Raw genomic sequence first — 101047 nt, 5'->3', positions numbered from 1 at the left:
TGCCAGGACAGGAATTCCTCGGTGGTCAGCTTGTAGCGCTGGCACGCCTCTTCGAGGCTCAAAAGCCCGCCGCGCACAGCCGCCACCACTTCCGCCTTGCGTCGGATAACCCAGCGGCGTGTGTTCGTCGGCGGCAGATCGGCAATCGTAAGAGGGCTGCCGTCAGGCCCGATAACATATTTGACTCGCGGTCTAACAAGATCGGTCATCGTACTCTCTACTAAAAACTCAAAGACCCAATCCCCACCACATTACCGCCACAGCTTTAAAAATTGCCTAAGCAGACCCTAATAGCTAGGTAAGGATCATGAACGCCGCGTTAGTCTTTTCGTCGGCATTTGAGATATCTGCCGGCAAGCGCCGCATCCGTTCAAAAAAATCGGCCAGTTCGCGAAGCTGGCGTACCTGGAAAGCTTGACCTATATTCCGGCCATTGGCATTCAAGCGCCGTCGTCCAGGCGCATGCAGAACGAAAGAACCATGAACAGCCTCGACCTTCCCCGACGTCCCGAAGATACCCGCATCGTTGTCGCCATGTCGGGCGGAGTCGATTCGTCGGTCGTTGCCGGCCTTTTGAAGCGCGAAGGCTATGATGTCGTCGGCGTAACGCTACAGCTCTACGACCATGGCGCGGCAACGCACCGGGCCGGCTCGTGCTGCGCCGGCCAGGACATCGACGATGCCCGTCGCGTCTCCGAGACGCTCGGCATTCCGCATTATGTGCTCAATTACGAGGAGCGCTTCCGCAAGGCGGTGATCGACCCCTTCGCCGAGAGCTATGTGGCCGGCGAAACGCCGATCCCTTGCGTTTCCTGCAACCAGACGGTGAAGTTCGCCGACCTTCTGACGACCGCCAAGGAGCTTGGCGCCGACGCGCTGGCCACCGGCCATTACATTCGCTCCGGCGCCAATGGCGCCCATCGCGCACTGTACCGGCCGGTCGACGCGGACCGCGACCAGAGCTATTTCCTGTTCGCCACCACACAGGCGCAGATCGATTATCTGCGCTTTCCGCTCGGCGGCCTGTCGAAGCCGCAGGTTCGCGCTATCGCCGAGGAAATGGGACTGACGGTCGCCGCCAAGCAGGACAGCCAGGACATCTGCTTCGTGCCGCAGGGCAAATATTCAGACATCATCGCCAAGCTGAAGCCGACTGCTGCCAACCCGGGCGATATCGTCCATATCGACGGCCGCGTGCTCGGCCGCCATGAAGGCATTTTGCGCTACACAATCGGTCAGCGCCGCGGCATCGGCATCGCCTCGGGCGAGCCGCTCTACGTCGTCCATCTCGACGCCGACCGGGCCCGCGTCGTCGTTGGCCCGCGCGAGGCGCTGGAGACGCACAAGATCTATTTGCGCGACATGAACTGGCTGGGCGACGCTGCGCTGTCCGACATCCCGGCGGCCGGTCTGGAGCTTTTCGCCAAGGTCCGCTCGACACGCCCGCCGCGCCCGGCGGTGCTGCATCACTGCGCCGGCATTACTACGGTGGAGCTGGTCGACGGTGAGTCCGGCATCGCGCCCGGCCAGGCCTGCGTGCTCTATTCCGACGACGGCAACGAGGCCCGTGTGTTCGGCGGCGGCTTCATCGAGCGTTCCGAGCGAGGCGCCGAGGCTGAGGCGATGCTGACGCGGCTGGCGGCCCGGCCGGCGCAGGTTCCCGCCGAATAGACGGTGATCCCGATTCTATCGGGATGGATCAGGCTCTAATACAGCGGCGCTTTTCTCTCGGGAAGACGATCCGGTGTGGGTAATCGTGCCAGCAGTCAGGATGCGCAGCACCCTGATGGCTTCCTCGCCGCCGGTGCGCGGTTCTGCCCGCGTCTCGATGCACTGGATGAAATGCTCGAGCTCTCGCGTCAGCGGCATGCCCTCGCCCACCGCCACGTAGGACGGCTCGTTGGTGGTGAAAGCCCATTGGCCGCTGTCTTGCCACACCGCGTGGCGATAGACGGCGAGCTTGCGCTCCCACGGCTCGACATCGTCGAACACCGCCATCGCCTTGGTGCCGACCACGGTCAGCCGCCGCTCGCGGTAAGGGTTGAGCCGCGACGCGAAGAGATGGCTGCGCAGGCCGTTGGGAAAGCGCATATGCAGATGCGCGAAATCACTGAGATTGTCGAGGAGCGCTGCCCCTTCGCCGCGCACCTCGATCGGCTCCGTGCCCGTGATGGCCAGGATCATCGACAGATCGTGCGGCGCCAGATCCCACAGCGCGTCGTTCTCGGTGTGGAACTTGCCGAGCCCGAGCCGGTGCGAATGTATATAGCGGACCTCGCCGAGCTCGCCATTGTCGATCAGCGCCTTCAACGTCTCGAAGGCTGGATGAAAGCGCAGCACATGGCCGACCATGAAGACGCGGCCATTGTCGGCCGCCGCCTGTACCGAACGCTCGGCATCCGTCACCGTCAGCGCGATTGGCTTTTCCACCAGCACGTCCTTGCCGCCCTGGACGGCGCGCACCGCCATATCGGCGTGGAACTGCGGCGGCAGCGCCATGACGATGGCGTCGATGTCTTTTCGAGCAAACAGCGCCTCCGGCTCGATCGCCAGGCAATCCTGTTCACTGGCGAAGCCTTCAGCGCGGGCTGGGTTGACGTCCGAGACCGCGTGAAGCGCGCCGAGCGCCTTGAGGGTGCGGATGTGGTTGCTGCCCCAGTATCCGCAACCGAGGACTGCAATGCGCGGTTTCATCAATTCCAACTCTAGAATTTCGTGGCCGAGACATAGCGGCGCACTCCGCCGAACTCAACCCCGGCATTTCAGCTCAAATTCCTGCCCGGTAGAGCTTTTCGCCCATTGGAGCGACGCACGTCCGCTTGGACGCACAAAGTTCTCACCTCATGACTTTGACCCTTCGCACCGTGCTTTCCGAAATCGATTCCGATATCCGGCCCGAAGCGATAGAATATGCCAATATGCCGGCTGCATCGATGCTTGACAGGCTTGGCCTCCCAACCTTATATCCGCCCGACCTTGGCGAACGCTTCGACATGCCTTCTGATTTAAGGCGGATTTCGGGCCTTTCGCCGCCCTGGCGGGGTAGCTCAGTTGGTTAGAGCACGGGAATCATAATCCTGGGGTCGGGGGTTCAAGTCCCTCTCCCGCTACCAAATTTCTCTCAATAAAATCAGCGTCTTAGGCGCGACTGAGGGTAGCTAAACCGCTATCTTCATGTCGCGCCATGTTGCAAACCACTACCGTTGATTTCCAAGGGTTTCCTGCGACTATCGGCAGGTCCACGCGACATGGATGCGACATGGAAGAGCCGATATTAAAACCCTGCCCCTTCTGCGGCGGCGACGCTGTGATTTCCCGCAATGTTAGCCCTCCGGGAAATCGATATGTATGGAATGTGGCACGCATTTCTTGCTCTCTTTGCAGTGTGATGCAGTGCGACGAAGTTGAGCCCGCAATAGCAATCCGCGATTGGAATCGTCGAGTTCCGATGGACGAATAAAAAGCCCGCCACCAAGGGCGATCGAAAGGCTGGAAAATGAGGGCGGGATCGTCGGTGAGGATGATGTGTAAAGGGCGATCGACCATCCCGCTGTCCGCGATATTGCTTGCGGCCGCAATCCTGACGGGCTGCGGTGACTCACCACAAGAGGCAGCCGGCTCGGCATATCGGATCGTTGACGCGGTGAGCGCTGATGCATCGTGCGATGCTGGCGAACTCCTGCTGAGCGCATACTGCTTCTCTGATGCCGGCCGAAGCATCTCAGCGAGTGGTCCGGCACTCCAACCAGATGCAAACGGCAGGATTGTAGCAACATGCCTCACGGGCGGCCGCCATCTGCGTCTGTTCTGCATCAAACAGCCGTGACATGGACGCCAGCAATGATGACTAAGGGGCGAATCGAGTTCATCGCCGAGAACGGTGGCGGAGCCGGGGTGAGGCTTAAGAAGGTGTCAGCGCCGGGCGCTCAGTTGCGCGACGGCGAGGCTGGCATCATCGAAAACAACGAGATGTAGGACGATCTACCAATTTTGGGTGACAACTCCGATGGTTTCTCAGCCTGCATATCTGACCAATCTCAAAAAGTACGCGAAACTCCGCTTCCGCGGCGACGAGGACGAAGACGCGAGGATAGCCGTCCGCGACCTCGACAATGAAAGCGACAGAGGAGCAATCATTCTGGCCGCAACAAATGTCGAAGACATGCTCGAATTGAAAATTCTGGAGAGACTACCGACGCTCCAGGCTGACGAGCCGGCGCGCAAATTTGTGTTTGAACAAGACGGCCCGATATCGACGTTCTCACGCAAAATATTGATGGCATATGCAATGGGCATTGTTGATAAGCCCTACCGCAAGCTGATCGATCTTGTTCGCGAAATCCGTAACGCTTGCGCGCATTCTCGACAGCCAATTTCCTTGCAAGTTCCGGAGTTGCAGGATGCGTGCAAGGTCGTCATTTCGGACATATGGCCCGATATTAAGGATCACAATCCCAAAACGATCAGAATGGCATTCGTTATGAAATGCACATTCATTCAGCACTACATACTTCACGGTGAGAAGCTGGAAGGCAGGGATGCGCATCTCGCGCACTGGGAAAAGCTCAAGCGTGGCGAAGCATAGCTGCGAAAAACCGCGACATGGTAGCATGACGGCTTGCGTGCGCCTGCCAGTTGCGTCACGCTCAACTACTGGGGGAATGACGATGCGAAATGGCGCCGGCCTCCTACTGGCAATTACCAGTGCGTTGGCGATCATCTCGCCTAGCCGTGCTGAAACCTTGGTCGAATACTGCGACGCCGCACGCGAGATCGCCCGAACTATAATGGATCAGCGCCTCCACCCAAAGGAGATGATGACCAATATGTTTGCCGCGGCGAAAATGTCAGAGGTTATCGACAACTCCACGGAAGGAATCCGTGCCGAGCATAAGTCTCTTGCCCAGCATATATTGGGCTTGGCGTACTTCGAACCATTCAGGGACGGGGAACAGGATAAGCAAATTGCGATTTCTTTGTTCGAAGTGCAGATCGGGATTGATTGTCTACGCTCGAACTTGCAGTGACGCCTGGAAGCCACCAGCGCGCGTTCGTGCTGACCGCTGTCTTACATCGCCGAAGCGCCTCGCGCGTCCTGGCGCCTCTTGCTGGCCTGAATTAGCCGCTCCATTGCCCGCGCCTGCGCTCCAGCGCGGAACCTTTCTATCGCGGCCTGCTGTTCCTGCTCTCGCGCCAGCCTGTAGACCTCGGGCAAAGGCCGCCAGTCGGCCGGCTTCAGCTTCATGCACCATTGGGCCCGGCGAAAGCCCCAATGCTCGATTCCGACGAGATCCGAGCGGTCGAACCAGCATGAAACGTTCAGCTTGGCGAAGTGCAAGACCCTTGCCGTCCACCAGATTCTCTCAATATCGAGCTCGCCGGTGCCTTCCTTCCATGGGGTGAAACCGCGGCCGGGCCGCTCGGTTAGATCGCTGTCGCGCAAGATGGGCCTCTCGCGTTCACTTTCGGCTAATCGTCGCCAAGGTATTCCACCACGATGCCGAAATCTGGTGTCCCGTGGACATAATGCCATTTGATTCGCCAAAGGCCAGTATTTTCCATACTCTCGAGAGCGTGGACCAAGCCGCTGCCGGTTCGGAATTTCTTTGTCACCAGGTCGTTGACCGCTCGGATCCCGCCTGATCGATACGCCTTCACATGCTCGTCGTCAGCCATGGCCAACCCTCCCGCTTTGGACTGGAAGCTAAGCCATTTAGCGGTGGATTCACATAGGACGCGCTTCCAGATGATGACCTCTTGACTGTCCGAGCAGGTTAGATGATTCTTGCTGCGTGCCTTGAGAGAAGCGGCCCTAGGCACCATGGTTCAAGCCGCGTGATAGCCGACGATGGGGGAGCCCTTACGTCGTAGACAACGAGCAGCACGGCTGCCCAGCACAACTCTTCTTAAACATCAACAGGCTCGAGGTCCCGCTCACGCGCGTCCGCAGCCCCAATGGTATTGGAAAGAGGCTATGCCCAAATTTGTTGAATATCAGGATGGCGACGTTGCGGTGACTTCACGCAAGCCGCTGCGAGGCACATTGGAGTTGATCACAGACGACGACGATACGGTCGAGCTTTTGCTCGATCGCGTGAACACTGAGTGGCTGATGGGCGCGCTTTGCGAATTCCTAGTGCAAGGCGAAGGCGACGACATGCCGAAAATATCAATTGGCCGACGGTGACCCGGCTTGCCCTAGCGAGCTAATGGCGGCATCCTCCTTACGATGGGGGATGCCGCTCCGAAAAAGCCGAAGGTTGTCTATGGCGTCGGCGTGACGCCATTCGGCATGTACGTGATGGCTCAAAACTATCGGGCGACAGCTGATGCGCTTGAGAACGTGGTCGTTCTCCCGCACTTGACGGATCACCCGCGGCGCTTTCTGTACTACCAGGCTCTCGAACATTTCCTCCGGGCATTCCTGCGCCTGAACAGCCAGGACCTGGAGAAGATCCAAGATTTCCGACACAACTGGGGTGAGATGCTGGACTGCTGCAAAAGCTACGGCCTGCGGTTGTCCGTCAAAGCCGAAGAGTTCATCCGATCAAGCGCGCTCAACAATGACCTCGTCCGGATTCGGTATGAGCTCGTGATCGAAGAGGATGTAACGAAAGGCCGCAAGCCGCGCTCGACCCTGCCCCTTCAAAAGACCATCTACGCGCTCGAACTGGCAGTCGGCGAAGCGATCGAGGCAACAGGCAGAGAAGTGTTCAAGCGGCCAAGACCGGCGATCTGGTCATGATGGCCGCACACTAGGGTCCGAAGCTGATCGCCCCACCGACAAAGGTCTTCGAGGTCGAGAGCGTGAAGGTGAAATCGTCCGTCGATGTTGCGATCCAAGAAATTCGATCGGCGTCATGTGTCGACCTCCTCGCCGCGTGCGACGGCGGCGCCGTTGCGTGGTCCAGGCGGAGGGAGGCCGATCTCGCGGTACAGCTCGTCGAGGTCAGTGCTGGGGATGCAGCGCGGCCGGTATTTGTCCAACAAGCGGTTGACGCCGACGCATTCGGCCTCCGTTCTGAATAGCAACGCCGACCACGACGGCCGGCCGAACTTGGCTTCCAATCCGTCGTGGCTGAAGCTCTTGTCGCCCCAATGAAGATGCCGCTGCCAGGCCTCGTCAGCATCATTGATGGTCAAGGCTGCCGCCACCTGGATCGGCACTGCGGCGTCGACCTTGGCGGCACCGCGGAACAGTTCGACAGTGATCCGGCGCAATTCGGCGGTCGCCACATTGAGTGCTCGCGTTGCTGCCATTTTCGAGCCATTTTCGGCCGACTTTTCGGCTTCCCGCAAATAGGTCAAGCGGGCTTCCATGCGCACGACTTCGGCGATCAAACCTGCCCTTGCGAGAGCGTCAACACCGCGATCTGCAAGGCGTTGCGCTAGGATCTTGAACGCCTTGCGCTCTTGCCTATTGAGGTCAACGGGTGGTGCCGGCATGGTCATGTAAAATTTCCCCTGAAAATTCGAGAAATCTGCGCATGACCCCGAAGCGGTTCCAGGGGCATTTTCCAAACTCGAAAGTTGACCTCCCCCCGGAGGGGGCTGGCGACGGCCGCCTGCTTCTTGGTTGCCACGATCGTCCGCTCGATCTGATTGGGCAACTGGTTGGCGTAGCGCACCGGCCGCCGCGAGCGGTCGGTGAGCGCCTCCAGGCCATCATCCTTGTAGCGGTTGAAGATCTTGTAACCGGTCTTGCGCGAAATCCGAACTCCCGGCACACATCGCTCATGCCTTCGCCGTCCAGAAGACGGGCCACGAAGCGTAGACGTTCCTCCATCACCGAACACTCTCTCCACGGCATCAACACCTCCGGCCGAAAGCCAAAAGTGTTACCCATGTGTCCGGTACAAAACGTCACCTATGTCCCAGGTCGGGCAAATAAGATCAATCGGTTATGCAAGCAGCCGCTACCATCGACCACTTGCCGGTCGTCAACATCCGTCCGCGCCTCGCAAGCTCTGGTGGCTTGCGGAGCAGTCGGACGACGTGCCAGGCTCCGGGCGCATAGCCGCCGAGAACCACGAGCTTCACGACCACGTAGGTTGAAGCCAGAAGGGCGAGGATGGCGAGGCCGGCAAAACGGATCGATCCCGACCCTCACCGAAGTGCTCGCCATCCCGGCCGGGATCAGCCTTCGCTCGGCACTGGCGTGTTGAGGAGCTGCTGCTCCCAAAGATACGCGATGCCGCTGCCGCCGAAGTGCTGGATGAGAATCTCGGTCAGCTCCTCGACATGCTCGGTGCGCGCCCAATCGCGTTGCCATTCGCCAGCGAGCGCCATCACGGTCATCACGTTCGCGCCGGCCGCGATCATTCGCTGGATGGCAACTTCGTGAGACTCCTTCGAAATCCCGCCCGACGCGTCGGTGATCACGGTCACGTCCCAGCCTTCGCCGGCGGCCTGGATCACAGGCATTGCGACGCAGACCTCTGTCCACAGGCCAGCGATGATCAGCTGCTTGCGGCCGGTCGCCTTGACGACGTTCACCACATCCTCGTCCTGCCAGGTGTTCACCCAGGTGCGATCGATGACTTCCTGGTCCGGAAATACGTCGGTGATCTGCTTAAAGAGAAGTCCACCGCGCGCCGCGATCACGCTGGTGAGAATGGTCGGAACATTGAAGGCTTTTGCTAGCTTCGCCAGCGCGGTCGTGTTGTTGACCACCATGTGCGGATCGTGGCTGTTCAGGTTTGCGAGCTGATAGGGCTGGTGGTCGATCAGAACGAGGACCGAGTCTTCAGGACGAAGAAGCGAATCGAGGCCGTTACGAGGGGTCATCAAGACTTCCTTTCTCTGCCGCTATGGACGGCGATGGGTTCACGGGAGACATGCGCCAGCGGGCGACGTTGCCTGGACGCAATTTGCTGTTCCTTTTGGTGATGCGGTAGTGCCATAGTCAGGCAAGCTGTGTCGCGAAACGAGGAACGCCGAATTGGACATCGAAGATCTACAGACATTCGTCGCAGTGGCCGATGCAGGGGGCGTATCGGCCGCCGCGCGCCGGCTCGGCGTCTCCAAGTCAATCGTCAGTCGGCGGCTCTTTCGGGTTGAAGCGGAGCTTGGCGTCCAGCTTCTTGCGCGAACGACCCGCGGTGCCGCGCTCACAGAAGCGGGAATCACGTTCAGAGACCATGCGGCCCGAGCCAGCGCCGAGATCGATACGGCCAGGGAAACGATCCTCCCCACCGGTGAACTGCGCGGCCGCCTGAGGGTTGCCATGCCGCTTTCTTTTGGACCGACCCACTTCGCCCCCGTGCTTGCGGAAATGGCGCAATACCACCCGCAGCTCCACATCCATACCTCCTACAGCGATCGCTTCGTCGATCTGATCGCCGAAGGTTTCGATTGCGCGATCCGGGTTGGTTACCTTCAGGACTCCAACCTGATCGCCAGACGTGTCGGGCCGATCTATGGAAAGCTTGTCGCAAGCCCGGATTACATCAAAGCGCACGGTTCACCTGAGACGGTAGAGCAGCTCGTCAACCACCAGGCCCTCATGCAAGGAACGGAAGCCTGGCAGTTCATGGACGGCGACAAGATCGTCACGGTTCAGCCGCAGGGCAGGTTCAAAGCCGACAACGCCACGGCGCTCGCCGCCGCCGCGGCGGCAGGGCTCGGCATCGCTTGGCTCCCTGATTGCATCACGTATGACCATGTGACCTCCGGAGCGCTCGTTCCGATTATGACACGCTATCCCCCACCTTCGGCAGGCGCGTATGTCGTCCGACCGCCGGGTAAGCACCCCACACGGAAAGTCCGGGTCCTCACCGAGATGCTGATCGAGTACTTCGCACGAAATTCGGACGTTTGGGGTCTCGACCGTTAAAACACGAACGGGGCGAAGCCTTATTAAAGAATCGCGTTCGACGGTCGCTCTACTGCGAGCCGCTGAGCTCGACGATATTGCCCGCACGTTCCACTTACTGCGACACAGCTTGACGTATCACAGGACTAGTTGGGCAGACGATCGCTCGCCAGTTTAGGCATTCGTCGGGCCGAAAGCGCTGTTCCCGCTCGCGCGGTCCGGATTAATCGAAATCGGGCATTCGCATCGGCAAGGGCGAGGCCCCCCGGAAACCCCAAGAGAGGATGAGGCGCATGAGTTGGAACCCGGCAATCGAACCGGGCTGTCCCGATGAGGTTGGCCTCGACGCGATCGAAACGCTCATCGTCCCGCGCGCTCGAGACCTGGGCGGCTTCGAGGTTCGGCGCGCCCTGCCCGCACCCAAGCGGCAGATGGTCGGACCGTTCATCTTCTTCGATCAGGCCGGCCCGGCCGAGCTGCTGACCCGGCAAGGCGTAGATGCCCGACCGCACCCGCATACCGGTCTCGGCACCGTTACGTACCTCTTTCGCGGCGACTTCCATCACCGGGACAGCACCGGGGCAGACCAGATCATCCGTCCCGGCGAATTGAACTGGATGGTCGCCGGGCGCGGCGTGACCCATTCGGAGCGCACTTCCTCGGCCGCCCGGAGCGGTCCGAACAGCCTGTTCGGAATACAGACCTGGGTTGCGCTGCCCGACCGCCACGAGGACATGGCGCCCATGTTCGAGCATTATGGCCAGGAGGCGCTCCCGGTGATCGAGGATCGCGGCGTCTCGGTCCGGCTGATCCTCGGGGAGGCCTATGGTGAGAAGGCCCCCGCGACAATGTACTCGGAGACGTTCTATGCCGACGTGGCGCTCGAAGCAGGAAGCCGATTGCCGATGCCGCACGATCACGAGGACCGGGGCATCTATATCGTCGAAGGCTCGATCTCCATCGCCGGGCAGGAATACGAGGCATCTCAGATGATGGTCTTCCGCCCCGGCGACAGGATCACGGTCGCGGCCGGCGACAGAGGCGCGCGGCTGATGATCCTCGGCGGCTCGACCCTTTCGGGTCCCCGCTACATCTGGTGGAATTTCGTCGCCTCATCCAGGGAGCGCATCGAAGAGGCCAAGGCCGAATGGCGCGCTGAGGACTGGGGCAAGGGACGTTTCGATCTTCCCGCCAATGACCGGGATGAGCACACTCCACTTCCGGACTGACCGGTGTGCGGACAAGTCGATCGCCCATATGCGACCGGGGCGATCGCAGAAGACACGAACGACGTCGCGTGCCGGCTGAATGCTGGATGGAGACAGGGAAAATGAGCAACAAGTGGCCCCTCCTCGACTGCCTCAGTTGGCGCGAGACGTGTTCTGCCTGCATCTATACTTGCAGATCGCCGGCAAGTATCGGCTGACTCATACCCGTGGCTCAACTATTCCTGGAATGCGACCTTCTATGTCACGCCTAGTGGCCTGACATCACGGGTCACAGTCGATCCTGGTGGATGGCGGCGTGACAATCCCAAGGCCGCGCTGAGGACGTCGCGTTGACACGCAGGAGTTCAAGTTAGCCACTCAACCACACCGCTAGAGGAGCAATTCCCATGAAGGTTCGCAAGTTCACCATCACCGACGCAGTGCTGGAGCGTTCCCCGGGACAGGACGGAGACGTGTTTGTGGGCAATCTGGTCGACCAGCGCCATGCCTCCCCGATCACCATCGGGTACGGGCGCTATGGACCGGACCAGACACTTGAGGAGACAATGGCCGTCGATGATGTGATGGTCGTCCTCGAGGGGCGGCTTTCGGTGTCCGGAAAGTCAGGCAGCGTCACCGCAGGGCCGGGCGAGATCGTCCATATGCCCAAAGGGCAGAAGGTGACGATCCGCTCGCACGAGCAAGGCGCGCTCACCGCCTATGTCACCTATCCCCACTGGCGGGAGGCACGCCAGTAAGTCCTCCCCGCAACGCCGCAGGCTCGACGTCCACGCGGATCATGCTCAACCGAGTAGGCGTTGAGGTCTTGCCTGTGCAGATCTGGCGCGTGGCCTCGCCACTTTGTCCCAGCGACGCCTCGCGCCCGCAGGCTCAAAGCTGTGCAAATCCGCCGTTCACGAACACCTCGCGCCCGTCTGGAAGCTGCTGTCGTTGCTCGCGATTTGCAGCCCACATGCCATGCCGACACAGCCGGCAGCCCAGTCCCAAGCATCCCGATAGCGCCCGATCGTTTGCAAGCCTTGAAGAACTTCTATCGCGGCGGCGGTCAGATGAGGAGCACGGTCAGTTTTGCCCGGTGATTCGGCCAAGCAAAATATCCGATGCTCGCCAGCACGGCAAACGCAGCGGCGTGATTGAGTTTGTCATGACCAAGGGTGATGGCGATGCCAAACATCTGCAAAAACCACCCAGGCGAAAGGGTGAGCAGGAGAATGCCAGCCAGCGTGACCAGAAAAGCAGTCCTTCCTGGGACGATATGTAGTCTTACACGCGACAAAGGTTTTATCAGTCTTTCATTAAAAAGCGCAGGCTCTCAGGCTCACGGCTGTGCTTGCTAGTTGTAAGTTCACTTCCCAACGACCTGACGCATCAGTCGAACGGATGAAGCCTAATAAATTCTTACACAGTATACGGGTGGAGGATGCGGAACGACTTTTGCTGGATTGCTCTTAAGCATGCCGGTGAGCTGTTCTGCCCGAACATCGGGCTCGATCATGTGGACACCCAGCCAAGAGCAGCTTTCCCTCCGGTCTTCCAGTGACCACACCTTCAATGTCACTCTGTTTGAGGGTCTGCACTCGTCGGATTTCTGCGGGTGGATCGAGGCCCATGCTCGTAATCGGACTGTGCTGGCGGTCACCACTCCTACTGTCGAGAGGCTCTATGGAAACGCAATCCGTGCAGCCTTCGCAAGCGTCGGTTTGAAGCCGTCCTGGCTCGTGTTGAACTGCACCGAGCGGACGAAGACCATGAAATCCGTGTTGACCGTTTGTCGCGCAGCCTCAGACGCCGAGATCGATCGCCGGGGTGCGTTGGTGGCGATCGGGGGTGGCGTCTGCTCAGATATCGTTACGCTGGCGGCTTCGATGCTACGCCGGAGTTTGTCTCACCTTCGCATCCCCACCACCTTGATTGGGCAGGTGGATGCCGGAATCGGACTGAAGGGTGGCGTCAATTTCGGAGAAGGCAAGAACTACCTTGGTTGTTTCCACCCACCGGAAGCTGTCGCGGTGATCCCGTCATTGCTCAAGACCCTGGGCGTCGATACGGTCAGGCAGGGGGTGGCCGAGATGATCAAGGTCGCCTGCACCTCCGACACAGATCTCTTCCGGATGATCGAAGAGATTCGCGGAGGTGGGCTGCAGTCCTGGGTCCGCAACGGCGACTCGTTGGCTCACGAGCCCATCCAGCGCGCCATCGCCGCCATGCTGGGAGAGCTTTCGAAGAACCCCTTCGAGATTACATCCTACGAGAGGGCGGTAGATCTCGGTCACACGATCGCCCATCCGCTTGAAGCTTCGACTCATTACGAGCTCCACCACGGCTTTGCCGTCGCGATCGACCTCGCTTTTTCCAGTGTTCTCGGTTGGCACCTCGGTTGGCTCAGGGAGCAAACGGCCCTGCGCATAGTGGATCTGCTGGTGGCGGTTGGCTTGCCGATCTGGCACGAGCATCTGAACGAAGACTTGGTCTCGAGGTCGTTCCGGGCCGCCGCCAAGCATCGAGGCGGCAATATAAATATGGTGGTGCCGACCGACCTTGGCCGCTATCGCTTCCTCAAGCGGGAAGATCAGTGTCCGCCGGGATTGATACCCGAGGTTCTCAGCTATTTGCGCGCTCGGAGCTGGCAGGAAGCTGTTTCCAATAGCGGTTCGGCTCAATATGGGGTGGAACTTCCTATTGGGGGAAATCCTGCCAGGATTGGCCTGCAATGAGCGTAGGGCCTTTCCTTTCAAGGCCAAGTCCGGACCGAATTTCAGTTCATGCTGAGGCGCTTGCCGGCGAACTGCTGGCGCTGCCGATTCGGCCGTGCATGCCCGACGGGGAGATCGCCTACGTTACCGCGATCGTCGGCTCGTCCCGGACGTACTGATGACGCGGGTCTGCGTCCTTGGCGGGAGCTCGCCCTTCACGGTAGCGCTCGTCGATGCGATTGAGGGAAGCAAGGCGTTAAGCCACCGGCTGGGCGAGTGGGTATTAGTCCTCCAAGGGCGCAACGTGCAAAACGTTGATGCGGTTGCACATTATGCCCGGCACCGGCTGGGAGCATTCGGAACCTCGGTCATATCCACGACGGACCTCGATGCGGCCCTGGCCGATGCGGAGATCGTCGTTGTCCAGACGCGCTTCGGCGGGCTTGAGGCGAGGGCCGATGACGAACTCTTCGCAAGCGAGCTGGGATGCATAGCTGACGAAACGTTGGGACCCTGCGGCCTGCTCTCTGCCTTCCGTCAAATACGGCCGGTAGACGATCTCGCGATCCGCATGAAGGCAATATGTCCCGGTGCCTTCGTCGTGAACATGATCAACCCGCTGAGCCTGACGACGGCCATGATGCTCCGCCGCGGCTTGGCTGCGGTCGGCATCTGCGAGCTTCCCCTTGCCACGCTCCAGGCTTTCGCGCGGGCGCTGCGCATCGATCCGACCGAACTTTGCTGGAGTTACGAGGGCCTCAATCACAGAGGCTTTATCCCCATCGCCAGGACCCGTGACGGGGAGGATCTCCTGCAGCGCGTCCTCCGGTTGGCCCCAGATAGCGCAACGCAGAAGTACCGGGACGATATTCTTCGCCTTGGCGCAATATCCACGAAATACTTCGCTCTTTTCGACGGCGGGGCTTCGCACAACAAGGGTCGGGCGGTCGCGCTGATATCTCTGCGAGATGCGATTGCCAAGGATCTTATCGCAGATCCTACACAGTGCCCGGCGCAAATAGCAAAGCGTGATATGCCTTGGTATGCGCAAGCTGTCGTGCCGCTCGTCGCCGCACGCGTCGGAGCGCAGGGCTACGATGCCACCATAAACGTCGCAGTGGATGGACCTCTCGTTCACGAGCGACGAGTCCGCGTCCTCGGTGATCGCATCGATATTCTTGAATCCGAACCAGCCAACGGTCCATTCCGCGACTGGCTCGCGGCGTTCGAACATCACGAACGATTGAGCCTGGCGGCGCTCGCCGATCCTACGCCGTATACGATCGGCGCAGCGCTTGAGGCCGATCGGATCACGCCTTCCGACAAAGTTCAGACTGCAGCTGCGCGAATTTTCCGGACCTGGCGCGATGCTGCCAGCAATCCGCCAACCGTGCGAGGCCAGCAATGACCAATAAGGACATTGCTGTCTTTGATATCGGCGGCACGCATTTTCGTTCGGCGCTGTGGACAAATGGAAGGCTGGGTCCAGTAAAGCGACGACCTGCGATCAACTACCTTAACACGGCCCACCACAGCCCCGTCGAACTCCAGGAAGCGTTGGCCGACTATCTGGTGGCCGAGACTGAGCGTCTGCAACTGGAGAGCGGAACCGCGATAGATCATGCCGGCATCTCACTTGGAGCACCCTTGAATGCTCGCAGCGGTCGTGTGCTGCAATCTGGCCCACTCTGGGGCCCGAGATCAGGACCCTTCGAGCTCCAGGCGGCGTTGACACGCCGTCGGCTGGACACCCGCTGGACGATCGCGAATGACGTGACCGCTGGACTGGCATCCTACATACAGACCTGCGATCCGGGGAGCCATTCGCGTATCTTGTTCGTCACGGTGAGCACCGGGATCGGGGCGAGGCTCTACGATTTCGCGCGAGGCGGCGTGCCGGTCGATCCCGTGCACGGGATACAGGGCGAAATTGGCCATATCAAAGTAGAGGCTTTCTTCCGCGGCACGCGTCTTAAGTTTACCTGCGATTGCGGTGGATGCGACCATCTGAACGCCTATTCGTCCGGACGCGGCGTGTTGAAACTGCTGCGCGAGTTGTCAGCTTGTTCCCCCGACGCGCTGGCAGCCTCGACGATGGCCGCGGCACGCGACGAGGACGATGATGCCATGCTCGCGGAGTTCTCGCGTGGGGTGGCGGCCGCTGATGCCCTCGCCTTAGACGTCCTCGCTACGATCACGCGACCGCTGGCAACTATTTTCTCGGCGCTCCTGACGCACGATCCGCTACTCGATTCAATTGTTCTCACCGGGGGTGTCGTGGATGCACTCGAACCGGCCTATTCGGCCAGCCTTGATCGGCAATTCCGCGACCATGGATTGTTCCAGATCACTGAATGCGATTCGTCCTATTTCGCCCGCCGGCTCCGTGTCGTCGCGCCGGGGGACCTGTCTGGACTTATCGGTGCTGGCCATCTCGCCGAAATGGCGGATGAGGGGCGAAGCATCCATGTTTTCCGGTGATCGGATCAGCTTGACCGGATCGAAGTCGCACCTCGCTCTTGTGCGGCCGTCGGGCATGGGTGCCCCAAGACTGGAGCAGGTCCGGACACCCGTGGCGCTACCGGGCGATTTTGTCTGCCGGACCCTCATTGCCGGCGTCTGCGGGACCGACCTCCAGATTCTACGCGGCGTGCGCGACGATCCAGCCCGGATCCTTGGCCATGAGGGCGTAGCGGTTGTCGAGGAAGTGGCCGCGAAAGCGGATCAACGCTGGCTAGGTGCGACGATTGCGGTGAATCCAACGCCTGACTGGGGCACCGCTGAACTTGGCCATACTCTCGACGGGATGATGCAGCAGCGCTTCCTCGTGCCTGCTCGGTTGCGGTCCTTGGTCGTTTCGTCGCCCGCGGAACTGGCTGCCGATCTCGCTATTCTCGCTGAGCCGCTCGCATCCGTCCTAACTTGCGGAGGCATTCTCAAGCGGGTCGCGGAGCCGATCCGTGTATTGGTGGTGGGACGAGGTACGATCGGCCAACTGCTTCGTATTGCGCTCAAAACTGCCTGCGCGTCGGTTCGGGACGTAGTCGTCATAGGGACGAAAGAGACGGCCGGTGTTGAGAACGGAGCATTCGACACTGTGATCCTATGTTCCTCGCGCCAGGATGTAGCGGCCGCCCTCAGTATCGGGCTAGACTCCTTGTGCGACGGCGGCATCCTCCATCTCTTCGGAGGTCTCCCCTCTGAGGGTCGGGACCCGCGTCTGCCCGGGGTCAATCTCAGCGAGATCCGCGCGCGAAATACCGGCGGACGTGTCGGTTGGCCGCTTGCCGAGCAATGCCAGACAACTATCGGCCACAAGCGGGTGGCGATCACGGGGCACCGCGGTTCTTCCAACGCGATGCTGACACGGGCAATGCTCGAACTCAGCGCCCGCCCCAATACCTATCGGCCGCTTCTTACGATCGTGACAAACCCGGAGGAAGCTATCCATACATTACGCGACGCTGTCGGCTATCCGCCGGTTAGATCCTGGACCAAGCTTGGGATCGACTTTCGGAGGTGGCGAACTTGAGGGGAACGTCCGTTGACGAGTAACGCGCCTTTGACTGTCTCACAGAGTAGCTATCGACCACAGATCGGGGTTGCGCTGTGGAAGGTGGGCGATCGGGGCCTGACCGGCTTTGAAACCGCCGCCGCTGCGCATCTCGATCACGTTCACGTCGACTTGGGTGGCCCGAACCGCGGTCCCGATCTCACAGATATCGGAATACTGGCGGCGTTCGACACAACGTCACGCCGTTTCGCGCTTCCGATCACCGCCCTTGCAGTCAATCGGCTCAACGATCTCGGCCTGACCGCGCCAAAGGGCAGCCAGGAAGCATTGGAAGTCCGGCGAAGTATCTTGCATGCAATTAGAGTGGCGGACCGTCTGCGGGTGCCCAGGATCATCATTCCGGGTTTTCGCCAGAGCCTCGTTCGGACGTCGCGGGACATGGCTAGAACGGCTGAAGTGCTGCGTTTCGCGCTTGGTCCCGCCCAAGCCGCAGGGATTACTTTGGCATACGAAAGCGGGCTTGACTCCGAAAGAACCCTCCAGATTCTTCAAGCTGTTGGCCAGCCGGGCATCTGCGTACAGTTCGACACGGGAAATCCCGCTATCTACGGGCATTCTGCGGCCTCCAATTGGGCGCGACTTGCTGACGTCGCCTCGCCGGACGTCCACCTTAAGGATGCTTTGTCGGTCGAGGGGGATGTGCCGCTGGGCGACGGTGTAGCCGAACTAGAGCTTACGTTCATTGCATTCGCGCACCAGCCGACGCCTACATCCTTCACACTCGAAGGCGACTACAGCGACGATCCTGGACCTCGCATCAGTCGCGACCTCGCTCGCCTGAAGACACTCATCAGAAGGTCGATGTTGTCGAACTGCCTGGACTGCCCAGATGAGCGACGGCACGTCTCTGCTTCAATGTATCGATAGATGGGTGGCTGTATAATGAAACCTGCCATTGCGAACGCCTACAGGCTGATTTTTTTCGGCGGCTCGATGATTGCTCGCATGGGCATCCTGTGCGTCTCAGCCCTGCTCATTCTATTGATTTATGGCCAAGCCAAACTGTCAGCAGAGGAGAATGGCATAACCCTGCATTACACCTCTGGCGGTTCGGCTGCTGCAATCGCGGCCGCGGGCTTCAACCTCGCTGACGTGCAATATGTCGAGCAACTCAATGCGCTTCCTCCCGGGATGAAGGGGCTGATCTGGCTTGACGAGAGCAGCGGCGTCACGCCGCGTTTCATCGCCAAGGTCAAGCCGTTCATCGGCAACCCGAAGCTGTTCGGCTTTCGCCTCTGTGACGAGCCTGACATCACCGGCAAGTACCACTCCCCGGCAGTCAGCCCGGCAGCCCTCAAAGCCGAGGCTGACTGGATCAAGGCCAATGTGCCCGGGGCCGTGACGTTCGTCACGCTGATGGACATGGGGTCTTTTGAAGCCCCCCACTTCATGAACACCTTCAATCCCGCCAACACCGGGATCGATTTCTTCGGCCTCGATCCGTATCCGGTACGCGGCAAGGTTTTCGATTTGGACTTCATCGACAGGACGGTCGAGGCAGCCGTCGCCGCGGGCATCCCGCTCAACAAGATCGTGCCTGTGTTCCAAGCCTTTGGCGGCGGCAATTGGAGGACCTATACCGGCGGGGTCAGAGACGTTTATAAGCTGCCGACACCGGACCAGGCGAACCAGATATTCGCGCGCTGGGCAACCTACGCTCCCAATCCCGCGTTTGACTTTGCGTACGCGTGGGGATCGCAGAACGGGGACACCAAGCTGGGCAGTACCAGCCCAGAGGCACTAAGCCTTCGCGCGGCGTTCAAGGCACACAACACGGCGCATTCGCGGTAGGCCCGATATCCGTGGACCCGTGTCCACGGTCACGCTTTGGTCTCCAGTTCGAGATAATAATGCATCACGTCGCCGAGGCTCTGCGGAAGATCGACACGGGGCTGCCAGCCGAGCGCGCGCAACCGGCTGACATCGACCACCTGCCGCCCGATATCCACCGCCCGTCCCGGCAACTGCGCCAGCGCCGGATCGGCAATCCCAGCCGCGGTGACGAGCAGATCGTAGACTGTGGCGATCTGCGTCTCGCATCCTGAGGCGACGTTATAGAAAATATCGCCGGCGCCGGCGAAGCCGATCGCGACCAGCGCACTGGCCACGTCGCGCACGTCTATGAAGTCGCGCCACGCGGTCAGCGGACCGAGGGCGATGCCATCACGTCGCCCCACCCTTAGCTCAGTGAGTTGGCTGGCGATGCGGCCGGCGACATGGCGCTCCTCCTGGCCCGGCCCGACGACGTTGAAGATGCGCGCCACGCGGCCGTCGATCCTTCCCGCGCGCGTTGCGATCCGCACGATGTCCTCGCTGGTGCGCTTGGTCGCGGCGTATAGGTCGATCGGCTCTGTCGCGCCGGTTTCGACCAGCGGCAAACCCCCACCGCCGAGTTCGCCATAGATCGAGCCCGAGGATCCCAGCACCAGCACCGCGCCCCGCCCGGCCAGCGCATCGCAGAGATGGCGCGTGACGACGATGTTGTTGGTCACCAGCCGATCGAATGGTTCGTCGCGCAACGATCCGGCAAGATGGAAGACGATATCAGGCGCGGTTTCCGCGATCAGCCGCGCCGCTGCCGCCGCGTGCGACAGGTCGGTAGCGACATAGGCATAATTCGGCCCGTCGGGCACCAGAGCATTTGGCAGCGGCGCAGCAGCGTGCTCGGCACCGCCGGGATGGATGTGGTGCGTGAAGCGTGTCGCATTGCCCGGCGAACGGCCGGCGCCGATTACCCGGCAATCGCCGCGATCGCACAAAGCGCGCACCAGATAGCGGCCGATGAACCCTTGTGCGCCGGTGACCAGTATCGTCCGCGTCACGTCATATCACCCAGGCAATCGCGCACGCCGTCGGCCAGCGCGATCTCCGCCCGCCAGCCTAGCGTCTCGCGCGCCAGCGAGACGTCGGCGACGAGATGCTCGATGTCGAATACGCGCGATCGGTCGCCCTGCCCCTCGACGATCAGCGCGTCCGGACCGCCGCCGATCCTCGCGAAGGTTGCGGCGAGCGCGGCGACGTCGGTCCCGGCGCCGGAGGCCATATTGAGCGTCAAGAGGCCCGGTTTGTCGCGCGCGGCGGCCATCAGCAATCCCCGCGCCAGATCGTCGACATGCAGGTAATCGCGCGTCGTATCGGCCGAGAAGACGCGCATCGGCTGTCGCAGGCGCGCCTGTGCCGCCAGACGGCCGACCAGCCCGTTCGCCCGCATCCCCGGGCCGTAGACCGAGAAGGGCCGAACAATGATTGCCGACCCCAGCGTCCCTCGCCGCACCGCACCCGAGACGAGTTGCTCCGCCGCCGCCTTTGCCGCGCCATAAGGCGAGAGTGGCAGGAGCGGCGCGCTCTCCGATACGCACGCGGTGTCCGGGCGACCATAGACCTCGGCCGACGACACATGGACGAAGCGGCGCACGCCAATCCGCTCGGCGGCGGCGAGCAACGTCGCCGTGCCCAGCACATGTGCGCGGGCGAATGCCGCCGGCGCGTCGAACGAAGCCGCAACGGAACTAGGCCCGGCAAGATGAACGATGGTGTCGATCCCGGCGAACAATGCCTCTAGCGCCGGCTGGTCGCAAATGTCGATCGCTCCCGCTTCCCCGTCGATCGGGCCGACATGCGCCACGCATGCATCCTCGCCGATCCGGCGCAGCACCGCCCGGCCGATAAAGCCGTTCGCACCGGTGATGCCGATCACGCCCCGTACCCCCGTGCGGCGAGGCGACGGCGCACCGGCTCCGGCAGCTCGTCGCTACTGAGCGTACTCGCGGCGCCGACATGGACCCGCAGCACGCCGGCTTCCGTCATCGCGTCGCAGACATAGTCTACATTGCCGCCCGCGACCCGGATCTCGCGCGCGACCTCCCCCGGCCACCATGCTTCGAAGACGGCATCGCCCAAGAGCAAGGCTTCGGCGGCAGCCAGCTTGGCGGCGTCATTGACGTCGATCCATGAAGCCTGGTGGCGATAAAGTCGCACCACCGCGCCACCAGCTATCAACAGATTGGCGGCATCGACCAGGCCGAGCGGCGTGCCCTGCGGCAGGCTGCTCAATGCGGCAGCGGTCACCACCGCCAGCCCGCTGCCGACCAGGATCGGATAGACCGGCTTCTCGCGATAGGCGGTGAGCAGATCAGGATCACCCGCGTCCACTTCGAGCGCGCCGTAGGGCATGCGGAATGGCTCGTCATGCGCCGCCAGCGTCATCGCCGCGCCGGACGCACGATGCGCAGCGGCCAGCGCCGCCAGATCGAGCGTGGTGAGATTGTCGGCATACACCACCAGCACGTCGCCGGGATCGCCCGACAACATTGTCGCCGCGCCGAAATTGCCCTGCGGTACTTCCTCGATCAAGGGAGCTAATGCCACGCCGATGCCGGCGGCGCGTGCGGCGAAATCGGCGATCCTGTCCGCCTCACGCGCTGCATCGGCACGGGTCAGCGCGATGAAGATGCGCCGGCATCCGCCACGCGCCATCATCCAGATGTTGCGCTCGAGCAGGCTGACCCCGCCGACCTCGACCAGCGGCTTGCGCCCGACTACGCCGGAGCGCGCCATGCGCTCGCCCTGCCCGCCGGCCATGATCAGACCGGTCCATGCGCCACTGCTCATCGCGGCGTCTCGATGCCGGTGCCGCGCATCGCTGCCAGCGTCGTCTCCACCATGTGCTGCCGGGTGAAGCCGGACAGGAATCGGGCATAAGCTGCGGTCCGCAGCCGCTCGGCGAGGCCGGATTCGCGGATCATCCGCTCCAGCGCATCGGCCAGCCGCGCCGGCGCGTGCGGCGGCACGACCAGTCCGTCGATTTCGGGCCGCAGGAAATCGCGCACCCCGACATTGTCGCACGCGACAATCGGGCACCCCGAGGACGCGGATTCGAGCAAGGCGGTCTGCAATCCCTCGCGATACCACGACGGGATGCAGGCGATGTCCGCCCCGGCGTACAGCGCGGTGATGCTCGGCTGGTACCCGATGAACGCAACATCGGGATAGGAGCGTGCCCGCGCCAATTCCGCTTCCGTCAGCGCGTCGGCGCGGCCGCTCATCGGGTTCGAGGTGAACACCATGCGATGCGCCACGCCGCGTTCGGACAGGATGCCCGATGCGGCAGCCGCGTCCAGCACGCCCTTGTCGCGCAACAGTCGCCCGGGAACGAGTATCGTCGGCCGCGCGCCGACCGTGCGCGCTTGCTTGTAGGGGAAGTCCTCCGGCATGACGCCGCAGCCGCCGGTGACGATCACGCGGTCCGCTGCGACGCCGGTGCGCCTGATCAGTTCGGCCTTGTCCTCGTGATTGTGGACGATGACGATCGCCCGCCGGCTAGCGAAGGCGAAGCGATAGACAATGCAGATCAGCCGGGTCGTTAGGCTGCCGCGCTGCGACTCCGAGAAGGACGCGCCGAGTCCAGTGACCAGATAGATCGCATGCCGGTTGCTGAGCCTGACCCACGGTCCGGCCAGCAGGATCGACAGCGCCGACCACAGGATGAACACACTGCCCGGGCTGAACAGCGCCGCTCGCGCCGCCATCAAGCTGGCGCGCGCCAGCCGCAATGGGCTCGGCCGCCCGCGATTGCGCGAGAACGGCATCGTCCGCGTCGCGATGTCCGGCGCCAGCGCATCGCGCGCGGCATCGATCGCCGGCCTGGAATCCCAGCCAGCGGTGGCGAGCCCGTTGTCGTCCGGCGACCACACTTCCACGGCGTGGCCCGCCTCGGCCAACGCGGTGCTGACATGGTTGAAATCGGAAATCCAGCGCGGCAACGCGGTGACGACGACGATGATGCGGCGTCCCTTGCGCATCACGCGCTGTCGGTCTTGTGCCGTGCGGCGACGAACGCGGTCTGCGGGCCGCCCATCGGGAGCCACCGGCCTATCCCGTAGCGCAGGAACATGTGCAGCCGGTAATAAGGCGCGGCCGCCCAGCCCTGCGCGAGAGGGGCGTGGCTGTCCGGTGCCGCTGCGACGCGCCGGCTGCCCAGCACCGTGCTGAGCGCGGTCGACAGCCCGACCGGATAGCGCCGCATCGCGATCATCTTGAGCCCGGCTGCGTCCAGCAACCGTTCGATCGCCAGCGCATCGAAGAACCACATATGCGTCGGCATATTCGGCCGCCCGACAAGCCGTTGCCAGAAAGGCGACAGGTTGGAAAACAGCCCGACCTCGAAGCAGATCGTGCGGCTAGGCGCCACCTTCGCCGCGATCGCCCTTAGCGCCGCCACCGGATCGGGGAAGTGACTCAGCAGATCGACATGGAAGCTGGTGTCGTAGCGCCCTTCGGGCAGACGGCTGTCCTCGATCAGAGCGCGTTCCACCGTGATGCCCAGCGTGCGTTCGACGCGCGTGGCGCGTTCGTCGGACGGCTCGACCGCCTCGACCGTGAAACCGGCCCGGATCGCCGCCGCGGTGAACTCGCCGTCACCGCAGCCGATCTCGAGCAGCCGTCCACGCTGCGTGAATGCCTTCACCCAGCCGACCCGCGCGCGCGCCGGCGCGGAATAATAGACGCGGTGGTGATGATCGATCGGCGCGTCCACCGGATGGGCCGGCAACGGATCGATATAGATGACCCCGCACACACACTGCCGGCCGCTATACTCCCCTTCGCGCAACGCCACCGGACCGGCATTGGTCCGGCAGATTGGACAGGCGCCCGATCGTTGCAAGTTGCTTCCCTCCATACTGCCATCATCATACAGGCAGCGGGACGCTTCTCTGACATCTATCTGGATGATGCCGTCGCCTATAAAGGCGTCTTTATCGGCGGCGTTCAGACGAGCCCGATCCGCGCTGGATCAGAGTTCATCGGCAGGCGTCGCATGCCAGCCCTGGTCCCGTCCGGTCCAGTGGATGCCGACGACGGCAACGTGAAGCTGGCCAGGTGCTTCATCATGCGCAGCGGAGCATCAACGGCCGCAGCCTGTGAATTGAAAAAGCCCGCGCCTCCGGGAGAGGTCGCGGGCAAAGGTCTGTTGGGATCAGAGGGACTGATCCAGCTGTAATGTGGGTACCTTCCATGATCAGCGCATCGGTCAAGTGGATGAAAGCCCGCGCCCCGAGGGAGAAGGACGCGGGCTCTGATCGGCGGGAGGATCCGATCTCGCAGCATTTGCCTACGGGAAGAATGCTGCAGAAGCCGAACTTTCGTCGCCGGCCTGTGTTCCACACGGAAAACAAAAAAAACGTCGCACAAGGATTGGTGAAATAGGTGGCGTTGCTGCTCGGCAAGACGCAGCAATCTTGCTAAAGTCGGCGGTGGGAGGAAACGGACATGCAATCGCTGCCGATAGTACATCCAGGCGTAGCGAAGGCGACAGCCGGCGCATCGCTTCCGCTCGCCTATTCCACCGCGACGCTCTGCTGGCTTTTGTCCGCCGGCGTCTACATCGCAGCCAAATGGGTTGCCCCCGAGATGCCGCCCTGGGCGCTCTGCTTCTGGCGGCTGGCACTCGCCTGCGCGATCCTGCTGCCTATCGTCCATCGCCATCATGGGGCGATGCTCGCGCTGATCCAATCCCGGGCGATCGAGGTGCTGGCCATCGGCGCCATCGGGCTGACCCTCTGTCAGGGCATGATCTACACGGGCCTCAGTTACACCGACGCGACGACCGCCGGCATTATCATGGCCCTGTCGCCGATCATGACTATGGTGCTTGCCCGCTTCGTGCTCGGCGAGCCCCTCGGCGTCTGGAAGGCGCTTGGCGCGCTGCTCGCTCTGGTCGGGATGGTGGTGATCGTGGCGCGCGGCGACCTTACCGCGCTGATGCGGCTCCAGTTCAATCCCGGCGAATTGTGGATCGTCGGCAGCGCGTTTTGCTGGGGCCTCTACACCGTGCTGCTGCGTCGCTCCAAATTCGCTATCGAGCTTCTGCCGATGGTGATCCTGCTGCTAGCAGCCGGCGCGCTGGCCGCCCTGCCCCTCTATCTCTGGGAACTGTTTTCCGGGGAGCGTTCGGCGCTGCATGCGAACGGCCTTCTGGCGCTCGCCTATGTCGCTGGCCCGGGCGGCGCTCTGATGTATTACCTCTACAACCGCAGCGTCGAGACGCTTGGCGCCGGGCGCGCCAGCATGCTGCTCTATCTGCAGACTGTCTTCGTCGCCGTGCTCGCTTATCTTTTCCTCGGGGAAAGCTTGCACGACTACGATCTCGCCGGCGCTGCCTTCATCGTCGCCGGCCTGCTGCTCGCCACCGCGATCAAGCCCAGGCAGCGCACAGTGCATGTCGCATAGGGACTTGCTGACCGCGTACTCGGTTACATCAGCACGATCAGTCGATTTCCTTGCGATAATGCTTGATATGGCGCTCTCCCGCTACTCCAGATAAATCGGGAGCAAGGGCAGATCATTGCAGTCGGCTGTTGTGTCGCAGCACGAGGCCGACCGCGCCGAGCAATGCGTCGTTCTCTGTGTGCTTACCAACAATTATCCGCGTGCGCAGGGCGGGCGCGATATCGCGGGACTTGATGAGCGTGTGGCGTTCATATGACGCGATCAGCGGTGCCAGGAGAATGTCGCCTGCCAAAGCCATGCGGCCCCCGATGATGATGAGCGGCGGATTGATCACCGAGCCGATCAAGCCAAGACCACGGCCGGCGAACTCGGCGGTGTCTTCGATCATCCGCAACGCCCCGACGTCGCCCTGTTCCGCCATCATGATCACGTCGTCCATCGTGACCGGCCGCCGCACGATGCGCGAAATCTGCTCGAGCGGCCGGGCAAAACTCGCATAGAGCTCCAGGCATCCGCGATTGCCGCACCGGCAAAGATCGCCGCCGGGATCGATGCTGATATGCCCGAATTCGCCAGCGCTGCCGGCGATACCCGTCACCAGCCGGCCATGCTGGACAATGGCCCCGCCGACACCCAGATCGATCTTGAACAGCACGAAATCGTCTTGGCCGACCGCCGCGCCCCACATCAACTCCGCGATGGCCGAGCAGTTGCTCTCGTTATCGGCGAAAATCGGCTGTTCGAGAACCGGCCCGAACACATCGCGGATGTTGACCCCGGCCCAGGTCGGAACAATACTCGCACGCAGCACCACTCCTTCGCGGCTGACAGGGCCCGAGACGGAAACCCCAACCCCCAGGAGCCCCGCCATCGGCAGACCGTTCTCTTCGTAGCATTGGGCAATTGCTGACTTGGCGAGCTGGGCCGCCTGTTGCGGCTGGTAGTCCAGACCCATAGGGATAGTTTGTTCGGAAATGACAGAATGCGACACGTCGGCGACGACGCACCGTATCTCGTCGAGGGCCAGGTGGATTCCAACGCAGGTGCCCGCAGCGGGATTGAGCGTCAAGGTCGCGGCAGGCCTGCCGATACCCCTGACCCCGTCATGATGGGCCGAGGATTCGATCACCATTCCGGACTTTCTCAAGCCATTGAGCGCGGTTGAAACTGTCGACCGCGCCAAACTGGTGATATGCGCGATTTGCGACGCGGAAAGCACGCCGCGCTCACGCAGGCATCGCACGATCAGGCTCTCCGGCGATGCGGAGGGCTTGTCGATCAGCCAATTTCTAAGCGAAGGTTTGTTCATAATGAGCACAAAGGACGTTGACTGATAGCTCAAATATGTCATCTTGGAAAGAACAGAGATACCTGCATCTCACCGGCCACGACCTCAAATCGCAGCCATAAGCGGTCGATACGAACCGTGCATCACATATGGGAGTGAAACGATGCAATATCTGAGGACGGCCCTTGCGGCCGCTACGGCGTACACCCTTGTTGCGGGAGCCGCATTCGCAGAGCCCAAGACCAATCTATTGCATCAATGGGCGACCGGATCGGACGCCCAGGCTATTGCCAAGCTCGGCGAGATGTTTACCGCGAAAGGTGGCACCTGGCAGCAAACCTCCATCGCAGGCCACACGGCCAACACGCTGGCGAAACTGCGCGCCGACGTGATCGCCGGCAACGCACCTCCCGCGGTGCAGCTCAAGGGGCCCGAGATCGCCGAATGGAACGAGACCGGCATGACAGCCAATCTCGACGAACTGGCGACAGCGGAAAATTGGGAGAAGGTCGTCGCTCCCGAATTGCTGCCGGTGATGAAGCCGACCGGCAGCTGGGTGGCGGCGCCGATGAACATCCACCGCATCAATTGGCTGTGGGCATCGCCGAAGGTCATGAAGGACGCGGGCGTCGCCGAGGTGCCGAAGACATGGGCAGACTTCAACGCCGCCTGCGACAAGATCGTGGCGTCAGGCAAAATCTGCATCTCGCACTCGACTGCCGACTGGACCGATTCGACGGTCTTCGAGGTCGTGGTCTACGGAATGGATCTCGATCTCTTCAAGAAGGCCTTCGTCGAGGGTGACGTCGAGGCAATGCGCAGCGACGGCATGGTCAAGGCTTTCGAGCAATTCCGCACCATGACGACGAAGTACATGGACCCCGGCATGAACGGGCGCGACTGGGATACCATGTCGCATCTGGTCGGCCGCGGCGAGGCCGCCTTCCACATCATGGGCGACTGGACGCTCGGCCTGCTCACAGCCGGCGGCTTTAAGGAGGGCACCGACTATGTCTGCGCCCAGGCGCCGACTGACTGGGGCAAGCCGGGCTTCATCCTGAATTCCGACTCGGTCGTGTTCTTCCAGCAGAAGGATCCGGACGACGTCGAGGGGCAGAAACTGCTCGCCAGCACGATCCTGTCGCCCGAGTTCCAGACGATTTTCAATCAGACCAAGGGCTCGATCCCGGCCCGTCTCGACGTCGATCTTTCGAGCGGCTTCAATCCCTGCCAGCAGCTCTCCCAGAAGGATTTGCAGGCGTCGATCGATGCCGGCACGCTTGTCCGTTCGATGGCGCACAACATGACGATCCCGCAGAAGGTGCGCGGCGCGATCATGGATACCGTCACCGAATTCGTAGCGACGCCGGACATGACCGCGCAGGACGCAGCTAGTGCCATGGCTGATGCGGCCGAAGCGCAGATGTGAAGAAGCTGCCGATGATGGCCTGGCGCGCGTCGCCCGGCCTGACCTTCGCCGGAGCAGCCGATGTCCACGCATGACCTGACTGTACCGGTTGCGGCTCCCGCAACCCCGTGGCGGGAGCGCCTGGACACGATGGTGCCCATTCTGGTGCTGGCGCCGTCGCTCGCGGCGAGTTTCATCTACGTTTTCGTGTTCACACTCTGGACGCTGTATCTCTCGCTTTCCAATTCGTCGCTGATGCCGACCTATGGGTTCGTCGGTCTGGACAATTATGCTTCGCTCTGGGCGAACCGGCGCTGGAACATCGCCTATACCAACCTCTTCCTGTTCAGCGGCTTCTATATCGTCGGCTCGATGGCCATCGGACTGCTTCTCGCGATCCTGATCGACCAGCGCGTTCGCGGCGAGGCGGTTTGGCGCACGATCTTCCTCTACCCGCTGGCAGTGTCCTTCATCGTCACCGGCACGGTGTGGAGCTGGCTCTATAATCCCGTCGACGGCATCCAAGCCTTCGTGCGGGGGCTCGGTTGGACCGACTTCAGCTTCGCCCTGACAGCCAACCGCAACACTGCGATCTATGCGGTGATCATAACCGGTATCTGGCAGTCATCCGGCTTCGCAATGGCGCTTTTCCTGGCTGGCCTGAGGTCCGTCGATCCGGATCTCGTCAAAGCGGCGCAGATCGACGGAGCGTCGGTTTCCCGGATCTATCGGAGGGTCATCCTGCCGACGATCGCCCCGATTTTTCTGGCAGTGGCGGTCATTCAGATCCAGTTCGCCATCAAGACGTTCGACCTGGTGGCAGCGTTGACGCGGGGTGGGCCAGGTGTGTCCACCACCTTCCCGGCGATCTATGTCTACGACCTCATGTTCCAGCGCGGGCAAATCGGCGAGGGTGCCGCTGCGGCGATGATGATGCTCGCGGCCCTTGCGGTTGTGCTGGTGCCTTATTCCTTATGGATCGTTTGGCGCAGGCGGGCGGAGGGCCGCAATGGCTGAAATTGCCCTCACCGCCCGGCATGATCCCGAAGCGGCCGCGGCTACGCGGCGATATTTCTGGAACCGCTTTCTTATCTATGCGGTGCTGACGCTTTTTGCTGTCATCTACCTTGCCCCACTGCTGGTCGTGGTCTTCAACTCGTTGCGGGAGCAGTCCGAGATTGCCCGCAACGGCCTCATCTCCCTGCCGCGCAGCTTCCGCCTCGATGCATGGGCGGAGGCTTGGGGCACTTATTGCGTCAGCGGCACCTGCGAAGGCATGAAGCGCAATTTCTTCAACTCGCTCTGGATGGCGATCCCCGCGACGGTCATCTCCACGCTCCTCGGCGCCATGAACGGCTACGTGCTGTCGAAATGGCGCTTCAAGGGCTCGGAAGTCCTGTTCAATCTGATGCTGCTCGGCGTCTTCATGCCCGGCCAGATCTCGCTAATGCCGTGGGCGTTCCTGCTCGGCAAGCTCGGCCTAACCAATTCGACCTACGGGCTGGTCTTGATTCATGTCGTCCAGGGCATCTCGTTCACGACCCTGTTCTGCCGCAACTTCTACGTCAGCATACCGGACGATCTTATCAAGGCGGCACGCATCGACGGCGCCGGCTTCTGGCGGATTTTCCGCAAGATCATCCTGCCGCTGTCGCCGCCGATTTTGATTGTCACCGTCATCTGGCAATTCACCGGTATCTGGAACGAGTATCTGTTCGGCGTTGTCTTCACCTCCGGCCAGCAGCAGCCGATCACGGCGGCATTGGTCGCGCTCACTGCCGGCGGCACGACCGCCCGCGCTTACGACGTGATGAGCGCAGCCGTGCTGATCGGCGCGCTGCCACCGTTGCTGATCTACCTGTTCGGTGGAAAATACTTCGTGCGCGGCCTGACACAGGGCGCCATCAAATGAGGCGTCGCCCGTGTCCACACTGACCATCCGCAACCTTCACAAGAGCTATGGCGGGCTCGAGATTCTGGCCGGCATCAATCTCGAGGCGCAGACCGGAGAATTCGTCGCCCTCGTCGGCCCCTCCGGCTGCGGCAAGTCAACCTTGCTCGCCATGATCGCCGGCTTGGAAACCGTCACGTCGGGCGAGATCTGGATCGGCGACCGGCTGGTGAACTCCGTGCAGCCCAAGGACCGCGACATAGCGATGGTGTTCCAGTCATACGCCCTCTATCCCACGATGACGGTGCGCGAGAACATCACCTTCGGCATGGAAAGCCGGGGCGTGCCCAAAGCGGCGCAAGAGGAAGCGGTAAAGCGGGTTGCCGCACTCTTGCAGATCGAGCAGTTGCTCAAACGCAAGCCCGGCCAGCTTTCAGGCGGCCAGCGGCAGCGCGTTGCGATGGGGCGCGCCCTAGTCCGCGACCCGAAGCTGTTTCTGTTCGATGAGCCCCTGTCCAATCTCGACGCCAAGCTGCGCGTCGACATGCGCACCGAAATCAAGAAGCTTCACCACCGCGTCGGCAAGACGACGGTGTACGTCACCCACGATCAGGTCGAGGCGATGACGCTGGCGTCCCGCATTGCGGTGATGAACCAGGGCTCGGTGCAGCAGTTCGATACGCCGAAGCGGATCTATGATCGGCCGACCAACATGTTCGTGGCCGGTTTCATGGGATCGCCGGCGATGAATTTCATCCCCGCCCGGCTTACGGGCTCGACCAGCATCTCGGTGCGCGCCGCTGACGGCAGCGGCGCTACTCTCACCCTTGCCGCTCCGCTGCCCGCAGGTGCGCCAAAAGACGTGGTGCTCGGTGTTCGGCCCGAACACATCTACCGTTTCACGACGGACCTGAAGGCGCGGAAACCGGCTGTGGAGTCCATGCAGGCGCCGGTCGAATTGGTCGAGCCGACCGGGGCCGAGACGCTTGCCGTCCTCAGGCTGGGTGATCTGGAGATCACTGGCCGTTTCGAGCCGGATGAGGCTCCCGTCATGGGCGAGACGATAACGCTTGGCATCGACATGTCGCGCGCCTGTCTGTTCGATCCAACAACCAAGGCGCTTCTGTGATCTGATGTCCATGCAATTCGCGACTTACCCGAGCTTGACCGATCGCGTCGTGCTGATCTCCGGCGGCGCCTCCGGGATCGGGGCCGATATGGTCCGCGCCTTCACCTCGAATGGCGCCCGCGTGGGCTTTCTTGATGTGCAGGATGGACCCGCGGAGGCGTTGGTGCGCGAGCTTGATAGCGTCGCCGGGCGGCCCCCATTATACCTCCGTTGCGATGTGACCGACGTCGATGCACTGCAGGCGTCGGTCGAAGCCGTGCGTGCGCGGCTTGGTCCGGTCGCCGTCCTGGTGAACAACGCTGCCGATGATCAGCGCCATCCCGTTGACGCGGTGACGTCAGAATATTGGGACCGCAGCTTCGACGTCAATCTCCGGCATCACTTCTTCGCCGCGCAAGCGGTGCATCCGCATATGAAGGAACTCGGCTTCGGCTCGATCATAAACTTCTCTTCCATCGCCTGGCGTTTCGGGGCGGACCAGATGGTGGCTTATGCCACCGCCAAGGGGGCTGTGGTGGCCCTGACCCGCGCACTGGCGCGGTCGTTTGGACCTGACAACATCCGCGTCAATGCAGTCGAACCCGGTGCTGTCATCACCGAGCGGCAGCGCGAGCTGTGGTTCAAGACGCAGGACGCGATCGACCAGACCGTGCAGCGACAATTGATCCGCCGCGTCCTCTTGGGCGAGGAGATTGCGCGGACCGTGCTCTTCCTTGCCGCAGATGACAGCCGCATGATCACCAAGCAGTCCATCGCCGTCGATGCCGGTCTGCGCTGATGCGATCGCTTCCACATCTTTCAACGGGACTGTCACGCTGATGCTTCGTCTCGGCCTCAATCCTTACGGACTGACCTACTATCTCGGCCTACAGGGTCGCGGCACGCCGCGGCACAATCCGGATGGGGCGGGGCTGGAAGGCTTCATGGCGCTCGCGCAGGAACTGGGCGCACGCACGCTCGAGATCTATGAACCGTGGTTGACCGACTTGCCGGACGCCGAGGTCGTCGATCTGCGCAGGCGTCTGGCCGCGCGTGACATCGTCCCGGTGGTGAGCGGCGGTCTTATCGTGGCCGGTCCCCTGGATAATGCGTTTCGGGCGGCGCGCCTGCTCGAGGCGACAACGATCCGTATCGCGCTGACCCCCGTCCTGTGTGGCGACCGCAACGCATGCGGCCAGAAGTGGAGCGAGTTCAATGCGACGATCCGCGCTGCCTTGACGGAATGGGGACCGCGTGCGGCGGCTGAGGGCCGGGTGCTCGGCATCGAGAACCATCAGGACTTCGGCAGCGATGAACTGGTCGCGTTCTGCGAGCTCGGCGGGCCCGGTGTCGGCATCACCTACGATACAGGCAACACGTTCCCAGTCGGCGAGGCACCGCTTGCCTTCACGCGGCGGATCGCGCCTCATGTCCGCCATGTCCACCTCAAGGACTATCGCGTGCAGTTCACGGATGAAGGCTACCGTCTGGTCCGCTGCGCGATCGGCGACGGCGCCGTGCCATTCGCCGAACTGGCAGCCATCCTCGCCGAGCACCACGACACGCTGACGGCCGTGCTCGAGCCGGGCGCGCTGGAGGCCCGCCACGTTCGCTGTCTTACCGACGACTGGTGGAACGGATATCCGCCGAAGACTGCGCGCGAGTTCGCGGCCTGCCTGAGTGCTGCGCACGTGAACCGCCTTGCGGACGATGCCGACTACCGGACGCCATGGGAGCGCGGCGATGACGGCGCGCTCGTTTCGTATGAGCTCGACATGATCCGGCGCAGCGCCGCCAACATGAAGAAGCTCGATTTCATTGCAATGGAGAAATCAGCATGACTGCCCGAGAACTCAGCGGCCTGACTGCCTTCGTGACTGGCTCGGGACGCGGCCTCGGCCGCGTGATGGCCGAACGCCTGGCCGAGCTTGGCGCAAACGTCGCGATCCACGATCTCGATTGGACCCGGCCATCCCAATATGGCGAATTCGCAGACCTCGGCGAATCCGCCAGGGGTTTGGAAAAACATGGGACACGGGTGACCGCGGTCACGGGCAATATCGGCGACAAGCAAGCCGTCGCCGAAATGAAGAGGAAGATCGAGGCGGACCTCGGCGATGTGCACGTTCTGGTCAACTGCGCCGGCGGGGACATCGGCGCCAAGGGAGTAAAGCCCAGCCCCAACAACGCGCTTGATATCGACTATGAAGACATCAAGGTGCTGACCGAGAACAATCTCATCGGCACGATGCTAGTCTGCCAGGCGTTCATTCCGCCTATGGTCAAGCGCGGCTCAGGCTCGGTGATCAACATAGCCTCAGCGGCAGCGCATATCGGATGCTCGCCGGAGGTGGTCTACTCGACGCTCAAGGCGGCCGTCGTCCATTATACGCGCTGCCTCGCCAAGGAATTGATCGACGATGGCGTGCGCATCAATGCGGTAAGCCCCGGCGCCACCAAGACGGCACGCTTCCAAGCGAGCCGCGTGGTCGATCCGGAGCGCATGGATTCGAGTAAGAAATCGCTAAACCGGTATGCGGAGCCCGAAGAGATCGCCGAAGCGGTGGCCTTCCTCGCCGGTCCGCGCGCGCGCTTCATCAACGGGCAGGTCATCCGCGTCGATGGCGGTTTCACAATCTTCCCAGGTTGAATCACGGCCGTTCACACGGCGAATTGTCGGGCTGAGCGCACCCCAATGAGCAGGGCCACCACGGCCCATTGCCGACCTTACTTCGTTGATGGGTTGCAACCTGCTCGCAGAGCCCACGAAGCGACGGGCGAGTTCGGCAACCGAAAATTCTCTTGGCGACACGCTGACGTTACAGCCCGCTTGTATGCACCCACGCAATGGCTCAGATTGTTTGGGTCCGGTCTACTCTGCGCCCTGAGAAGGCGAAGATTTCCGGATCGAGGCGCTGGGGCACTGCGCGCCACGGCAGAGCGGGCGAACCGCTCCCGTCTACACGTTCAGAGGCGGAACATTAGAGGTTGGGGGCACAGATGAGGCAAGAGAACGACGTTGAGAAGTGGGTGCGCACGCTGCGTGCTCGAGCACCTGACGACGCGGCCGAATTGCTTGCCCGAGAGTCTCCCGAGTTCATCCGGGACCTATTGAAGTTGTTGCCGGATAGGCACGCCCGGAAGGTGGCGGAGCATTTGCCATCGCATATGAGGCCTGTCACGCCTTATGGCGACGGCAAGGATATCGCGTTCCCCGGGTCTGTCATCGAGCTGATGGACCCGATCCCCGCCAGCGTTCCTGTCGGAACGACGGTAGCCGCCGCGGTCGAGGCCGTCAGGCGCGCGCAGGTGCCGACCGAGTTGACTTACCTCTACATCACGGACGCGGGCGACAAACTCGTTGGCCTGGTGGTCCTGCGCGATCTGATGCTGAGCGAACCGGCCGCCACGGTCGATCAGATCATGCTGCCGAAACCGTTCGCCCTTCACGTCGATATGCCTTTGGGTGAAGCCTGCACGGCGGCGGTACGCCGTCACTACCCCGTCTATCCCGTGGTGAACGTGGAGAACCGGCTGCTCGGGCAGGTTCGCGGCTGGCGGCTGTTCGAGCAGCAAATCATCGAGATTTCTGCCCAGCCTGGCCAGATGGTGGGTGTCCAGAAGGAGGAGCGTTCTTTCACGCCCCTGGTTTCAGCCTTCTTGAAACGTCATCCGTGGCTGCAGCTCAACCTGCTGACGGCCTTCATAGCCGCTTTCGTGGTCGGGTCGTTCACAGGCACGATCGAGAAGATCGTCGCTTTGGCGGCGTTCCTCCCGGTGCTGGCCGGGCAAAGCGGAAACACCGGCTGCCAGGCACTGGCCATGACGTTGCGTGGTCTCGCCTTAGGGGATGTGGACAAACGACCAAAGCTGCACCTGGTGCTGAGGGAGGGGGTGCTCGGGATCGCCAACGGCGTGCTCGTCGGTCTCGTGGCGGCCGCGGCCATGTGGTTCTACGCGTCGCGGCAACCGGAGTCGGCAGCCCAGGCGCCCATGCTGGCGCTTGTGATCCTGCTCGCAATGTCCGGATCGTGCCTCATGTCCGGGATCTCCGGCGTGCTGATCCCGTTGGGCCTGCGGCGGGTCGGCGCCGATCCGGCCGTGGCTTCCGCGATCTTCCTTACCACGGTTACCGATATTGTAGGCATGGGCCTGATGCTGGGGCTTGCCACTACGCTCGTGCTGTAGTGGCGCACATTTACGCAGGCCGTCCTGAGAAGCATCGCCCGCCAGCTCTCCGAGCGCTTGCGCAACGCGGCGGAAGACCTTCGGATGAGCTGCATGCGACCCTGATGCGTCAAGCGGCGACCAGATACGTGCAGAATCGCGCAAACAATATTGATCTTGTCGGCTGCGCAATCCACGGCTCATTATGATTTGGCTTAGTTGCCGTTTGTAGCGAATACTTAATCGAAGTCCAGCAACGCTGAGAAGATGTTTGACCAACCAGCGTAGGCGAAATGCGAATGAACCCGATAGTTTGTTGCGCAGCTGCAACAGCTACTGAAGACTCGGAGATCTCGTGACAGTTCCGTCGCTTTTTTTCGTGCAGGCGTGCTAGATCCGCTGCACTAGTCGGGTTGGGTGGGGTTCTCGGCATGCATTCCTCGTTTTCAATGATCTTCGGCTTCGCCGCGGCGCTGCTCTGTGCCGGCATATTGCCGGCCGGCGCACAAGGTCTCTATCCGGCCTACGACGATGCGTTTTCGGCCCGCGTTGCCAATCCGACCGACAACGGGACGCTAGCTCAATTCGTCACAGTTGCCGTCAACGCAGGGCAGTACGATCAGGCGATCTCGTCGATCGAGCAGTATCTGATCAAATATCCTCGCGATGCGCGCGCGCGCCTCGCGGCCAGCCGATTGTACTATCATGTCGGATCCTATGAATTGGCCCGGCGGCAGGTGCAGTACGGCCTCGAGGTCGGGGACCTGCCCGCGGATGAGCAGCTGGACGCCGTTCGCCTGCTCGCCCGCATCGAGCGCGCGTTACTTGGCGTCACCTGGGAACTCGCTCTGACTGGCGGCATGTTCAGCGCATCCACCGATTTTGAGCCGGGCGGGGCCGAAGACGACCGCACCTTGGTCTCGCCCTATGGGCGGGCGGACGGCTTTGTCCGGTGGGATCTCGGCACGCCAAGTGCTGATGCACTTGTCCTCTCGGGATCGTTGACGGCGACACAGCGCTTTTTCACAGAAGACCTGTCGGTTCCCAGTGCCGAGGAGACTTTTATCCACGGTAACGCCGCCATTACCCTGGACAAGGGGCTGCCCAACAGCGGGATCGATTCCCTGCGGCTGCTACTTTCCGCGTTTACCGTTACAGATCGCTTCGACAACGATGTCCACGAGACCGGCGTCGGCCTCAGTGGACGCTTCCTCGTTCGCCCCACAGTCGAGACGACGCTTTTCGCAGGTGCTGGCTACATCGATCTAAGCGGCTCGAAAGGCATCTTCGCCGATAGCAGGGTCTTCTATGAGGCAGGCGGCAGCTACCGCTTCCGCAATGGCCAGGCGCTCGGACTGCGCCTGGTCGGCTCGAATGACTTCGCCTCCGGATCTGGCGAAATCGGCCGCAGCTATATGGGAGAGGTCCGCTACGGCGGCGTACTGATGGAAGTACCGGACCTGTTCGTATGGTCTCACCAGGTCGCCGTCTCGGCCGGCCACAGCGACACTCCCGACTTGTCCGTCGGCATCGGCACGAACATAGAAAGTGACTTCTGGCGCATTGCCTCGGAAAGCGATTTTCAGCTCACTGATTGGCAGAAGGTCAGTGTCGACCTCGCCTATCGCGAAACCGACTTCGATATCGCTAGCGGCGACCGGAATTCATTCGAATTGCTCGTGAGCTACACGTTGACGCTCAACTGAAAGAGGCCGCGATGAGGACCCTGTATCGTCAGATAGCCACTTGTATCGCCTGCCTTGCCTTTGCGGCACCATCTGTCGCTGAAACGGTCGGGTCCATGACGGCCTACCAGACCAACATCATCCGTAATGACGGCGAGGCGATGAACGTCGGCGCTGGCGTCGAACTCGGCGACCACCTGCGTAGCAATGTCACCGGTCTCGGAATGCTCGTGTTCCGGGACGAGTCGAGCGCCAAGATTGGTCCGAACACCAGCCTGACGATCGATGAATTCGTCTACAATCCGGGGTCCCGATCAGGAAAGATCGACATCAGGATGAACAGCGGCCTGGCCCGTTTCTACGGCGGTCAGGTTTCGAAGGGCGGCGACATGCGAGTTGCGACGCCACACATGGTGCTCGGAGCCAGAGGCGGCATCATTGAAGTGCTTGTGATAGCTGGTCAGACCGTAGGCATACTGCGCGCCGGCCGCATGACCTGCATGATGAATGGCCGCAAGCTCGTGGTCACAAACCCGGGCCACGCCTGCACGTCGGACAATGACAAACTGCTGACCGGCTACGGCGGTATCGACGCCTTCCCGATATTGGACAGCATCGAGCGGATAGCCGGCACCGGCCTCCCAGGCAAACCGGGTCCGGGGCTGGACGTAAACGCGATTTGTGCGTCAGCACTCGGCAACTCGCTCAAGGCCTGCAAGTCCACCGACGGGGCATTGCCCGGCGTGGCCATGGAGTTCCCTGACAGCCCAGCGCCCCCTGTAGGCAGCGGGGTGGATGAGGATGACTGCTATCCCGACTGCCGGTAGGCCCGGCCGGCCGGCATGAGCCCCTTGGCTGATTGGCGGCGGGCTGCCCGGCGCAAGCTTCCGGGTCTTGCGGTCGTACTCTTGCTGCTCGCTTGCCATTTTGCTTTCGACGGGCCGCTATCGCGCCTGCGCGAGCGTACGTATGACTTCTACCAGTTCCTCGCCCCGCGCGAGGCGACGAGCAATCCTGTTGTGATAGTCTCGATAGACGACGCGAGCCTTAAGGCATATGGGCGATGGCCCTGGAACCGTGGCCTTTTGGCCGATCTGGTCGACGGTGTCGCCGAGTCCGGTGCCGCGGTGATCGGGCTTGCGCTGGTGCTGCCTGAGGCTGACATCTCTCCTGATGGTATCGCCGGAGACAAGCGCCTCGCGAGCGCACTGGCGAAACATCAAACGGCGCTCGCCGTCAGCCTGGGCAATGAGGCGACCGTATCAGAAGCAGAGCCCAAAGCCGGTTGGTCGATCGTCGGGCAAGTACCCGAGACGCTTCCTGGCTTCACCGGTCTGACAGGCTCGCTTCCAGATTTCTCGACCGCCGCTGCAGGCCTCGGCGTCATTCGCACTTCGCCGGATCCCGACGGCGTATTGCGCCATGTGCCGCTGCTCTGGCTCCGAGATACGGCTCAAGGCGTGCAACTCTGGCCGTCCTTCGCGCTCGAACTCCTGCGCCTCTACGCCGGAGAGAACGGCTACGTGGCTCGGATGAATGCCGCCGGGTTGGACGCGCTCAGGATGGCCGGGTCCATTGTGCCACTCGAGCCGCAGGGCAGCATCCGCCTCTGGGAAACCGACACTAACACGCCGCGCATATCTGCCAGTGATATCCTTTCGGGCCGCGGCAATCCGCTGCTGCGGAACGCCATCGCCATTGTTGATCTGTCGGCCGTGGGATTGACCCAGTATCTGCCCACGCCGACGCGTCCGGCGCGACCAGGCGTGGACATCCACGCTGATGCAATCGGCCAGATCCTTGCCGGGCGCTATCTTGTAGAGCCAACGCTAGCGCGTACGCTGGAGCGGCTGTGGTTGGTCCTCAGTGGCATCGTTTTCATCGGGCTTTCAGGAGTGCTCGCCGAGCGTGTCGCGCTCGGCGCACTCGCTCTGGCGCTCCTGGCTGCCACGCCCTTCGCGTTCGGCGCTCTCGAATACAGCCTGCAGGGTGCACTCTATGATCCATTGCAGCCGGCGCTTGCGACGATCCTCGTAGCCGGCTTCGAAGGCTATGTCCTCTACAGGCGCAGCGAGCAGCGTCGGTCCACCCTGGCACGGCAGTTTTCCCAATATCTGTCGCCCTCCGTGGTGCAGCGCCTCGCAAATTCGGACACCGAAGCGATCCTGTCCGGAGAAAAGCGCGAGATCACAATCCTGCTGAGTGACATACGCGGCTTCACGACGATGAGCGAACAACTCGGTGCCCAAGAAATCGGAAAGGTGGTCAATCACTTTCTCGGCCTTGCGACCGATGAGATACTCAAGCGCGACGGGACGATCGACAAGTTCATGGGCGATGCCGTGCTAGCCTTCTGGAACGCGCCGCTTGATCAGCCAGATCATCGCGAGCGCGCGCTCGAGGCGGGGCTTGCCCTGATCGAACGGGTGAAGCGCGAAAATGCCGGTTTCGCCGCGCGCGGGCATCCCTCCATCGAAATCGGCGTCGCCATCGAGACTGGCATCTGCTCCGTAGGGAATTTCGGCTCCGAACGGCGCTTCGATTACACCGCGATCGGCTCGCCGGTGAACCGCGCGGCACGGCTCGAGTCAACGACCAAAAAGCTGAGGATCCCTCTGGTGCTTGGTCCCGGATTTGCGCAGGGAGCATCAATGCCAGTTGTGCAGGCAGGTGTGTTTGAACTGCAAGGCTTCAAGGGCGAGGTGTCGATTTTCACCGTTCCGGAGATGTACGCCTCGTCGCGATCTGCCGAGGAAGTCATATGATGTTTGGCACCGGCTCAACTCGCTACCTCATTGGCAGCCGGCGAGCGAAAGCCAAGGGCGGCGGAAATCCGATGGGCGGCCTGGGCTACCATGTCGCCCAGTTCGCTTATGCGTTCTTCCGGCACCCGGTTTTCCGGGGCGGCGATGTTCAGCGCCGCGATTATCTTACCCGGTGCCACGAAAACCGGTGCGGTGATCGGCGCCGTTCGGGCCCAGGATGGCGAAAATCATGCCGCGCGGCACATCGAGATCGATACCATCGACGGCGCGCAGCTTGCCGAACGTTTTGACGAGGCCGCGGGCGGAAATGGCTGACTGGGCAAGACCCGTGGAGGACAAGCCCATAGGAGAAGTTTCGTTCATGCAATCATCCAGCAGTCGCGAAATAAAGGCCAATTTCGGCGCGATGGCTGTCGTCAATTCCTCGGCAGGCGCACGAGCTTATCGTCTGGCTTGTCCTCATGCTAGAGGCTCCAACCATGTACCACTACTTGGCCGCCGAGGCTGAAGAGCCGGTCAGATCATATGTCGGACGGATCTCTACTCATCGCTGGGTTTCTCATTCGATCACGGCGCAGGCCTGACGATTTCCGGCATCACCGGCAGGCTGGCTTTTGTAGTCGTCCTGTCCGCCGTGGATCATCAATGCCTTGCCTCGTATTGCCGTTTCTCCACCGTCCAGTTTGACCATGCTGTTGAAAGCCTGGGCACGCAAAACGCCGTCGGCGCCGACCCGCTGATTTGGCATGTCGCCCGCGTGCGGGCCTTTTCCAGTGAGATATCCATGTTCGGCATTCGTCGGATTGAAGTGCCCACCTGCCGAGTCATGGCCGGTCTGATGGTCGCACTTTCCGGTTTCATGAACATGGAACGCGACCCATTCACCCGCCGGCAGTCCTGTTACGTCCAACGCTATCAGCACACCCTGCGCTGTCTCGGTCAGCGTGGCCGTTCCGTTCTTCTCGCCAGCCATGTTGACGAATTCGGCTTTCGCGGTCGCGGTGTCCTGAGCCGCTGCAGGCATCGCGACCGCCAGCGCCAATCCTGTTGTTGCAAGCAAATTTTTCATCAGTTGGCCTCCGGTTGTACAAGGACCCCAAACAACAACGGGGCCTCTTCGTTCCATTTGGGAATGTCTCCGGCACGGCCGCCAGAGAAGCGGGTGATGCGTAGAACTCGATAGTCTCCGTGTATAAGTGAAGTTTCACGACGTTGGTTTACACCAATTCGAAGAGTTCCGCGGTTTGCCAACCTGCCAGCAGTATGATGAGAATACCAATGAGCCTGAGAAGCGTCTTTTCAGCGATTGTTTTCACTACCAGTCCGGCCATCGGCGCTGCGACCACGCCGCCAAGGATCAAGCCGGCAACGGGGATTAGATTTTCCATCAGCCCCCCAGCCTCCTCCCAATGGCCCGTTAGTAACGCAAACAAGAAGGTCAGAGACACCGAGAACGTGATGAGGAACTCGCTGGCATTTACCGTGCCAATAACGTAGCGGGGCGTCCCGCCAAAACCGAGAAGCCCGGTCGTCACTATGGGTCCCCACCCGCCACCGCCTGCGGCATCGAGAAATCCACCACCAAGCCCAAGGGGAGGTACCACGCCTGCCGGGACCGGATTGCTTGGGATCCGCCGGAATGAACGGAACAGGAGCCAAGCTCCGACCAGCGCAAGGTATGTGGTCACATACGGCTTCATGACGGCTCCTTCAAACGAGGTGAGCACAAAAGCGCCGAGGACGCCGCCGATCACGCCAAATGGCATCAGCCGCCAGAAAAGCTTCCAGTCAATGTTGCGGTGATAGAGGTGAGCCGAACCTGAGGCCGCAGTGGTAAACAGCTCAGCCGCGTGAACTGAAGCCGAAGCGTGTGCAGGAGACACGCCAAACCCCAGTAGGGTTGTCGAGGAAACGACGCCGTAGGCCATGCCGAGAGCCCCGTCCACGGCTTGAGCTACAAACCCCACGAACGCAAAAAGAAGGAATTCTTGCATTTCGCTCTCCAACAAAGTGCGGGTCGCAATTGGCGATAGAGAAACCCGCTGCCTACAACGTATGCAATTATACCTTCACGCTTCCACAATTCATCAAACGCGTGGCATCGATAATGGTGACGACGAACGGAAAACGATCCGCTCGACCGGCGCCTTTCCTCATATCCTCAAAGTCATTTGGCCTCTCAGAATATTGAGAGCGATCTAGAACAGGATGCCGGGTTGGCACCTCCTCTGTCCGCCCAGATGTCCCTGATGGAACCGCAACCTCCTCTGACCCGAGGTTTTACGAGCCGGACGCAGACTTGCAGCTCCACCCTTTATCTGTTTAATTGCCGCCATCCACAGGGGTGCTCCGTATCGTCGGGGCTGAGAGATGGGCTGCAAGCCCGTAAACCCTAGAGCTGATCTGGATAATACCAGCGGAGCGAGGCGGGAGATGTTTTCTGGCGCACAGATTTTTCTTTTTCCGATGTCCGGCGATTTCGTCGGCCCGCTCGAGGGCCATGTCACGATCGCGGTCTCGGCCAAAAACCCGACCCCACGCTGATCTTTCGCGCCGGAGGTCTCGCATGTCCCAGTCTTTCTCCGCCGCGCCGCGAATGGTAGCCTTGTTCGCCAAGGTCGGACCGGCCTTGCTATCGGTCGGCACGCTGGTTTTGGCCTGGGAGCTCTATGCGCGCATCTCGCCCACCACGCTGCCCGCGCCGTCACGAGTCCTCGCCCAAGCCATCCAGCAGCGCCAGGCGCTGTTCGACAACACCGTGCCGACCATCAGCGCCACATTGGCGGGTTTCGCCTGCTCGCTGGCCGTTGCCTTCATCCTTTCGGTGCTGATCGACTTCTTCAAGCCGCTGCGCCGCGCCCTGTTCCCGGTATTCATCATCAGTCAGACCCTGCCGCTGGTGGCGATCGCCCCGCTGGTCGTTCTCTGGTTTGGCTTCGGGCTGACGCCGAAGATCATGCTGGTCGCGCTCGTGACTTTCTTTCCCATGCTGGTCGCGCTGGTGCAGGGTTATGAATCGACGGATCGGGACATCTCGGCGCTTCTGAGTTCGATGGGCGCTTCCCGCATGCGCATTTTCCTGCTGGCCCGCCTGCCCTCGTCGCTGCCCTATTTCTTCGCGGGCCTGCGCATTTCGATCACCTATGCCGTGGTCGGCGCCATCTTCGCGGAATATGCCGGCGCGGCCAAAGGGCTCGGTATCTACATGCTCAACGCCAAGAACAATTTCCGGCCCGATCTCGTGCTCGCGGCCGTGCTGGTCAGCGCCTTGCTCACGCTGGCCCTATTTGCCGCCACGGTGCTGATCCAGCGCGCCGCCATGCCATGGGAACGGCTCGATGCCGCGCGAAAATCATGAACAGGCGGCTGGAATTGCGCCAGATCAGCAAAAGTATTGGCGATGTCGACGTGCTTGCCGGCATCACCCTGCATGTCGAGCCGGGCGAATTCGTTTCAATCCTCGGCCCCTCCGGAGCCGGCAAATCCACGATCTTCAGGTTGCTGACGGGCGGTCTCGAAGGCCACGACGGCGGCATCGACTTCGACGGGCGGCCACTGGCCGACGCGCGCCGACCGTTTGCCTTCATGCCGCAGCACGACGCCCTGATGCCCTGGCGCACGGTTATCGACAACACCGCGCTCGGCCTGGAAGTCCAGGGCATGTCCCGTAAGGCGGCGCGCGACAAGGTGGCGCCGCTCTACGGCGAATTCGGCCTTGCGGGCTTCGAGCAAAAGTATCCGGCGCAGCTTTCGGGCGGAATGCGCCAGCGCGCCGCGCTGTTGCGTACCGTCGTTCAGGACCGCGCCATGCTGTTGCTCGACGAACCGTTCGGCGCACTCGACGCCCTCACGCGCACCGGCATGCAGCGCTGGCTTCAGACGATGTGGGACCGACACCGCTGGACCGTCCTGCTGATCACCCACGATGTCCGCGAGGCGGTCTTCCTGTCCGACCGCATCTATGTGCTGAGCGGCCGCCCTGCCCGCGTGCTGCGCGAAATCGCCATTCCTCTTCCGCGCCCGCGCAAAGATCTTGCCTCTCCGGAAGCCACCGCCATCGAAGCCGACATCGTCGATACCCTTCTCGATCCACAGCTCGCCCAAAGGATATGACCATGCTTTCCAGACGCCTCTTCATCGCTGCCGCATTGATCGCCGGGCTCGGACCCGTCACGCCCGTCTTCGCCCAGCAGACTGTCACCGTCGCTCTCGACTGGACGCCGAACACAAACCATGTCGGACTCTATGTCGCCCGGGCGAAAGGCTTCTACACTGAGGCCGGGCTCGACGTGCAGATCCTGCCCTACACCGACACTGCGGCCGGTACGCTGATCGCCAACCGCGTGGCCGATTTCGGTATACTAGGATCCATAGGATTGTTCACCCAACGCACGGCCGGCGCCGACCTCGTCGCCACCTACGCCATCATGCAGACGGAAACCGGCAGGCTGGCCTTCAATGCGGACCGCGCCGATATACAATCCCCCAGGGACCTGGACGGCCTGACCTATGGCGGTTTCGGCAGCGCCTGGGAGAATGCGCTGATCGGCACCATCATCCGCCATGACGGCGGCGACGGCAAATTCGAAACGGTGACGCTGGGCACCTCTGCCTATGAGGCCTTGGCCAATGGCGCAGTCGATTTTACGCTCGAAGTCTACACTTGGGAGGGGATCAAAGCGGAGCTTGACGGCAAGGCCCAGCGCGCCTTCCGCTACGCGGATTTCGGCGTGCCCGACCAACACACCAATTTCATTGGCTCGAGCCGCGCCTACCTCGAGAAAAACAAGGACACGGCAACCGCGTTCATCGCCGCGACTAGGCGCGGCTACGCGTTCGCCGTCGAACATCCGAAAGAAGCGGCTGACATGCTGATCGGAGCAAACAGCGACGTGCTGACCAACCGTCCGTTGATCGAGGCATCACTGAAGGCGCTGGTCGACGGCCACTATCTACAAAGCCCCGCCGGGGCGATCGGCACGATCGATCCCGCAAAGATGGAGGCTATCGGCGACTACCTGTTCAAGGCCGAAATCCTGCGCGACGGCGATGGAAACCCGGTCAGCGAACGACCCGATTTCGCGGCCTATTACAGCAACGCCTATCTGGCCGACCAAAAATGAGCCCGCCGCGGCGCATGCATCTCAATGCCGTGATCTTCGGCCTCGGCAGTCACGAGGCCGGTTGGCGCATGCCCGAAAGCGACCCGCTTGCCTCGACCAGCCTGGCCTACTGGGTCGATATCGCCCGGCGCGCGGAGGCTGCCGATTTCGACGCTCTGTTCCTCGGCGATGTGCTGGCCTTGCAGGGTGGTGCCGATCGGCATCTTTCCGACGCGATGGATCCGCTGCTGATCCTATCGGCGATCGCTGCCGTCACCAGCAGGATCGGACTGATCGGGACTGCATCGACCAGCTTCGATCACCCTTTCCACCTGGCTCGGCGCTTCGCCTCTCTCGACCACATCAGCAAAGGCCGTGCGGGCTGGAACATCGTCACCTCGTCCAACGTGCTCGAGGTCCGTAATTTCGGACTGGACGCCATGCCGGAGCATGACGAGCGCTATGCCCGCGCAGCCGACGTGGTCGACGCAGCCATAGCGCTCTGGCAAAGTTGGGCTCCCGATGCGAGGACGCCGGACAAGGCCGCCGGGCGATACTTCGATCCTGACAAGGTCCGGCCCGTCGATCACGCCGGTCCGTTCGTGCGCACCGCGGGCCCGCTCAACGTGCCGCGATCGCCCCAAGGTCGGCCACTCCTGGCACAGGCCGGCTCGTCGGAAGCTGGCCGCGCCTTCGCCGCTCGTTACGCCGATATCGTGTTCACCGTGCAGGCGACGCTGACGGAAGCGCAGGACTTCTATCGCGACATCAAATCACGAGCGGCCGCCGTCGGGCGCGATCCAGACACGCTCCTGGTCTTTCCGGGGATCGTGCCGATCGTCGCTCATACCAGGCAAGCAGCCGAAGAGCGGCTGGCCGCGCTGAATGGCTTTACCGTAACCGACCATGTCCTTGCCAAACTCGGCGAATTCCTCGGCGAGGATCTAGCCGATGCCGAGCTCGACGCGCCGTTGCCGCCCCTGTCGAGCGCACGGCCGAACCAGTCCAGCCAGAGCCGGGTCGGCGTGCTGGTCGGAATCGCAAGGCGGGACAGGCTGACACTGGGCCAATTGCTCATGCGGCTCGCAGCCGGCCGCGGTCATCTGCTTGCCGTTGGAAATGCCCGCGACATCGCCGACACGATGCAGCAATGGTTCGAGGGCGGAGCGGCCGACGGCTTCAATGTCATGGCGCCCGTCATGCCCGCCGACCTGCAAAGCTTCGTCGACGAGGTAATGCCTTTGCTGGAGCGTTCGGATGTTTTCGGCGCCGGGCGCACTCTTCGCTTTGCTGCGCGAACAGGTCATCACCGTCCCGCCCTTTCGAGCATGCCGGAATTGACACCCTCGCACAGGCATGCTCCTGGCAATCCAGACCTTCGAGCCAGAAAAAGCGTCCCAATGCTTCGTAGATTTTTCTCCTACTACCGCCCCTGGAAAGGTCTGTTCATCCTGGATTTCTGCTGTGCGGTTCTGTCTGGCATGCTGGAGCTCGGGTTCCCGATGGCAGTCAAGGTGTTCGTGGACGACCTGCTGCCGACTCAGCAATGGCTGCTGATCCTTGCTGCGTCGGCCGGCCTGCTTGCCATCTATGTGCTGAACACCGGACTGATGGCGGTCGTGGTTTACTGGGGTCATATGCTCGGCATCAACATCGAGACCGAGATGCGCCGGAAGAGCTTCGATCACCTGCAGAAGCTCTCGTTCCGCTTCTATGACAACCACAAGACCGGCCACCTCATCGCCCGCGTCACCAAGGATCTGGAGGAAATCGGCGAGGTCGCCCATCATGGCCCGGAAGACCTGTTCATCGCGATCATGACTTTCCTCGGCGCCTTCGCGCTGATGTTCGTGGTCAATCCGCAGCTTGCACTGATCACGGCGGCAATTGTTCCGCTGGTCGCCTGGGTGACGAGCCGCTACGGCGCGCGCATGACGCGCAACTGGCAGGCGCTTTACGGGCGGGTCGGCGATTTCAATGTTCGCATCGAGGAGAACGTCGGCGGCATGCGGGTGGTGCAGGCTTTCGCCAATGAAGACCACGAGCGCAATCTTTTCGCGCGTGACAATGCCAGCTACCGCAAGACCAAGCTCGATGCTTATCGCATCATGGCGGCCAGCACGTCGCTGAGCTACATGAGCATGCGGCTGATCCAGCTGGTGGTAATGATCGCCGGAAGCTACCTCGTGCTGCGCGGCGAACTTTCCGGTGGCGGTTTCGTTGGTTTCCTGCTCCTGGTCAACGTGTTCTTCCGGCCGATCGACAAGATCAATTCGGTGATTGAAACCTATCCGAAAGGCATCGCCGGATTCCGCCGCTATGCGGCTCTCCTCGACACCGAGCCCGACATCGCGGATCGGCCTGGCGCGGTTGATGCACCGACGCTCCGAGGTGACATCAGCTACCGGGATGTCACCTTCGGCTATAGCGGCGAACGGGCGGTTTTGAAGAACATCAATCTTGACATAACAGCGGGACAGACCATCGCCTTCGTCGGGCCGTCAGGCGCCGGCAAGACGACCCTGTGCTCGCTGCTGCCGCGTTTTTACGAGGTCGACAGCGGCGCCATCACGATCGACGGTTTGGATATCCGCGACATGACGCTGGCTTCGTTGCGCGGCCAGATCGGCATCGTGCAGCAGGACGTGTTCCTGTTTGGCGGCACGATCCGCGAGAACATCGCCTACGGCCGGCTGGACGCGATCGAAAGCGAGATCGTCGAGGCCGCGCGCCGCGCGCGCCTCAACGAACTCATCGCTTCTCTGCCGGAAGGCCTCGATACGATCATTGGCGAGCGTGGCGTAAAACTGTCGGGCGGTCAGAAGCAGCGCCTGGCGATCGCGCGTATGTTCCTGAAGAACCCGACAATCCTCATCCTGGACGAGGCGACGTCGGCACTCGACACGCAGACCGAGCGGGAGATCCAGCAGTCGCTGGCAGAGCTTGCGCAGGGCCGAACGACACTGGTGATCGCGCATCGGCTGGCGACGATTCGCAATGCCGATCGCATCGTGGTGGTCGCCGAAACGGGCATCGTCGAACAAGGTCCGCATGATGAACTGGTCGCGCGTGGCGGTGCCTACTCACGGCTGGGCGCGGCTCCGGACTGACGTGATGGCTTTGTGTCGCGCCTTGGCCCCGGTTCCGCCTCGGGTTGGTCGTTCAATCGTTTCTTGAGGATGTCAATGAGGCTGATGGTGACCGCGATCACCGCAGGGCCAAGGACGAGCCCGGATGCTCCAAAGAGAACGATGCCACCGACCGCGCCGATAAAGGCCACCACCGTGTGGAGCCGCAGCCGGCTCCCGACAAGCATCGGATAGAGCAGATTGTCGATGCCGGCGACGATGACGCCGCCCCAGATGGTCAGTATCGCCGCGCTCGCCCAAGCCCCTTCCAGCGCGAGATAGATCGCTGCCGGCACCCAGATCACGAATGCGCCGAGCACTGGCACGATGGCAAGAAGTCCCATTACCAGACCCCAGAAGACCGGAGTTGGCAGGCCCAGCCACCAGAACATCAGGCCGCCCAGCGTTCCCTGCACAGCGGCGACAAACACGGTGCCTATCAGGATCGCATGTACCGTCTCGGCAAGGCGGGACAGTATGTATGCCGTCTCCGGTGCACGCAGGGGCGAGAGACCCTCGATCCCGCGCAGAGCGGGTTCGCGGTCCCGCAGAAAATAGAACAGCAGATAGAATGTCAGCACGAACATCACGGCCTGATTGATCGAGCCGCGCAAAAGCGATGTGCTTTGTCCCGTCAGCCATTGTACCAATGCGGCGACCGTACCGGCCGGATCGACTTGGTTCTCGATCCACTGGGCAACGGCCGAAAGCCTGGGATAGTTCGACATGAAGCCGTCTGCGTTCCAACCCCGGATGACCTCCTCCAGATAGGTAGCGCCGTTTACCGCCTCGCGAACAAGCTGCTGTGCCACGAAGATGAGCGGCAGGCCGACGGCAATCGCCGCGACGCTCACCGATACCAGTGCAGCCAGGTTTTGATTCCTGAGCCTTTCCCCGACCCGCCGATGAGCCGGATACAGGATGATTGCCAACACCAGCGCCCAGGTCAATGCGGGCAAAAAAGGCAACGCCAAGAGATAGCAGACATACAGACCGATCGCCGTCGCAGATACGATGCCGAGCAATCTCATCTGTTTCATATCGGGCATTTGTTTCAGGTCGGGCATCTCTCGCCGTCTCGCAAACCAGCCGAGCCTAGTGGATTTCCTGACAAAATGGCAGCTTCCGTTGCCGCACCTACGTCGCTGTCGAGTGTGACGAAAATGGCCCGGCCATTTTCTCGCTCTTCGAGCTCATTATGCTGATTGGGCGCCCGTGCGCGCTGGCTTCACAGGACCAATAGAAAAAAGGCCGGACTGTAAAAGTCCGGCCAAGCATGAAGGTTTAAAACCTCCAGAGGGGAACGCGCCGGACGCAATGGGAGGAAAACATCCGACGCAATCGGTATATGGGTCGGCACAGGTGACGTTTCAACGACATACTGTGGGCCACGTCAGCCGCTGCATAGAGCCACCAGCGCCGATTAAAAGTGCTCACGGCCCGCGTATCAGTTTTAGCGTGACAGCCATAACGGTTGGCAACTTTTTGCGCTATATGGCAGTTATCCGCCAGCCTCTGGACATAGCCGTGAAGGCTGAAGCCGTGATCGGTGTTCGCCATTGGAAGGCTTGATTGGGCTCGGCGAGGATGGCGCTAAACTTGGAAGATATTGCCTGCCGTCCGGCATTTCGTCGGTCAGTTCGGGCTCAGTCGCAGATGCTGCTCCAGGCCTACGAAGCCAACCCGCGGCTCGCTTCCGTGTTCGCTACGCAGCAGCGCTGGCTGATGGCTCACATCGGTCTTGCCTTGCACTTCAGACGGCAACCACATGACGATCGCACCGGACTGACGACCACACGTTTTATCGACATGATACACCGCTGTTCGGTGGCCAGCCGCAACACCGCCGACGCTTTCATAAAGGAGATGCTGCACTACAATTTCATTCGTGATCTGTCGACGAATAGAGACAGAAGGGTCCGCCCCCTGCAGCCGGCTGCGACCACTCTGGAAACGCTCGCCGGATGGGTCTTTGCCCATCTGAGAACGCTGGATAGTCTCGACGGCGGAAGTCGACTGACCACATTCGCCGCGAGACCGGACGCGCTTGCCAGATTGCAGCCGCTGGTGGCGGATGGCCTGCTTTCGTCCCACGCCGTGCGCGAGCCGAAACAGACCTTTTCCCTGTTCACCTGGCTTAACAATGGCGGCGTCGTCATGGATTGGCTGATGTCCGGCGTCGATCCCGACCATGCCGACCTCGACCGAATTCCGACCGGCATTGTCTCGATCGGAGACTTCGCAAACTGGCTCAAGCTTTCCCGCACCCATCTTTCACGCAAATTGCGCGACGCCGAAAACCTCGGCAGCATCGGCTGGCTGGGTCAGCGGGGCCATTCGGTCATGTGGGTGTCGAACCATTTCTATCAGGAATACATGACCGCCCAGGCCGTGAAGCTCGCGATCATCGATGCGGCCTTCCAGAATTGCTTTCACAATCCAGGAACCCCGGAATAGAGAGCAACATGGCGATCGTGGCGGCCATTGCGACCGCCACGATCGGAGTTCTCAGTCGATGTCGAAGGATACGCCTTGGGCCAGCGGCAGCGCCTTGGAATAGTTCACCGTGTTGGTGGCGCGCCGCATATAGGCCTTCCAGGCATCGGAGCCGGATTCACGGCCGCCGCCGGTCTCCTTCTCGCCACCGAAGGCACCACCGATCTCGGCCCCCGATGTGCCAATGTTGACGTTGGCGATACCGCAGTCGGACCCGTCGACGCCGAGGAAGCGCTCGGATTCCTGCAAGTCGCGGGTGAAGATCGACGACGACAGCCCCGCGCCGACTGCATTGTGCTCGTCGAGCACGGCGTCGAAGTCCGAATATTTCATCACATAGAGGATTGGCGCGAAGGTTTCTTCGGTAACCGGTGAGACCTGCTTGGGCATCTCGACCAGCGCCGGATGCACGTAATAGGCGTCGGGATGGCCGTTCTCCACCCGCGTGCCGCCGGTCACCTTGCCGCCGTGCGAAGCCGCCTCCTGCAATGCCTTCTGCATGGCATCATATGCTGCCTTGTCGATCAACGGTCCGACCAGCGCTGATGTCTCCAGCGGATTGCCGACCGAGACGCTTTCATAGGCCTTCTTCAGGCGCGGAACCAAGGCATCATAGACGCTGTCATGCACGAACAGGCGCCGCAGCGTCGTGCAGCGCTGGCCGGCCGTGCCCATGGCGCCGAAGGCGATGGCGCGCAAGGCCATGTCGAGATCGGCCGTCGGGCAGACGATGCCGGCATTGTTGCCGCCGAGCTCCAGCACGGCGCGGGCAAAGCGCTTCGCCAGCCGCGGACCGACATCCCTGCCCATGCGGGTCGAGCCGGTGGCCGAAACCAGCGGCACCTTGGGATGATCGACCAGGATTTCGCCGACGGCGCGGTCGCCGATCAGCACCGACGTCAGGCCTTCCGGAGCATCGCCGAAACGTTCTGCCGCACGCTTGAAGATCGCCTCGCAGGCGAGCGCCGTCAGCGGCGTCTTTTCCGACGGCTTCCACACCACCGCGTCGCCGCAGACCAGCGCCAGTGCCGCGTTCCACGACCACACCGCGACCGGGAAATTGAAAGCGGAGATGACGCCGACGACACCCAGCGGATGCCAGGTTTCCATCATGCGATGGCCGGGCCGCTCGGTGGCGATGGTCAGGCCGTACAATTGCCGGGAGAGGCCGACGGCGAAATCGCAGATGTCGATCATCTCCTGCACTTCGCCGAGCCCTTCGGACGGGATCTTGCCGACCTCGATCGACACCAGCCGGCCAAGCTCGGCCTTATGTGCGCGCAGTTCCTCGCCGAGCAGCCGCACCAGTTCGCCGCGCTTCGGCCCCGGCACCAGGCGCCACGCCTGGAAGGCCATATGGGCCTTGTCGATGGTCTTTGCCGCATCGGCCGGCGAGATCGTCTTCAGCGCGGCAATCTGCTCGCCCGTGACCGGGCTGCGCACGATTAGATCACCGCCCGAAAGCGCGGCCTCGGCAACACCCAGTTTCGCCAGTAGCCCGGCTGTTTCCTTCGCAATCGTCATTCTCTGTCCCTTTCAGATGCCGTCGCTCATGTGGCGTCGGTTAAAGCCTTGTGCCATGCCGTCCCTGTGCCGATCGGCACATCAGGCGCTGTCAAGGCGTGGCATTACTCGTTTCAGGGAAAAATCTCCACCCCGGCATGGTCTAAGCCAAGGTCGGACCGTTGAACCAGCGAGTCGTTCAGCGCGCTGTCTGCGCGGTTCCCCGCGCGGCGCCTTCCTTCATCAACCGGTCGATATGCATGCGGATATGCGCGGCCTCGGCTGCCGTGTTGGCAAGCGCGATGGCACGGTCGAAGGCGATGCGCGCCTCCTCGCCACGACCAAGCTGCATCAGCAGGCCGCCCTTGAGGCCGAAGAAATGGAAATAGCCGGAAAGCCTCTGTTCCAGCGGCTCGATCATGGCAAGTGCCGCTTCCGGCCCGCGCACCTTGGCGACCGCGACGGCGCGATTGAGCGTCACCACCGGCGACGGCTGCATCTGTTCAAGCAGGCTATAGAGCAGGTCGATCTCGTTCCAGTCCGTATCCTCTGGCCTTGCCGCCCGCGCATGCAGGGCAGCGATCGCCGCCTGCACCTGGTAGGGACCGGGCTTCTGGTGGCGCAATGCCTTGTCGACCAGCGCTAGCCCCTCGTCGATCATCTTGCGGCTCCACAGGCTGCGGTCCTGGTCCTCGAGCAGCACGATCTCGCCGCTCTCGTCGAAGCGCGCCGGCGCACGCGCATGCTGGAGCAGCAGCAGCGCCGTCAGGCCCATGATCTCCGGCTCGGTCTGGAACAGCCGCAGCAGCAGCCTGGCCAGCCGGATCGCCTCTTCGCAAAGCGGGGCGCGGGCGGGAGCCTCACCGCTGTTGGTCGAATAGCCTTCGTTGAAGATCAGATAGACCATGGCGGCGACGGCGGCGAGCCGTTCCGAGCGCTCGACCGCACCGGGCGTCTCGAATGGCACGCCGGCATCCGCAATGCGCGCCTTGGCGCGGGTGATGCGCTGCTCCATGGCGCTTTCGCCGACGAGGAAGGCGCGGGCGATCTGCTTGACGCTCAGGCCGGAGACGATGCGCAATGCCACAGCGATCTGCTGCGTCGCCGGCAGGTCGGGATGACAGCAGATGAACAGCAACCGCAAGATGTCGTCGCGGTAGTGCGCGCCGTCCAGCCGTTCGGCGATGTCGGTCTCGGCATCCTCCAGATCGGAGATCTGGTCTTCCTCCGGCAGCGGCGCCTGCTTGGCGCGCTTGCGCACCGCGTCGATGCCGCTGTTGCGCCCGACAAAGATCAGCCAGGCTGCCGGATCGCGCGGCGGGCCGTTTGTCGGCCAGTTCTTCAGAGCTCGCAGGCAAGCGTCCTGGAAAGCTTCCTCCGCCGCATCGAGATCGCGGAAGTAGCGCAGCAGCGCGCCCATCGCCTGTGGGCGGGCGGTGCTAATCGCCGTGCTGATCCAGGTAAGGTCGGTCATGCGGAAACCTTGGCGGGATTGAAGAGCGAAACCGGCCGTATCTCGTAAGAGCCGCCGCTCGGGTTGACCTCGGAAAGCTCGCGCGCAAAGTCGACGGCCTCGTCGAGATCGGCGCATTCGAGCGTGTAGAAGCCGAGGAATTGTTCCTTGGTTTCGGCAAACGGGCCGTCGATGACGACCGCTTCGCCCTTGACCTTCCTCAGCGTTGTCGCAGCGGTCGTCGGCAGCAGCCGCGCCACCGGGCCAAGCCGGCCCGCCTGAGCGTATTTTTCCTGCACGCCCAGGAGTTTATCCATGACAGCGTCATCTTGTTCCTTGCTCCAGGAGCAGACGACGTCTTCGGAGGCATAGCAGAGGATCGCGTAGAGCATGGGTGGTCCTTTTCTCTGTCAAAGGACGAAACACTAGGACCTATCCCGACATGACGTCGACAAAAAATTACGTCCTGCACGGATCACGAAACTGCGGCAGCTCTGTCCGGTTCAGCTTTCCTGCGCCTTCAGCCATCTCAGTACGAGAGCCTCTTCGTCATCGAGACCGGGTATCGATCGTTTCCGCTTGTTCGCATCCGCTATTTCGCTGAGCAGCCGTCCTTCGGACCAGGCATCGAAAACTTGCGGGTGGATATAGCATCTGCGGCAGATGGCGCGCGTGTTGCCCAGCCGCTCGGCGACCTTGTCGATGAGGCCGTTCATCACCCGCTTCTGTTGTGCCTGGCTTTCGGGTCGTTCGGTTTGCGCAAACAGCGACGCAGCATGGATGGTGCCGCCCCAGGTTCGGAAATGCTTGGAGCTGAAATCGGCCCCTGCCATCTCCCTGATGTAGCGGTTGACGTCGTCGGAGCGGATCGGTCGCCTGCTTCCGTCCTCGTCGAGATACTGGAACAGCTTCTGGCCCGGCAGATCCTGCGCCCCGCGCACGATCCTGGCGATCCGGCGATCGGCGAGCTTTAGCCTCCATTCCTTGCCGGACTTGCCTTTGAAAGCGAAACGCAGGCTCGAGCCATTGATGTCGACATGGCGGTCGCGCAGCGTGGTCAGCCCAAAGCTGTTGTTATCGCGAGCATAGGCGGCATTGCCGACGCGGATCATCGTGTTGTCGAGCAGCCAGACCACAGCAGCGACAACCCGCTCCAGCGGCAGGCCGTGACGGCGCAGATCGGCATCGATCTGGCGTCGCAGCTCAGGCAGGCTTTCTGCAAAGGCAACCAGGCTCGAATATTTTACGCCGTCACGCTCCTCCGCCCACAGCGCATGGTAGCGATATTGCTTGCGTCCGCGCTGGTCCCGGCCGGTCGCCTGGATGTGACCGTCAGCAACGGGCGAAATCCACACATCTGTCCACGCCGGTGGAATGGCGAGCGCCTTGATGCGGGCCAAAGTGTCCTCGTCGACGCCCTGCCCGTCAGGCCCTTTGTATGAAAATCCCTTGCCAACCCTCAGACGGCGGATACCGGGCTCGGCGTCAGTGATGTAGGTGAGTGAGGCTCGATCGGCAGAGGCTTGCGACCCATTTGTCGGCGCCCCTGGAGCAACCTTCCTGCTAGCCGACCGGCCAGGCGACGACCCGGATTTGTCCAGCATGTCCTCTCCACGGAATTTCCCGTAGATAAGCGACGGATCGGCCGCTGGTTCCGCCATGGCTTCCACAAAGATACCAGGCTCACCACATCCGCGTTCGAGAAGCAGCCTTCTGCCGATGTTCAAGATCGAGTGTGGCCTCGCTTGCCGTCATGCCTTTTCAAGCACGACCGGAACGACGTCGACTGCTTGCTCGCCGACCTGCCCTCCCGTCGTCTTCAGGACGCCGACGATCGGCGCTACATCCGAATAGTCGCGGCCATGGCCGACGGTGATATGGTCGTTGCTTGCCCGCATGCCGTTGGTCGGATCGAATTCCTGCCATCCGGTGTCGCGCCCACACCACACCTTGACCCAGGCATGCATGGCGTCGGCCCCTTCGAGCCGCGGTTTGCCACGCGGCGGAATGGTGCGCAGGAACCCGCTGACATAACCGGCGGGAATACCGAGGCCGCGTAGGCCGGCGATCATGATGTGCGAAAAATCCTGGCAGACGCCCCGCCTCAGGTCGAAGGCATCGCTCGCCCGGGTCTGCACCGTGGTCGCCTCGCCATCATAGGTGAAATCGCGATGAATGCGGTTGCACAGGTCCACCGCAGTGCTGACAGCCGAGCTGCCGGCACTGCCGCGCGCGTAGGCCGTGATCGCAGCGTCGATGCCCGCGTGATCGCTGGCGGCCAGGAAATGATGCGGCGATCCGGGCGACAGCGACCGCACCGCGTCGAGTTCCTCGCGCAGCCGGCGAATGTCGGGCGACACATCAAGCCCAGGCTCCGGCCGCGAGACGGCGACGCGCGCGCTCATCCTGATGTCGAGCGCATCATGGGCATCGCGAAAGGCGATCGACGTGACATTGTTGCCAAAGAAATCGGAAAAGTCGGAGCGTTCGCTCGGCGCCGGCGCGAAGGACAGCGAAGCGGCGATCACGCGCTGCACGCCCGAAATCGTCGGCGGCAGCACGCGCACCTGATGGCGGCCGCCGCCAGCCGCCGCATCATAGTCGTAACGCAGATTGAGCCTGATGTCGTAGAGCATGCTCACCCGAAATAGGCTTTGGCGAGGCTGTTGTAGAGGCCGCCGATCTCGGTGGCGAGATCGTCCAGGGCCTTGGCCGTCATGTCCGAGGGCTCCTTGATGGCGATTGCCGTGTTGAGTTGCAGGATCTCCTTCGCCGCTGGCGACATATGCCCCTCACCGACAGCAGGCAACAGCGCGATTTCGGCCTTCAGCCGCTCGAGCTGGAACAGGATGGAGCGCGGGTTGAGCGGATCGAGCACCAGGAGATCGATCACCGTGCGCCGGCCGGCCTGCACCGGATACTGCCGCCGGTGGGTCATGACGCTGTCGCCGATCTCCAGCATCATGTCGAGCGCGCCATCCGGCGCCGCAGCCCTGGTCAATCGGGCGAGCGTGCGGGCGATCTGGATGCCGCGTTCCAACCGCCGGCCGATCTCCAGGAAGCGCCAGCCGGTGAAGCGGTACATATTCTCATGCAGCAGGCCCGAAAACCCGGCGAGCTTGCGCAGGATGACCGTCATCGCCCGCGTCGCGTCATCGCCCGGCGCCACCGTTGTCGCGAATTGATGAATGGTCTTCGACAGATCCTTCAGCGCCAGCCAGCCATCGGGCGAGAAGCGGTCGCGGATCTGTCCGGCGCTGTAGACGGCGCTGTCCAGCGTGCCGATCAGCCCCGGCGGGATCGCCGTCGCGACGTCGATGCCGAACGGTTCGAGATAGTCTCTGATATCGGCAAGCAGCGGCATGTCCGGGTCGGAGGCCTCGGCCAGCCGCACGTGATAGGCGCGCAGGATGCGCACCGTGTCTTCCGATCGCTCGATGTAGCGGCCGAGCCATGTCAGGTTTTCCGCCGCGCGGCTGGGCAGGCTCCCCGGCAAGGTGCGGGTGAAGCTGTCGTGCTCCTGCGGCAGCAGCGTCTCGCGCTCCACCGGTCTGTCGCTGACCACCCACACATCCGCCGCCTGGCCGCCGCGCTGCATGGCGATTGCCGTCGGGTCGAGCGAAAAGCCGACACGGGCAAAACCGCCGGGCATCACCGTCCAGCCTTCGGGCGTTCGCGCCAGATAGACGCGCAGGCTTGCTGGCCGCGGCTCCAGCCAGCCGCCGACATAGACCGGCGTGGTCGAAAGCGTTACCGCTTCCTGTCCGACGAAGTCGCCACCGCCGCGTTCGATCTGGGCTATCAGCTCGGCCCGCTCCCCGGCAACCAGCGCCGAGCCCAGCCTGGTGCAATCGTCATCCTCGAAGGCAAGCCGCGTCGACAGCGCCGGACCGATCACCATGTGGTCGAGGTTAGCCAGCACATGGTCACGGTCCGTGTCCCGGCCGCACCACCATGTCGCGACGCTCGGCAGCAGAAGCTCCTCGTTGCGCAATTCGCGCGAAATCTTCGGCAGGAAGGCGGACATCGCCCGCGTTTCCATCAGCCCGGAGCCGAGCGCGTTGACGGCCGAAACGGCTCCCCGGCGGATCGCCTCGACCAGCCCTGGCGTGCCGATCTGCGACTCCGGCCGCAACTCCAGCGGATCGGCGAAGGCGGCGTCGAGCCGTCGCCAGAGCACGCTGACCGGCATCAGTCCCGAAACGGTGCGTACCATGAGCCGGCCGCCGGAGACGGTCAGATCCTCGCCTTCGAGCAGCATGATGCCGAGATAGCGGGCGATATAGGCATGTTCGTAATAGGTTTCGTTGAGCGGCCCCGGCGTCAGGATGGCGACACGGCCGCCTGATACCTTGGCCATGCCGTTCAGCGCGTCGCGAAAGCGGCGGAAGAAGCCGGCAAGACGGTGCACATGCATCTCGCCATAGATGTCGGACAGCGCGCGCGTGGTGGCGACGCGGTTTTCCAGCGCAAAGCCGGCGCCTGACGGCGCCTGCGTGCGGTCGCCGAGCACCCACCAGCGGCCGTCCGGTCCACGGCCGAGCTCGAAGGCGCAGAAGTGCAGGAAATGGCCGCTGGCCGGCCTGGTGCCGACGACCGGCCGCAAATATTCCGGGCTGGCGGCGATCAGCCCCGCCGGCAAAATGCCTTTCTCGACCAGCCGGTTCGGCCCATAGATGTCGGCGATCGTTTCCTCGAACAGCTCCGCCCGCTGAACCAGGCCGGCACTGATCGCAGCCCATTCCTGCTCCTCGATCAGCAGGGGCACATGCGCCAACGGCCATTCGCGCTCATTGGCGCCGGCCTTGTCGTAGACGCGGTAATAGACACCGGCGTCGCGCAGATACTGGTCGGCGCGAGCGAAGCGCTGGGCGAGCTTTTCAGGCCCCAGCTCTTCCAGTGCCTCGATGAAGTCCTTCCAGACCGGACGAGGATTGCCTGATGCGTCGACCATCTCGTCGACGACACCGTCGATCGGCTGGTAGTGCTCCAGCAGGTTATGCGGTCTGCCGCGTATTTTCCTGTGATTCCCCTTTGCCATGGCTGATCAGAGTCTTGCAGGCCGCCGCAGGTCAAGGGTCATCGGGAAATCCTCAGAGGCTTGTTCGTCGCGCAGCACGTAGCCGGACGGCGTATGGCCGCGCGGCTCGAAGCGGGCGAGCCGCCGCGCCTCCGCTTCGTTGCCGTTGACCGGGAAGGTGTCGTAGCTGCGCCCGCCGGGATGCGCGACATGGTAGACGCAGCCGCCGACCGCCCGGCCCGACCACCGATCGTAGATGTCGAAGACCAGCGGCGTGTTGACTGGCAGCGCTGGATGCAGGCCCGATGCCGGCTGCCATGCCTTGAAGCGGACGCCCGCCACCGCGATCTCTCTGGTGTCGGTCACCTTCATTGGCACGATACGGCCGTTGCAGACGACGGCATGACGCTCCGGGTTGAGCCCTTCCGTCTTCACCTGCAGCCGCTCGACCGAAGAATCGACAAAGCGCACGGTCCCGCCGATGGCGCCCTGCTCGCCCATGACATGCCACGGCTCCAGCGCTTGCCGCAGCTCCAGCTTGACACCGGCATACTGGACCTCGCCGCAGAACGGAAAGCGGAATTCGAGCTGCGCGTCAAACCATTCGGGGCGGAATTCAAAGCCGTTCAGCTTGAGGTCGTCCAGCACGTCTAGAAAGTCAGCCCAGACATAGTGCGGCAGCATGAAACGGTCATGCAGCGACGTGCCCCAGCGCACGAAGCGGCCGTCGAGCGGGTTTTTCCAGGCGCGGGCGATGATGGCGCGCACCAGCAATTGCTGCGCGAGGCTCATGCGCGCATTGGGCGGCATCTCGAAGCCGCGGAATTCGACCAGCCCCAGCCGGCCGGTCGGGCCGTCGGGCGAAAACAGCTTGTCGATGCAAATTTCCGAACGGTGGGTGTTCCCCGTCACATCGGTCAGAAGATTTCGGAACAGCCGGTCGACCAACCACGGCAATGGCGCATTGCCCTTGTCTGGATGCGGCACCTGCGCCATCGCGATCTCGAGCTCGTAGAGCGAATCGTGGCGCGCCTCGTCGAAGCGCGGCGCCTGGCTGGTCGGGCCGATGAACAGGCCCGAAAACAGATAGGACAGCGACGGGCGGCGCTGCCATTGCAGGACAAGGCTTTTCAGCAGATCCGGACGGCGCAGGAACGGGCTGTCGTTGGGCGTCGCGCCGCCGACGACGACATGGTTGCCGCCGCCTGTGCCGGTGTGGCGCCCGTCGATCATGAACTTGTCGGCGCCAAGCCGTGTCTGCCGCGCCTCCTCGTAGATCGCTGTGGTCGTCGCCACGCAGTCCTGCCAGTTCGCAGCCGGATGGATATTCACCTCGATGACACCGGGATCCGGAGCCACCCGGATGACGTTGAGGCGCGGATCGTGCGGCGGGCCGTAGCCCTCGATATGCACCGGCAGGCCGATAGCCTTTGCCGCGTTCTCGGCCGCCGCGACCAGTTCGAGATAATCTTCCAGCGCCTCGACCGGCGGCATGAACACACAAAGCCGTCCGTCGCGCGGCTCGACCGACAGCGCGGTGCGCACCGCGCCGCCGATCTCGGTGATCTCCTGTTCGACACGGTCCTGCTGGCCGGTCGCGGCGGTGAAGGACGCCGCATGCTGGCGGCGCGCCATTTCGTCGGCGCCTTCCAATTCGGCCGGGGCAGCGTCCGGCAACGGAGCGGCCTCAGGCAAAATAGCCTGGCGCGCCGGCAGTGGTCCACGCGGCAGCGAAGGATCGACCGGCACGATGTAGGGGAACTGCGCCGGCGGTACATGGGGCAGCGTGCCGAGCGGCAGGCGGTAGCCGACCGGCGAATCGCCCGGCACCAGGAACAGCTTGCCGCGCCGTGTCTTCCATTTCTCCGAACGCCAACGCGGCCCCGACGCCTGGCTGTTCCAGCGCTGGACCGGCAGCACGTAGCCCGACGGCTTGGTCAGGCCGCGTTCGAACACTTTTGCCATGCGGCTGCGCTCTTCCGGGTCTTCCAGCTTCGAATTGGACGGGTCGACATTGTCGGGCAGCTTGCCTTCCTTGAGCAGCCACTCGGCCGGGTCCTCATAGGCTTCGCTGACCATGGCTTTGTCGATGCCGAGTTCATCGGCAATCGTCGTCAGCAGGCTTTCAGCCTGCTTCGGTCCGACATCTGCTTCGCTGTTTTCCCGTGCGATCAGCGACGGATCACTCCACACCGGCTCGCCGTCGGCGCGCCAGTAGAGCGAGAACGTCCAGCGCGGCAGACTTTCGCCCGGATACCACTTGCCCTGACCGTAATGCAGGAAGCCGCCGGGCGCGAAACGCTCACGCAGCCGGCGGATCAGCGCATCGGCCTTCTCACGTTTTGTCGGGCCGACGGCGGCGGTGTTCCACTCCTCCGCCTCGAAATCGTCGATCGACACGAAGGTCGGCTCGCCGCCCATGGTCAGCCGCACGTCCCCGGCCTCGAGCGCGGCGTCGACCTGGACGCCCAGGGCATCAAGCGCCTGCCAGCTTTCGTCGGAGAATGGCTTGGTGATGCGCGGGTGCTCGGCGATGCGATCGACCCGCATGTCGAAGCCGAATTCGACATTGGCGAAGCTCGCCATGCCGGAAATGGGCGCGGCGTTACGGAAATGCGGGGTTGCGGCCAGCGGCACATGGCTTTCGCCGGTGAGCAGGCCGGAAGTCGGGTCGAAGCCGATCCAGCCGGCGCCCGGAAGATAGACTTCGCACCAGGCATGGAGATCGGTGAAGTCGACGGCGGTGCCGGGCGGTCCGTCAAGCGCGACGAGGTCGGGCTTCAGCTGGATCAGGTAGCCGGAAACGAAGCGCGCGGCGAGGCCGAGGTTCCTCAGGATCTGCACCAGCAGCCAGCTCGTATCGCGGCAGGATCCCTTGGCGGCGGCCAGCGTTTCCTCGGGTGAGAAGACACCGGTTTCCATGCGAACGATATAGGCGATCTCGCGCTGCAGGCGCGCATTGAGGTCGACGACGAAATTGACGGTGTTGGTTGGCTGGCGCACGATGGTTTGCAGGAACGCCGCCAGCAGCGGTCCAGCCGGCTCCGGCGTCCGGTAGATGGCGAGATCGTCGCTGATCTCTTCCGGATATTCGAACGGAAAGGTCTCTGCCGACGGCTCGACGAAGAAATCGAACGGATTATAGACCGTCATGTCGGCGACGAGGTCGACCTCGATCTTCAGTTCCGTCACCGGCTCCGGAAACACGAAGCGGGCGAGGAAGTTGCCGTAGGGATCCTGCTGCAGATTGACGAAGTGGTTCGCCGGCTCGACCTTCAGCGAATGGCTCAAAACTTTGGTGCGGGAATGCGGCGCCGGCTGCAGCCTGATGACCTGAGGGCCAAGGACGACCGGCCGGTCATATTTGTAATGGGTCAGGTGGTAGACGGCTGCCAGAATTGCCATGGTGCCCCGGAAGTCGGCGTTTCAAACGAAATTCGCCGAACCCTGACACATCTGGCGGGCATTCTCCAAGCAGATGTTGCGGTGCACCTAATTTAAGCGACAGTTGCCGGCTCAGAAAAACGCCTGCAACCCGGTCTGCGCCCGCCCGAGGATCAGCGCATGCACGTCATGCGTGCCCTCATAGGTGTTGACCGTTTCAAGGTTCTGCGCGTGGCGCATGACGTGGTAACCGATCTGGATGCCGTTGCCGCCATGCATGTCGCGGGCCTGGCGGGCAATGTCGAGCGCCTTGCCGCAATTGTTGCGCTTGACGATCGAGATCATCTCCGGCGCCATCTTGCCTTCGTCCATCAACCGCCCGACCCGCAAGCTGCCCTGCAGCCCCAGAGCGATCTCGGTCTGCATGTCGGCGAGTTTTTTCTGGAAAAGCTGCGTCCCGGCCAGCGGCTTGCCGAACTGCTTGCGGTCGAGGCCGTATTGGCGGGCCCGGTGCCAGCAATCTTCCGCTGCACCCATCGCGCCCCAGGAGATGCCGTAGCGCGCCCGGTTGAGACAGCCGAATGGCCCCTTCAGGCCCGACACATTGGGCAGCAGCGCGTCTTCGCCGACCTCGACGCCTTCCATCACCACTTCGCCGGTGATCGAGGCTCGCAGCGACAGCTTGCCGCCGATCTTCGGCGCCGACAGCCCCTTCATGCCCTTCTCCAGCACGAAGCCGCGAATCTCGTTGTCATGCGCAGCCGATTTCGCCCAAACGACAAAGACGTCGGCGATCGGCGCGTTGGAAATCCACATTTTCGAGCCGGAGATCTTGTAGCCGTTCGCGGTCTTTTCGGCGCGCGTCTTCATGCCGCCCGGGTCGGAACCGGCATCCGGCTCGGTCAGGCCGAAGCAGCCGATCCATTCGCCGCTGGCGAGCTTCGGCAGGTATTTCTTGCGTTGGGCCTCCGAGCCATAGGCATGGATCGGATACATCACCAGCGACGACTGCACGCTCATCATCGAGCGATAGCCCGAGTCGATGCGCTCGACTTCCCGCGCCACCAGCCCATAGGTGACATAGTTGGCGCCGAGCCCGCCATATTCCTCGGGGATGGTGATGCCGAGCAGACCCGCCTCGCCCATCTCGCGAAAGATGCCGGCGTCGGTCTTTTCCTCGAGATAGGCTTCCTCGATCCTGGGAGCGAGCTTGTCGGCAGCGAATGCCGCCGCGCCATCGCGCACCATCCGCTCGTCTTCCGAAAGCTGGTCCTCGATCAGGAAAGGATCGTCCCAGACGAATGCGTTCTTATCGGCGGCCATGGCTCTCGGTTCCCAGAACAAAATCTTGAAGTGCCCGGCTTATCGACCCCCGCTTAAAAAAAATCAAACGAAATTGCATCACCAATCAATGAGCGTTAGTAATGGATCATGAACGTCCAGCGCCGCCTTTTGCCTAACATCGGCGCCCTTACCGCCTTCGAGGCTGTGGCGCGCCTCGGCTCTTTCACCGCCGCCGCCCGCGAGCTCGATCTGACTCAGGGTGCTGTAAGCCGGCAGATCGCGTTGTTGGAGGACCAGTTCGGCCGTCGGCTGTTCGAACGCGACAGCCGCAATGTCCGGCTGTCGACGGCAGGCGAGATTTATGCCGAAGCGGTGCGCGCCGCCCTAGGTCAATTGCGCGACGCGGCCCTTGGATTGATGAGCAATCGGCATAGTGGCATCTTGAACCTCGCCATCCTGCCGACCTTCGGCACACGCTGGCTGATGCCGCTCATCCCGGATTTCGTCGAAAACAATCCCGACATCACCATCAATTTCGTCACTCGTATCGGCCGCTTCGACTTCGCCCGCGAGAGGCTCGACGCCGCCATCCATTTCGGCCTGCCCGACTGGCCGGATGCCGACTCGACGCTGCTGGTGCGCGAGACGGTGATGCCCGTGGTTTCGCCTGACTTTCTCACCGGCCGCGCTATTGCCACGCCTGCCGATATCGGCCGCCTGCCGCTGCTGCATATGGCGACGCGGCCCGGCGCATGGACCGAGTGGTTCGAGCATCAGGGTTTGAGCGCACCGACTGGACCGGGCATGCAGTTCGAGCAGTTCGGCACCGCCGCCCAGGCCTGCATGGCCGGGCTTGGCGTCGCGCTGCTGCCGCAGGTCCTCATCTCAGGCGAGTTGCAGCGCGGCCAGTTGGTGCCGGCGCCGGGCCGGCCGATGCAAAGCCGCAGCGCCTATTACCTCGTCGTGCCGCACGACAAACGCGGCCATCCGCCGGTCGCCAGTTTTCGCGACTGGCTGCTGGGCCATGTACCGCCGGAGAAGTAGCTACTTCCGCTTCAGCGCATCGGCCAATGCGGCACCGAATGCGCCCTGTTGCGCCGGCCGCTCTGGCTGACGCTGCGGCGTCGGCGCTCGCGGCACCGGTCTGTTGCCGTTGTCGCGCGGCTTCGGTGGACCGCCCTCGCCATCCCTACGCATCGACAGGCCGATGCGCTTACGCTTGATGTCGATGTCGACAACACGCACCTTGACCACGTCGCCGGCTTTTACCACCTCATGCGCGTCCTTGACGAAACGGTCGGCCAGTTGCGAGACGTGCACCAACCCGTCCTGGTGCACACCGATATCGATGAAAGCGCCGAACGCCGCGACATTGGTGACGGTTCCTTCCAGCAGCATTCCAGGCTTCAAATCCTTGATGTCGTCGACGCCGTCGGCGAAGGTCGCGGTCTTGAAACCTGGTCGCGGATCGCGGCCGGGTTTTTCCAGTTCTGCCAGTATATCGCGGACCGTCGGCAGGCCGAAGCGTTCATCGACGAAAACCCGCGGATCAAGCGCCTTGAGGGCGGCACTGTCGCCCATCAGCGAGCGGAGGTCGCGCCCACAGGCGGCGACGATCTTTTTCGCCACGCCATAGGCTTCCGGATGCACGGCCGAGGCATCGAGCGGTTCGGTGCCGTTGGAAATTCGCAGGAAGCCGGCGCATTGCTCGAACGCGCGGGGTCCAAGGCGAGAGACCTTCAGCAGGTCACGACGGCTGGCGAAAGGGCCGGTCGCATCGCGATGCGCGATGATGGCTTCGGCCAGCGATGTGCCAAGACCCGAAACCCGCGCCAGAAGCGGCGCCGAGGCGGTGTTGAGATCGACGCCGACGGCATTGACCGCGTCCTCGACCACCGCTTCCAGCGAGCGGCCGAGCCGGTACTGGTCGACATCGTGCTGATACTGGCCGACGCCGATCGACTTTGGCTCGATCTTGACCAGTTCGGCGAGCGGATCCTGCAGTCGCCGCGCGATCGACACCGCGCCGCGCAGCGACACGTCGAGGCCGGGAAATTCCGCCGCCGCCGTCGCCGAGGCGGAATAGACCGAAGCACCCGCCTCGCTGACGATCACCTTCAGCGGCTTCGGCCCGGAATCAGCAGGCATGTCGGCCAGCATGTCGGCGACCAGCCTTTCGGTCTCACGGCTGCCGGTGCCGTTGCCGATGGAAATCAACTCGAGCTTGTGCAAGCGGATGAGCTTCGCCAGTTCGGCCTGCGTGCCTCGCACGTCGTTCTTCGGCGGGAACGGATAGACCGTCGTCGTCGCCAGCAGCTTGCCGGTGCCGTCCACCACCGCCACCTTGACCCCGGTGCGGATGCCGGGATCGAGCCCCATCGTGGCGCGCGAGCCGGCGGGTGCCGCGAGCAGCAAGTCCTTCAGGTTGCGGGCGAAGACATGGATCGCCTCTTCCTCGGCCCGCTCGCGCAGATCGCGCATCAAATCGAGCGTCAGATGCAGCGACAGCTTTATGCGCCAGGTCCAGCCGGCAACCTCCATCAACCAGCGGTCGCCCGGCAACTGGCGGCCGATGGCATAGGCATCGGCAATCATCCGTTCGACCGGCTTCACCGGCGACGCGTCGTCGGCATCGACTTCGATGTCGAGCGACAGCACCTCTTCATTGCGGCCGCGCAGCATCGCCAGCGCGCGATGGCTCGGCACGTTGGCCCAGCGCTCGACATGGTCGAAATAGTCGGAGAATTTCGCGCCGGCCTCCTGCTTGCCGTCGAGGACGCGTGACCGCATGAAGGCCCGTTCCTTCATGTAGGTCCGCAGTCTGCCGACCAGGTCGGCATTTTCGGCGAACTGTTCGGACAGGATGTCGCGCGCGCCGTCGAGTGCCGCCTTGGTATCGGCCACCTCTTCGCCGACATAAGCCAGCGCCAGTTCGCCGGGCACCGCCGCGCGGTCGGCAAGGATGGCCTCGGCCAGAGGTCCCAAGCCACGCTCTCGCGCGATCTCCGCCTTGGTCCGGCGCTTCGGCTTGTAGGGCAAATAGATGTCTTCGAGTTCCGCCTTGGTGGCAGCCGCAGCGATCTTGGTTTCGAGTTCCTCGGTCAGCTTGCCTTGCTCGCGGATCGAACCGAGGATGGTGTCGCGGCGCGCATTGAGCTCGCGCAGATAGGCGAGCCGCTCGGCAAGCAGGCGCAACTGAGTGTCGTCCAGGCCGCCGGTGACCTCCTTGCGGTAGCGCGCGACGAACGGCACTGTCGCGCCTTCGTCCAGCAGCCCGATCGCCGCCGCAGCCTGTTCGGGCCGGGCAGTGATCTCGGCCGCGATGATTGCTGCGATGCGCTTGATGTCGGATGCCATGTCGTTCCTGCTGTCCTTATCGAAAAGAGCGGCGACCATAGGCGCAGAGCGTCGCTCCGCCAACCGCGGCGTTTTCGATCACCCTGACAGGTCCACAGGAAAGCTGTGATGCCGCGGTTGCCTGGACCGTGTCAGACCGTTCGGGCAAACCCGTATCTGGTCTCGGACGCGGTCTTGCCGGTCATGGCGTTTTCTTCCGATTTTTTGGAACTTAGGCCAGCGCGGCGGCGATGGCGTGCACGGCTTTCATCGTCGCCACCGAATAAGCGATGTCAGTGAAATCCGGATAGCTCGAAAGCTTCACCACGACCATTCTCGTGTTCCAGTCGACATGGATCAGCTGCCCGAACACGCCGCGGCACATCAGCGCGCGTGAGCGCGGATCCTCGATCCAGAACTGGTTGCGATAGCCGCCTTCCGGCAGGCTGGGATTGAAGTCCGGTCCATGCCTGCCGCTGCGCGTCGCCTCGATCCAGTCGGCCGGCACCACACCGCCGCCATTGTCGAGGATCAGCTGGCCGAAACGGCCGTAGTCGCGCAGCGTGGCGTTGAAGCCGCCGTCGGCGATAGCATAGCCGGCGCTGTCGACGGTGAAGCAGGCGCTTTCATCCGCCCCGAGCTTTTGCCAGAGTTCCTCCGAAACCAGTTGCGCCAGCCGCTGGCCGGTCACCCGCTCCATGATGAAGGCGAGCACGTCGGTCTCGATCGAACGGTATTCGAAGGCAGCGCCATGCGGCCGGCTTGTCTCCTTGAGCCGCAGGATCAATTCGAACATATGCGACGGCCACTCGAAGGCCGGATCGCTGCCCGGCGGCACCGGTTTCCAGCCGCTGGCGACATCAACCTGGCCGATATCGGAATAGCGGTCGGTATATTCCTCGGAAAAACGCACCCCGCTCGTCATATCGAGCACATGCTGCACGCTGGCGCCGGCCCAGCCAGTGACGCCAAGCTCCGGCAGATAGGTCGTCACCGGCAAGGCCGGGTCGATCAGGCTGCGCCCGACCAATATGCCGAACACCGAAGCGGTGACGGACTTCGCCATCGACTGCGACAAATGCAGCGTGCGGTCGGTCATGCCGTTGAAATAGCGCTCATAGGCGATCTTGCCGTCCTTGAGCACGAGGAACCCGTCCGTATAGGTCTCGTCGAGCAGCCCGGCCAGCGTCGCAGGCTGACCCGTGCTGTCGCTCACCGGCAGCGCATCGAGATCGACCTCGGCTCGCTCGAGCCGGCGGCGATGGCCATTGCCGCGCCAGACTTCGACGGTCGGCAGAATTTCGCGGATGTGCTGGAATGCCCACCGGTTCCAGGGTCCCCTGTCCCAGTCGAGCTTTGGAGGCACCATCTTGGGCGGCGAGCCCCGCATGATCGGCGGCACCGGTTCGCTGTTACGATAGGAAGTCATTTTATGCTCCGGGAAATGTCGTCCCGCGGTGTCCCGACGGTTTTTGCTTTCAGTGCGGTCGCGCCGTCCTTCATAGTTTCGGCCGGCGCGCCTTTTCTCCGTACCAGCCACCAACTGCTTTTTCATAGGCCATGCCGGCGCGGAACACATCTTCGTCGCTGTAGGTGCGGCCGACGATCTGGATGCCGGTCGGCACGCCGTTTTTCGCGTGGCCGGATGGAACCGACAGCACCGGACAGCGGCTCATCATGTTGAACGGCGTCGTCATCACCCAGCCAAGCGAGGGATTGACCAGCTTGCCGTTGATCCTGATTTCGTCCTTCGACTGGTCATGGTCGGCCGGCACTGACGGCAGCGCCGTGGTCGGGCAGATCAGCACATTGTATTTTTCGAGGAGCGGCCCAAGCGTCGTATACATGCGGCCAGCCACCTCCAGGCTGGCGACAAAATCGGTCGCCTTGGAACCCGCTCCCTCCTCGGCGAACTTGCGGGCGTAGGTCGTCATCTCGTCGGCGTGGTGGGGCAGCAGCTTCGACAGGAACGCACCGAATAAATGATTCAAATAGGCGAGCCCGGCCTCCAGGACCTCCGGTCCCCAACCTAAATCGACCTCCTCGACCTCCGCACCCAGTGAGCGGAACACGTCGAGCGCTTTCTTCGTGTTCTTCACCACTTCCGGATCGACCTCGAAGCCGCCGAGATCCATCGAATAGCCGATCTTCCAGCCCTTGATCGGCTTGAACCTGGTCGGCAGGCTTAGCTTCGGCCGGAGCGAAGCGATATCCAGAGCACTGGGACCGGTCATGACGTTCTGCAGCAGGATCGCGTCCTCGACCGTGCGTGCCAGCGGTCCGGTGTGGCAGTAGAAGTCGAGGTTGAACGGTGGGTCGTCCGGGTTGCGGCCATAGGGCGGCTTGTAGCCGACGATACCGCAGGCCGACGCCGGGATGCGGATCGAGCCGCCGATATCTGAGCCGGTGGCGATCGACGATGTGCCGGATGCGAGCGATGCGGCCGAGCCGCCCGACGAGCCTCCGGGCGTGAGCTTGGGATTCCAGGGATTGCGGGTGACACCCCACAACCTGGACCATGTATAGGCCGCGCAGGAGAATTCCGGCGTCGCCGTGCGTGCATGGACGATGCCGCCAGCTCGAATGATGCGCTCATTCATGGTCGAACTGATGTCGGCAACGAAATTCTTCATAATCAGCGAGCCGCCGGTGGTCGGCTTGCCCTTGATATAGCTTTCGTCCTTGATGCCGACGGGCAGGCCCTCCAGCGGGCCTGTCTTCTTGCCCTTGGCGTATTTCGCCTCGGCCTTCTTGGCCAGCGCCATCGCCTCGTCAAAATGCGTGTTGGTGAAAGCGTTGACCTTGTCCTTCGTCGCCTCGGCGCGCCCGATGACCGCTTCCATCAGCTCGACCGGTGAGAGCTTCTTCGCCTTGAAGCGCTTGAGCGCCTCGCTTGCCGGCATGTAGCAAAGATCGAGATCGGTCATTCCAAGCGAACTCCGGCTGCGTCCAGCCACAGGCCGGACGTCGGGTCTTGTCGAAGGTTTTGCTTTGAGGACCCGGCGCTTGCCGCCGGGTCCCACGATGCTGCGATTACTTCTGCAGCTCGGTCCATATCCTGGTGTAGAGCGCCTGGACGTCGGGCGCGCAGCTCAGCATGAATTTGCCCTTGTCGGCGAACTCGGCGGGGATGTTGACCTCCGGCGCCGTCTTCATGTCCTCAGGCATGAAGGCTTCCGACCCCTTGATGCCGTTGGCGTAGCGCGCGAAAGACGAGATCAGCGCCGCGTTTTCGGGATCCATGATGAAGTTCTGGAACAATTTGGCGTTTTCGACGTTCTTGGCGTCCTTCAGCACCGCAAGATTGTCCATCCAGATCGGATAGCCCTCCTTCGGATAGCCATAGACCATGTCCTTGTTCTGCAGGCGGGCGCGGAAGGACGCGCCGTTCCAGTCGACGCTAGCTGCGAAGTCGCCCTTGGCGAACTTCTCGACCGTGCCGTAGTCCATGGAGATCCATTTCGGCTTTGCCGCCACCAGCGCATCGCGCACCTTCTTCAGCACCTCCTTGTCGCCGGTGCAGGGCTCGCCGCCGACATATCTGATGGCGAGATGCATGACATCGGCCATTTCGGGAACGACGTTGACCTTGCCGACCAGTTCCGGCGGCGGATCCAGGAAGATGGCCGAAGTGTTGACGTCACCCTTGTAGACGGAGGTGTTGACCGTCACGCCGGTCGTTCCCCATTGCCACGGCACGGTGTATTTGCGGCCTGGATCGAAGGGAACATCGACCCATTTCGGGTCCATGTTCTTGAAGTTCTCCATCTTGCTAGGCTCTGTCTCCAACAGCAGCCCTTCCTCGATCCAGATCGGCACGAAGCTCGCAGAGGGCACCACGATGTCGAAGCCGCTGCCGCCCTGGCGGATTTTGGCGAGCGCGGTGTCGTTGGAATCGTAGTCGGTGACTGTCACCTTGACCTTGTATTTTTCCTCAAATTTCTTGATGAGGTCGGGGCTGGTGTAATTGCCCCAGTTGTAGATGTTGAGCTCGCCATCGGCGCGGGCAATACCCGCCGAGGCGAGGAGCGCGGCGCCGAGCGCCGTCGCAGCCAGTTTCCACTTCATCGTTTTTCTCCTGTTACAGCTGATATCATTCCTGATCCTTTTTCCTGCTGATGAAAAAGAAGACGGTGACGATCAATATCGAGATCAGCAGGAACACCGTCGAAATCGCGTTTATTTCCGGCGTAATAACGCGCCGGAACTGGCCGAGCATGTAAGTCGGCAACGTGTCCTGGCCGCCGGACTTGACGAACTCCGTGATGACGACATCATCCAGCGAGATGACGAAGGCCAGCATCAATCCAGCAAGGATGCCTGGCCAGAGCAGCGGAAAGGTGACGCGGCGAAAAGCCTTCCAGGGTGTCGCGTAGAGGTCGGCCGCAGCGACCTCCAACGTCAGATCCATGTTCTCAAGCCGCGCCCGGATCGGCAGATAGGCAAAGGGGATGCAAAAGGCCGTATGCGCGGCCATCAGGTAGCCCAGCCCCGAATAGCCGGTCCAGATCTTGATGCGCGAAAAGAAGATCAGCAGCGCCACCGCGGTGACGATTTCCGGCACCATCAGCGGCTGGTTGATGAAGGCGTATTTGAAGCCGAGGCCGGGATATGGCTTCGTCCGGGTCGTGGCAAGCGCGGCCATGGTGGCGACGATCGTGGCAATAGTCGCCGCGACTGAAGCAATCTGCAGCGACCGGATCGAGGCGTCGACAACCTGGTTGTTGTTCCAGGCCTGGTAGAACCAGCGCAGCGACACGCCTTCCCAGATCGCGATCGAACTGCCGGCGTTGAAGGCATAGACGACAACCGTGATGATCGGCAGGTAAAGCGCGAAGAAGCAGATCATCGCGATGGCCGTGAAGCCGGTCTGCCGGCGGATGTCGAAGCGGCTACCCATGCGTGCCGCCCTGACGCCCGGCGGAGCGGACATAGAAGAGCAGCGCGACCATCACGATCGCCATCAACGAGATCGACAGCGCCGAGCCGAGCGGCCAGTTACGGCCTTGCCCGAACTGCAGCTCGATCAGATTGCCGAGCATCATATTCTTCGAACCGCCGAGCACGCGCGGGGTGACATAGGCGCCCAGCGCCGGGATGAAGACGAGGATCGAGCCGGCGATGATGCCAGGCTTGACCAGCGGGATGATGACCCGCCTCAGCACCTGGAAGCGGTTGGCGTAGAGGTCGTAACCCGCCTCGACCAGCCGGAAGTCGATCTTTTCCATGCTGGCATAGAGCGGCAGCACCATCAGCGGCAGATAGACATAGGTCATGCCGACCATCAGCGCGAAATCGGTGAACATCATCTGGATCGGCTGGCTGATGATGCCGAGCTTGATGAGCACCGTGTTGACGATGCCCTCGTTGCGGATCACCTCCTGGATGGCGAAGGTGCGGATCAGCAGATTGGTCCAGAACGGGATGGTGATCAGGAACAGCCAGATCTCGCGCTGCCGCGCGGGCCGGGTGGCGATGAAATAGGCGGTCGGGAAGCCAAAGAGCAGCGTGAAGATCGTTGTCATGAACGACAGCTTGGCTGAACGCCAGAAGATCGACAGATGCGCGTCGGCGAAGGCCAGCGTGTCGTCGAAGATGTCACGCTGCATCAGCACCGACAGCCAGCCGTCGGTGGAGAATTTCCACACCACGTCGCCATAGGGCCCCGGCGTCAGGAACGAATAGATCACGACGATCAGTAGCGGGCCGGTCGCCGCCAGAAAGATGATGATCAGTGCCGGCGCTGACAGAAGCCAGCGATCGCGGATATCTCTGCGTTCGGCTTCCTTGGCGACTTCTTCCGCGCTCGCCATCAGTCCCTCAGCACTTGTGCGGCGTCGTTGCCGATCGAAATGCCGACCTTGTCCCCCCGCTCGAAACCGCAGCCGGCGCTGCGCGTGTTCTGCTGGCGCACGGTGAACGCCTCGCTGCTGTCCAGACGAACATGGATGTGCGTGTCGGTGCCGAAATAGACGATGTTTTCGACCGTGCCCGACAGGTCGCCCTTGCCGCTGGTCAGCTTGGCATGTTCCGGCCTGACCACCACGGTGGCATTGTCCTTCGGTTGAAAGCCCTCAGCCACGGTCGCGTCGATCGTCGCGCCGGATTTGAGCGTTGCGCGTGCCTTGCCGTTGGCCATGCCTGTTATGGCCGCGGTCAGGAAATTGGTCTCGCCGATGAAGTCGGCGACGAAGCGCTCCGCCGGCTTGTCATAGATGTCCCAAGGCGTGCCGACCTGCAGGATCCTGCCCGACGACATCACCGCGATGCGGTCCGACATGGTCAGCGCTTCTTCCTGGTCGTGGGTGACGAAGATGAAGGTGATGCCGGTCTCGTGCTGCAGCCGCTTCAGCTCGATCTGCATCTCCTTGCGCAGCTTGAAGTCGAGCGCCGACAGCGGCTCGTCGAGCAGCAGCACCTTCGGCTGCGGCGCCAGCGCCCGGGCCAGCGCCACGCGCTGCTGCTGGCCGCCCGATATCTGGCTGGTGCGGCGGCCGCTGAGCGCTTCCATCTTGACCAGCTTCAGCATCTCGGCGACCCGCGCCTTCACTTCGGCTTTGGGCTTGCCGAGCATTTCGAGGCCGAAGCCGATGTTCTCGGCCACCGTCATATGGGGGAACAGCGCATAGTTCTGGAACACGGTGTTGACCGGCCGCTTGAATGGCGGCAGCGGCGCGATGTCCTGACCATGCAGCAGTATCTCGCCGGCGCTAGGGAAATCGAAGCCGGCAATCAGCCTTAAAAGCGTCGTCTTCCCGCAGCCGGACGGACCAAGCAGCGTGAAGAACTCATTTTCGCGGATCGACACCGAAACCGTGTCGAGGGCGGCGACCTGTGACTCCCCGGTACCGAATACCTTGCGGACGCCACGAACCTCAATTGCACTTTTACCCGGTTGTTCCGGCACGATTACCCCATTCTTGCGTCCGCTCTTCAGGGCGGATCCAGTTCCCACTCGATTGTCAGCACACGGCGTGTGGCTTGGCAAGCATGCATCTGAATGTCGATTCAGAACGCAATTCCCGTGCCATCGTCATGCCTGGTAAGTGATCTTGCCGCCGCAGATCGTCGTCACTGGCCGCACCATATGCAGCGCTTCCGGCGCGGTCGCCTCGATATCGGCAGAGAGCACCACGAGATCGGCCATGAAGCCTAGCTTCAGACGGCCTTTGCGATGCTCCATGAACTCGGCATAGGCGCCTTCCACCGTGTAGCCACCGAGTGATTCATGCAGCGAGAAGCTCTGATCGGGATCATCGTCTGCCCATGGTTTGCGCAGCACTGCCGCCTGAATGCCCAGGATCGGATCGATCGGCGACACCGGCCAATCCGAGGCGAAGACGACACGCGCGCCGGCGTTCTTCAGCGTCCGCCACGCATAGCTCAGCGGCCAGCGGGCGGGCCCGATGCGCGACACCGTCGGCTCCAGCGGCAAGCCCATGCTGCCCGGCGGATGCGGCGGCTGCATCGAGGCAATGACGCCAAGCTTTGCGAAGCGCGGCACGTCGGCGGCGGTGATCACCTCGATGTGCTCGACCCGATGCCGACTGTCGCGCTTGCCGTTTTGTTTCTGTGCCGCCTCGTAGCCGTCGAGCACGGCGCGCACGGCGCCGTCGCCGATCGAGTGCACCGCAATCTGCAGCCCGCGCCTGTCGACGGCCACGGCAAGGTCGATGAATTGCTGCGGCGTGAACAGCGGCTCGCCCAGCCAATCCGGACGGTCTGCATAGGGCTCGACCATCACCGCCGTCCATGAATCGAGCACGCCGTCATAGAACACTTTGACCATGCCCGACGACAACCATTCACCCTTGTAGCGCTCGGCCATCGCCGACGCCTTGTCGAGCATGTCGAGCGTCATGAAGTTCTTGTAGTGGAACGGCACCTGCACGCGGCACAGCAAGCCGCCTTCGGCCTCGATCTCGGACAAGAGTTCGAGCTGATGCAAATTGCCGTCCATGTTTTGGATCGAGGTGATGCCATGCCTGGCACACCATTCCAGCCCGCGGCGCATGATCGCCCGGTCGGAGGCCTGCTCCGCCGGCGTCGGCCTCGGGTCCGGCTCGCCGCCGGTGGCTAGGCCGAGCCGCACGCGATCCTCGCCGGCCAGCGCGATCAGCGGCCCAAAAGCCTCGCCCTCGCGCAATTCGCCGCTGGCCAGCCCGTCGTCGCCCATGACGATCTCATTGCCCGGGCCAAGCTGCTTGCCTCTAAGCAGGCCGGCCAGTTCCAGCGCTTTGGTGTTGGCCCACATTGTGTGGTGATCGGGCGCCGCCATGACGAAGGGCCGGTCCGGCAGGATGCGGTCGAGATGACGGCGGCTGACCCGTTCGGCCGCCGACAGGATGGTGTAGTCGGCGCCTTGCGCCTGCAGGATGGGCAGGTCCGGTCGCATTGCGGCATAATGGCGCACAGCGTCGGAAAGCGCCTCGAAACCGTGGACGCCCATCAGCTGGAGATGATCGAGCTCGGCCGCGCCGCCGAAAAGATGCATATGCGCTTCGATGAAGCCGGGGACGACGGAGCCGCGGCCGGCATCGATGACGCGCGTGCCGGGGCCTTTGTGCTCCAGCACGGTCGCGCGATCTGCGATCGCAATGATTTCGCCGCCCTTGATGGCTATGGCTTCGGCACGGGGGTTATCGGGATCCATCGTCAATATGCTGGCATTCTCGACGATCAGATCGGCCGATGGCGGCATAATTTTCTCCCGTTTGAGCTTAGGCTAGCAGAGTATTGGCGTCTGGCAAGCCGTCCGCTGCTACTTGCAACAACGATCTGGAACGCCTCTTGGCGGCGCTGAAACTCTCTGCCACAAAGCAGTCCGTCAATGACAGATACGCAACTCGAAGAGCGAGCCGGGCCCGCAAGATGAAGACTGTTTTCTCCCCTCTCCACGTCGGTCATGCCGGCAACTTCGAACTCATTTCGGGCGCCATCGTGCCGGCCTTCGAGAAGCCCTCGCGCGCTGAGTTCATCCAGGCGAGGGTGGAGAGCGAAAAGCTCGGCCCGATCCTGCCACCCGACACCCACGATCTCGCTGCCGCCAGGAAGGTGCACACCAGCGACTACATCGATTTCCTGCCGACCGTGTGGCCGCTCTGGGAAGCGTCCGGCCGGACGGGCTCGGCCATCCCCTTCACCTGGCCGACGCGCGGCCTGCGCGGCGATGTGCGCCCCAGAACGATCGATGCGCTGCTTGGATTTTACTCCTTCGACGGCGGCGCCACCTTCGTCGAAGGCACCTGGGAGGCGATCAAGTCGTCCTATGACGTGGCGCTGACCGCGGCCGCCCTGGTCAAGGGCGGCGAGACGTCCGCCTTCGCGCTCTGCCGTCCGCCCGGCCATCATGCCGGCGCTGCTTTCATGGGCGGCTATTGCTACATCAACAACGCCGCCGTTGCCGCGCAATGGTTCCGCGACCAGGGCGCCAAGCGCGTCTCGATTCTCGATGTCGACTACCATCATGGCAACGGCACGCAGGAGATCTTCTACAGCCGCGACGACGTGCAGGTGCTGAACCTGCATGGCGACCCGATGACCGAATATCCGTTCTTCCTTGGCCATGCCGACGAGCGCGGTGCCGGCCCCGGCGAAGGCTTCAATCTCAATTATCCGATGCCGTTCGGCACCTCATGGGACGCTTGGAATGCTTCGCTGGAAGACGCCTGCGCGAAACTTGCGGCGTACGCTCCCGATGTCGTCGTCGTTTCGCTTGGCGTCGACACGTTCGAGAAGGACCCGATCAGCAAGTTCAAGCTGAAAAGCGGCGACTATCCCAAGATTGGCCGCCGCATCGCCAGGCTCGGCCTGCCGACGCTGTTCGTTATGGAAGGCGGCTATGCCGTCGAGGAAATCGGCATCAACGCCGTCGGCGTGCTGACCGGATTCGAGGATCGGTAACGCATGTCGACCAGAGTCTGCCCTCGGGCGTTTGATCAGAGAGAGCGCAGCGGTTTTGGGCAACGACATTCGTGGCAATTTAGTAGGCATCGGGCACAAAGTCGGCCACCTCACCGAAGCGCTCCACGCCGCCTGCAAGGACGCCCGCTGACCTGTTCCGGCGTCCGCTATCCTGTTGTTGGACCATGATCTTCTTCGAAAAGGCGTTCGCCCTTTGCAAAGTGATGCTCTACTTTGAAGGGACGGTATGAGGGACCGATTCACCGGAAGAAGACAGCATTGAAGTCGGGGAAGCATCCATGATCGACGACGAGCCGAACAGCGAACGCGTCTCGGCGCTGGCGCCGTTCCGGCACGGCATTTTCCGCGCCGTATGGTCCGCCAGTCTGGTTTCGAATTTCGGTGGTTTGATCCAGGGCGTCGGCGCCGCCTGGATGATGACGACGATCGCCACCTCGTCCTATCAGGTCGCGCTGGTCCAGGCGTCGACCACCTTGCCGATCATGCTGTTTGCGCTCGTTGCCGGTGCGATCGCCGACAGCTTCAACCGGCGCAAGGTCATGCTGATTGCCCAGACCTTCATGCTGGTCGTCTCGGTTCTGCTGACCGTGTTCACCTATCTTGGCCTGATAACGCCGTGGACGCTGCTCGCCTTCACCTTCCTGATCGACAGCGGCACGGCGCTCAACAACCCGTCATGGCAGGCGTCGGTCGGTGATATGGTGCCACGCGCCAAGCTGCCTGCGGCCGTCGCGCTCAACTCGTTAGGCTTCAACCTGACGCGCAGCGTCGGCCCGGCGATCGGCGGCATCATCGTTGCCGCCGCAGGTGCCGCCGCCGCCTTTGCCGCCAATGCATTGAGCTATGTCGGCCTTATCATAGTGCTCGCCCGCTGGAAGCCGGACCTGCCGGCCTCTACACTGCCGCGCGAGACGCTGGGCGCGGCGATGGGCGCCGGCCTGCGCTACGTCGCCATGTCGCCCAATATCGGCAAGGTGCTGGTCAGGGGTGCGGCTTTCGGCTTCAGCGCCGGCGCGGTTCTGGCGTTGCTACCGCTGGTGGCGCGCGACGTCGTCAAGGGCGATGCCTTGACCTACGGCATCATGCTCGGCGCGTTCGGCATCGGCGCGGTCGGCGGCGCGCTGATCAGCGTCCGGCTGAGGCAGATCCTGTCCAGCGAGACGATGGTGCGCATGGCATTCGCCGGCTTCGCGCTCTGCGCCTTCAATGCCGCCGTCAGCGACCACGCCTGGCAGACGTCGCTCGGGCTGCTCATCGGCGGCGCCTGCTGGGTGATCGCGCTGTCGCATTTCAACGTCACGGTGCAGATGTCTACGCCGCGCTGGGTGGTCGGCCGGGTGCTGTCGGTCTATCAGACGGCGACCTTCGGCGGCATCGCGCTCGGCAGCTGGATTTGGGGTGTCGTCGCCGATGCGCATGGCGCCGAATTCGCGCTGATCGCGGCTGCTGTCGCGATGCTGGCGGGCGTCGCGATCGGCCTCTTGCTGCCCTTGCCGCAGCAGGCGGTGCTCAATCTCGATCCGACCAACCGTTTCAAGGAGCCGCATCTTGCGCTCGACCTCAAGCTGCGCAGCGGCCCCATCGCTATCATGATCGAGTACATCATCCGCGAGGAGGACGTGCCGGAATTCCTAGCCACCATGGCCGAACGCGGCCGCATCCGACGCCGTGACGGCGCCCGCAACTGGACGCTGGCGCGCGATCTCGAAAATCCCGCAATATGGATCGAGCACTATCACACGCCGACATGGCTCGAATACATCCGCCACAATAAGCGGGCCACCCATGCCGACGCCGTTATCGGCGAGCGCGTGCGCGCGCTACACAGCGGCGACGAGCCGCCGCGCGTCCGCCGCATGATCGAGCGTCCGACAACCGCCGGCACGGCGATCGTCATGCCGAAAGGCCCGATCGAGCACTAAGCGGCAGCCCACCCTGCGCGTTAGGATGCAGCGCGCAGGCTCGTACGGACACGCCGCCTGCTTGTAGCGCGGGCCTTCTCCGCCACGACACCGGTGATCTCGACCACGCCGTCCTCACGCGGTCTGGCGTTTGTGACCTTGTGGAGACGCTCATAGGGCAACAGTTCCTTGACCCGAGCATCGAGCAACGCGACTTCGGCTCGCAGGTCCTCGCATTCCTGCCTCTGGACATCGAACTGTATCTGCTCGGATGCCTGCTGCAGGGAAAGCTGCGAAAAATTCGCGTTCACGGTCGAAAGGTTCATCTTGTCGTTTTCGTTCTCCTTTCTGAGAGCAGACAACCTTTCCTCCGCGATTTGCTTTTCGGCCACAGCGTCGCTCCATTGAGCCTTGAGCTTGGCGATCTCGCTGGCGGCTTCACTGTTCTCGTTCAAGGCAACCTCCAATCGCGATTGGAGGTTCCGAATTTCGGAACGCAGGCCGCCGATCTCCGTGAAACCACGCGCTCGCTCGGCTTCCCTGTCACCTTCCATGATACGGGCCGCTTCCGTCATTTCCGACAGCTTCGCTTGCGCGACATCGAGCGATTTCTGCAGCCGCATTTCCTCTTTCTCGCTCTTGCCAAGCGCAGCCAGCACTTCCGAAAGTCGCGCCGTCTCATTGGCATGAATCGTCGAGAGTTCATCCAGCCTGTGCCGCGCCTCAACTTCCCGTTTCAGCGCCTTGTCGAGGTCGATCGACAGGCTGACATGTTTTTCCCGCAGTATCTCGTTCTCGCGCGAGCATCTGTTGGCCTCGGCCGTTCTGGCCGAAAGCGTTGTGACGAGGTCACCGAACTCGGCTTCGCGCTCTGCGCTCGCATTGCCTGCCACGACGAGTTCCAGCCTTGCTGCAGCCAGCGCACGGCGAAGTGCCTCCTTGTCCTCGATCAGGCCTGTCTCGCGCTGCTGCAGGGCCTCGACAGCGCTTTCACGCTCGCGCTGCTTTCTGGTGGCATCGTGGAGTTGCTCCGACAGCACTCTTTGCTGGGTGGTCAGGCCGACATTTGCCAGTTCCAGTTCGTTGGCGCGAAGAATGTCCCCGTGAAGCAGCTTCAGGAATTCGCCTGTCAGATGATGCGAGGTCGCGATCTCCGACAGTTTCGTATTGATCTCCTCCAGATACTCCCGCGCATCGTCAAAGAGCCCATCGACGGCATTTAACGCAGCCAGTCGGGTTTGTGTGTGGGAGGTCAGGCGTCGAGCGGTGCCAGCGTCGTCCTCGGGCTGAGAGTTGTCATTCTTTGCCGCGAGATTCTCATCCGGGACGGCCTCCAACGGCGACTGGTCGTCTAGGTTGAGGCACTCATCGAACGCGTCCGCCAAATCGGCTTCAAGCTCCTTGAATGCTCTGTCCACCTTCTCGGCGCGCTTCATCAGACTTTTGATTCTCATGACTGAACCTCCCCCTCGTGTAGCGCCATCATGGGGTCTTGATCCTCGCCTCCCGGATACGGGTTCATCCTATCTCCCCTGACGCGGTCGACGCGTGAGATGACCGCTCTAGAATCTGCTGTCATGGCCCGTTTACCCACTCTGAGCGCAGGGGCCGAGTCCACGCTAGGGACAGGCTCGGCCACTGTCCTCGTCTGTTTGAATGACGCAAACCGTGTAAGTGCCCTGATTGTAGCCGGCTTTGGAAACAACCCACCGGAGGAACGTCCGCCAGAGTTCCAGATTGACCGCCGCGACCATCGTCGTGCTCCCTTGTTGTTCACGACGTGACATGCCGGCCGAGCTGCTCGGTAAGCCTAGCCCTCGCCCGACAGGTCCCGCCTCGCCTTGTCGAGCTCCTCGGCATAGCGCCGCATCAGATGGCCTTCGGTCAGCAGCCCGACGACGACGCGGTCGTCGTCCGCTATCGCGAGAGGACGCGAATACGACTCTGAAACTCCCCACGATCGACATAACATCCGCGCAAATGTCGCCGCCCCGTGTTCGGATTGAACGATTGGCGGCCGTGCAGCACCCGGCGATTGTCGAACACCGCCATTTCGCCGGCCTTGAGGCGGTAGGCTATTTGGAAACGCGAGCCGCGGATCATCATCATCAGCTTGCGATAGGCCGCGTAAAAGGGCGCGCAAATGTCGGAGGGAAGGTCGATGACATCGACAAGATGGGCGTTGAACCGTAACTCTGTCACTTCTCCATCGCGTCGCGTTACGATCACAGGAAACCTACCGCGCAGATCGTAGTTTTCGTCGTGAAAACGATAGGGTATCTCGACCTCGCACAAGAGACGGTAGGCTTCAGGATCTTCCGCCTGTAACGCGGCCACGATCGCAAACCCATCGGCAAAGACCGATCCACCGCCTTCAGCTTCGTTCGCGATACAATGAAGGAATTGATAGCCGGGCGGCACCTCCTGGTTCGCAAGATCGGTGTGTAACGGCAGGGCGACCGGCGTATAGGCCAGGTTGTTCGGTTTCGGCATCGACACGACCTCGAACATGGTGCCGAAATTTGTCTGGCGCAGGAACCCTATCCGCTCGGCCGCGCGCCGCCCGGCGTCGGGATCATCGTCAAGCCCATCGACGATGGAGAGCCCGTATGCAGCCGTTGCCTTCAGCCAGGCGAGCAGATCGGCATCGCTTTGCAAGATGTCTCCGGCGGAGTGACGCGGTATGGTTTCAAGATCGATCGAGCCGTCCCAGAGTTTTGGAGCGATGTCAGCCGGATCGTTTCTCTTTCTGCCCGGACGATAGGATTCAAAGAACTGGCCCGGGAATTCCTCCTCAGCCTGGTCGTTCAACCAGACAATGCTCACAGTGCCGCCTCTGTCTTGCACGCTGATCGGTCTGAGTGAGGGCTCCACCCTGGTCAGGTCGAATATCCGCTCTTCGGTCTGCGGGTGAAACGCCGATGGCGCATTGTCCTTTAGCCAGAGCCAAGGATAGCAGACTGTTTCGCCTGACGAGAAAGTTACGGCAAGCGCGGTCTCCCGGGCTTCCACGGAAAGCATGGTATTCATGACGGTGTCTCTCTGAACACAGAATTTGATTTTCAGCTCGGATCAGGCCCGCAGGCCATCAACCCAACGGTGGTGGCCACCACAAGCTCGGCTTCCCATAGCGATGGGATCCGGGATTTCTGTTCGGTTCTTCGAGCACTCGATCTCCAGGTAGAAACCTGATTCAAGCAACATGGCGATGGTAGCGGTCATTTGCCGGCAGTGTCCAGCTAAATGCAATGGGACCGCCATCCCCCTCTGGGCTGGCCTCGCGGACAGCCCGGCTTCACTGCGGCGATAAAACCCATCTTCATCTCGGGGAACCGCGTTGACGTAAACGTCAACCCAAAGCTATATGCGCCAGCGACCGTGATCGCGAAATGCGCAAGACGGCGACTTCGGCCGGACCGAAGTGCCAATGTGCGACAAACGCAACGAGACGAGGAGAACGGCCATGGGCGTTCAGGAAATTGCCGACAAGATCAGCGCGCGCGTGGCGAGTGCCGGGTTCGATCGTTCCCTGAAATTCGATACCGGCGGCGACGGTGTCATCGTCATCGACGGCGCTAATGTCTCGACCACCGACGCGCCGGCCGACTGCACCATAAAGCTTTCGCTCGACGATCTGGAGTCGCTGATCGCAGGCGATCTCAACCCGACCATGGCGTTCATGTCCGGCAAGATAAAGGTCGAAGGCGACATGAGCGTCGCCATGGCGCTGAGCCAGTTGATCGGCTGATCCACTCCAATCCGGGATGAAAAGAAGACGCCGCCCGATGGGCGGCGGCTTGTTTCCGATCCGTCAGGCCGCGAGCGGCAGCCGCTGTGCCTTCAGCTTGCGCCCTGCCGCCTTCAGCGTGCCCTGCGCGTCGGCGAGCGCGCCTTCCACCAGTTCCAGCGCCAGCAAGCGGTGCCGTTCGTAAGGTCCCGGCATGGCCAGCGAGCCGGTCTTCTCGGCCGAGAACCCGAAGCGATCGTAATAGGGCGCATCGCCGACCAGCAGGATCGCCGCATGGCCGAGACGCGCGGCTTCAGTGATTGCATGGCGCATCAGCGCCGAGCCGATGCCGGCATTCTTGATAGTGGGATCGACGGCGAGCGGGCCAAGCAGAAGCGCTGGCCGACCGCCCTCGCCCAGCACGACATCCCATAGCCGCACCGTGCCACTCACAGCGCCCGAAGCATCGTGCGCGACAAAGGCCAGGCCTTCCGAAGGCCGACGGCCGCGCCGCAGCTTTTCCGACGATTTTTTCCTGCGCTTCGGCCCCATGGCGCGATCGAGCAAAGCCTCGCGCGCCGGAACGTCGGCAGCGGTCTCGGCGGTGATGGCAAAAGCACCAGCAATCTCCCCCCTCGAGGGGGAGATGTCGCCAAAGGCGACAGAGGGGGTCGCCGCGCGTGAAGCGCCGACGCCGTGCGGTCCAAGAGAGGTCGCGTCAGCCGGACCGACCCCCTCTGGCCTGCCGGCCATCTCCCCCTCGAGGGGGGAGATTCCGCGCGCAGCGTCTTCAACAATGAAATCTACAATTTCCATTTCCGCGATCCTTCACGAGCGGATTGTTCCACAGGCGAGCCCGGGCGGGCGACAGGCGCCCACCTGGGATGATCTGAGCGGTTCTTTCGAACCGTCAGATCACGTAGGATCGGAGAGGCTCGAAGCCGTTGAAGGCGACCGAGGCGTAGGTCGTGGTGTACGCGCCGGTGCCCTCGATCAGCACCTCGTCGCCGATGGTCAGCGACAAGGGCAGCGGATACGGCGTCTTCTCGTACATCACGTCGGCCGAATCGCAGGTCGGGCCGGCGAGCACGCACGGTGCGGTCTCGGTGCCGTCATGCGCGGTGACGATCGGGTAGCGGATCGCCTCGTCCATCGTCTCGGCGAGACCGCCGAACTTGCCGATGTCGAGGAACACCCAGCGCACATTGTCGTTGTCGGCCTTCTTCGAGATCAGCACGACTTCCGACTTGATGACGCCGGCATTGCCGACCATGCCACGGCCCGGTTCGATGATGGTTTCCGGGATGGCGTTGCCGAAGTGCTTGCGCAGCGCCGAGAAGATCGCCTGGCCATAGGCCTGTGCCACCGGCACATCCCTGAGATAACGGGTCGGGAACCCGCCGCCCATATTGACCATCTTGAGCACGATGCCTTCCTCGGCGAGCGCCGCGAACACCTTCTTGGCATCGCCGAGCGCACGGTCCCAGGCAGTCAGGTCGGTCTGCTGCGAGCCGACATGAAACGACACGCCATAGGCGTCGAGGCCGAGCGTCCTGGCACGACGCAGCACATCGACCGCCATCGCCGGCACGCAGCCGAACTTGCGCGACAGCGGCCATTCGGCGCCTTCGCCGTCGGTCAGCACGCGGCAGAACACACGGGCGCCGGGCGCAACGCGGGCGATCTTGTCGACCTCCTCGACGCAGTCCACTGCGAACAGCCGGATACCGAGCTGATAGGCGCGCTGGATGTCGCGCTCCTTCTTGATGGTGTTGCCGAAGGAGATGCGGTCCGCCGGCGCACCGGCGTCCATCGCCATCTCGACTTCGGCAACGGAAGCGGTGTCGAAGGACGAGCCCATCGCAGCAAGCAGGCGCAGGATTTCCGGCGCCGGGTTTGCTTTCACCGCATAGTAGATTTTCGAATCGGGAAGCGCCTTCTCGAAGGCGCGAAAATTGTCGCGCACGACATCGAGATCGACGACGAGGCATGGGCCGTTCGGACGTCGGGTGGCGAGGAAATCAAGGATGCGCTGGGTAGCCATCGGGGTCTCTCCATCAGCGCCTTTCGGCGCGCACAAAGGCTGCGGGACGCGGGTCATCGACCTCGCGAACACGCGGTGGACAAAGGCGGGACGTCAAATCCATGGAACCAGCCGGTGGAGACCCCGGAACCATGAAACGCCGTCTCGCGGCGGTGAACCTTGGCCTTGCCCGGCCTCGGTTCGCTTTGTCTGCCTTGGCTTGGATGGGAGACCCGTCCGCACTGCCGGCAATGAAGGTGTGCCTCTTCAGTAACCCCGGTCTTTGGACGACCGGCAGAACACCAGAAAGGCCCGCACCGTCGTTGCTTCAAGGTGTCCTCGGTCTGGCGGTTGGCCGCTAAACCGACTGGAGGGGTTGGCTCCAGTTACCTTACCGATATCCCTCACCATTTTGAGGATCGGCGGACACCCACAGGCACGTGCGACTTTGGGCAAGCGCGATATAAGGTCGAAGGATTTCACAATCAATAAAAATCGTACGTCAGGTTGTAAAATTCCTAGCATCGAACAATGTTGCAACAGCTGTATCCGGATATCGAACGAATGACAGGCACTCGTGGCCCCCTGAACGCTTTTCTCGACCTAGACGATATCCCTGTATCCAATGCGCAATCCGGCCCGCTTGCCGGCCTGCGGCTGGCCGTCAAGGATATTTACGACGTGGCCGGCTACCGCACCGGCTGCGGCAATCCGCAGAAATACCAGGAGGTTTCACCCGCCCCCGCGACAGCGCCGGCCGTTCGGGCGCTGCTTGATTCGGGCGCGCGCTTCGTCGGCAAGACGCAAACGGATGAACTGGCCTTCTCCCTGATGGGGCTGAACGCGCATTTTCCGGCGCCGGTCAATCCGGCCGCACCCGACCGCATCACCGGTGGCTCGTCCTCCGGTTCCGCTGCTGCGGTCGCCGGCGGGCTGGCCGACATCGCCGCCGGATCCGACACCGGCGGCTCGATCCGCGCCCCGGCAAGTTTCTGTGGCTTGATCGGCCTCAGGGTCACGCATGGCCGCATTTCGCTCGATGGCACCATGCCGCTGGCCCCCTCCCTCGATACGTTCGGGTGGTTTGCCAAGGACATGACCACCTATGACAAGGTCGGCGCGGTGCTGCTCGGCGACGATCCGCATCGCCACGAATTGCAGCGCCCCCTCGCCCTTGATGCGCTGGACGGGCTCGTTCTCGGCCCGCAGGGAGCCGATGAATATCGCGGCATGGTCCAGCATGTCACTTCGGTGACGGGCGCGCCGCGGATCATCGCGCCGCTCTCGCATTCGACCGACGATCTCTACTGGTGCTTCCGCAAGCTGCAAGGATACGAGGCCTGGCAAAATCATGGTGCCTGGATCTCGCAGAAAAACCGGATGCTAGGCCCCGGCGTCAAGGAACGCTTCGAGCATGGCGCAACCATCGACGCCGCAACGGCGCGACATGAAACGCAGCGCCGCGACGCCTTCCGTCTCGAACTTGCCGAGCGTCTTGGCGATGACGGCGTTCTTGTGCTGCCGACCGTTCCTGACGCCGCCCCGCTCAAGGCTGCTTCCTTCGACGATTTACAGGCGTACCGTGAACGCGCGCTGAGACTGTTGTGTCTTTCCGGCCTGTCGGGCTTTCCGCAAATCACCCTACCGCTAGGCCAGCTCGACGGCGCTCCATTCGGCCTGTCGCTGCTTGGACCGAAGAACAGCGACCGGCGGCTGATGGCGCTCGCCGCGCGCATCCTCTCAGCCCGCCAAAGGAGCGCATGACATGGACACGCTGACCCGCATGCGCGCCTTCATCGACGTGGTCGAGGCCGAAGGTTTTTCGGCAGCGGCGCGCAAGATCGGGCGCTCCAAGGCGCTGCTGTCCAAATATGTGCGCGAGCTGGAGGACGAGCTCGGTGCGCTGCTGCTTAACCGCACCACGCGGCAGTTCTCGATGACGGAGGCCGGCCATACCTATTACCGGCGCGCCTCGGAAATTGTGCGTGAGGTCGACAGCCTGGCCGATGCGGTGCGCGAATCCTCCGGCGACGTTCGCGGCAGGATCAAGCTTTCAGCGCCGCGCACCTTTGCTGACGCACCGATCGGCCAATCGCTGATCGACTTCGCCAAGCAGCATCCCGACATCGTGCTCGACATCCATCTCGACGACCGCTTCGTCGATCTGGTCGAGGAAGGTTTCGATCTCGCCGTGCGCATTTCGCGGCTGGAAAACTCCTCGCTGATCGCGAGGCGTCTGGCGCCGTTTTCGGTGCGCCTCTGCGCATCTCCCGAGCTGATCGCCAAGCATGGCATGCCGGTGCGGCCGCAGGACCTTGGCCGCGTGCCCTGCATCATAGACACCAATGGCCGCTGGCTGACCAACTGGCCGTTCAAGGGCGACAGTGGCGATACGGTAACCGTCTCGGTCTCCGGTCCGATCGAGGTCAACAGTCCGATGGCCGCAAGAGCCGCCGCGGTGGCTGGATTGGGATTTTCCATCCTGCCCGATTTCATCGCCGCTCCCGACATCGAAAGCGGCCGGCTGGTGACTGTGCTGGATGACCGCATCCTTTCGGGTAGCGGCATTTTCGCAGTCTATCCGCACCGGCGCTATTTGCCTGCCAAGGTTCGCGTTTTTGTCGATTTCCTGGTGCAGTGGTTCAAGACGAATGACAGCGCATGAGCTTTCAGCCGCCTGGCGGTCCCATTTTCGCCCCCTTTCTGGTAACTCTCGATATTTACCGAAGTCGATGGAATCGCGACCGAGAATGCATCTGAAACGGCAAGCAATCATGATGGCTTCGGCCATGGCGGCGACATTTGCCATGGTCGTGCCGGCCGAAGTGCATCCCCACGTCTTCGCCGAGGCCCGCCTCGAAGTGGTTCTCAGCCCGGATCACCAAAGTGTGAAGGCGTTGCGCCATCTCTGGCGCTTCGACGATTTGTTTTCGAGCACGGTGATGATGGAATTCGACAAGAATTCTGACCTGAAGCTCGACGACAAGGAGCTGAAGGAAGTCGCCGACACCGTCCATGCTTCGCTGGCGGAGTTCAATTATTTCCAACTCGCCCCCGGACGGAAAGGACGAGCCGATGAGCCCACCGCCGCAGCTGATGGCCAATTTCGAGAACGACCAACTCATCATCCTGTTCGAATCCGAACCGAAGGCGCCGATGAAGCTGGCCGGCAAGATCGATATCGGCGTCTACGACCCGACCTTCTACACGGCGATCGATTTCACCGAGGATGCCAATCTGCAGGTCGATGGCATGCCGTCGAAATGCACGAGCAAAGTCGTTCGTCCGAACCCCGACGAGGCGATCGCCGAGAACCAGAAGACCCTGACGGACGCCTTCTTCAACGATCCGACAGGCACCGATATGAGCAAGATCTTTGCGACCAAGCTTGAAATGAACTGTCAGCCAGAAGGATAATCCGGTGACGAAACCGTCCCTGCGTTTGGCTTTCGGCCTTTTGGCCGTCGCCCTTGCGATGACGCATTTCCTCGGCGCCGCCCACGCCCAGAGCTCGCTCGGCATCGGCACCAATGACGGGATAGCTCCCACCACCGGCCCGTTCGCCCATGTCCTGATGTGGATCAATCTGCGCCAGCAGGAATTCTACCGCGCGCTTGCCGGCGCGATGAAGGCGATGCGCGAGGACGGCAGCAAGTTGTGGCTGCTGATCGGCCTGTCCTTCGCCTATGGCATTTTCCATGCCGCCGGCCCCGGTCACGGGAAGGCGGTGATCTCGTCCTACATGGTGGCGAACGAAGTCGCGCTCAAGCGCGGCATCATGCTGTCCTTCGTCTCGGCCCTGCTGCAGGCGCTGACGGCGATCCTCGTGATGATGCTCGCCTACTTCGTCTTGCGCGGCACCGCTATATCGATGACCGATGCGGCATGGTTCCTCGAAATCATGAGCTATGTCTTCGTCACCCTGTTCGGCGCCTGGCTTTTGTGGCGCAAGGCCGGCCCTGCCGTCCTTCGCCTGTTCGGCGCGAGCCCTCCCTACAGCCTCTCGGCGGCCCATGCCGGCCATTCGCACGCAGGCCACGCACATTCCGTGCATGCTCATTCGCAACATTCCCATGCGCTTCGCGCACATGCCGGCCGCGACGATGATGCGCATGACCATGATCACGGCACGCACAACCATCACCATGGCCATGGCCATGGCGGGCACGATCATCATCACAATGCGGCGGGCGAAGTCTGCGAGACGTGCGGACATTCACACGCGCCCGACCCGGCGCTGCTTTCCGGCGACCGCTTCGACTGGCGCACCGCCTGGACGGCGGTGGCGGCCGTCGGTATCCGGCCCTGCTCTGGCGCACTGATCGTGCTGAGCTTCGCCATGCTCAACGGGCTGTGGTTCGGCGGCATCCTGTCGGTGCTGGCCATGGCACTCGGCACGGCGATCACGGTCTCGGTCCTGGCGACGCTGGCGGTGACGGCCAAGAACTGGGCGGTCTATTTCGCCGGCGACGGCCGCATGGGCAACCGCATCCATTCGATCGTCGAGATCGGCGGCGCAGCCTTCGTCTTCCTGTTCGGGCTGCTGCTGCTTTCGGCGAGCCTGACAACTGGCGGATGACGGCTTTGCGTGTCCGATTGGACGCGCAGCGCTCTAGCTTGCGATCTTGCCGTCCAGCTCGTCCTCAATATGGGCGCGGATGATTTCATCGAAGCTCTTTTCGGCGGCAAAGCCAAGCTCCCTCGACCGCCGCGCCTCGAACCGTGTCGGCCAGCCCTTCACGATCGCCCAGATCGTGTCGTCGGGCTCCTCGCGGATCAGGTTCATCGCCTTGGCGCCGGCAATGCGCTCCAATGCCTCGATCTGCTCGCCGACCGTGACGGCGACGCCGGGCATCGTCAGATTGCGGCGCGGCCCGACGGCGCTGCCGTCGATCCCTGCTGCGTGGATCAAAAAATTCACCGCCGAGCGCGGGCTGGCGTGGGTGTGCACGACAGAGCGCGGCACCGGCAATATCGCTTCCTGGCCGCTTAACGGCTCGCGGATGATACCGGAAAAAAAGCCGGAGGCTGCCTTGTTCGGCTTTCCCGGCCTGACGCAAATGGTCGGCAGCCTGATCCCGATGCCGTCGAAGAAACCGCGCCGTGTGTAATCGGCCAAGAGGGCTTCGCCCATCAGCTTCTGCGTGCCGTAGGAGGTCAATGGCGTCGGGTGGAATTCGTCGGGGATGACATCCGGGAACGGCGCGCCGAACACGGCGATCGACGAGGTGAAGACGACGCGCGGCGCAAACCCCGCCAGCCTTACGGCATCGAACAGCGCCCTTGTGCCGTCGAGATTGACGCGATAGCCGAGATCGAAATTGGCCTCCGCCTCGCCCGACACGACGCCCGCGAGATGGAAGATCACGTCCGGCCGCAACGCGACCAGCCTTTCCGTCGCGCTCGGCGCAGCAAGATCGCCGGTATGGATAGCAACATCGACGTCTTCCAGGACCGGCGCCTGTGGCGGCACGATATCGTGAAGGTCGAGCGCGGCGATCTTCCGGCCGCTGAGCGTTCCGTCCTTCGCCAGCCGGGCGATGAGCTTGCGGCCGACCATGCCTGCCGCACCGGTTATCAGGATACGCATATCATTTTCCTCTTTTGCGCTGGCTGCGACCGCGCAGCCAAAACACGACGAAGATGGCCACCATGAAGACAGCGGCAATAGCAGCGGCAAGAATGGTCGAGACGCGGCCGACCGCCAGCATCACGGTTGGCAAATAGTAGGCGGCGATGCCGAACAGGATCAGCACCCAGAGGGCGCCTATTGCCGCATTGCGCGTGTCGCGGTCCATCAAGTGGTCCCGACGCTGCGGAAATTCATCAATTTGGTTACCAATGCCATGGAACTCCCGGTGTCAGTGATAGTGGCCATGATGCGGAGCCACATTGTGCGCATGGTCGTGCTCGCCGTGGTGCTCATCATGGCTGTCGGCGCATTGGCCGAATTCCGGTTCTACGGTGGCGTGGGCAATTCCATGCTCGGCGGCAAGCCGCTTCTTGATGGCGCTGACCGCTTTGTGGGCATCGACGCCATCGTTGAGGCAGGCATGCAAGGTCGCCATGTTGCTTGACCCGTCAAGCGACCAGACATGCATGTGATGGACCTCGCGCACGCCCTTGATTGTCCCCTCTATGTCCCTGGCGATCAGGTCGCGATCGAGGCTCGCCGGCACGCCTTCGAGCAGGACATGGGCTGCTTCGCGCATCAGCGACCAGGCCGTAGACAGGATCAGCAGCGAGACAAGGACTGACAGGATTGGATCGATAGGCGTCCAGCCCGTCGCCAGGATGATCAGGGCAGCTATGATCGCCGCCGCCGAGCCGAGCAGATCGCCGAGCACGTGCAGGATGGCGCCGCGCATGTTCAGGCTGTCGCGGTCGCCGCCATGCAGCACGAAGAAGGAGCCGATATTAACCAGCAGACCGGCGATCGCAACGACCAGCATCGGCCCGCCGAGCACGGGCGCAGGCGTCAGCAGGCGTTCCCAAGCCTCATAGATGATCCACAGTGCAATGGCGAAGATTGCGATGCCGTTGGTATAGGCGACCAGCGTCTTGACCCGGCCAAAACCGTAGGTGAGGCGAACCGTGGCCGGGCGGCCGGCCAGATGAAAAGCATACCAGGCAAGGCCGAGCGCGATACAGTCGGCGAGCATGTGGCCGGCATCCGCCAGCAGCGCCAGCGATCCCGTGAGGAGACCGCCAAGCGCTTCCACGACCATGAAGCCGGCGGTCAGGCAGGCCGCGATCAGCACCCGTTTCTTGTCGGTAGAGCCGTGCACATGACCGGCGCCGTGGCTGTGGTCGTGCCCCTGCGAACCGTGATCATGGGTATGCGCCATTCACGAACTCCCGCTACGCACCGAACTCGGCACGGAAATCCTCGAGCCGTCGCTTCTGCCGGCCGTCGCCCTCGAAATTGGCCGGATCGAGCCATGCCTCATAGGCTCTGCGCAATGCCGGCCACTCCTTGTCGATGATCGAGTACCACGCGGTATCGCGGTTTTCGCCCTTGACCACAAGATGCTGGCGAAAAATGCCCTCGAACTTGAAGCCGAAACGTTCCGCCGCGCGCTTCGACGGCTCGTTACGGTTGTTGCATTTCCATTCGTAGCGGCGATAGCCAAGCTCGTCGAAGATGTATTTCATGAACAGGAACTGCGCTTCCGTCGCCGCCGGCTTGCGCGAGATCAGCGGACCCCAATAGATGTTGCCGATCTCGATCACGCCATAGGCCGGATCGATGCGCATCAGCGTCTGGCGCCCGGCAATTTTTCCGCTGGCCTTGTCGATGACGGTGAAGAACAGCGGATCTTCGCTGGCTTCGGCCTTGTCCAGCCAAGGCTGGAAGGCGGCACGGGTCTGCGGTGGGTAGTCAGGCAGCCAGGCGAAGCGGCCATCCACGTCGGGCACCGAGGATGCTTCAAACAAGCCGTCGCCGTGCTTTTCCGCGTTGAGCGGTTCAAGCCTGACGTAGCGCCCCTCCAGGACTTTGCGTTCGGGCCGCGGGCGCGGTTGCCAATTCTTGAGATTTTCCGACACCCAAAGCTCCAATCCGTTTGACTTTTGCGAAAGGACGCTCACAAAAACGCTCGCTCGGTGAAAGAACCACACGGACGGGAAAAATGCTCCACACGATTTCGGCCTTCGACCGTCTTGGCGAGGAAAATGCCTTCGCGGTGCTGGCGCGTGCCACCGCGCTTGCCCATCAGGGCCGCGATATCGTCAATCTCGGCATCGGCCAGCCCGACTTCAAGACGCCGCAGCACATCGTCGAGGCAGCGATCAAGGCGCTGCGCGACGGCCATCACGGCTACACGCCGGCCAACGGCCTACTGGGGACACGCGAAGCGGTCGTGCGCCGCACGCTGACCACCACCGGCGTCGAGGTGTCGCCTGAGTCGGTGATGATCCTGCCCGGCGGCAAGCCGACCATGTTCGCCGCGATCCTGATGTTCGGCGAACCGGGCGCTGAAATTCTCTATCCCGATCCCGGCTTTCCCATCTATCGCTCGATGATCGAGTTCACCGGCGCCACCCCGGTACCGGTGCCAATGCGCGAGGAGAACGGCTTTGCCTTCTCGGCGCAGGAGACGCTGGCACTGATCACGCCGAAGACCAGGCTGCTCATCCTCAATTCACCGGCCAACCCGACCGGCGGGGTCACCCCCCGCGCCGAGATCGAGAAGCTGGTCAAGGGACTGGAAGCGCACCCCGACGTCGCTATCCTCTCCGACGAAATCTACGACGTGATGACCTATGACGGCGAGACGCACTGCTCGCTGCTCAATTTTCCCGAAATCCGCGACCGGCTGATCGTGCTCAACGGCTGGTCGAAGACCTGGGCGATGACCGGCTGGCGCATGGGCTGGTCTATCTGGCCGAATGGTGACAAGGGCGCCCACCTCTACGACAAGGTGCGCAAGCTGGCAGTCAATTGCTGGTCCTGCGTCAATGCGCCGAGCCAATATGCCGGCATCGCGGCCATCGACGGCCCGCAGGACGACGTCGACGAGATGATGCGTGCCTTCGACCGCCGCAGGAAGGTCGTGGTCGAGGGGCTGAACGCTTTGCCTGGCGTTTCCTGCATCACGCCGAAGGGCGCGTTCTATGCCTTCCCCAACGTTTCGAAGACCGGCTGGAAGGCCAAGAAGCTGGCGTCCGCCCTGCTCGAGGATGCCGGCGTGGCGCTGATCGGCGGACCTGATTTCGGCATTCTCGGCGAGGGCTATATCAGGCTGTCCTACGCCAACTCCGAAGAGAACATCCAGCGCGCGCTGGAGCGGATCGAGACGTTTCTGGGCAAATGAGGACAAGCGCATCCCCAGGGAAAATCGGAATCGATTTTCCCTGGGGATCATGCGCAAATCAAAGTGCCACAGCGCTCTTTGCGCGTTCGGCGATAGAATTCACGACCGAAGAAAGGTGACGTCAGATGTTTTATGCCATCCTCGCCTATCACGTGGAAGAAGCGATCACGGCGCTGACGCCGCAGGAGGATGCGGCGTTGATGACCGATCTGCTCCAGATCAACGAGCGGCTATACCGGGAAGGCACCCTTGGCCCGGCGGCGCGGCTCGGGGCGACACAAGACGCGTGTACCTTGCGCGGGCCGGGCGCCGGAATGGTCATTGACGGACCCTTCGCCGAGACCAAGGAGCAATTGTTGGGACTCTACGTCGTCGACTGCGCCACGCCTGATGCCGCGATCGCGATTGCACGCGACCTTCGTCGCGTCAATCCGACCGCCGTCTACGAAATCCGCCCCATCTCGCTATATCTTCCCGGCGTGCCGCTTTCGGTCACGCAGTCCTAGAGCGGCTGCTCACCCTCGCCCGACGTACGGCATTTTCGTCGCCATAACGGTCATGAACAGCACATTGGCGTCGAGCGGCAGGCTGGCCATATGAACGACGGCATCGGCGACGCGCTCGACGTCCATCACCGCTTCGGCGGCGATGGAGCCATTGGCCTGCGGCACCCCGACCGTCATAGCCTGCGCCATGTCGGTCAAGGCGTTGCCGATGTCGATCTGGCCGCAGGCGATGTCATAAGGCCGGCCGTCCAGCGCCAGCGTCTTGGTCAGCCCGGTAATGGCGTGCTTGGTCGCGGTATAAGGCACCGAGCCCGGCCGCGGCGCGTAGGCCGAGACCGAGCCGTTGTTGATGATGCGGCCACCCATCGGCCGCTGCCTGCGCATGGCGCCAAAGGCGGCGCGGGCGCACAGGAACGAGCCGGTGAGATTGACCCCGACGATGTCGTTCCACACCTCGACGGGGATCTCGTCGATCAACGTCGACTTGTAGCTCGTGCCGGCATTGTTGAAGAGCAGATCGACACGACCGAAAGCCGCCGCCACCGTCTCGAACATCTCGTCGACCTGATCGGCCTTGCTGATGTCGCAGGCAACCGCCAGCGCCTTGGCTTGTGTCGATCCGGCCTCGGTGATCGCCTCTTTCAGCACCGGTTTGCGGCGTCCGCAGAACACCGTGTTCCAGCCGGCCTTGAGCAGCGCCGTGGCAACGCTTTTGCCGATGCCCGTGCCGGCGCCGGTGACGATGGCGGTTTTGTAGTCTGTCATAACTGTTCTCCTACAGCGCCGGGTGCCCGCAAAGGACGCTATAGCACCTTGATTTTGAGCAATTTGATTTTGCGCATGATCGCGTCCAAAAATCGATTCCGATTTCGGGTTATGCGCTAGCTGAGCCGACAAAAAGGGCGGCCATTGGCGGCCGCCCTGATCTGAACCGGGCTTGGGAGGAGGAAGCCGATCCGACTGCCTAAAATCATGCGCTCGCCGGGTTAACGAGACGTTAGCGCGAAATCTGGCCAGTCAGCTCCCTACGGTTGCAGCCTACCAGCGCGAATTGGGAGCGGTCTTGCTAGCCGCCTTTGCTGCCTCGCTGGCGCCCTCCGCTGGCACCTTTGCCGCCGACACCGTCGCCTCGACATGGTCGACCAGCGCGTCCGGCAGGCCGAGGCGGCCGGCGAGCAGATCGAGATAGCCGCGTTCGGCACGCGTATCCGGATCGATGGTGAGCCGCGAGGCGGTGTAGAGTTCGAGCTTCTGCGCGTCGGTTTGGGCGCCAGCGACCAGCGTATCCAGATCGAGCGGCGTTTCCAGCTCCGACATCAGGAATTTCTCAGCGTCGGAGCCGATGCCCGCGAGGCTGAGCTTGCCGGCGATCTTCTGCCGCTCGCCGTCGTCTATATGGCCGTCGGCCTTCGCCGCCGAAATCATCGCCCGCACCAGCGTCAGCGTGAATTCGTCCTCGCCTTGCGGCGCCTGCGAGGGATGGAAGGCGGTGTCAGCGGGCGGCGGCAGCAATTCCGGCTCACTGGCAACCTGCGTCTCAGCCGGCGCACTGCCGCTCTTGTAGTTCTGGTAGGCCTTGTAGGCGAGGCCACCGATCGCGGCCAGGCCACCGAGCTTCACCGCAGTGCCGGTGATCTGACGGCCAGCGCCGGTTCCGAGCAGCACCGCGGCCAGCGCGCCGGCCGCCAGGGGATTGTCCTTGGCCATCTGCACAGCCTGCCCCCCTTTTTCGCGGACGGTCGACCCCGTCCCGGGAATTTGCGAGCCGAGCAGATCGTCGAGGAGCTTCTTGGGATCGAACATCAATGCCTCCAGAATTGGCCCGGCCGAACGTGCACGGGCAGGTTTTCGGACGTTGAAGAGGTAGGCCCCGCATATTGACATTACAATGACGGGTGAGCGCCTTGCCAGTGATGACGCAAACGAGCAGGTGGTGTCAGGATATGCGTGTTCCTAACGCATCGGCCCGAAAATCCGAATCGATTTTCGGAAAACACAATGCGTAGATTCAAAGTGTTAGAGCGGACTTTGTGCCTCCAAGCTGACGCACGTCGCTCTAGAGCAATTCCAGGAAAAGTGTGAAACGGTTTTCCGTCCGGAATTGCGCAAAAACAAAGAGATAGAGCGGTTCGGCGTTTCCGTGAAACGATGAAGCGCTCTAACGTCCGATATGCGGGGCCCTGCCCTGCACTTGCGCCAATTCGACCTGGCGCTGGCGCTCGGCGTAGCGCGCACGATCCTCGTCTGAACGGGCATCGAAGCAATGCGGGCATGAGGTGCCAGCGGCATATTTCGGCGATAACAGGTCCTGCCCGGTCAGCGGATGCCGGCAGGCGCGGCACAGTTCGGCCTCACCCTCGACCAAGCCGTGTGACACCGAGACGCGCTCGTCGAAGACGAAACATTCGCCCTGCCAGAGGCTCTGTTCGGCGGGCACCTCTTCGAGATATTTCAGGATACCGCCCTTGAGATGGAACACGTCCTCGAAGCCGAGCGACTTCACATAGGCTGTCGCCTTCTCGCAGCGTATGCCGCCGGTGCAGAACATCGCCACCTTCCGGCCGACGAGCTCGGCCCGATGCTGATTGACCCAGGCCGGGAATTCGCGAAAGCTCGTGGTGGCAGGATCGACCGCGCCTTTGAAGGTGCCGATCGACACCTCATAGGCATTGCGCGTGTCGATGACGACCGTGTCCGCATCCGAGATCAGCGCGTTCCAGTCGGCTGGCGCGACATAAGTGCCGGCGCTTGCCGCCAGATCGATATCCCTAACGCCCATGGTGACGATCTCGCGCTTCAGCCGCACCTTCATGCGGTGGAACGGCATCTGCGCGGCGCTGCTGTACTTGACCTCGAGACCGGCGAGACCTTCGATGGATTCGAGATGCTCGATGAGCGCGGCTATATCAGCTTCGCTGCCGGCGACCGTGCCATTTATGCCCTCATGCGCCAGAAGCAGTGTGCCTTTGATACCGCGTCCGCAGCAGAAGGCGGCGAGCGGCGCACGCAACGCTTCGAAGTCGTCGAGCCGGGCAAACCTGTAGAGCGCGGCGACGCGGAAAGTTTGATTGGGCAGTGTCATCGCCGAAGCCACTAAACGCTCATGAAAGCCGATTCAAGGCTGACGCGTGGACCAGCCTCTCCTTGGTGGCTTTGACAGTCGGGCTGACGGCATTGCCGGCAGTGCGTGACATCGCGACACGCTTCGTTTCGTGGACAGAAAAACGGCCTTCTGCTAACCGGTTGAACGGATCAATACCGGAGAGACGACAAATGCCCAGCAAGACCGAAAAGCTCCTGTCGCTCCTTAACGGCCAGCCAGTCATCCCGGTGCTGAAGATCGCCAATGTCACTGACGCCGTGCCGCTGGCACGCGCCCTGGCGCGCGGCGGCCTGCCGGCGATCGAGATCACGCTGCGAACCGCTGACGCGCTGGAGGCGATCCGGCTCGTGGCAGGCGAAGTCGAGGACGCCATCGTCGGCGCCGGAACCATTCTGGACGCACGCCAGTTCGGCGAGGCGGCAGCAGCCGGCTCGAAGTTCATCGTCAGCCCCGGCATCACCCGTGAGCTTCTGGCGGCGGCGAAGGACAGCGACGTGCCGTTGCTGCCCGGCGCCATCACGCCCGGTGAGATCATGGCCGCCCGCGAGGCAGGCTTGCGTTTCCTGAAGTTCTTCCCGGCGGAACAGTCAGGCGGCATCGCCTCGCTCAAGGCATTCGCCTCGCCGCTCGCGGACGTCAAATTTTGCCCGACCGGCGGCATCACCGGCAAGAACGCCGCCGACTATCTGAGCCTGCCCAACGTCATCTGCGTCGGCGGCTCCTGGGTGGCGCCGGACGATTTGGTCAAGGCCGGCAAGTGGGATGAAATCGAAGCCCTGGCGCGAGCCGCGAGCAAGCTCGGGCGATAGAGACACCTTGAACCCAAGTGGATTGGCTGCCGCGCGGATTGCGCGGCGCGGCTTTTGTAATGCTTGGTCGATCCGCTATTTGGTCTGGAAGCGGGCGACCGACAGGAACTTGACGGCATTGCCGGTGAACCGGTTGGCGTCGGCCATCTGATCGTTCGGCTGGAAGCCCGCGGTGTAGACCTCGCTCGGCGGCGTGTGCACGATATTGTAGGCATAGCGCGGCGCCGTCGTTGCGCTGGAGACAGTGGCAACATTCTCGCCGCTGTTCAACGCCCAACGCGCAGCCTTCGGCTCGGCGGCGACCACCACGGATTTGGGACCAGGCTTCAGGTCCCGGGCGGTTGCCCTGGCTGCCTTGCGGGTGGTTTTCACACCCGCACCGATCGCCGCAGCCGGATCGGAGCCGGCCGGGCGGGCAACGACAGCCTCGCGCGGCGATGCAGCATTGACGTTCGCCGCGTCGCTGAAGACCGAGCTCGGCTGGGAGAGCGAAGCGACCTGGTATTCGTCGGTTGCACTGACCCGCTCGAGGACGGCCTTGACCGCGTCGGGTTGGACCTGGTCGGGCTGGACCAAATCGGGCTGGGCCAAGTCAGGTTGAGCCAAGTCGGGCCGCGCCGACGGCAGCACCGAGAACGCATCGGTAGCGGTCTTGCCGTGCCCGGCCGTGTCCGCCAACGCCAAAAGCACATCCTTGTCCTGCGGCGCAAGGTCGGCCGCTGCAAGGTCGGTCGGCAGCGAGTGATCGGGACGCCAGGTCGGCAACGGAATGTTGTTGGCCGCAACCTGCGCCGGATCGGCGACAGCAGACGGGTCGGCCATGCCAAAGGGAGCGCTTGCCGGCGCTTGCGCGGTCGCCACCGCCTGTTCGGTGGTAGCGGTGGCATCCGCCACGCCGAACGGAACGTTTTCGGGCTGGGCGCCGACATCTGTCTTCGGACGCGGGGCGAAATCAGGCAGCGGAATGCTGCGCGCCGGCAGCGCTGCGATGATCGTTTCCGGCGTGTCCTCCTCCGGTTCCGGAGCAGGCGCATCTGCGATTTGCGGGATTTCGGCGCGCTTCGCATCCTCAGGCGATACGATGGCAATGCCCGGAAGCTTGCTGTCCTTGGCGACCGGCGCCGGCTTCGCGTTCGCCAGTTTCACGGTCTTTGGCTTCGGCGCCGGCGCGGCTGCCACATCGGCGCTGTCATCCGCCTCGTCTTCACCGCCGCCGAAGAAAGCCGCCAGCAGACCCCCGGATCTTTTGGAACCGCCACCTGCGCTGGCCAGTTCAATGGCGGGGCTGCCGGCGCCCTTGCGCGACTTGTAGGAGGCGAGCGCCTGTGAATAGCCGGGCAGCGGCTTGCCGTCGCTCGGCACGTGCAGCGTCTTCCCATTCGGGAACACGCGCGCCAGTTCCTGGCGACTGATGCCCGGCCAGTGGCGCACATTGCCGACATCCATGTGGACAAATGGCGAGCCGGACGACGGATAGTAGCCGACGCCGCCGCCCTGCATCCGCAGACCGATGTCGCGCAGTTTCTTCAGCGGCACGCCGGGAATGTAGAAGTCCATCGCCTTGCCGAGCATATGCTGGCTTTTCTTGGCAACGCCCCTGCTGCGGCTGCGCAGCATCGAGTTCGTGGACGACGAGCGATAACCGCACACGACCTGGATATAGTCGCGGGCGCCGCTCTGCCGGTAAGCCTCCCAGACCAGGTCCAGCAGGCGCGGATCCATCTTGGTCGGCTCGTTGCGGCGCCAGTCGCGCAGGATGACGTTGATCTTTTTCAGACCCGCCTGATCGTAGCGGCCGCCGCGCTTGAAGACGATCTCCGCCTTCTCTTTGGTGTGGAGGTTATAGAGTTTCAGCGAACGTGTCTGGGCGCTGGCGCCGGTCGCAGCCGCTGCAAGGAAGCCAAAGGCGATAATCACCGCTGCCAGCCATCTCGGCCAGACGCTCATGTGATAGTGCCGCCCGTTTGTGTGTCGTTCGACTTTGTTCAAATCAAAAGGCCTTGCAGGCTGCCGTTTGTCCCCGGATTTGACCAACGGATGCGGTGATGTTCGCATCCGAATATCGATCCTAATGGTTAATCATCGCTTATTGAAGCCGAAATGCGGTAACACCGTGGCGATATCCCGTCAAAAATATTGCGCAGGGTTTCTTGGTAAACTGCTGGTTTAGATCATGTTTCGGGCTTTGCCATGAACACGATCTGTTACCGGCCGCCTTAATGCGTGAACACTGCCGCAATCGTGTCGTCTGACGCGCGTCACGCCCTCATTGATGATGTCAAACGTCCTGATGACGGGCTGGCAAGCTGGTTCGAACTTGCTTGGTCAGGAAGCAAGCCGGTCGACACGGCCTGTTTCCGGATCGATGCCGTATTCCTTGAGCTTCCTGTAAAGCGTCGAGCGGCCGATGCCGAGGCGGCGGGCAACTTCGCTCATCTGGCCGCTGTAATGGTCGATGGCGAGCTTGATCATTTCGAGTTCGACATCGGCCAGCGCGCGTACATTGCCGCGTTCGTCGAGCGCCCGCAGCGTGCCGAAGCGGGGCTGCGGACTGGCCGGCGGATCGAGCTCGGTCGCAGCGATGCCGTTATTGGCCGGCGCGTCCTCGCCAAGCGGCCCGATGATCAAAGGCGATGCGGGAGGCAACGCGTCATGCGCATCGAGGTTGACGGTGCCCACGACCTGCGCCCGGATCTGCGGAAACTCCTCCTCGGTCAGCACGTCGCCTTCACAAAGCACCGAGGCCCGGAAGACGGCGTTTTCCAACTGCCGGATGTTTCCCGGCCAGTCATAGGCCTGCAGCATGGCGAGCGCCGCGGCCGAAATGCCGTGCAGACGGCGACGTGGATCGGTGGGCGCAACCTTCTCCAGGAAGTGCTCGACCAAATACGGGATGTCGTCGCGGCGATCGCGCAGCGGTGGCACGAAGATCGGATAGACGTTCAGCCGATAGAACAGATCCTCGCGGAACTCGCCGTCCTTGACCTGCTGCAGAAGATTGCGGTGTGTCGCCGAGATCAGCCTGATGTCGACCCTGACGGTCGAACGCCCGCCGACCGGATCGACCTCACCGTCCTGCACGGCGCGCAACAGCTTGACCTGCACGTCGAGCGGCAGGTCGCCGATCTCGTCGAGGAAGAGCGTGCCCGAATGCGCCTCGACGAACTTGCCGGTGTGTTTTTCGGTGGCGCCGGTGAACGAGCCTTTCTCGTGGCCGAACAGGATCGATTCGACCAGATTGTCGGGAATGGCACCGCAATTGACGGTGACGAAGGGTTTTGAGCGGCGGTCGCCGCTGCCTTGGATGGCGCGCGCCACCAGTTCCTTGCCGACGCCGGATTCGCCCTCGATCAGGATCGGGATGTTGGACGCGGCCGCCTTCTGGCCGAGGCGGATCACCCGGTCCATCGCCGGGCTGTGCGTGATCATGTCCTTGAAGGTCAGATGGCCACCGCGCCGCCGCGACGTGCGCTTCATTTCGCCCTCGACCGCCTCGACTTTGAGCGCATTGCCGATCGATGCCTGCAGCCTGTCGGGAGAGGCCGGCTTGACGACGAAATCGAAGGCGCCATGGCGCATGGCCGAAACGACGGTCTCGATGCCACCCTGGGCGGTCTGCACGATGACCGGAACATGGATGCCGCGCTCGCGCATCGCCTTCAGCACGCCAATGCCATCGAG

Annotated in this window: 90 protein-coding genes, 1 tRNA gene, 4 pseudogenes and 1 riboswitch; of the genes and pseudogenes, 47 read left to right on the top strand and 48 right to left on the bottom strand. The window is 62.5% G+C overall.

All coding sequences use genetic code 11. The features are described 5' to 3' along the window. Together EOB36_RS03515 and EOB36_RS34275 are read right to left on the bottom strand one after the other, a co-directional pair. Positions 1–209, bottom strand: a 209-nt coding sequence (locus tag EOB36_RS03515) for a DUF1153 domain-containing protein (RefSeq protein WP_128284294.1), incomplete at its 3' end; no start/stop codon positions are given. A gap of 85 nt (positions 210–294) precedes the next feature. Then, the gene (locus EOB36_RS34275) at positions 295–444 is read right to left on the bottom strand and encodes a hypothetical protein (protein WP_158302530.1); all 150 of its coding nucleotides are present in this window, start codon (positions 442–444) and stop codon (positions 295–297) included. Positions 445–480: 36 nt separating this feature from the next. Between EOB36_RS34275 and mnmA the strand changes: the two genes are divergently transcribed. Further along, complete coding sequence (gene mnmA, locus EOB36_RS03510; protein WP_128284293.1) at positions 481–1671, top strand: tRNA 2-thiouridine(34) synthase MnmA; 1191 nt, start codon at positions 481–483, stop codon at positions 1669–1671. 15 nt (positions 1672–1686) lie between these two features. On the opposite strand, the gene EOB36_RS03505 is transcribed toward mnmA, so the two are convergent. Then, on the bottom strand, positions 1687–2694 hold the full coding sequence (locus EOB36_RS03505) for a Gfo/Idh/MocA family oxidoreductase (RefSeq protein ID WP_095484157.1): 1008 nt from the start codon (positions 2692–2694) through the stop codon (positions 1687–1689). A gap of 342 nt (positions 2695–3036) precedes the next feature. Here EOB36_RS03505 and EOB36_RS03500 point away from each other — a divergent pair. From EOB36_RS03500 to EOB36_RS03485, 4 genes are all read left to right on the top strand, one after another. Next, a tRNA-Met gene (locus EOB36_RS03500) sits at positions 3037–3113 on the top strand. Positions 3114–3840: 727 nt separating this feature from the next. After that, positions 3841–3975 (top strand): hypothetical protein, encoded by a 135-nt coding sequence (locus tag EOB36_RS35670; protein WP_281032975.1) that lies wholly within the window; start codon positions 3841–3843, stop codon positions 3973–3975. 31 nt (positions 3976–4006) lie between these two features. Continuing rightward, the gene (locus EOB36_RS03490; RefSeq protein WP_128284292.1) at positions 4007–4585 is read left to right on the top strand and encodes a hypothetical protein; all 579 of its coding nucleotides are present in this window, start codon (positions 4007–4009) and stop codon (positions 4583–4585) included. Between the two features lie 82 nt (positions 4586–4667). Next, a complete protein-coding gene (locus tag EOB36_RS03485) occupies positions 4668–5027 on the top strand; it encodes a hypothetical protein (protein ID WP_127293247.1) in 360 nt (119 codons plus the stop codon). A 41-nt stretch (positions 5028–5068) separates the two neighbouring features. On the opposite strand, the gene EOB36_RS03480 is transcribed toward EOB36_RS03485, so the two are convergent. Together EOB36_RS03480 and EOB36_RS03475 are read right to left on the bottom strand one after the other, a co-directional pair. Beyond that, complete coding sequence (locus EOB36_RS03480; protein ID WP_128284291.1) at positions 5069–5443, bottom strand: hypothetical protein; 375 nt, start codon at positions 5441–5443, stop codon at positions 5069–5071. A gap of 26 nt (positions 5444–5469) precedes the next feature. Beyond that, entirely contained in the window at positions 5470–5676 is a 207-nt protein-coding gene (locus tag EOB36_RS03475) for a hypothetical protein (RefSeq protein ID WP_128284290.1), read from the bottom strand. 298 nt (positions 5677–5974) lie between these two features. Here EOB36_RS03475 and EOB36_RS03470 point away from each other — a divergent pair, with 298 nt between their 5' ends. Beyond that, complete coding sequence (locus tag EOB36_RS03470) at positions 5975–6187, top strand: hypothetical protein (RefSeq protein WP_127293253.1); 213 nt, start codon at positions 5975–5977, stop codon at positions 6185–6187. A gap of 42 nt (positions 6188–6229) precedes the next feature. Beyond that, positions 6230–6745 carry a hypothetical protein gene (locus tag EOB36_RS03465; RefSeq protein ID WP_127293255.1) on the top strand — a complete coding sequence of 172 codons (516 nt, stop codon included), beginning with the start codon at positions 6230–6232 and terminating at the stop codon, positions 6743–6745. A gap of 113 nt (positions 6746–6858) precedes the next feature. On the opposite strand, the gene EOB36_RS03460 is transcribed toward EOB36_RS03465, so the two are convergent. The 3 genes and pseudogenes from EOB36_RS03460 to EOB36_RS03445 all read right to left on the bottom strand — a co-directional run bounded on the left by EOB36_RS03460 (position 6859) and on the right by EOB36_RS03445 (position 8787). Next, complete coding sequence (locus EOB36_RS03460; RefSeq protein WP_164897439.1) at positions 6859–7452, bottom strand: hypothetical protein; 594 nt, start codon at positions 7450–7452, stop codon at positions 6859–6861. A gap of 152 nt (positions 7453–7604) precedes the next feature. Next, positions 7605–7810 (bottom strand): annotated as a pseudogene (locus EOB36_RS03455) (helix-turn-helix domain-containing protein); the annotation flags it as partial. A 326-nt stretch (positions 7811–8136) separates the two neighbouring features. Beyond that, positions 8137–8787: a hydrolase gene (locus EOB36_RS03445; protein WP_128284288.1), complete on the bottom strand. Its 651-nt coding sequence runs from the start codon at positions 8785–8787 to the stop codon at positions 8137–8139. A 154-nt stretch (positions 8788–8941) separates the two neighbouring features. On the opposite strand from EOB36_RS03445, the gene EOB36_RS03440 reads away from it, so the two are divergent. The 4 genes and pseudogenes from EOB36_RS03440 to EOB36_RS03425 all read left to right on the top strand — a co-directional run bounded on the left by EOB36_RS03440 (position 8942) and on the right by EOB36_RS03425 (position 11780). Then, positions 8942–9835 carry a LysR family transcriptional regulator gene (locus EOB36_RS03440; RefSeq protein ID WP_128284287.1) on the top strand — a complete coding sequence of 298 codons (894 nt, stop codon included), beginning with the start codon at positions 8942–8944 and terminating at the stop codon, positions 9833–9835. Between the two features lie 272 nt (positions 9836–10107). Beyond that, positions 10108–11043: a pirin family protein gene (locus tag EOB36_RS03435; protein ID WP_128284286.1), complete on the top strand. Its 936-nt coding sequence runs from the start codon at positions 10108–10110 to the stop codon at positions 11041–11043. Positions 11044–11144: 101 nt separating this feature from the next. Continuing rightward, positions 11145–11307 (top strand): annotated as a pseudogene (locus EOB36_RS34865) (DUF5996 family protein); the annotation flags it as partial. A gap of 122 nt (positions 11308–11429) precedes the next feature. Next, entirely contained in the window at positions 11430–11780 is a 351-nt protein-coding gene (locus tag EOB36_RS03425; RefSeq protein WP_095484146.1) for an ethanolamine utilization protein, read from the top strand. Positions 11781–12088: 308 nt separating this feature from the next. Here the strand turns inward: EOB36_RS03425 and EOB36_RS35665 are convergent, their stop codons facing one another. Then, on the bottom strand, positions 12089–12217 hold the full coding sequence (locus EOB36_RS35665) for a hypothetical protein (protein ID WP_281035129.1): 129 nt from the start codon (positions 12215–12217) through the stop codon (positions 12089–12091). Between the two features lie 319 nt (positions 12218–12536). Between EOB36_RS35665 and EOB36_RS03415 the strand changes: the two genes are divergently transcribed. From EOB36_RS03415 to EOB36_RS03390, 6 genes are all read left to right on the top strand, one after another. Beyond that, positions 12537–13757: a sedoheptulose 7-phosphate cyclase gene (locus EOB36_RS03415; RefSeq protein ID WP_128284285.1), complete on the top strand. Its 1221-nt coding sequence runs from the start codon at positions 12537–12539 to the stop codon at positions 13755–13757. Between the two features lie 157 nt (positions 13758–13914). Beyond that, complete coding sequence (locus tag EOB36_RS03410) at positions 13915–15144, top strand: 6-phospho-beta-glucosidase (RefSeq protein ID WP_095484144.1); 1230 nt, start codon at positions 13915–13917, stop codon at positions 15142–15144. Next, a complete protein-coding gene (locus EOB36_RS03405; protein ID WP_095484143.1) occupies positions 15141–16217 on the top strand; it encodes an ROK family protein in 1077 nt (358 codons plus the stop codon). Before EOB36_RS03410 ends, EOB36_RS03405 begins: the two co-directional genes overlap by 4 nt. Continuing rightward, a complete protein-coding gene (locus tag EOB36_RS03400) occupies positions 16159–17268 on the top strand; it encodes an alcohol dehydrogenase catalytic domain-containing protein (RefSeq protein WP_245329793.1) in 1110 nt (369 codons plus the stop codon). Before EOB36_RS03405 ends, EOB36_RS03400 begins: the two co-directional genes overlap by 59 nt. Positions 17269–17280: 12 nt before the next feature. After that, complete coding sequence (locus EOB36_RS03395) at positions 17281–18177, top strand: TIM barrel protein (protein WP_095484141.1); 897 nt, start codon at positions 17281–17283, stop codon at positions 18175–18177. A gap of 15 nt (positions 18178–18192) precedes the next feature. Further along, a complete protein-coding gene (locus tag EOB36_RS03390) occupies positions 18193–19101 on the top strand; it encodes a hypothetical protein (protein WP_245467587.1) in 909 nt (302 codons plus the stop codon). A 29-nt stretch (positions 19102–19130) separates the two neighbouring features. Here the strand turns inward: EOB36_RS03390 and EOB36_RS03385 are convergent, their stop codons facing one another. Genes EOB36_RS03385 through EOB36_RS03365 form a run of 5 tightly spaced genes read right to left on the bottom strand, consistent with a single transcriptional unit; the run spans position 19131 to position 23974 of the window. Then, entirely contained in the window at positions 19131–20132 is a 1002-nt protein-coding gene (locus EOB36_RS03385) for an NAD(P)-dependent oxidoreductase (RefSeq protein ID WP_128284283.1), read from the bottom strand. Further along, positions 20129–21007 (bottom strand): NAD-dependent epimerase/dehydratase family protein, encoded by an 879-nt coding sequence (locus EOB36_RS03380; RefSeq protein WP_095484138.1) that lies wholly within the window; start codon positions 21005–21007, stop codon positions 20129–20131. The genes EOB36_RS03385 and EOB36_RS03380 overlap by 4 nt, the downstream gene beginning before the upstream one ends. Continuing rightward, on the bottom strand, positions 21004–21921 hold the full coding sequence (locus tag EOB36_RS03375; protein WP_095484137.1) for a sugar phosphate nucleotidyltransferase: 918 nt from the start codon (positions 21919–21921) through the stop codon (positions 21004–21006). The genes EOB36_RS03380 and EOB36_RS03375 overlap by 4 nt, the downstream gene beginning before the upstream one ends. Beyond that, a complete protein-coding gene (locus EOB36_RS03370; RefSeq protein ID WP_128284282.1) occupies positions 21918–23111 on the bottom strand; it encodes a glycosyltransferase in 1194 nt (397 codons plus the stop codon). Before EOB36_RS03370 ends, EOB36_RS03375 begins: the two co-directional genes overlap by 4 nt. Further along, on the bottom strand, positions 23111–23974 hold the full coding sequence (locus EOB36_RS03365) for a class I SAM-dependent methyltransferase (protein WP_245467586.1): 864 nt from the start codon (positions 23972–23974) through the stop codon (positions 23111–23113). The genes EOB36_RS03370 and EOB36_RS03365 overlap by 1 nt, the downstream gene beginning before the upstream one ends. Here EOB36_RS03365 and EOB36_RS03360 point away from each other — a divergent pair. Then, the gene (locus tag EOB36_RS03360) at positions 23969–24310 is read left to right on the top strand and encodes a hypothetical protein (protein WP_128284280.1); all 342 of its coding nucleotides are present in this window, start codon (positions 23969–23971) and stop codon (positions 24308–24310) included. The two genes, EOB36_RS03365 and EOB36_RS03360, sit on opposite strands and share 6 nt — an antisense overlap. 269 nt (positions 24311–24579) lie before the next feature. After that, positions 24580–25539: a DMT family transporter gene (locus tag EOB36_RS03355; protein ID WP_128284279.1), complete on the top strand. Its 960-nt coding sequence runs from the start codon at positions 24580–24582 to the stop codon at positions 25537–25539. 112 nt (positions 25540–25651) lie between these two features. Here EOB36_RS03355 and EOB36_RS03350 read toward each other — a convergent pair whose 3' ends face one another. Continuing rightward, complete coding sequence (locus tag EOB36_RS03350; protein ID WP_292220680.1) at positions 25652–26848, bottom strand: ROK family transcriptional regulator; 1197 nt, start codon at positions 26846–26848, stop codon at positions 25652–25654. A 142-nt stretch (positions 26849–26990) separates the two neighbouring features. Here EOB36_RS03350 and EOB36_RS03345 point away from each other — a divergent pair, with 142 nt between their 5' ends. The 11 genes from EOB36_RS03345 to EOB36_RS03295 all read left to right on the top strand — a co-directional run bounded on the left by EOB36_RS03345 (position 26991) and on the right by EOB36_RS03295 (position 39851). Beyond that, a complete protein-coding gene (locus EOB36_RS03345) occupies positions 26991–28256 on the top strand; it encodes an ABC transporter substrate-binding protein (protein WP_128284277.1) in 1266 nt (421 codons plus the stop codon). Between the two features lie 60 nt (positions 28257–28316). Continuing rightward, a complete protein-coding gene (locus EOB36_RS03340) occupies positions 28317–29252 on the top strand; it encodes a sugar ABC transporter permease (RefSeq protein ID WP_095484129.1) in 936 nt (311 codons plus the stop codon). Continuing rightward, positions 29245–30147, top strand: a complete 903-nt coding sequence (locus EOB36_RS03335) for a carbohydrate ABC transporter permease (RefSeq protein ID WP_127203800.1) — start codon at positions 29245–29247, stop codon at positions 30145–30147. The genes EOB36_RS03340 and EOB36_RS03335 overlap by 8 nt, the downstream gene beginning before the upstream one ends. Positions 30148–30157: 10 nt before the next feature. Then, positions 30158–31255: a sn-glycerol-3-phosphate ABC transporter ATP-binding protein UgpC gene (ugpC, locus tag EOB36_RS03330; protein ID WP_128241873.1), complete on the top strand. Its 1098-nt coding sequence runs from the start codon at positions 30158–30160 to the stop codon at positions 31253–31255. A 34-nt stretch (positions 31256–31289) separates the two neighbouring features. Beyond that, positions 31290–32033 carry an SDR family oxidoreductase gene (locus EOB36_RS03325; protein ID WP_348631635.1) on the top strand — a complete coding sequence of 248 codons (744 nt, stop codon included), beginning with the start codon at positions 31290–31292 and terminating at the stop codon, positions 32031–32033. 40 nt (positions 32034–32073) lie between these two features. Continuing rightward, entirely contained in the window at positions 32074–33075 is a 1002-nt protein-coding gene (locus tag EOB36_RS03320) for a sugar phosphate isomerase/epimerase family protein (protein WP_095484247.1), read from the top strand. Continuing rightward, positions 33072–33884: an SDR family oxidoreductase gene (locus EOB36_RS03315; RefSeq protein WP_128241870.1), complete on the top strand. Its 813-nt coding sequence runs from the start codon at positions 33072–33074 to the stop codon at positions 33882–33884. Before EOB36_RS03320 ends, EOB36_RS03315 begins: the two co-directional genes overlap by 4 nt. A gap of 350 nt (positions 33885–34234) precedes the next feature. After that, positions 34235–35422 carry a magnesium transporter gene (locus EOB36_RS03310; protein WP_095484125.1) on the top strand — a complete coding sequence of 396 codons (1188 nt, stop codon included), beginning with the start codon at positions 34235–34237 and terminating at the stop codon, positions 35420–35422. A 410-nt stretch (positions 35423–35832) separates the two neighbouring features. Then, complete coding sequence (locus EOB36_RS03305; protein ID WP_128284276.1) at positions 35833–37107, top strand: tetratricopeptide repeat protein; 1275 nt, start codon at positions 35833–35835, stop codon at positions 37105–37107. Between the two features lie 95 nt (positions 37108–37202). Further along, positions 37203–37913: a FecR domain-containing protein gene (locus EOB36_RS03300; RefSeq protein WP_164547127.1), complete on the top strand. Its 711-nt coding sequence runs from the start codon at positions 37203–37205 to the stop codon at positions 37911–37913. Between the two features lie 15 nt (positions 37914–37928). Beyond that, the gene (locus tag EOB36_RS03295) at positions 37929–39851 is read left to right on the top strand and encodes an adenylate/guanylate cyclase domain-containing protein (protein ID WP_128284275.1); all 1923 of its coding nucleotides are present in this window, start codon (positions 37929–37931) and stop codon (positions 39849–39851) included. 165 nt (positions 39852–40016) lie between these two features. Here EOB36_RS03295 and EOB36_RS34860 read toward each other — a convergent pair whose 3' ends face one another. The 3 genes from EOB36_RS34860 to EOB36_RS03275 form a co-directional block, all read right to left on the bottom strand. Further along, on the bottom strand, positions 40017–40271 hold the full coding sequence (locus EOB36_RS34860; protein WP_245457942.1) for a hypothetical protein: 255 nt from the start codon (positions 40269–40271) through the stop codon (positions 40017–40019). Positions 40272–40410: 139 nt separating this feature from the next. Then, complete coding sequence (locus EOB36_RS03280; RefSeq protein ID WP_126105176.1) at positions 40411–40920, bottom strand: superoxide dismutase family protein; 510 nt, start codon at positions 40918–40920, stop codon at positions 40411–40413. Between the two features lie 148 nt (positions 40921–41068). After that, positions 41069–41845 (bottom strand): sulfite exporter TauE/SafE family protein, encoded by a 777-nt coding sequence (locus EOB36_RS03275; RefSeq protein WP_128284274.1) that lies wholly within the window; start codon positions 41843–41845, stop codon positions 41069–41071. A gap of 336 nt (positions 41846–42181) precedes the next feature. Beyond that, positions 42182–42294, top strand: a riboswitch (TPP riboswitch). Positions 42295–42417: 123 nt separating this feature from the next. Between EOB36_RS03275 and EOB36_RS03270 the strand changes: the two genes are divergently transcribed. The 5 genes and pseudogenes from EOB36_RS03270 to EOB36_RS34850 all read left to right on the top strand — a co-directional run bounded on the left by EOB36_RS03270 (position 42418) and on the right by EOB36_RS34850 (position 48063). After that, a complete protein-coding gene (locus EOB36_RS03270; protein WP_164897437.1) occupies positions 42418–43209 on the top strand; it encodes an ABC transporter permease in 792 nt (263 codons plus the stop codon). Beyond that, the gene (locus tag EOB36_RS03265) at positions 43203–43964 is read left to right on the top strand and encodes an ABC transporter ATP-binding protein (protein WP_164897441.1); all 762 of its coding nucleotides are present in this window, start codon (positions 43203–43205) and stop codon (positions 43962–43964) included. Before EOB36_RS03270 ends, EOB36_RS03265 begins: the two co-directional genes overlap by 7 nt. Next, complete coding sequence (locus EOB36_RS03260; protein WP_128284272.1) at positions 43961–44974, top strand: ABC transporter substrate-binding protein; 1014 nt, start codon at positions 43961–43963, stop codon at positions 44972–44974. The genes EOB36_RS03265 and EOB36_RS03260 overlap by 4 nt, the downstream gene beginning before the upstream one ends. Next, positions 44971–46209: pseudogene (locus EOB36_RS34855) on the top strand (LLM class flavin-dependent oxidoreductase); the annotation flags it as partial. The gene EOB36_RS03260 and the pseudogene EOB36_RS34855, both read left to right, overlap by 4 nt. A 144-nt stretch (positions 46210–46353) precedes the next feature. Beyond that, on the top strand, positions 46354–48063 hold the full coding sequence (locus EOB36_RS34850) for an ABC transporter ATP-binding protein (RefSeq protein WP_245467588.1): 1710 nt from the start codon (positions 46354–46356) through the stop codon (positions 48061–48063). Here the strand turns inward: EOB36_RS34850 and EOB36_RS03250 are convergent. Then, positions 48033–49148 (bottom strand): AI-2E family transporter, encoded by a 1116-nt coding sequence (locus EOB36_RS03250; protein ID WP_095484115.1) that lies wholly within the window; start codon positions 49146–49148, stop codon positions 48033–48035. The genes EOB36_RS34850 and EOB36_RS03250 overlap by 31 nt on opposite strands. Positions 49149–49668: 520 nt before the next feature. Here EOB36_RS03250 and EOB36_RS03245 point away from each other — a divergent pair. After that, the gene (locus EOB36_RS03245) at positions 49669–50538 is read left to right on the top strand and encodes a hypothetical protein (protein WP_128284270.1); all 870 of its coding nucleotides are present in this window, start codon (positions 49669–49671) and stop codon (positions 50536–50538) included. Between the two features lie 51 nt (positions 50539–50589). Here EOB36_RS03245 and EOB36_RS03240 read toward each other — a convergent pair whose 3' ends face one another. The 8 genes from EOB36_RS03240 to EOB36_RS03205 all read right to left on the bottom strand — a co-directional run bounded on the left by EOB36_RS03240 (position 50590) and on the right by EOB36_RS03205 (position 63260). Further along, positions 50590–52101 carry an aldehyde dehydrogenase family protein gene (locus tag EOB36_RS03240; protein WP_127203812.1) on the bottom strand — a complete coding sequence of 504 codons (1512 nt, stop codon included), beginning with the start codon at positions 52099–52101 and terminating at the stop codon, positions 50590–50592. A gap of 178 nt (positions 52102–52279) precedes the next feature. Then, positions 52280–53554, bottom strand: a complete 1275-nt coding sequence (locus EOB36_RS03235) for an RNA polymerase sigma factor (RefSeq protein ID WP_095484112.1) — start codon at positions 53552–53554, stop codon at positions 52280–52282. Beyond that, on the bottom strand, positions 53551–53925 hold the full coding sequence (locus EOB36_RS03230) for a YciI family protein (protein ID WP_128284269.1): 375 nt from the start codon (positions 53923–53925) through the stop codon (positions 53551–53553). The genes EOB36_RS03235 and EOB36_RS03230 overlap by 4 nt, the downstream gene beginning before the upstream one ends. 111 nt (positions 53926–54036) lie before the next feature. Continuing rightward, positions 54037–55137, bottom strand: coding sequence for a DNA topoisomerase IB (locus EOB36_RS03225; protein ID WP_128284268.1), 1101 nt, complete (start codon positions 55135–55137; stop codon positions 54037–54039). A 147-nt stretch (positions 55138–55284) separates the two neighbouring features. After that, complete coding sequence (locus tag EOB36_RS03220; protein WP_128284267.1) at positions 55285–56169, bottom strand: transglutaminase family protein; 885 nt, start codon at positions 56167–56169, stop codon at positions 55285–55287. A gap of 2 nt (positions 56170–56171) precedes the next feature. Further along, positions 56172–58574 (bottom strand): circularly permuted type 2 ATP-grasp protein, encoded by a 2403-nt coding sequence (locus tag EOB36_RS03215; protein WP_095484109.1) that lies wholly within the window; start codon positions 58572–58574, stop codon positions 56172–56174. A 6-nt stretch (positions 58575–58580) separates the two neighbouring features. Beyond that, positions 58581–61958 carry a transglutaminase family protein gene (locus EOB36_RS03210; protein WP_128284266.1) on the bottom strand — a complete coding sequence of 1126 codons (3378 nt, stop codon included), beginning with the start codon at positions 61956–61958 and terminating at the stop codon, positions 58581–58583. A 111-nt stretch (positions 61959–62069) separates the two neighbouring features. Beyond that, entirely contained in the window at positions 62070–63260 is a 1191-nt protein-coding gene (locus EOB36_RS03205; RefSeq protein WP_095484107.1) for an acyl-CoA dehydrogenase, read from the bottom strand. 108 nt (positions 63261–63368) lie between these two features. On the opposite strand from EOB36_RS03205, the gene EOB36_RS03200 reads away from it, so the two are divergent. Continuing rightward, positions 63369–64265, top strand: a complete 897-nt coding sequence (locus EOB36_RS03200) for a LysR family transcriptional regulator (RefSeq protein ID WP_095484106.1) — start codon at positions 63369–63371, stop codon at positions 64263–64265. Here the strand turns inward: EOB36_RS03200 and EOB36_RS03195 are convergent, their stop codons facing one another. From EOB36_RS03195 to EOB36_RS03160, 8 genes are all read right to left on the bottom strand, one after another. After that, positions 64266–66578 carry a Tex family protein gene (locus EOB36_RS03195; RefSeq protein WP_095484243.1) on the bottom strand — a complete coding sequence of 771 codons (2313 nt, stop codon included), beginning with the start codon at positions 66576–66578 and terminating at the stop codon, positions 64266–64268. A 211-nt stretch (positions 66579–66789) separates the two neighbouring features. After that, positions 66790–67986, bottom strand: coding sequence for a serine hydrolase (locus EOB36_RS03190; protein WP_095484105.1), 1197 nt, complete (start codon positions 67984–67986; stop codon positions 66790–66792). 70 nt (positions 67987–68056) lie between these two features. Continuing rightward, complete coding sequence (locus EOB36_RS03185; RefSeq protein ID WP_095484104.1) at positions 68057–69484, bottom strand: amidase; 1428 nt, start codon at positions 69482–69484, stop codon at positions 68057–68059. A 106-nt stretch (positions 69485–69590) separates the two neighbouring features. Continuing rightward, positions 69591–70625, bottom strand: a complete 1035-nt coding sequence (locus tag EOB36_RS03180) for an extracellular solute-binding protein (protein ID WP_095484103.1) — start codon at positions 70623–70625, stop codon at positions 69591–69593. A gap of 25 nt (positions 70626–70650) precedes the next feature. After that, entirely contained in the window at positions 70651–71457 is an 807-nt protein-coding gene (locus tag EOB36_RS03175; RefSeq protein ID WP_095484242.1) for an ABC transporter permease, read from the bottom strand. Beyond that, on the bottom strand, positions 71450–72370 hold the full coding sequence (locus EOB36_RS03170) for an ABC transporter permease (protein WP_127293326.1): 921 nt from the start codon (positions 72368–72370) through the stop codon (positions 71450–71452). The genes EOB36_RS03175 and EOB36_RS03170 overlap by 8 nt, the downstream gene beginning before the upstream one ends. Then, positions 72370–73464, bottom strand: coding sequence for an ABC transporter ATP-binding protein (locus EOB36_RS03165; RefSeq protein WP_095484101.1), 1095 nt, complete (start codon positions 73462–73464; stop codon positions 72370–72372). Before EOB36_RS03165 ends, EOB36_RS03170 begins: the two co-directional genes overlap by 1 nt. Before the next feature lie 126 nt (positions 73465–73590). After that, positions 73591–75258 (bottom strand): amidohydrolase, encoded by a 1668-nt coding sequence (locus EOB36_RS03160; RefSeq protein ID WP_127203823.1) that lies wholly within the window; start codon positions 75256–75258, stop codon positions 73591–73593. Positions 75259–75428: 170 nt separating this feature from the next. Between EOB36_RS03160 and EOB36_RS03155 the strand changes: the two genes are divergently transcribed. Both EOB36_RS03155 and EOB36_RS03150 read left to right on the top strand, forming a co-directional pair. After that, positions 75429–76460, top strand: coding sequence for a histone deacetylase family protein (locus EOB36_RS03155; RefSeq protein ID WP_095484099.1), 1032 nt, complete (start codon positions 75429–75431; stop codon positions 76458–76460). Between the two features lie 299 nt (positions 76461–76759). Further along, positions 76760–78403, top strand: a complete 1644-nt coding sequence (locus tag EOB36_RS03150) for an MFS transporter (protein ID WP_128284265.1) — start codon at positions 76760–76762, stop codon at positions 78401–78403. Between the two features lie 20 nt (positions 78404–78423). Here EOB36_RS03150 and EOB36_RS03145 read toward each other — a convergent pair whose 3' ends face one another. Continuing rightward, a complete protein-coding gene (locus EOB36_RS03145; protein WP_127203824.1) occupies positions 78424–79836 on the bottom strand; it encodes a hypothetical protein in 1413 nt (470 codons plus the stop codon). 463 nt (positions 79837–80299) lie between these two features. Continuing rightward, the gene (locus EOB36_RS03140) at positions 80300–81412 is read right to left on the bottom strand and encodes a TauD/TfdA family dioxygenase (RefSeq protein ID WP_126105151.1); all 1113 of its coding nucleotides are present in this window, start codon (positions 81410–81412) and stop codon (positions 80300–80302) included. Between the two features lie 433 nt (positions 81413–81845). Between EOB36_RS03140 and EOB36_RS03135 the strand changes: the two genes are divergently transcribed. Then, positions 81846–82130, top strand: coding sequence for an SCP2 sterol-binding domain-containing protein (locus EOB36_RS03135; RefSeq protein WP_128284264.1), 285 nt, complete (start codon positions 81846–81848; stop codon positions 82128–82130). Between the two features lie 63 nt (positions 82131–82193). On the opposite strand, the gene EOB36_RS03130 is transcribed toward EOB36_RS03135, so the two are convergent. Both EOB36_RS03130 and odc2 read right to left on the bottom strand, forming a co-directional pair. Beyond that, positions 82194–82757 carry an N-acetyltransferase gene (locus tag EOB36_RS03130; protein ID WP_245329800.1) on the bottom strand — a complete coding sequence of 188 codons (564 nt, stop codon included), beginning with the start codon at positions 82755–82757 and terminating at the stop codon, positions 82194–82196. Positions 82758–83019: 262 nt separating this feature from the next. Next, complete coding sequence (gene odc2, locus EOB36_RS03125) at positions 83020–84153, bottom strand: ornithine/lysine decarboxylase (protein WP_095484094.1); 1134 nt, start codon at positions 84151–84153, stop codon at positions 83020–83022. Between the two features lie 543 nt (positions 84154–84696). On the opposite strand from odc2, the gene EOB36_RS03120 reads away from it, so the two are divergent. The 4 genes and pseudogenes from EOB36_RS03120 to EOB36_RS03105 all read left to right on the top strand — a co-directional run bounded on the left by EOB36_RS03120 (position 84697) and on the right by EOB36_RS03105 (position 88711). Next, positions 84697–85896, top strand: coding sequence for an amidase (locus tag EOB36_RS03120; protein ID WP_095484240.1), 1200 nt, complete (start codon positions 84697–84699; stop codon positions 85894–85896). Position 85897: 1 nt separating this feature from the next. Continuing rightward, positions 85898–86797 (top strand): LysR family transcriptional regulator, encoded by a 900-nt coding sequence (locus EOB36_RS03115; protein WP_095484093.1) that lies wholly within the window; start codon positions 85898–85900, stop codon positions 86795–86797. 85 nt (positions 86798–86882) lie between these two features. Continuing rightward, a pseudogene (locus EOB36_RS03110) lies at positions 86883–87549 on the top strand (DUF1007 family protein). 58 nt (positions 87550–87607) lie between these two features. After that, the gene (locus tag EOB36_RS03105) at positions 87608–88711 is read left to right on the top strand and encodes a nickel/cobalt transporter (protein WP_095484239.1); all 1104 of its coding nucleotides are present in this window, start codon (positions 87608–87610) and stop codon (positions 88709–88711) included. A gap of 33 nt (positions 88712–88744) precedes the next feature. Here the strand turns inward: EOB36_RS03105 and denD are convergent, their stop codons facing one another. The 4 genes from denD to EOB36_RS03085 all read right to left on the bottom strand — a co-directional run bounded on the left by denD (position 88745) and on the right by EOB36_RS03085 (position 91680). Continuing rightward, positions 88745–89722, bottom strand: coding sequence for a D-erythronate dehydrogenase (denD, locus tag EOB36_RS03100; RefSeq protein WP_095484091.1), 978 nt, complete (start codon positions 89720–89722; stop codon positions 88745–88747). Position 89723: 1 nt separating this feature from the next. Beyond that, on the bottom strand, positions 89724–89930 hold the full coding sequence (locus EOB36_RS03095) for a hypothetical protein (RefSeq protein ID WP_095484090.1): 207 nt from the start codon (positions 89928–89930) through the stop codon (positions 89724–89726). A 63-nt stretch (positions 89931–89993) separates the two neighbouring features. Beyond that, positions 89994–90980: a cation diffusion facilitator family transporter gene (locus tag EOB36_RS03090; protein ID WP_095484089.1), complete on the bottom strand. Its 987-nt coding sequence runs from the start codon at positions 90978–90980 to the stop codon at positions 89994–89996. 13 nt (positions 90981–90993) lie between these two features. Continuing rightward, positions 90994–91680 carry a GNAT family protein gene (locus EOB36_RS03085; protein ID WP_127206559.1) on the bottom strand — a complete coding sequence of 229 codons (687 nt, stop codon included), beginning with the start codon at positions 91678–91680 and terminating at the stop codon, positions 90994–90996. A gap of 83 nt (positions 91681–91763) precedes the next feature. On the opposite strand from EOB36_RS03085, the gene EOB36_RS03080 reads away from it, so the two are divergent. Both EOB36_RS03080 and EOB36_RS03075 read left to right on the top strand, forming a co-directional pair. Beyond that, entirely contained in the window at positions 91764–92948 is a 1185-nt protein-coding gene (locus EOB36_RS03080; protein WP_095484088.1) for a pyridoxal phosphate-dependent aminotransferase, read from the top strand. A 125-nt stretch (positions 92949–93073) separates the two neighbouring features. Then, complete coding sequence (locus EOB36_RS03075) at positions 93074–93454, top strand: YciI family protein (protein WP_095484087.1); 381 nt, start codon at positions 93074–93076, stop codon at positions 93452–93454. A gap of 9 nt (positions 93455–93463) precedes the next feature. On the opposite strand, the gene EOB36_RS03070 is transcribed toward EOB36_RS03075, so the two are convergent. From EOB36_RS03070 to EOB36_RS03060, 3 genes are all read right to left on the bottom strand, one after another. After that, positions 93464–94219 carry an SDR family oxidoreductase gene (locus EOB36_RS03070; protein ID WP_095484086.1) on the bottom strand — a complete coding sequence of 252 codons (756 nt, stop codon included), beginning with the start codon at positions 94217–94219 and terminating at the stop codon, positions 93464–93466. A gap of 273 nt (positions 94220–94492) precedes the next feature. Then, a complete protein-coding gene (locus EOB36_RS03065) occupies positions 94493–95257 on the bottom strand; it encodes a tellurite resistance TerB family protein (RefSeq protein ID WP_128284263.1) in 765 nt (254 codons plus the stop codon). Between the two features lie 355 nt (positions 95258–95612). Beyond that, positions 95613–96536, bottom strand: coding sequence for a rhodanese-related sulfurtransferase (locus tag EOB36_RS03060; RefSeq protein WP_128284262.1), 924 nt, complete (start codon positions 96534–96536; stop codon positions 95613–95615). A gap of 191 nt (positions 96537–96727) precedes the next feature. Between EOB36_RS03060 and EOB36_RS03055 the strand changes: the two genes are divergently transcribed. Continuing rightward, positions 96728–97366 carry a 2-dehydro-3-deoxy-phosphogluconate aldolase gene (locus EOB36_RS03055; protein WP_126105139.1) on the top strand — a complete coding sequence of 213 codons (639 nt, stop codon included), beginning with the start codon at positions 96728–96730 and terminating at the stop codon, positions 97364–97366. Between the two features lie 75 nt (positions 97367–97441). Here the strand turns inward: EOB36_RS03055 and EOB36_RS03050 are convergent, their stop codons facing one another. Then, complete coding sequence (locus tag EOB36_RS03050; RefSeq protein WP_128284261.1) at positions 97442–99313, bottom strand: DUF882 domain-containing protein; 1872 nt, start codon at positions 99311–99313, stop codon at positions 97442–97444. 378 nt (positions 99314–99691) lie between these two features. Continuing rightward, positions 99692–101047 (bottom strand): sigma-54 dependent transcriptional regulator (locus EOB36_RS03045; protein WP_164897436.1); only part of this gene is annotated, 1356 nt, incomplete at its 5' end.

Origin of the sequence: Mesorhizobium sp. M6A.T.Cr.TU.017.01.1.1, assembly GCF_004023115.1 — a bacterium.
Classification (GTDB): Bacteria; Pseudomonadota; Alphaproteobacteria; order Rhizobiales; family Rhizobiaceae; genus Mesorhizobium; species Mesorhizobium mediterraneum.
Note: the sequence above shows the minus strand (reverse complement) of the source record. Positions and strands in the feature narration are given on the sequence as shown.

Excerpts from the sequence above, each read along its gene's own strand:
- mnmA (WP_128284293.1), top strand. The coding sequence starts at position 481 with ATGAACAGCCTCGACCTTCCCCGACGTCCCGAAGATACCCGCATCGTT.
- EOB36_RS03505 (WP_095484157.1), bottom strand. The coding sequence starts at position 2,694 with ATGAAACCGCGCATTGCAGTCCTCGGTTGCGGATACTGGGGCAGCAAC.
- EOB36_RS35670 (WP_281032975.1), top strand. The coding sequence starts at position 3,841 with ATGATGACTAAGGGGCGAATCGAGTTCATCGCCGAGAACGGTGGCGGA.
- EOB36_RS03490 (WP_128284292.1), top strand. The coding sequence starts at position 4,007 with ATGGTTTCTCAGCCTGCATATCTGACCAATCTCAAAAAGTACGCGAAA.
- EOB36_RS03485 (WP_127293247.1), top strand. The coding sequence starts at position 4,668 with ATGCGAAATGGCGCCGGCCTCCTACTGGCAATTACCAGTGCGTTGGCG.
- EOB36_RS03475 (WP_128284290.1), bottom strand. The coding sequence starts at position 5,676 with ATGGCTGACGACGAGCATGTGAAGGCGTATCGATCAGGCGGGATCCGA.
- EOB36_RS03470 (WP_127293253.1), top strand. The coding sequence starts at position 5,975 with ATGCCCAAATTTGTTGAATATCAGGATGGCGACGTTGCGGTGACTTCA.
- EOB36_RS03465 (WP_127293255.1), top strand. The coding sequence starts at position 6,230 with ATGGGGGATGCCGCTCCGAAAAAGCCGAAGGTTGTCTATGGCGTCGGC.
- EOB36_RS03460 (WP_164897439.1), bottom strand. The coding sequence starts at position 7,452 with ATGACCATGCCGGCACCACCCGTTGACCTCAATAGGCAAGAGCGCAAG.
- EOB36_RS03445 (WP_128284288.1), bottom strand. The coding sequence starts at position 8,787 with ATGACCCCTCGTAACGGCCTCGATTCGCTTCTTCGTCCTGAAGACTCG.
- EOB36_RS03435 (WP_128284286.1), top strand. The coding sequence starts at position 10,108 with ATGAGTTGGAACCCGGCAATCGAACCGGGCTGTCCCGATGAGGTTGGC.
- EOB36_RS03425 (WP_095484146.1), top strand. The coding sequence starts at position 11,430 with ATGAAGGTTCGCAAGTTCACCATCACCGACGCAGTGCTGGAGCGTTCC.
- EOB36_RS35665 (WP_281035129.1), bottom strand. The coding sequence starts at position 12,217 with ATGTTTGGCATCGCCATCACCCTTGGTCATGACAAACTCAATCACGCC.
- EOB36_RS03415 (WP_128284285.1), top strand. The coding sequence starts at position 12,537 with ATGTGGACACCCAGCCAAGAGCAGCTTTCCCTCCGGTCTTCCAGTGAC.
- EOB36_RS03410 (WP_095484144.1), top strand. The coding sequence starts at position 13,915 with ATGACGCGGGTCTGCGTCCTTGGCGGGAGCTCGCCCTTCACGGTAGCG.
- EOB36_RS03405 (WP_095484143.1), top strand. The coding sequence starts at position 15,141 with ATGACCAATAAGGACATTGCTGTCTTTGATATCGGCGGCACGCATTTT.
- EOB36_RS03390 (WP_245467587.1), top strand. The coding sequence starts at position 18,193 with ATGAAACCTGCCATTGCGAACGCCTACAGGCTGATTTTTTTCGGCGGC.
- EOB36_RS03375 (WP_095484137.1), bottom strand. The coding sequence starts at position 21,921 with ATGAGCAGTGGCGCATGGACCGGTCTGATCATGGCCGGCGGGCAGGGC.
- EOB36_RS03370 (WP_128284282.1), bottom strand. The coding sequence starts at position 23,111 with ATGCGCAAGGGACGCCGCATCATCGTCGTCGTCACCGCGTTGCCGCGC.
- EOB36_RS03355 (WP_128284279.1), top strand. The coding sequence starts at position 24,580 with ATGCAATCGCTGCCGATAGTACATCCAGGCGTAGCGAAGGCGACAGCC.
- EOB36_RS03350 (WP_292220680.1), bottom strand. The coding sequence starts at position 26,848 with ATGAACAAACCTTCGCTTAGAAATTGGCTGATCGACAAGCCCTCCGCA.
- EOB36_RS03345 (WP_128284277.1), top strand. The coding sequence starts at position 26,991 with ATGCAATATCTGAGGACGGCCCTTGCGGCCGCTACGGCGTACACCCTT.
- EOB36_RS03340 (WP_095484129.1), top strand. The coding sequence starts at position 28,317 with ATGTCCACGCATGACCTGACTGTACCGGTTGCGGCTCCCGCAACCCCG.
- EOB36_RS03335 (WP_127203800.1), top strand. The coding sequence starts at position 29,245 with ATGGCTGAAATTGCCCTCACCGCCCGGCATGATCCCGAAGCGGCCGCG.
- EOB36_RS03320 (WP_095484247.1), top strand. The coding sequence starts at position 32,074 with ATGCTTCGTCTCGGCCTCAATCCTTACGGACTGACCTACTATCTCGGC.
- EOB36_RS03315 (WP_128241870.1), top strand. The coding sequence starts at position 33,072 with ATGACTGCCCGAGAACTCAGCGGCCTGACTGCCTTCGTGACTGGCTCG.
- EOB36_RS03310 (WP_095484125.1), top strand. The coding sequence starts at position 34,235 with ATGAGGCAAGAGAACGACGTTGAGAAGTGGGTGCGCACGCTGCGTGCT.
- EOB36_RS03305 (WP_128284276.1), top strand. The coding sequence starts at position 35,833 with ATGCATTCCTCGTTTTCAATGATCTTCGGCTTCGCCGCGGCGCTGCTC.
- EOB36_RS03300 (WP_164547127.1), top strand. The coding sequence starts at position 37,203 with ATGACGGCCTACCAGACCAACATCATCCGTAATGACGGCGAGGCGATG.
- EOB36_RS03295 (WP_128284275.1), top strand. The coding sequence starts at position 37,929 with ATGAGCCCCTTGGCTGATTGGCGGCGGGCTGCCCGGCGCAAGCTTCCG.
- EOB36_RS03280 (WP_126105176.1), bottom strand. The coding sequence starts at position 40,920 with ATGAAAAATTTGCTTGCAACAACAGGATTGGCGCTGGCGGTCGCGATG.
- EOB36_RS03275 (WP_128284274.1), bottom strand. The coding sequence starts at position 41,845 with ATGCAAGAATTCCTTCTTTTTGCGTTCGTGGGGTTTGTAGCTCAAGCC.
- EOB36_RS03270 (WP_164897437.1), top strand. The coding sequence starts at position 42,418 with ATGTCCCAGTCTTTCTCCGCCGCGCCGCGAATGGTAGCCTTGTTCGCC.
- EOB36_RS03260 (WP_128284272.1), top strand. The coding sequence starts at position 43,961 with ATGACCATGCTTTCCAGACGCCTCTTCATCGCTGCCGCATTGATCGCC.
- EOB36_RS34850 (WP_245467588.1), top strand. The coding sequence starts at position 46,354 with ATGCTTCGTAGATTTTTCTCCTACTACCGCCCCTGGAAAGGTCTGTTC.
- EOB36_RS03250 (WP_095484115.1), bottom strand. The coding sequence starts at position 49,148 with ATGCCCGACCTGAAACAAATGCCCGATATGAAACAGATGAGATTGCTC.
- EOB36_RS03245 (WP_128284270.1), top strand. The coding sequence starts at position 49,669 with ATGGCGCTAAACTTGGAAGATATTGCCTGCCGTCCGGCATTTCGTCGG.
- EOB36_RS03240 (WP_127203812.1), bottom strand. The coding sequence starts at position 52,101 with ATGACGATTGCGAAGGAAACAGCCGGGCTACTGGCGAAACTGGGTGTT.
- EOB36_RS03235 (WP_095484112.1), bottom strand. The coding sequence starts at position 53,554 with ATGACCGACCTTACCTGGATCAGCACGGCGATTAGCACCGCCCGCCCA.
- EOB36_RS03230 (WP_128284269.1), bottom strand. The coding sequence starts at position 53,925 with ATGCTCTACGCGATCCTCTGCTATGCCTCCGAAGACGTCGTCTGCTCC.
- EOB36_RS03225 (WP_128284268.1), bottom strand. The coding sequence starts at position 55,137 with ATGCTGGACAAATCCGGGTCGTCGCCTGGCCGGTCGGCTAGCAGGAAG.
- EOB36_RS03220 (WP_128284267.1), bottom strand. The coding sequence starts at position 56,169 with ATGCTCTACGACATCAGGCTCAATCTGCGTTACGACTATGATGCGGCG.
- EOB36_RS03215 (WP_095484109.1), bottom strand. The coding sequence starts at position 58,574 with ATGGCAAAGGGGAATCACAGGAAAATACGCGGCAGACCGCATAACCTG.
- EOB36_RS03210 (WP_128284266.1), bottom strand. The coding sequence starts at position 61,958 with ATGGCAATTCTGGCAGCCGTCTACCACCTGACCCATTACAAATATGAC.
- EOB36_RS03205 (WP_095484107.1), bottom strand. The coding sequence starts at position 63,260 with ATGGCCGCCGATAAGAACGCATTCGTCTGGGACGATCCTTTCCTGATC.
- EOB36_RS03200 (WP_095484106.1), top strand. The coding sequence starts at position 63,369 with ATGAACGTCCAGCGCCGCCTTTTGCCTAACATCGGCGCCCTTACCGCC.
- EOB36_RS03195 (WP_095484243.1), bottom strand. The coding sequence starts at position 66,578 with ATGGCATCCGACATCAAGCGCATCGCAGCAATCATCGCGGCCGAGATC.
- EOB36_RS03190 (WP_095484105.1), bottom strand. The coding sequence starts at position 67,986 with ATGACTTCCTATCGTAACAGCGAACCGGTGCCGCCGATCATGCGGGGC.
- EOB36_RS03185 (WP_095484104.1), bottom strand. The coding sequence starts at position 69,484 with ATGACCGATCTCGATCTTTGCTACATGCCGGCAAGCGAGGCGCTCAAG.
- EOB36_RS03180 (WP_095484103.1), bottom strand. The coding sequence starts at position 70,625 with ATGAAGTGGAAACTGGCTGCGACGGCGCTCGGCGCCGCGCTCCTCGCC.
- EOB36_RS03175 (WP_095484242.1), bottom strand. The coding sequence starts at position 71,457 with ATGGGTAGCCGCTTCGACATCCGCCGGCAGACCGGCTTCACGGCCATC.
- EOB36_RS03170 (WP_127293326.1), bottom strand. The coding sequence starts at position 72,370 with ATGGCGAGCGCGGAAGAAGTCGCCAAGGAAGCCGAACGCAGAGATATC.
- EOB36_RS03160 (WP_127203823.1), bottom strand. The coding sequence starts at position 75,258 with ATGCCGCCATCGGCCGATCTGATCGTCGAGAATGCCAGCATATTGACG.
- EOB36_RS03155 (WP_095484099.1), top strand. The coding sequence starts at position 75,429 with ATGAAGACTGTTTTCTCCCCTCTCCACGTCGGTCATGCCGGCAACTTC.
- EOB36_RS03150 (WP_128284265.1), top strand. The coding sequence starts at position 76,760 with ATGATCGACGACGAGCCGAACAGCGAACGCGTCTCGGCGCTGGCGCCG.
- EOB36_RS03145 (WP_127203824.1), bottom strand. The coding sequence starts at position 79,836 with ATGAGAATCAAAAGTCTGATGAAGCGCGCCGAGAAGGTGGACAGAGCA.
- EOB36_RS03140 (WP_126105151.1), bottom strand. The coding sequence starts at position 81,412 with ATGAATACCATGCTTTCCGTGGAAGCCCGGGAGACCGCGCTTGCCGTA.
- EOB36_RS03135 (WP_128284264.1), top strand. The coding sequence starts at position 81,846 with ATGGGCGTTCAGGAAATTGCCGACAAGATCAGCGCGCGCGTGGCGAGT.
- odc2 (WP_095484094.1), bottom strand. The coding sequence starts at position 84,153 with ATGGCTACCCAGCGCATCCTTGATTTCCTCGCCACCCGACGTCCGAAC.
- EOB36_RS03120 (WP_095484240.1), top strand. The coding sequence starts at position 84,697 with ATGACAGGCACTCGTGGCCCCCTGAACGCTTTTCTCGACCTAGACGAT.
- EOB36_RS03115 (WP_095484093.1), top strand. The coding sequence starts at position 85,898 with ATGGACACGCTGACCCGCATGCGCGCCTTCATCGACGTGGTCGAGGCC.
- EOB36_RS03105 (WP_095484239.1), top strand. The coding sequence starts at position 87,608 with ATGACGCATTTCCTCGGCGCCGCCCACGCCCAGAGCTCGCTCGGCATC.
- denD (WP_095484091.1), bottom strand. The coding sequence starts at position 89,722 with ATGCGTATCCTGATAACCGGTGCGGCAGGCATGGTCGGCCGCAAGCTC.
- EOB36_RS03095 (WP_095484090.1), bottom strand. The coding sequence starts at position 89,930 with ATGGACCGCGACACGCGCAATGCGGCAATAGGCGCCCTCTGGGTGCTG.
- EOB36_RS03090 (WP_095484089.1), bottom strand. The coding sequence starts at position 90,980 with ATGGCGCATACCCATGATCACGGTTCGCAGGGGCACGACCACAGCCAC.
- EOB36_RS03080 (WP_095484088.1), top strand. The coding sequence starts at position 91,764 with ATGCTCCACACGATTTCGGCCTTCGACCGTCTTGGCGAGGAAAATGCC.
- EOB36_RS03075 (WP_095484087.1), top strand. The coding sequence starts at position 93,074 with ATGTTTTATGCCATCCTCGCCTATCACGTGGAAGAAGCGATCACGGCG.
- EOB36_RS03070 (WP_095484086.1), bottom strand. The coding sequence starts at position 94,219 with ATGACAGACTACAAAACCGCCATCGTCACCGGCGCCGGCACGGGCATC.
- EOB36_RS03065 (WP_128284263.1), bottom strand. The coding sequence starts at position 95,257 with ATGTTCGATCCCAAGAAGCTCCTCGACGATCTGCTCGGCTCGCAAATT.
- EOB36_RS03060 (WP_128284262.1), bottom strand. The coding sequence starts at position 96,536 with ATGACACTGCCCAATCAAACTTTCCGCGTCGCCGCGCTCTACAGGTTT.
- EOB36_RS03055 (WP_126105139.1), top strand. The coding sequence starts at position 96,728 with ATGCCCAGCAAGACCGAAAAGCTCCTGTCGCTCCTTAACGGCCAGCCA.
- EOB36_RS03050 (WP_128284261.1), bottom strand. The coding sequence starts at position 99,313 with ATGAGCGTCTGGCCGAGATGGCTGGCAGCGGTGATTATCGCCTTTGGC.